This is a genomic window from Halomonas sp. DP8Y7-3, assembly GCF_019801675.1.
In the GTDB taxonomy this organism is placed as follows: Bacteria; Pseudomonadota; Gammaproteobacteria; order Pseudomonadales; family Halomonadaceae; genus Halomonas; species Halomonas litopenaei_A.
The window spans coordinates 172,196-287,538 of record NZ_JAHVIO010000003.1; the positions used below are offsets into that span (position 1 = coordinate 172,196).

Annotated in this window: 93 protein-coding genes and 1 tRNA gene (2 of these 94 running past the window's edge); 47 read left to right on the plus strand and 47 right to left on the minus strand. The window is 62.1% G+C overall.

Translation table 11 applies throughout. The annotated features are described in order from the left end of the window. From KUV86_RS03130 to KUV86_RS03145, 4 genes are all read right to left on the minus strand, one after another. Nucleotides 1–98, minus strand: the start of a protein-coding gene (locus tag KUV86_RS03130) for an ATP-binding protein (RefSeq protein ID WP_206939755.1). The gene continues 1,345 nt to the left of window position 1, outside the view; only the first 98 of its 1,443 coding nucleotides appear in the window; the start codon lies at nt 96–98; its stop codon lies off the left edge, out of view. Nucleotides 99–210: 112 nt separating this feature from the next. Then, a complete protein-coding gene (locus KUV86_RS03135; RefSeq protein WP_224908072.1) occupies nt 211–1,284 on the minus strand; it encodes a LacI family DNA-binding transcriptional regulator in 1,074 nt (357 codons plus the stop codon). A gap of 97 nt (nt 1,285–1,381) precedes the next feature. Further along, nucleotides 1,382–2,308: a lysine exporter LysO family protein gene (locus KUV86_RS03140; protein WP_206939753.1), complete on the minus strand. Its 927-nt coding sequence runs from the start codon at nt 2,306–2,308 to the stop codon at nt 1,382–1,384. A gap of 337 nt (nt 2,309–2,645) precedes the next feature. Continuing rightward, on the minus strand, nt 2,646–3,329 hold the full coding sequence (locus tag KUV86_RS03145; RefSeq protein ID WP_206939751.1) for a hypothetical protein: 684 nt from the start codon (nt 3,327–3,329) through the stop codon (nt 2,646–2,648). Nucleotides 3,330–3,539: 210 nt separating this feature from the next. Between KUV86_RS03145 and KUV86_RS03150 the strand changes: the two genes are divergently transcribed. The 5 genes from KUV86_RS03150 (at nt 3,540) to yghU (ending at nt 8,778) form a co-directional block, all read left to right on the plus strand. Then, the gene (locus tag KUV86_RS03150) at nt 3,540–4,097 is read left to right on the plus strand and encodes a DJ-1/PfpI family protein (protein ID WP_206939749.1); all 558 of its coding nucleotides are present in this window, start codon (nt 3,540–3,542) and stop codon (nt 4,095–4,097) included. 366 nt (nt 4,098–4,463) lie between these two features. Next, on the plus strand, nt 4,464–5,048 hold the full coding sequence (locus KUV86_RS03155; protein ID WP_206939747.1) for a TetR/AcrR family transcriptional regulator: 585 nt from the start codon (nt 4,464–4,466) through the stop codon (nt 5,046–5,048). 580 nt (nt 5,049–5,628) lie between these two features. Next, a complete protein-coding gene (locus KUV86_RS03160) occupies nt 5,629–6,738 on the plus strand; it encodes an alkene reductase (protein WP_222483529.1) in 1,110 nt (369 codons plus the stop codon). A 252-nt stretch (nt 6,739–6,990) separates the two neighbouring features. Beyond that, nucleotides 6,991–7,749, plus strand: coding sequence for an SDR family oxidoreductase (locus KUV86_RS03165; RefSeq protein WP_206939743.1), 759 nt, complete (start codon nt 6,991–6,993; stop codon nt 7,747–7,749). Between the two features lie 153 nt (nt 7,750–7,902). Further along, complete coding sequence (gene yghU, locus KUV86_RS03170) at nt 7,903–8,778, plus strand: glutathione-dependent disulfide-bond oxidoreductase (protein WP_206939741.1); 876 nt, start codon at nt 7,903–7,905, stop codon at nt 8,776–8,778. A 120-nt stretch (nt 8,779–8,898) separates the two neighbouring features. On the opposite strand, the gene KUV86_RS03175 is transcribed toward yghU, so the two are convergent. Both KUV86_RS03175 and KUV86_RS03180 read right to left on the minus strand, forming a co-directional pair. Continuing rightward, nucleotides 8,899–9,843, minus strand: a complete 945-nt coding sequence (locus KUV86_RS03175) for a 2-hydroxyacid dehydrogenase (protein ID WP_206939739.1) — start codon at nt 9,841–9,843, stop codon at nt 8,899–8,901. Between the two features lie 30 nt (nt 9,844–9,873). Beyond that, a complete protein-coding gene (locus KUV86_RS03180; protein ID WP_206939737.1) occupies nt 9,874–11,304 on the minus strand; it encodes a PLP-dependent aminotransferase family protein in 1,431 nt (476 codons plus the stop codon). Nucleotides 11,305–11,591: 287 nt separating this feature from the next. On the opposite strand from KUV86_RS03180, the gene doeA reads away from it, so the two are divergent. The 8 genes from doeA to KUV86_RS03220 all read left to right on the plus strand — a co-directional run bounded on the left by doeA (nt 11,592) and on the right by KUV86_RS03220 (nt 20,868). Then, entirely contained in the window at nt 11,592–12,791 is a 1,200-nt protein-coding gene (doeA, locus tag KUV86_RS03185) for an ectoine hydrolase DoeA (protein WP_206939734.1), read from the plus strand. A gap of 134 nt (nt 12,792–12,925) precedes the next feature. Beyond that, complete coding sequence (gene doeB, locus KUV86_RS03190; RefSeq protein ID WP_206939723.1) at nt 12,926–13,942, plus strand: N(2)-acetyl-L-2,4-diaminobutanoate deacetylase DoeB; 1,017 nt, start codon at nt 12,926–12,928, stop codon at nt 13,940–13,942. Next, on the plus strand, nt 13,939–14,424 hold the full coding sequence (locus KUV86_RS03195) for an Lrp/AsnC family transcriptional regulator (protein WP_222483530.1): 486 nt from the start codon (nt 13,939–13,941) through the stop codon (nt 14,422–14,424). The genes doeB and KUV86_RS03195 overlap by 4 nt, the downstream gene beginning before the upstream one ends. Before the next feature lie 243 nt (nt 14,425–14,667). Continuing rightward, the gene (locus tag KUV86_RS03200; protein ID WP_222483531.1) at nt 14,668–16,137 is read left to right on the plus strand and encodes an NAD-dependent succinate-semialdehyde dehydrogenase; all 1,470 of its coding nucleotides are present in this window, start codon (nt 14,668–14,670) and stop codon (nt 16,135–16,137) included. A gap of 143 nt (nt 16,138–16,280) precedes the next feature. Further along, the gene (locus KUV86_RS03205; protein ID WP_206939709.1) at nt 16,281–17,690 is read left to right on the plus strand and encodes an aminotransferase; all 1,410 of its coding nucleotides are present in this window, start codon (nt 16,281–16,283) and stop codon (nt 17,688–17,690) included. Between the two features lie 131 nt (nt 17,691–17,821). After that, complete coding sequence (gene eutB / locus KUV86_RS03210) at nt 17,822–18,841, plus strand: hydroxyectoine utilization dehydratase EutB (RefSeq protein ID WP_222483532.1); 1,020 nt, start codon at nt 17,822–17,824, stop codon at nt 18,839–18,841. Nucleotides 18,842–18,949: 108 nt separating this feature from the next. After that, complete coding sequence (locus tag KUV86_RS03215; RefSeq protein WP_222483533.1) at nt 18,950–19,891, plus strand: cyclodeaminase; 942 nt, start codon at nt 18,950–18,952, stop codon at nt 19,889–19,891. A 161-nt stretch (nt 19,892–20,052) separates the two neighbouring features. After that, entirely contained in the window at nt 20,053–20,868 is an 816-nt protein-coding gene (locus KUV86_RS03220) for a DUF1206 domain-containing protein (RefSeq protein ID WP_222483534.1), read from the plus strand. A 19-nt stretch (nt 20,869–20,887) separates the two neighbouring features. On the opposite strand, the gene KUV86_RS03225 is transcribed toward KUV86_RS03220, so the two are convergent. Then, the gene (locus KUV86_RS03225) at nt 20,888–21,796 is read right to left on the minus strand and encodes a DMT family transporter (RefSeq protein WP_206939703.1); all 909 of its coding nucleotides are present in this window, start codon (nt 21,794–21,796) and stop codon (nt 20,888–20,890) included. Nucleotides 21,797–22,538: 742 nt separating this feature from the next. Here KUV86_RS03225 and dctP point away from each other — a divergent pair. The 3 genes from dctP (at nt 22,539) to KUV86_RS03240 (ending at nt 26,786) form a co-directional block, all read left to right on the plus strand. Then, nucleotides 22,539–23,720: a TRAP transporter substrate-binding protein DctP gene (gene dctP / locus KUV86_RS03230; RefSeq protein WP_224908082.1), complete on the plus strand. Its 1,182-nt coding sequence runs from the start codon at nt 22,539–22,541 to the stop codon at nt 23,718–23,720. Between the two features lie 136 nt (nt 23,721–23,856). Further along, nucleotides 23,857–26,052: a TRAP transporter large permease subunit gene (locus tag KUV86_RS03235; protein ID WP_222483535.1), complete on the plus strand. Its 2,196-nt coding sequence runs from the start codon at nt 23,857–23,859 to the stop codon at nt 26,050–26,052. Between the two features lie 344 nt (nt 26,053–26,396). Then, nucleotides 26,397–26,786 (plus strand): DUF4168 domain-containing protein, encoded by a 390-nt coding sequence (locus KUV86_RS03240; RefSeq protein WP_206939697.1) that lies wholly within the window; start codon nt 26,397–26,399, stop codon nt 26,784–26,786. A gap of 76 nt (nt 26,787–26,862) precedes the next feature. On the opposite strand, the gene KUV86_RS03245 is transcribed toward KUV86_RS03240, so the two are convergent. Beyond that, entirely contained in the window at nt 26,863–28,104 is a 1,242-nt protein-coding gene (locus KUV86_RS03245) for an MFS transporter (RefSeq protein WP_206939695.1), read from the minus strand. Between the two features lie 21 nt (nt 28,105–28,125). Further along, nucleotides 28,126–29,289: a M20 family metallopeptidase gene (locus tag KUV86_RS03250; RefSeq protein WP_206939693.1), complete on the minus strand. Its 1,164-nt coding sequence runs from the start codon at nt 29,287–29,289 to the stop codon at nt 28,126–28,128. A gap of 832 nt (nt 29,290–30,121) precedes the next feature. Between KUV86_RS03250 and KUV86_RS03255 the strand changes: the two genes are divergently transcribed. From KUV86_RS03255 to KUV86_RS03270, 4 genes are all read left to right on the plus strand, one after another. Further along, complete coding sequence (locus KUV86_RS03255) at nt 30,122–30,595, plus strand: antitoxin Xre/MbcA/ParS toxin-binding domain-containing protein (RefSeq protein WP_242520694.1); 474 nt, start codon at nt 30,122–30,124, stop codon at nt 30,593–30,595. Further along, nucleotides 30,592–31,083: an RES family NAD+ phosphorylase gene (locus tag KUV86_RS03260; RefSeq protein WP_224908085.1), complete on the plus strand. Its 492-nt coding sequence runs from the start codon at nt 30,592–30,594 to the stop codon at nt 31,081–31,083. Before KUV86_RS03255 ends, KUV86_RS03260 begins: the two co-directional genes overlap by 4 nt. 96 nt (nt 31,084–31,179) lie before the next feature. Then, the gene (locus KUV86_RS03265) at nt 31,180–33,078 is read left to right on the plus strand and encodes a DUF294 nucleotidyltransferase-like domain-containing protein (protein WP_206939691.1); all 1,899 of its coding nucleotides are present in this window, start codon (nt 31,180–31,182) and stop codon (nt 33,076–33,078) included. A gap of 6 nt (nt 33,079–33,084) precedes the next feature. Then, entirely contained in the window at nt 33,085–33,807 is a 723-nt protein-coding gene (locus tag KUV86_RS03270) for a 3'-5' exonuclease (RefSeq protein ID WP_206939689.1), read from the plus strand. Here KUV86_RS03270 and KUV86_RS03275 read toward each other — a convergent pair. From KUV86_RS03275 to KUV86_RS03325, 11 genes are all read right to left on the minus strand, one after another. After that, a complete protein-coding gene (locus KUV86_RS03275; protein WP_222483536.1) occupies nt 33,768–35,459 on the minus strand; it encodes an ArnT family glycosyltransferase in 1,692 nt (563 codons plus the stop codon). The two genes, KUV86_RS03270 and KUV86_RS03275, sit on opposite strands and share 40 nt — an antisense overlap. A gap of 153 nt (nt 35,460–35,612) precedes the next feature. Further along, nucleotides 35,613–37,283, minus strand: a complete 1,671-nt coding sequence (locus KUV86_RS03280) for a BCCT family transporter (protein WP_206939685.1) — start codon at nt 37,281–37,283, stop codon at nt 35,613–35,615. 321 nt (nt 37,284–37,604) lie between these two features. Further along, on the minus strand, nt 37,605–38,459 hold the full coding sequence (locus KUV86_RS03285) for a glycine betaine ABC transporter substrate-binding protein (protein WP_206939683.1): 855 nt from the start codon (nt 38,457–38,459) through the stop codon (nt 37,605–37,607). A gap of 144 nt (nt 38,460–38,603) precedes the next feature. Continuing rightward, nucleotides 38,604–39,437 carry a proline/glycine betaine ABC transporter permease gene (locus KUV86_RS03290; protein WP_308126719.1) on the minus strand — a complete coding sequence of 278 codons (834 nt, stop codon included), beginning with the start codon at nt 39,435–39,437 and terminating at the stop codon, nt 38,604–38,606. Between the two features lie 5 nt (nt 39,438–39,442). Next, on the minus strand, nt 39,443–40,645 hold the full coding sequence (locus KUV86_RS03295) for a glycine betaine/L-proline ABC transporter ATP-binding protein (protein ID WP_222483537.1): 1,203 nt from the start codon (nt 40,643–40,645) through the stop codon (nt 39,443–39,445). A gap of 376 nt (nt 40,646–41,021) precedes the next feature. After that, a complete protein-coding gene (locus tag KUV86_RS03300; RefSeq protein WP_222483538.1) occupies nt 41,022–42,164 on the minus strand; it encodes a PQQ-dependent sugar dehydrogenase in 1,143 nt (380 codons plus the stop codon). A 57-nt stretch (nt 42,165–42,221) separates the two neighbouring features. After that, nucleotides 42,222–43,097: an AEC family transporter gene (locus tag KUV86_RS03305; RefSeq protein WP_206939676.1), complete on the minus strand. Its 876-nt coding sequence runs from the start codon at nt 43,095–43,097 to the stop codon at nt 42,222–42,224. 30 nt (nt 43,098–43,127) lie between these two features. Further along, a complete protein-coding gene (locus KUV86_RS03310) occupies nt 43,128–45,302 on the minus strand; it encodes an FUSC family protein (protein ID WP_222483539.1) in 2,175 nt (724 codons plus the stop codon). Then, the gene (locus KUV86_RS03315; protein ID WP_206939672.1) at nt 45,302–46,165 is read right to left on the minus strand and encodes an efflux RND transporter periplasmic adaptor subunit; all 864 of its coding nucleotides are present in this window, start codon (nt 46,163–46,165) and stop codon (nt 45,302–45,304) included. The genes KUV86_RS03310 and KUV86_RS03315 overlap by 1 nt, the downstream gene beginning before the upstream one ends. Beyond that, entirely contained in the window at nt 46,166–46,384 is a 219-nt protein-coding gene (locus KUV86_RS03320; protein ID WP_222161764.1) for a DUF1656 domain-containing protein, read from the minus strand. Nucleotides 46,385–46,618: 234 nt separating this feature from the next. After that, nucleotides 46,619–47,608, minus strand: a complete 990-nt coding sequence (locus KUV86_RS03325; protein WP_224908092.1) for a LysR family transcriptional regulator — start codon at nt 47,606–47,608, stop codon at nt 46,619–46,621. Between the two features lie 320 nt (nt 47,609–47,928). Here KUV86_RS03325 and KUV86_RS03330 point away from each other — a divergent pair, with 320 nt between their 5' ends. The 5 genes from KUV86_RS03330 to KUV86_RS03350 all read left to right on the plus strand — a co-directional run bounded on the left by KUV86_RS03330 (nt 47,929) and on the right by KUV86_RS03350 (nt 54,110). Continuing rightward, entirely contained in the window at nt 47,929–49,920 is a 1,992-nt protein-coding gene (locus tag KUV86_RS03330) for a ligand-gated channel protein (RefSeq protein ID WP_222483540.1), read from the plus strand. A 167-nt stretch (nt 49,921–50,087) separates the two neighbouring features. Beyond that, nucleotides 50,088–51,041, plus strand: coding sequence for an iron-siderophore ABC transporter substrate-binding protein (locus KUV86_RS03335; RefSeq protein ID WP_222483541.1), 954 nt, complete (start codon nt 50,088–50,090; stop codon nt 51,039–51,041). Nucleotides 51,042–51,070: 29 nt separating this feature from the next. Continuing rightward, nucleotides 51,071–52,039 carry a FecCD family ABC transporter permease gene (locus KUV86_RS03340; RefSeq protein ID WP_261395945.1) on the plus strand — a complete coding sequence of 323 codons (969 nt, stop codon included), beginning with the start codon at nt 51,071–51,073 and terminating at the stop codon, nt 52,037–52,039. Between the two features lie 143 nt (nt 52,040–52,182). Next, nucleotides 52,183–53,187, plus strand: a complete 1,005-nt coding sequence (locus tag KUV86_RS03345; protein WP_222483542.1) for a FecCD family ABC transporter permease — start codon at nt 52,183–52,185, stop codon at nt 53,185–53,187. A gap of 122 nt (nt 53,188–53,309) precedes the next feature. Beyond that, entirely contained in the window at nt 53,310–54,110 is an 801-nt protein-coding gene (locus tag KUV86_RS03350) for an ABC transporter ATP-binding protein (protein ID WP_206939657.1), read from the plus strand. 122 nt (nt 54,111–54,232) lie between these two features. Here KUV86_RS03350 and KUV86_RS03355 read toward each other — a convergent pair whose 3' ends face one another. After that, nucleotides 54,233–54,832 carry a PRC-barrel domain containing protein gene (locus KUV86_RS03355; RefSeq protein ID WP_206939655.1) on the minus strand — a complete coding sequence of 200 codons (600 nt, stop codon included), beginning with the start codon at nt 54,830–54,832 and terminating at the stop codon, nt 54,233–54,235. A gap of 532 nt (nt 54,833–55,364) precedes the next feature. On the opposite strand from KUV86_RS03355, the gene KUV86_RS03360 reads away from it, so the two are divergent. Beyond that, the gene (locus tag KUV86_RS03360; RefSeq protein ID WP_222483543.1) at nt 55,365–57,041 is read left to right on the plus strand and encodes a multidrug ABC transporter permease/ATP-binding protein; all 1,677 of its coding nucleotides are present in this window, start codon (nt 55,365–55,367) and stop codon (nt 57,039–57,041) included. A gap of 481 nt (nt 57,042–57,522) precedes the next feature. Beyond that, entirely contained in the window at nt 57,523–59,502 is a 1,980-nt protein-coding gene (locus KUV86_RS03365) for a TonB-dependent siderophore receptor (protein ID WP_224908097.1), read from the plus strand. 100 nt (nt 59,503–59,602) lie between these two features. Here KUV86_RS03365 and KUV86_RS03370 read toward each other — a convergent pair whose 3' ends face one another. The 4 genes from KUV86_RS03370 to KUV86_RS03385 are packed head-to-tail and all read right to left on the minus strand — an operon-like array spanning nt 59,603 to nt 63,986. Beyond that, complete coding sequence (locus KUV86_RS03370) at nt 59,603–60,187, minus strand: peptide-methionine (S)-S-oxide reductase (RefSeq protein ID WP_222483545.1); 585 nt, start codon at nt 60,185–60,187, stop codon at nt 59,603–59,605. A 52-nt stretch (nt 60,188–60,239) separates the two neighbouring features. Then, on the minus strand, nt 60,240–62,228 hold the full coding sequence (fhuB, locus tag KUV86_RS03375; protein WP_222483546.1) for a Fe(3+)-hydroxamate ABC transporter permease FhuB: 1,989 nt from the start codon (nt 62,226–62,228) through the stop codon (nt 60,240–60,242). After that, nucleotides 62,215–63,162, minus strand: a complete 948-nt coding sequence (locus KUV86_RS03380; protein WP_261397526.1) for an iron-siderophore ABC transporter substrate-binding protein — start codon at nt 63,160–63,162, stop codon at nt 62,215–62,217. The genes fhuB and KUV86_RS03380 overlap by 14 nt, the downstream gene beginning before the upstream one ends. Nucleotides 63,163–63,218: 56 nt before the next feature. Next, complete coding sequence (locus tag KUV86_RS03385; RefSeq protein WP_206939628.1) at nt 63,219–63,986, minus strand: ATP-binding cassette domain-containing protein; 768 nt, start codon at nt 63,984–63,986, stop codon at nt 63,219–63,221. A gap of 367 nt (nt 63,987–64,353) precedes the next feature. Between KUV86_RS03385 and KUV86_RS03390 the strand changes: the two genes are divergently transcribed. The 3 genes from KUV86_RS03390 to KUV86_RS03400 all read left to right on the plus strand — a co-directional run bounded on the left by KUV86_RS03390 (nt 64,354) and on the right by KUV86_RS03400 (nt 68,503). Next, nucleotides 64,354–64,965: a superoxide dismutase gene (locus KUV86_RS03390; RefSeq protein ID WP_206939619.1), complete on the plus strand. Its 612-nt coding sequence runs from the start codon at nt 64,354–64,356 to the stop codon at nt 64,963–64,965. Between the two features lie 260 nt (nt 64,966–65,225). After that, nucleotides 65,226–67,022 (plus strand): ABC transporter ATP-binding protein, encoded by a 1,797-nt coding sequence (locus KUV86_RS03395; protein ID WP_315900956.1) that lies wholly within the window; start codon nt 65,226–65,228, stop codon nt 67,020–67,022. A 263-nt stretch (nt 67,023–67,285) separates the two neighbouring features. Further along, complete coding sequence (locus KUV86_RS03400) at nt 67,286–68,503, plus strand: hypothetical protein (RefSeq protein ID WP_222483548.1); 1,218 nt, start codon at nt 67,286–67,288, stop codon at nt 68,501–68,503. A gap of 9 nt (nt 68,504–68,512) precedes the next feature. On the opposite strand, the gene KUV86_RS03405 is transcribed toward KUV86_RS03400, so the two are convergent. The 4 genes from KUV86_RS03405 to KUV86_RS03420 all read right to left on the minus strand — a co-directional run bounded on the left by KUV86_RS03405 (nt 68,513) and on the right by KUV86_RS03420 (nt 72,097). Continuing rightward, nucleotides 68,513–69,817: a TRAP transporter large permease gene (locus KUV86_RS03405; RefSeq protein WP_222483549.1), complete on the minus strand. Its 1,305-nt coding sequence runs from the start codon at nt 69,815–69,817 to the stop codon at nt 68,513–68,515. Between the two features lie 57 nt (nt 69,818–69,874). Continuing rightward, complete coding sequence (locus tag KUV86_RS03410) at nt 69,875–70,432, minus strand: TRAP transporter small permease (RefSeq protein WP_206939612.1); 558 nt, start codon at nt 70,430–70,432, stop codon at nt 69,875–69,877. 80 nt (nt 70,433–70,512) lie between these two features. Next, a complete protein-coding gene (locus tag KUV86_RS03415) occupies nt 70,513–71,499 on the minus strand; it encodes a TRAP transporter substrate-binding protein (protein ID WP_206939601.1) in 987 nt (328 codons plus the stop codon). A 160-nt stretch (nt 71,500–71,659) separates the two neighbouring features. Beyond that, a complete protein-coding gene (locus KUV86_RS03420) occupies nt 71,660–72,097 on the minus strand; it encodes a VOC family protein (RefSeq protein WP_222483550.1) in 438 nt (145 codons plus the stop codon). A gap of 216 nt (nt 72,098–72,313) precedes the next feature. Here KUV86_RS03420 and KUV86_RS03425 point away from each other — a divergent pair, with 216 nt between their 5' ends. Genes KUV86_RS03425 through KUV86_RS03435 form a run of 3 tightly spaced genes read left to right on the plus strand, consistent with a single transcriptional unit; the run spans nt 72,314 to nt 74,720 of the window. Beyond that, a complete protein-coding gene (locus KUV86_RS03425) occupies nt 72,314–73,078 on the plus strand; it encodes a 5-oxoprolinase subunit PxpA (RefSeq protein WP_222483551.1) in 765 nt (254 codons plus the stop codon). Next, nucleotides 73,075–73,797 carry a 5-oxoprolinase subunit PxpB gene (pxpB, locus tag KUV86_RS03430; RefSeq protein ID WP_222483552.1) on the plus strand — a complete coding sequence of 241 codons (723 nt, stop codon included), beginning with the start codon at nt 73,075–73,077 and terminating at the stop codon, nt 73,795–73,797. Before KUV86_RS03425 ends, pxpB begins: the two co-directional genes overlap by 4 nt. Continuing rightward, nucleotides 73,794–74,720, plus strand: coding sequence for a biotin-dependent carboxyltransferase family protein (locus KUV86_RS03435; protein WP_222483553.1), 927 nt, complete (start codon nt 73,794–73,796; stop codon nt 74,718–74,720). Before pxpB ends, KUV86_RS03435 begins: the two co-directional genes overlap by 4 nt. A 30-nt stretch (nt 74,721–74,750) precedes the next feature. On the opposite strand, the gene KUV86_RS03440 is transcribed toward KUV86_RS03435, so the two are convergent. The 10 genes from KUV86_RS03440 to KUV86_RS03485 all read right to left on the minus strand — a co-directional run bounded on the left by KUV86_RS03440 (nt 74,751) and on the right by KUV86_RS03485 (nt 87,424). Continuing rightward, on the minus strand, nt 74,751–76,238 hold the full coding sequence (locus KUV86_RS03440) for a sensor histidine kinase (protein WP_222483554.1): 1,488 nt from the start codon (nt 76,236–76,238) through the stop codon (nt 74,751–74,753). A 33-nt stretch (nt 76,239–76,271) separates the two neighbouring features. Further along, nucleotides 76,272–77,012: a response regulator transcription factor gene (locus KUV86_RS03445; protein ID WP_222483555.1), complete on the minus strand. Its 741-nt coding sequence runs from the start codon at nt 77,010–77,012 to the stop codon at nt 76,272–76,274. Nucleotides 77,013–77,015: 3 nt separating this feature from the next. Beyond that, nucleotides 77,016–77,795, minus strand: a complete 780-nt coding sequence (locus KUV86_RS03450) for an enoyl-CoA hydratase-related protein (RefSeq protein ID WP_222483556.1) — start codon at nt 77,793–77,795, stop codon at nt 77,016–77,018. Nucleotides 77,796–77,815: 20 nt separating this feature from the next. Then, entirely contained in the window at nt 77,816–79,261 is a 1,446-nt protein-coding gene (locus KUV86_RS03455) for a hypothetical protein (protein WP_222483557.1), read from the minus strand. A 31-nt stretch (nt 79,262–79,292) separates the two neighbouring features. Continuing rightward, nucleotides 79,293–80,933: an amino acid adenylation domain-containing protein gene (locus KUV86_RS03460; protein WP_222483558.1), complete on the minus strand. Its 1,641-nt coding sequence runs from the start codon at nt 80,931–80,933 to the stop codon at nt 79,293–79,295. A gap of 131 nt (nt 80,934–81,064) precedes the next feature. Next, on the minus strand, nt 81,065–83,236 hold the full coding sequence (locus tag KUV86_RS03465) for a TonB-dependent siderophore receptor (protein WP_409996338.1): 2,172 nt from the start codon (nt 83,234–83,236) through the stop codon (nt 81,065–81,067). A 191-nt stretch (nt 83,237–83,427) separates the two neighbouring features. Then, nucleotides 83,428–84,408, minus strand: a complete 981-nt coding sequence (locus tag KUV86_RS03470; RefSeq protein ID WP_206939576.1) for a helix-turn-helix transcriptional regulator — start codon at nt 84,406–84,408, stop codon at nt 83,428–83,430. A 2-nt stretch (nt 84,409–84,410) separates the two neighbouring features. After that, nucleotides 84,411–85,313, minus strand: a complete 903-nt coding sequence (gene fhuF, locus KUV86_RS03475; RefSeq protein WP_222483559.1) for a siderophore-iron reductase FhuF — start codon at nt 85,311–85,313, stop codon at nt 84,411–84,413. Nucleotides 85,314–85,518: 205 nt separating this feature from the next. Beyond that, complete coding sequence (locus KUV86_RS03480; protein ID WP_242520691.1) at nt 85,519–86,544, minus strand: sucrase ferredoxin; 1,026 nt, start codon at nt 86,542–86,544, stop codon at nt 85,519–85,521. Nucleotides 86,545–86,593: 49 nt separating this feature from the next. Continuing rightward, on the minus strand, nt 86,594–87,424 hold the full coding sequence (locus KUV86_RS03485) for an ABC transporter ATP-binding protein (protein WP_224908118.1): 831 nt from the start codon (nt 87,422–87,424) through the stop codon (nt 86,594–86,596). Between the two features lie 525 nt (nt 87,425–87,949). Between KUV86_RS03485 and KUV86_RS03490 the strand changes: the two genes are divergently transcribed. From KUV86_RS03490 to KUV86_RS03515, 6 genes are all read left to right on the plus strand, one after another. Further along, the gene (locus KUV86_RS03490; protein ID WP_206939570.1) at nt 87,950–90,085 is read left to right on the plus strand and encodes a TonB-dependent receptor; all 2,136 of its coding nucleotides are present in this window, start codon (nt 87,950–87,952) and stop codon (nt 90,083–90,085) included. 294 nt (nt 90,086–90,379) lie between these two features. Further along, nucleotides 90,380–92,242: an IucA/IucC family protein gene (locus tag KUV86_RS03495; protein ID WP_222483561.1), complete on the plus strand. Its 1,863-nt coding sequence runs from the start codon at nt 90,380–90,382 to the stop codon at nt 92,240–92,242. Further along, entirely contained in the window at nt 92,235–93,593 is a 1,359-nt protein-coding gene (locus tag KUV86_RS03500) for a type III PLP-dependent enzyme (RefSeq protein ID WP_222483562.1), read from the plus strand. Before KUV86_RS03495 ends, KUV86_RS03500 begins: the two co-directional genes overlap by 8 nt. A 14-nt stretch (nt 93,594–93,607) precedes the next feature. Continuing rightward, nucleotides 93,608–95,524, plus strand: a complete 1,917-nt coding sequence (locus KUV86_RS03505) for an IucA/IucC family protein (protein WP_222483563.1) — start codon at nt 93,608–93,610, stop codon at nt 95,522–95,524. After that, on the plus strand, nt 95,518–96,282 hold the full coding sequence (locus tag KUV86_RS03510; RefSeq protein ID WP_222483564.1) for an HpcH/HpaI aldolase family protein: 765 nt from the start codon (nt 95,518–95,520) through the stop codon (nt 96,280–96,282). Before KUV86_RS03505 ends, KUV86_RS03510 begins: the two co-directional genes overlap by 7 nt. Before the next feature lie 80 nt (nt 96,283–96,362). Further along, nucleotides 96,363–98,453, plus strand: coding sequence for an IucA/IucC family protein (locus KUV86_RS03515; protein ID WP_222483565.1), 2,091 nt, complete (start codon nt 96,363–96,365; stop codon nt 98,451–98,453). A 117-nt stretch (nt 98,454–98,570) separates the two neighbouring features. On the opposite strand, the gene KUV86_RS03520 is transcribed toward KUV86_RS03515, so the two are convergent. The 6 genes from KUV86_RS03520 to KUV86_RS03545 form a co-directional block, all read right to left on the minus strand. Then, nucleotides 98,571–99,194: an RraA family protein gene (locus tag KUV86_RS03520; RefSeq protein ID WP_222483566.1), complete on the minus strand. Its 624-nt coding sequence runs from the start codon at nt 99,192–99,194 to the stop codon at nt 98,571–98,573. Between the two features lie 117 nt (nt 99,195–99,311). Beyond that, entirely contained in the window at nt 99,312–100,241 is a 930-nt protein-coding gene (locus KUV86_RS03525) for a FecCD family ABC transporter permease (protein ID WP_261397544.1), read from the minus strand. A gap of 170 nt (nt 100,242–100,411) precedes the next feature. Then, complete coding sequence (locus KUV86_RS03530) at nt 100,412–101,416, minus strand: FecCD family ABC transporter permease (RefSeq protein ID WP_222161789.1); 1,005 nt, start codon at nt 101,414–101,416, stop codon at nt 100,412–100,414. Then, entirely contained in the window at nt 101,416–102,561 is a 1,146-nt protein-coding gene (locus KUV86_RS03535) for an ABC transporter substrate-binding protein (RefSeq protein ID WP_261397527.1), read from the minus strand. Before KUV86_RS03535 ends, KUV86_RS03530 begins: the two co-directional genes overlap by 1 nt. 111 nt (nt 102,562–102,672) lie before the next feature. After that, nucleotides 102,673–104,226 carry a DHA2 family efflux MFS transporter permease subunit gene (locus KUV86_RS03540; protein WP_222483568.1) on the minus strand — a complete coding sequence of 518 codons (1,554 nt, stop codon included), beginning with the start codon at nt 104,224–104,226 and terminating at the stop codon, nt 102,673–102,675. 207 nt (nt 104,227–104,433) lie between these two features. Beyond that, nucleotides 104,434–106,638: a TonB-dependent receptor gene (locus KUV86_RS03545; protein WP_222483569.1), complete on the minus strand. Its 2,205-nt coding sequence runs from the start codon at nt 106,636–106,638 to the stop codon at nt 104,434–104,436. A gap of 269 nt (nt 106,639–106,907) precedes the next feature. On the opposite strand from KUV86_RS03545, the gene KUV86_RS03550 reads away from it, so the two are divergent. Further along, nucleotides 106,908–107,948 carry a hypothetical protein gene (locus tag KUV86_RS03550; protein ID WP_222483570.1) on the plus strand — a complete coding sequence of 347 codons (1,041 nt, stop codon included), beginning with the start codon at nt 106,908–106,910 and terminating at the stop codon, nt 107,946–107,948. Between the two features lie 435 nt (nt 107,949–108,383). After that, nucleotides 108,384–108,460: transfer RNA gene (locus KUV86_RS03555), tRNA-Ile, on the plus strand. 536 nt (nt 108,461–108,996) lie between these two features. Here the strand turns inward: KUV86_RS03555 and KUV86_RS19895 are convergent. Next, on the minus strand, nt 108,997–109,146 hold the full coding sequence (locus KUV86_RS19895; protein ID WP_261397528.1) for a type II toxin-antitoxin system RelE/ParE family toxin: 150 nt from the start codon (nt 109,144–109,146) through the stop codon (nt 108,997–108,999). Next, the gene (locus tag KUV86_RS03565; RefSeq protein ID WP_222483571.1) at nt 109,146–109,433 is read right to left on the minus strand and encodes a CopG family ribbon-helix-helix protein; all 288 of its coding nucleotides are present in this window, start codon (nt 109,431–109,433) and stop codon (nt 109,146–109,148) included. Before KUV86_RS03565 ends, KUV86_RS19895 begins: the two co-directional genes overlap by 1 nt. 93 nt (nt 109,434–109,526) lie before the next feature. Here KUV86_RS03565 and KUV86_RS03570 point away from each other — a divergent pair, with 93 nt between their 5' ends. The 6 genes from KUV86_RS03570 to KUV86_RS03595 form a co-directional block, all read left to right on the plus strand. Next, nucleotides 109,527–109,766, plus strand: coding sequence for a FitA-like ribbon-helix-helix domain-containing protein (locus KUV86_RS03570; RefSeq protein WP_222483572.1), 240 nt, complete (start codon nt 109,527–109,529; stop codon nt 109,764–109,766). Further along, entirely contained in the window at nt 109,763–110,080 is a 318-nt protein-coding gene (locus KUV86_RS19900; RefSeq protein ID WP_224908162.1) for a PIN domain-containing protein, read from the plus strand. Before KUV86_RS03570 ends, KUV86_RS19900 begins: the two co-directional genes overlap by 4 nt. A gap of 180 nt (nt 110,081–110,260) precedes the next feature. Next, complete coding sequence (locus tag KUV86_RS03580; RefSeq protein ID WP_222483573.1) at nt 110,261–111,730, plus strand: DUF1254 domain-containing protein; 1,470 nt, start codon at nt 110,261–110,263, stop codon at nt 111,728–111,730. A gap of 28 nt (nt 111,731–111,758) precedes the next feature. Beyond that, nucleotides 111,759–112,829, plus strand: coding sequence for a DUF1214 domain-containing protein (locus tag KUV86_RS03585; protein WP_222483574.1), 1,071 nt, complete (start codon nt 111,759–111,761; stop codon nt 112,827–112,829). A gap of 93 nt (nt 112,830–112,922) precedes the next feature. Next, complete coding sequence (locus KUV86_RS03590) at nt 112,923–113,693, plus strand: hypothetical protein (RefSeq protein WP_222483575.1); 771 nt, start codon at nt 112,923–112,925, stop codon at nt 113,691–113,693. A 731-nt stretch (nt 113,694–114,424) separates the two neighbouring features. Next, a protein-coding gene (locus KUV86_RS03595) for a PAS domain-containing hybrid sensor histidine kinase/response regulator (protein ID WP_222483578.1) crosses the window boundary here: on the plus strand, nt 114,425–115,343 show its 5' end (the start). 1,307 nt of this gene lie beyond the right edge of the window; only the first 919 of its 2,226 coding nucleotides appear in the window; it begins with the start codon at nt 114,425–114,427; the stop codon falls past the right edge of the window.

A 115,343-nucleotide genomic window follows, 5' to 3' on the forward strand; every position in this document is an offset into this window, starting at 1 on the left:
ACCAGGCCAGCAATGGCCACGTTGACGACCAGAATAATGGCGAAAAGCTTCAGTCCCAGGCGTGAGAAGGCTGGGCGAAACAGACGTTTCGCGGACATGCGCGAGTTCCTTGACCGTGATGACAGTGGTTCCTGCACAGCATGCCATTGCTCGGCATGAAAAGGCGTCATTAACGGTGAAACCTTTGTGCAGCTTGCCGCCGGCGGTGGTTCAGGGGCAGGTATCGCCCAGCACCAACTGGGTGGAAAGGCGCTGGTGCTGAGCGGGCTCCAGGCCGAGTACCATGCGTGCTGCGACGCGTCCTTTCTCGATGCTGTTCTGACGTACTGTAGTCAGCCGAGGTGCGCGGTACTGTCCCTCTTCGATGCCGTCAAAGCCCGTCAGGCGCAGGTCCTGCGGCACCCGGATGCCGCGTTGCTCGGCCAGGGTTAGCGCGGTCAGGGCAATTCGGTCTGACATGCACAAGAGCAGATCGGGACGCTGTTCGGCGGGAAGGTCAAGAATCTCCGCGATCACGGGGGCACATACAGCGTGAACGTTTTCATCGATGTTCCACACCGGCACGTCGTCAGGGGCTATGCCTTGCTCGGACAGCGCGCGCTGGAAGCCATCCAGTCTGGCCCGGGTGATGGTGTGGTCGGCGCTTAAATAGTCCTGTTCCTGGCTGACCCGACCATTATGCGGCTCCACGGTCAGACGCAGACTCACAATGGCCGCACGTTGGGGCGCGTGGGTCAGAGCGTGGCGCGCAATGGCGTAGCACGCCTGTTCATTGTCGACGTGCACGGTAGGTCGAGCATCGATATGGAAATCGACGCCAACCAGAGGTCGTTGGGCGGGAAGTTCGTTGATCAGGCGGTCACCGGGCATCAAGCCGTAGACGATAAAGCCGTCGGCCATGCTGGCGGAACCCGGGTGGCACAGCGCGTCGGCCTGGCGCGGTGAGCCCGCCTGACGTCCCGACAACAGCAACAAGGTGTGGCCGTGGGCGTCGAGGACCTCGGTGACACCGCTGAGCAGCTCGCTGGAGACGGCGTCATTCAGGCTATAGGTAAGGGTTTCTGCCAGTACCACCGCGACGATGCGCGACTGCCCGGTGCGCAAACTGCGCGCCCGGGCATCCGGGCCGGGGTATCCCAGGCGGCGTGCCTCGGCCAGGATATGTTCGCGCAGCGCGCGCGACAGCTGATCGGGACGGTTGAAGGCATTGGACACCGTGGCCGTCGAGACCTTGAGGCGCTGGGCCAGATCCTTCAGCGTGATAGGGCGATCGGACGTGCTCACGGTGGGATGTCCTCCGATGCAGTCGCCAGCAGGGCTGCGATGGATGATGTCGTGCCGACAGTAAGCCTGGTCCGCTGCCAGGCGCTGACGCTTGAAGCTACAGTGACACCAGGAAGAGAATCAGCGGTGGTGACAGTAGCGACAGCAGAAAGCCACTGACCACCGCAATGGGCACGCAGCGAACGCCACCGTGCTGCTGAATGACGGGCAGGGTGAAGTCCATCGAGGTGGCGCCGCCGTAGCCGATGGCCAATGGCGCATAGCGGCGCATGACCAGAGGAATCAGTACGAAGGCCAGCAGCTCTCGCGTCAAGTCGTTGAAGAAGGCGACGCCCCCGAGCGCGGGGCCTAGGTGCTCACCGATCAGAATGCCCGACAGCGAGTACCAGCCAAATCCCGAGGCCATGGCCAGCCCCTCGTTCCACTCAAGGTCGAGCAGCGGGGCCGCCGCCAGCCCACCCAGCAGCGAGCTCGTTGCCAGCGTCAAGGCGATGTAGAGACCATGTCGGTTCAACAGGATCTGCTTGAGTGGCATGCCGGAATTGCGCAGCTGGCAGCCGATCAACGCCAGCAGCAGGTACAGCACCCACTCGGCGAGGTGCTCCGCCAGCTGGAAAGGGGTCGCCCCCCAGCGGCCGACCAGCAGCAGGCCGAGGACCAGGCCTGCAACGACCACCCCGACCAGCGCCAGTGAGCCAGCCATGGCGGCCAGTTTGCTGGTGGGCGCACCTTCAACGACCTGCCTTTTCCCCAGATCCAGTCGCAGTCGCCGCGACAGCCACCACAGGGCTGCCAGATTGAACAGCGAAATCACGCTGAACAGCGTCAGCGCTTGGCCGCCCATGCGCGACAGCTGGTTGCCGAGGTCTGGCAAACCCGCAAGGCTGATGCCCATCAGCAGCAGGATGAGATAGATGGAGGCGCTGACGCCTCGATTGATCCAGCCAAGCACCGCAGCGCTGCGAACGGGGATCAGGTAGCCCAGTACCAGGGGCAGCAGAACGATCAGCAGACCGCTAAACATGAAAGTGCATCCTTGCTTGATAGATAGAGTGCTTGTCGGCGCTTCCCAGAACGCAGGGAGAAAAGGAGATGGTCGGCCGGTATAAGGGGTGGCTGGATCGCTCCCATGGGCGATCCACTCGCAGCACGAAGCGCCCGGGTGATAGCCGCGGGCAACATGGGCAGGTAGAGCGCTGGGACAAGTCCCTCGCTACCTGCGGTGCCAACATAAAGCGCACTACTCTATGCAAATTTGGTCGGCCGGGAAAGCCGACCAAAGCGGCAGAGCGTCGTCGGTGCAAGAGAGGGGGAAGCGCCGCCGAGCGGAGGTTTGCGACCTCGGTTGGGATGGGGGTGGGTCACGGAAGGGTGAGTGAGGTGAGTGCCAGCTCGCTGACCTGCTCGCCCCGCTTGGTATAGGTCACGCCGAGCAACAGGCCAGCAAGCTCAGGATGAAAGGTCACCACCATGTGTCGGTCGTCTTTGTCAGGGTCTGCCAGTCGAACCCTAGGCGCGTCGATGGAGCGTCCCTGCACTTCCATCCTGCGTGACGCCATGGGGGTGGCAATCAGTCGTTCCTGTTCGCCCTTGTGGTCGAGATAGCGAAGCTCACAGGAGGGCGAGCAGCCATGCTGCTGTACCTGGCGAGACAGCTGAATCAACGCTGTCTGCCGATCAGGGGTCTGCCGCAGCTGCGGTGCATTGAGCTGGTAGCGCTTGCCGATACCTAGCAGCTTGTAGCCGCTGGCGTAACCAATGGCTTGAAGCTGTGCCCCCTGGCTCAGGAATCTCGCGCTTTCCTGACCTTCTGCAACGGCGACGCGAGCGCGCATATCACTGAGCCAATGTTCGCCCTCTGGCTGCAGACGGTGATGGACGGTGGCATCCGGCCAGCCGTCCACCGACAGGTGATAGCGAGCGTCGAAGGCCGATAGCGTCGCTGCCTGTGCCGTGACAGGCATGATCAGCAGCCACAGCAGACTGGCGCCGAGCGCCTGGCGGCAGTGGGTGACAAGTCGGCGATAGTGGAGAATAGAGGCCATGGTGTTATCCGTGCTGGCAAGTCGGGTCGCTTACTGTGGGAGGCCGATTCCGCGACAAGGTTCCGCGACGCTGGCGATGACGCGGATCAGTGGTTACGCTGCATGACAGCATGGTCAGCGTGAGGCGGGTCTGAAAAGTGCCTGCGCTCGTCGACTTTTCGGTCAATGCCTCGACCCTGCGCCGTTTCCAACGACCAAGGAGTCTGCCTTATGGCACGTTTGTTGCTGCTCGCGGGAGATTTTGTCGAAGATTATGAAATCATGGTGCCGTTCCAGGCCTTGCAGGCCATGGGGCACCGTGTCGATGCGGTCTGTCCTGACAAGAAGGAAGGCGATACGGTCAAGACGGCCATCCATGACTTCGAAGGTGACCAGACCTATACCGAAAAGCCGGGGCATCTGTTCGCGCTGAACGAGACCTTTGCTGACATCACCGTAGCAGACTACAACGGTTTGGTAATCCCAGGTGGCAGAGCGCCGGAGTATCTGCGCCTGGACGAGCGGGTACTGGAGGTCGTGCGCCACTTCGTCGACAGTGAAAAACCGGTTGCAGCCGTCTGCCATGGTGCCCAACTGTTGGCCGCCGCGGTGTCATTGTCGGGTCACCGCATCTCCGCGTACCCGGCCTGTGCGCCGGAAGTGCGCCTGGCCGGAGGAGAATTTGTCGACCTCGAGGTGACCGATGCGATCACCTGTGGCAAGTTCGTGACCGCGCCAGCCTGGCCGGCGCATCCGGAGTGGTTGCGCCAGTTCAACGCGCTGCTGTAGAACGCGCTGCTGCAGACAGCAGCGGGCGGTGGCGAGACCCATGCTGGGGAGGAGACTCACGCGCGGGTGTCGTCGCCAATCGATTGCCGCAGGGCAAACGCCGCAAGTAAGCGCCGCAAGTAAGCGCCGCAAGTAAGCGTCGCTGTGAAACCCTGAAGGGTAACGATGAGGTACATCGATAGAGCGTATCCCTATAGTTAGTGGTCGGTTCGGTGCCTCATTGTGCTGCTGGCGAGGCCATGAAGTGGGTGTTTGCTCGACGCCAAGGCCCCGTTATTCGGGCCTTGGTGGTCAGGCTGACGGTTATCGGCGGAGTCACCTGTGATGGGGTTGACGTGAGTAGACGACTGGTCTAGTGTGCGATGTATGACGACTAAAGCTCCCACCAGAGACCTGTTGATTCAGGTCGGCATGACCACCTTTGCCGAGCACGGCTATACGGCCACGGGCATCAACGCGGTGCTCAAGGCGGCAGGCGTGCCGAAGGGGTCCTTCTATCACTACTTCGCCAGCAAGGAGGCGTTCGGCCTTGCGGTTGTTGAGTCTTTCGCGGAAGAGTACGACAAGCGCTTCCAGGCCTTGCTGGTGCATTCTTCTGACGAGCCCTTTGCGCGGCTGCACCGTTATTTCGCTGAAGCGCGTCAAGGCATGGCGGAATGTGGACACTTGCGCGGCTGTCTGATTGGCACCCTGGGACAGGAGATGTCGTCCCAAAGTGACTGCTTGCGAGACGCCCTTGACGGCATTTTCAAGCGCTGGGAAAGCTACTTTGCCAGCTGCCTGAAAGAAGGGCAGCAAGCAGGGACGATTCGCAGCGATATCTCCGCAGAGGCGATGGCATCGTTCATCCTGGCGGGCTGGCAGGGTGCCATGCTCAGGGCCAAGATGATGAGGACCTGCTCGCCCATGTCGGAGTTTGAGGACACGTTGCTGGCGTGTATCAAGGCCTGAGCCGCAAGAGCAGGAGAGCGTGAACCGCTTCGGCAGCATCGCGGCGAGACTGCGGCAAGACTGAACACGCGCCTGCACGAATGAGCCGCTGCATTGGGCACAGCCCTGACGCCTCGCCGATAGCGCTTAGGCCTCGGGTTTCGCGCTGTTCGGGCGTCGCGACAAGTGCGTCCGGCGATGCATTCCGCTCGCTGGACGTGTGCAGCGCTCATGGTGCTTTTTTTTGAATGCAATCACTAATAGACTGGTCTAAAAATTTGTACAGCATGGTTGAAAATCTATTCAATAGTTGTACATTAAGTGTATTGATAGAGAGCGTCACTGGTGAGTCCCTTCCGGGATAGGCGTTAGGTTTCGACGTCAGGGCTAGTTTCCATTGCCAGCAACCAGGACGGGTCTCCAGTGCTGGCGGCCAGCGCTACTCACCTAGGCTGTCTAGCGGTGGCGTGATGGCATTGGCAGGACAGCCAACGGAATCTCTCGTCACGTGAAAACGTTGCACCAGCAACAACGGCGACCTTTTTCATTTTCTTGCCAGATCGTCACGCCAAGACGATGACCACTGATCAGGAGGCTTTGTATGAGCGCTGAACAGGATCCGCTTTTTACCCCCCAGGCACTGGGTGATATTGAACTGCCGCATCGTGTCTTGATGTCTCCGCTCACGCGCTCGCGTTCCGCGCAGCCAGGGGATATTCCTCAGCAGATGAATGTGGACTACTACCGTCAGCGCGCGGGCGCCGCTCTGATCCTGAGTGAGGCGACGCAGATTTCACCCCAGGGAAAGGGCTATGCGTTCACCCCTGGCATTCACAGCCAGGAGCAGATCGCAGGCTGGCGCAAGGTCACCGATGCGGTGCATGAGGACGGCGGCCGTATCCATGCCCAACTGTGGCATGTCGGACGGATTTCCCATCCCGAGCTACAGCCCGGCAAGGCTGACCCGGTCGCCCCGTCGGCGATCAAGCCGGAGGGGGCCAAGACGTTTATCAGCGCTGAATCAGGCATGGTCGACGTGCCGACCCCCCGTGCGCTGGACGTTGACGAGCTGCCCGGTATCGTCGAGCAGTATCGCCAGGCCGCCATCAATGCGCGTGAGGCGGGCTTCGACGGTGTTCAGGTCCACGCTGCCAACGGTTATTTGCTCGATCAGTTTCTCAAGTCGGACAGCAACGCACGCACCGACGCCTATGGTGGCAGTGTCGAGAACCGCCTGCGCCTGCCGCTGGAAGTCGTGCGCGCCGTGGTCGACGTATGGGGCAAGGGGCGTGTCGGCGTGCGCATCAGCCCGACGGGCAGCTTCAATGACGTGCACGACCAGAAGCCTGAAGAGACCTTTCCTGCCTTCGCTGCGGCACTGGATGACGTTGGCATTGCCTACCTGGAGGTGGTCGAGGATTCCTTCCAGGGCAATCATGAGAACGGCCGTCCCGAAGCCATCATCAGCGCCATCCGTGACAGCTTCAGCGGCGTGTACATTGCCAACGGTGCCTACACCGCCAGCGAAGCGCGCGAGCGTATTGCCGCCGGCAAGACGGACCTGGTGACCTTCGGCCGCCCGTTCATCGCGAACCCGGACTTGCCTGAACGCTTCCGCCGCCATGCGCCCCTCAATGAGCCGGACTACGACACCTTCTACGGTGGCGATGAAACGGGCTACACCGACTATCCGTTTCTCGACCAACAGTGATGAAGACGGCTCCCCCGGAGAGCCGAGTCCCGCACCCCGCGGGGGTGCGGTGGCGCTTAGACACGACACCGTTAATGACACTCTTAACGGCACGCTAGATGACATTCTCAACGACAGTCTCAATGACGCATTCGGTGACGCTCTGAGGCCTTCGCGGAGCGACCCCAGACGGGCGTGCTTCGTGCATGACATGGGGCGACGGGTGTTTTTACCGAGCGTCGATGTCTTCACGGATCGATAATGGAGATCAGCATGGATATCAAGAACGTAAGTACCGACGGCATCCAGGACAAGGTTGTCATTATCACCGGTGCCAGCAGCGGTCTGGGCGAGGCGACAGCCAAGCGTCTGGCCAAGGGTGGCGCCAGGCTCGTGCTGGGGGCTCGCCGCGACGACCGCCTCAAGCGCCTGTGCGAGGAGATCAAGGCCGAAGGTGGGCAAGCCGTCTACCGGGTGACCGACGTGACCGATCGTGAGCAGGTAGAGGCCCTGGCACAGCTGGCGCGTGACGAGTTCGGGCGGATCGATGTGCTGGTCAACAATGCTGGCCTGATGCCGCTGTCGCCGCTGGACAAGCTCAAGGTAGACGAGTGGGACCAGATGGTGGACGTCAACATCAAGGGCGTGCTCTACGGCATTGCCGCCGTTCTACCCACCATGCGTGAACAGCACGAGGGCCACGTCATCAACCTGTCCTCCGTGGCGGGCCATGTGGTATTCCCGGCCGCGGCGGTCTACTGCGCGACCAAGTTCGCGGTCAAGGCGTTGACCGAAGGGCTGCGTCAGGAGTCCGGTGGCGAGATCCGGGCCACCAACATCTCCCCTGGGGCCATTGACACTGAATTGACCCAATCGATCAGCGATGATGATACGGCCAAGGGGGTCAATGAGCTTTACACCCTGGCCATCGACGCTGACGCGGTGGCTCGTGCGATCGCCTTTGCGGTGGAGCAGCCGGCCGACGTGGACGTCAATGAGCTGGTGCTGCGCCCGACCCGTCAGGAGCTGTAAGCTAGGCGGGAACATCGGCACTGAGTCAGCTGTCGGGTCATGTTGCGGCGAGGAGGGTGGCGCCGTTGCCACCCGACTCGATTTGCCGACGAACATGACGACAGCGGATCCCGGTCTGAGCGGGATGATGCCCACATCACGTGAAGGAACATCATGAGCAACGACACACAGTACCAGCCGCCGAAAGTATGGAAGTGGGAAGGCGAAAGTGGCGGTCAATTTGCCAGCATCAACCGGCCGATCGCCGGACCGACCCACGACAAGGAGCTACCGGTCGGAAAACACCCGCTGCAGCTCTACTCCCTGGCGACGCCCAATGGCGTGAAGGTCAATATCATGCTGGAGGAGTTGTTGGCGCTGGGCCATGACCAGGCGGAATACGATGCCTGGTTGATCCGCATCGGCGATGGCGACCAGTTCTCCAGCGGTTTCGTGGAGATCAACCCGAACTCGAAGATCCCGGCATTGGTGGACCACAGCACTCAGCCAGCGACGCGGGTGTTTGAGTCGGGGTCAATCCTGGTGTATCTGGCGGAGAAATTTGGCGCCTTTCTGCCCACTGACCACAAGGCCCGGACCGAGGCCATGAACTGGCTGTTCTGGCAGATGGGATCCGCGCCATATCTGGGCGGAGGCTTCGGGCATTTCTATGCATACGCGCCTGAGAAGTACGAGTATCCGATCAATCGCTTCACCATGGAAACCAAGCGCCAGCTGGATGTGCTGGATCGCCACCTGGCCGACCATGAATTCCTGGCGGGTGACAGCTACAGCATCGCCGACATGGCGACGTTTGCCTGGTACGGCCAGCTGGTCCTGGGCCGGCTGTACGATGCCGCCGAGTTTCTGTCGGTGCACGAGTACACCCACGTGCTGCGCTGGGCCAAGGCCATCGATGCCCGCCCCGCCGTCAAGCGTGGGCGCATGGTCAATCGCACCTTCGGCGAGCCTGCCGAGCAGCTGCACGAACGGCACGATGCCAGTGACTTCGACACGCGCACCCAGGACAAGATCGGCGGTGACAGCTGAGCAGTGACGTGATGCAAGATCGTTGATCAATGACCGCAGAAGGGCACCTCCATGAGGTGCCCTTTTTTTGCTGGTTCGCAAGGGGGTATCAGCGATTCCAGGCCACGATGAGCGCTGCTATCAATAGCCTGCTTCGGGGTCCACGGTCTCGATCTCCTTGCCCTGGCTAAGCGCCTCGATGCTGGCGGCGACCTGGTCGAGGGCCTCGTTGAGCGGGGTAGGGCCAGCCATGTGAGGCGTCACCAGAACCCTCGGGTGGTGCCACAGCGGGCTGGAGGACGGCAAGGGTTCCACCGGGAAGGCGTCGAGCAGCGCCCCGCGCAGACGACCCTCCTGATGGTCATCGGCCGGGCCCAATGCCTGCAGCAGCGCTGCCTCGTCAATCAAGGTGCCGCGTCCGGGGTTGATCAGGCTGGCACCCTGGGGCAGTAGCGCCAGGCTGCGCTGGTTGATGATGTGGTGAGTCGCGGGAGTATCTGGCAGAAGCAGCACCAGGGTGCGTGAGCGTTGCAGCGCCTGCTCCAGCCCAGCGTCACCGTGCAGGCACTCGATATCTTCCAGCGACTTGGGCGATCGACTCCAGCCGAGCACCGGGTAGCCGTCGGCGGCGATGGTGGCGGCGACCTTGGCGCCGATGGCCCCCAATCCCAGTACGCCGACCGTCCACTCCTGCTTGTCGATGACGGCGTGTTCTCGCCACTGGGCCTGCTGTTGCTGGCGCTGATAGCGATCGAAGTCCCGTTGGAAATGCAGCAGGCCATAGCGGGTGTAGTCGGCGATCAGTTCGCCCATGCCCGCATCGCGCAGCTTGACGATCGGGACATCTCGGGGCAGGGCCGGATTGTTCAGCAAGGCATCGACCCCTGCCCCCAGGTTGATGATGCCCTTGAGGCCGGAGCACTCCCGCATCAGCGTCTCATCCGGTTTCCAGGCGGCCAGGTAGTCGGCCTCGGCGCGCTGCTGTCGATCCGTGTCTTGGCTCTTCCAGATGGTCGCGCCGGGTAGCCGTTCGCACAATGCGCGCTGCCACTGGTCTGCCTGGTCGGTATGTACGATAACTTTCATGGACAGTCCTCTGCGGGCGGTAGGTCGGGTCTAGTAGACAATCTGCATCATGGGGGGCGGGGCGTCATCCAGCAGCTGCGCCAGGCGCCTGAGGCCTTCCTCCAGGCGTTCGATATCCGGCTCGGCGCCAAGGCTAAGACGCACTCGTCGCGGGGCCGGAGTCTGCTCCACCATGAAGGGCGTGGCCGTGGTGATCGCCACGCCTTCCTGTTCGGCCAGTTGCTGCAGTTCCTCCGCGCGCCAGCTTCCCGGTAGCGATAGCCACACATGCAGGCTGGTGGGGCGAGAGGCGCGGCCATGCTCCGCCAGCAGGCGGGCGGCCAAGCGCTGGCGCTCGGCAAGCAGATCCCGTTGATGAGCCGCCATCTGATCCACGCTGCCGTCCTCCAGCCAAGCATTGGCCACTTCAAAGCACAGCGGCGTGGCCATCCAGGAGGTCGCGCGCAGGCGTGGCAGCGTATGGTGAAGCTGGCTGCGAGGTACGGTCAGATATCCCGCGCGCAGTCCCGGCATGGTGGCCTTGGTCAGGCTGGTGACATGAAACCCTTGGGTGGGGATGCGCGCGCTGACCGGGGCCAGGGGTTGGGGCTCAAGCAACGCGTGAACGTCATCTTCGATCAGCCAGACGCCATGCCGCTCGAGGATCGCGGCAATGTCGTCCCGACGGGCCTCGCCCTGAGTCGCTCCGGTAGGGTTGAGCTGGCTTGATGTCAGGCACACGGCGCGAGGCTTGAAGCGGCGACAGGCGGCATCCAGGGCCTCCGGCACCATGCCCTGACCATCGATGGCGACGCCTCTCAGCTGGAAGCCAAGTGTTCGCGACAGGGCGATCAGCCCATGGTCGGTCAGGGCTTCGGTCAGCACCAGATCACCGTGTTGCACCACGCTGGAAATGGCCAGCATTATGCCGTGAGCGCCACCGTTGGTGAGGATGCGGTCGTCCGGCTCGCCAGGCATCCCCAGCCGCTCGTTCAGCCACCAGCTGGCCAGCTCGCGTTGATGAGGGAGTCCAGCAATCGGGCGGCACGCGGCAAACACGTCAGGATGCGCCGTGTCGGCCAGTTCCCGCAGGCTGTCACGAAAGCGCTGATGATGGGCGGGAGGACACACCGGATGAGCAATCGACAGGTCAATCAATGCCTGTTCCGAGCGGGGCTCACCTGCGCGCAGATAGGCGGACTCGCGATTGTCGTCCAGCGCATTGATCCAGGTGCCACTGCCGACCCTGGCCTGGACCAGGCCCATTTTTTCGGCCTGTGCATAGGCGCGAGATACCGTTTGTACGCTGACGCCAATGTGCTCTGCCAATCTTCGGTGGGGCGGCAAGCGAGTGCCCGGCATAAGCTCACCAGAGCGTATGCCTCGGGACAGCGCCCGCGCAATGGCCAGGTACTTTGGCTGGCCGTCGTCGGGAAGCCCATCGATCAGGGCAGCAAGTTGGCCGAGTAGATCAATTGTCATGATGCAATAAAGCCTTTGACCGGGAGCTTATACGTAGTGCTAGTATCAGCAAGACGGCATTGATCAGTCATTGTCATGACGCTTCATGACGATTGTCATGACAATTCTTTCCTCCGCACGCTACAGGGGAAGCAATGCCGCATCAAGCAGACATTGAACGAAAGCGGCGAGGCCCCAGGCCCATCTTCGGCAGCGGTTGACGCCGGTTCGTTCAAGGCATCTGCAAGGGCGCGCCGGGCCTCTAGTTGCCCGGTTTTCGGTGATGACATTGTTTGGCGAGTGGTTTCATGATTCAGGTATCCCTGCCGTTCACTCGTGAGGAATACGCTCAGCGCCTGCAGAAGGTGCGTGCCGAGATGGCGATGCGAGGCATCGATGTGCTGATCGTCAGCGATCCGTCCAACATGGCCTGGCTGACGGGCTACGATGGCTGGTCCTTTTACGTACATCAGTGCGTCTTGCTGGGGCTCGAGGGCGAGCCCGTGTGGTACGGCCGGCGTCAGGACAGCAACGGTGCGCTGCGCACCTGCTGGATGGATCCGGACAACATCACCTATTACCCCGACTATTACGTCCAGAACCCCGACATGCACCCCATGGAGTATCTGGCGCAGTCGATCATGCCTGACCGGGCATGGTGTGAAGGGGTGGTCGGCATGGAGATGGACAATTACTACTTCTCCGCCAAGGCCTATCAGAGTCTGGTCAAGGAACTGCCCCACGCGCGTTTTCAGGATGCCAATGCACTGGTCAACTGGTGCCGAGCGATCAAGTCTCCGCGTGAGATCGAGTACATGCGGGTGGCGGCGCGTATCGTCGAGGGCATGCACTCGCGCATCCTCGAGATGATCGAGCCGGGGCTGGCCAAGTCCAAGCTGGTGTCGGAAATCTATCGTGTCGGCATTGAAGGCTGGACCGACAGCACCGGTCAGGTCTATGGCGGTGACTATCCGGCCATCGTCCCGCTGCTGCCGACGGGCAGTGACGCCGCGGCACCGCACCTGACCTGGGACGACACTCCCTTCCGCGAGGGGGAAGGCACCTTTTTCGAGATTGCCGGCTGCTACAAGCGCTACCACTGCCCGCTGTCGCGCACGGTGTTTCTGGGCAAGCCGCCCAAGGAGTTCGTGCGCGGTGAGTCGGCCTTGCTGGAAGGTATCGAAAACGGTCTTGCGGTGGCCAAGCCGGGCAATCGTACCGCCGATATCGCTCTGGCACTCGGCGCGGCGATGGACAAGTACGGCTTTGACCGGGGGGGCGCCCGCTGCGGATACCCCATCGGCATCAGCTATCCCCCGGACTGGGGCGAGCGTACCATGAGCCTGCGCCCGTCTGACGATACCATCCTCGAACCGGGCATGACCTTCCACTTCATGCCGGGCATGTGGATGGATGACTGGGGGCTCGAGATTACCGAAAGCATCCTGATCACCGAAAACGGGGCTGAGCCCCTGGCCAACTTCCCGCGTCAGCTATTCGTCAAGTAGGCGTTTCCCCTGGCCGCTGCGGCGCTGCTGTCCCGTTGCCATGACAGGACCACAGCGCCGGATGCGATCTCACGATAATCCGGTGCCCATGACGGCATCGACATGCTTTCCGCAGATTCTGTTCTGGAGTTCCCATGAGCAAGCGCAAGAGCCCGATTTCCGCGACCGTCGATTTCGACGCCCAGGGCGTTCAGCACGGTTTTCTCAAACTGCCGATTTCCAACGACGAGTCGGCCTGGGGAGCGGTGATGATTCCGGTGACGGTGGTGGCCAATGGCGAGGGTCCCACGGCGCTGTTGACCGGTGGCAACCATGGTGATGAGTACGAGGGCATCACGGCGCTGCAGAAACTCTCGGTATCGCTCAAGCCGGAAGAGGTGCAGGGGAGGGTGATCATCGTACCGATGATGAACACGCCAGCAGCCCAGGTAGGACGACGCACCTCACCGATGGATGGCGGGAACCTCAATCGCAGCTTTCCGGGAGACCCCGACGGCAGCGTCACGGAAAAGATCGCCGACTATTTCACTCGCGAAATGGTGCCGATGGCCGATATCGTGCTGGACCTGCATTCTGGCGGCCGCACCCTCGATATCATTCCGTTTGGTGCATCCCATGTGCTCGACAACCCCGAGCAGCAGCGTCAGGCGCTGGAAGGCGCCAAGGCCTTTGGCGCTCCCTACGCCATGATGATGTTCGAACTCGATGCAGCGGCCCTGTTCGATACGGTGGTGGAAAGTCAGGGCAAGGTCTTCATCGCGACCGAGCTGGGTGGCGGTGGCACCTCGACCCCCGAGAGCCTCGCCATCACCGAGCGCGGCATCGACAATATCTTGATTCACTTCGGCTTGAAGCAGGGTGAGGTAGCGATGCCCGAGACCCAGGTCTATCTCGATATGCCGGATGCCAGCTGCTACGTGCAGAGTGAACACACCGGGCTGCTCGAACTGACCCACGCCCTCGGCGACAGCGTTCAACGCGGTGATGTGATTGCAAGGGTGTATGACATGACGCGCAGCGGTGCCAAGCCCATCGAGTATCGGGCCGAACGCGATGGCATCCTGGCGGCCCGTCGCTTTCCGGCACAGGTCAACATGGGGGACACCATTGCGGTGATCGCGGAAGTGGTGGAATCCCTGGGCGAGTCATGAAACTTGACCGTTACGATCTCAAGATACTGTCCATCCTGTCCCAGGACGGGCGCATCACCAAGTCGCGGCTGGCCGAAGCCATCAACCTCTCGGTCAGCCCCTGCTGGGAGCGGGTGAGGCGTCTGGAGAAGGCCGGCGTCATCGAAGGCTATTGCGCCAGAATCAATGCCGCCGCATTGGTTCGGCGCACCCCCGTATGGGTGCAGATCGAGCTCAAGGCCCATAACGCCGAGAGCTTCCAGCGGTTCGAGGCCTTGGTTCATGCGACCGACGAGGTGACGGAATGTGTGGCCGTCGGTGGAGGGGTCGACTACTTGATCAAGGTCGAGACCGAGACCATCGACGCCTATCAGCGATTGATCGATGACTGGCTGACGTCGGACATCGGGATCGAGCGCTATTTCACCTACATCGTGACCAAGCAGGTCAAGGCGCCGCGCCAGGGGGTCGATATCGACGCCCTGAACAGCAGCGCTACTTGAGGCTCGAGCCGGGCCTCGTCAGGGGCCTGCCTGGGTCATCGGTTTGCACAAACCTGCATGGCAGAAAAAACCTCGATGTAGCGAGTCGGGACAAAAAAAATGCCATCTTCCAGCGGCGGCTTCAAAAAGTCCGTCCCTGGTATCTCCCTTACCATGACGTCATTGCGTGGCGCCTGCCATGGCATTGATACAGGTGTTCCGTCCCCCTGATGAGACGACGGAACCGACTAGGGAGGTAGCGTCATGAAGCTCAGCGATCCGCGTCTGTTTCGTCAGTATGCCTACATCGGTGGCAAGTGGACCCACGGTGATGAAGGCCGCGAAGAAGCGGTGATCAACCCCGCCAATGGTGAGGTGATCGGTCATATCCCGCTGCTCGAGCCGGCCCAGATCCGTCGTAGTGTGGACGTGGCCGACGAGGCCTTCGCCCAGTGGCGAGCCCTGCGCGCCGACGAGCGCTGTGAACGTCTGCTGGCGTGGTACGACTTGCTGCAGCAGCATCGCGAAGATCTGGCGACGATCATGACGCTCGAGCAGGGCAAGCCGCTGCCCGATGCGCGTGGAGAAGTGGAGTACGGGGCAAGCTTCGTGCGCTGGTTCGCCGAGGAGGGCAAGCGAACCTACGGCGAGACGATTCCCAGCCACATTCCCAACGCGGCGCTGGGGACGATCAAGGAGCCGGTCGGCATTGCGCTGCTGATCACGCCATGGAATTTTCCGCTGGCGATGATCACCCGCAAGGCAGCAGCAGCCATGGCGGCGGGGTGCCCGGTGATCGTCAAGCCGGCCAACGAGACGCCGTTCTCTGCGTTGGCCCTGGCGGAGCTGGCCGAGCGTGCCGGAATCCCGGCGGGCATCTTCAATGTGGTGCTGGGGGATGCCGCCCAGGTGTCATCGCTGCTGTGCGCCGAGGACCGGGTCAAGGCGGTGTCCTTCACCGGCTCCACCCGTGTGGGGCGGCTGTTGCTGGAGCAATCCGCGCCGACGGTCAAGCGGGTGTCGATGGAGCTCGGCGGTAACGCGCCCTTCATCGTGGGCCCGGACATGGACCCCAAGGAAGCGGCCCTGGCCGCCGTGGCGGCCAAGTTCCAGACCGCGGGGCAGGACTGCCTGGCGGCCAACCGGATCCTGGTTCACGAGTCGATCCACGACGCCTTCGTGGCGCACTTTAGCGAGCGTATGGCCGCCTTGACCGTGGGCGACGGGATGCTCAGCGAAGTGGACCTGGGGCCGTTGATTCACCGCCGGGCGGTGGAAAACGCCCGTGCCACCGTGGACGACGCCGTCTCCCGCGGTGCCACCCTGGTCGCCGGGGATCAGACGGATGCTCCGGGAGAGAACTTCTTCATGCCGGTGCTGCTCACAGGCGTGACCCAGGACATGAAAGTATGGCGTCAGGAGTGTTTTGCTCCGGTGGCGGGCGTGACGGCTTACTGCGATGACGATGAGGTGATCGCTCTGGCCAATGACACCGAGTACGGCCTGGCCGCCTATGTCTACACCCATGACATCAGGCGGATCTGGAAACTGCTGCGCGCCCTGGAGTTCGGCATGGTGTCGGTGAACTCGGTCAAGATGACCGGTCCTCCCGTGCCGTTTGGGGGCGTCAAGCAGTCGGGCCTGGGACGCGAAGGTGGCGCCACCGGTATCGATGAATATCTGGAAACCAAGTACTACTGCCTCGGCGCACTGGGCTCGGTCTCTGGCAGCTAGATGACAGCCTGCGGTGATGGACGACATGACCGCGGCAGGACGGTCGGCCCTTAGCAGGTACGGGCCGACATTGATGACGAAACCGCTGATCCGTTCTCTCGGCGAGAGCGTGAAGCGCTACGGGCAAGAAACAAGGAAACCACATGAGCACCCATCAGGACCTGATCGATCGCGACCGCAAGGTCACCTTTCACGCCTCGACGCACCTGCGTGACTTCGCCCATGGCGACGCGCCTGGCCGCGTCATCACCGGCGGCAAGGGCATTCACATCGTCGACAAGGACGGCCGCGAATTCATCGACGGTTTTGCCGGGCTCTACTGCGTCAACATCGGCTATGGCCGCACCGAAGTCGCCGAGGCCATTTACCAGCAGGCGCTGGAGATGTCCTACTATCACACCTACGTTGGTCACTCCAATGAGCCTCAGATCGCCCTGTCCGAGCAGATTCTGAAACTGGCGGGTCCCGGCATGTCCAAGGTCTACTATGGCCTGGGCGGCAGCGATGCCAACGAGACCCAGCTGAAGCTGGTGCGCTACTACAACAACGTTCTAGGCCGCCCACAGAAGAAGAAGGTCATCTCGCGCCAGCGTGGCTATCACGGCTCTGGCCTGGCTACCGGCTCGCTGACCGGTCTGAAGGCGTTCCATGATCAGTTCGACCTGCCCATGGCCGGCGTGCTGCACACCGAGGCGCCCCATTACTACCAGCGCAGTGCCGAGCAGGCCGGCATGAGCGAGCGCGAGTTCTCCGCCTATTGTGCCGAGAAGCTCGAAGAGATGATTCTGGCGGAAGGTCCCGACACCGTGGCGGCCTTCATTGGTGAGCCGGTGCTCGGCACTGGCGGCATCGTGCCACCGCCCGAAGGATACTGGGACGCCATCCAGGCGGTGCTGGCGAAGTACGACATCCTGCTGATCGCCGATGAAGTGGTCTGTGGCTTTGGTCGTATCGGCGCCGACTTTGGCAGCCACGCCTATGGCATCAAGCCCGACCTGATCACCATCGCCAAGGGCCTGACCAGTGCCTATCAGCCCTTGTCCGGGGTGATCGTGGGGGATCGCGTGTGGCAAGTGCTTGAGCAAGGTACCAGCGAGCTGGGCCCGATCGGTCACGGTTGGACCTATTCCGGCCACGCTCTGGGGTGTGCTGCGGCTCTGGCCAACCTGGCGATCATCGAGCGTGAGAACCTGACCGGCAACGCGCGTGATACCGGCGCCTACCTGCAGAGCCGCATGCAGGCGGTGTTCGGCGATCATCCCATCGTCGGTGAGGCCCGTGGGGTGGGCATGCTGGCGGCACTGGAGTTTGCCGTGGATCCTGAATCCCGCCAGGCCTTCGACGCGAGCCACAAGGTGGGCCCACGGATCGCCGCCGCGGCGCTCGAGGAGAACCTGATTGCTCGTGCCATGCCGCAGGGTGACATCCTCGGGTTTGCGCCGCCGCTGACCACTACCCGCGCCGAGGTCGATGAAATTGTCGCCCGTGCCGAGCGTGCCGTGAACAAGGTCACCGATCAGCTGGTCAAGGAAGGCGTACTGCAGACTGCCTGACGTCAGCGCTGATCTGCGGTGTGTGACATGGGGTCGTCTCCTTGAGGGAGGCGGCCCCTGTCGGTTTTTACGCGGCGGCGGGGGCGCTGGAGGACGGTCGCCTTCGTCGCGCACCATAAAAGGAGACAGCCATGCAAGCCTCCACGTGCTCTGCCCATGGCGTGAGCCTGGACGAGATCTTCAAGGCCCGACACCGGATTGCCGGCCAGGTGACACGTACACCGCTGGTGTTGTCGCGACCGCTGTCCGAACGCTTTGACGCTGAGGTGTATCTCAAGCTCGAAACCTTGCAGCCCACCGGCGCGTTCAAGCTTCGCGGTGCCACCAACATGATCGCCGCGCTGCTGGAGCGAGATGGACGCGATGCCCTGGCACGTGGTGTGACTACCGCCTCCACCGGCAACCATGGGCGTGCGGTCGCCTATGCGGCGTCGCGTCTCGGGGTACCCGCCGTGATCTGCCTGTCGCGATTGGTGCCGGCTAACAAGGTCGCCGCTATCGAGGCCCTGGGCGCCCAGGTTCGGCAGGTGGGAGCCAGCCAGGATGAGGCCTTCATGGAGGTGGCGCGCTTGGTGGAGCAAGAGGGCATGACGCTAATCCCTCCCTTTGATGACCCCCTTATCGCGGCGGGCCAGGGCACCATCGGGATCGAGCTGCTGGAAGACCTGCCCGAGCTTGACCGAGTGATCGTGGGGCTGTCCGGTGGAGGACTGCTGGGAGGCATTGGGGCCGCGATCAAGGGCGTGCGTCCTGCTGCCCGCGTCAGTGGTGTCAGCCTGGCCGAGGGGGCCGCCATGCATGCCAGCCTCACGGCGGGCTATCCGGTCGAGGTGGACGAGGTCGAGAGCCTGGGAGACTCCCTGGGTGGCGGTATCGGCTTGGACAATCGCTGCACCTTCGAGCTGGTCAAACAGGTGATGGACGACCATTGCCAAGTGTCGGAGCGTGCCATCGCCCAGGCCATGGTGGACCTGCTCGAGCACGACAAGATCCTGGTCGAAGGGGCCGCCGCTGTCGGTTTGGCGGCCATGGCGCAGGGCCACCTGGACGTTCGCGGAGAGCGCGTTGTGCTGGTACTTTCCGGCAATGGCGTCTCGCTGGAGACCCTTGACCAGGCGCGCCGGTGTGCGGCCGATGGCCCTCGCGGCTGAGGCCCGCACTTGAGGCCGCACATGAGACCAAGGCTTGATCCAGCGTCCGCCTCAGGACTTTCTTCACAGGGCACCGACAGGTGTCCTATCCATGACAAGGAGCCATGCATGCAGCTCTTCAACCGCGAACAGATTCGTCAGGCTGTCGCTATCGACCATCACGCCCTGGCAGCCGTCGAAGAGGGCTTCGCTGCACTGGGGCGAGGCGAGGTGGTGCAGCCGCCGATCTTGTCCATGGCCATTGAGGAGGCCAATGGCGAGGTGGACGTCAAGACCGCCCATATTCGTGGTCACGACCGCTTTGCGATCAAGGTCAGCCCGGGGTTCTTCGACAATCCCAAGATAGGCCTGCCGAGCCTGAACGGCCTGATGATGGTGTTCTCGGCCCGCACCGGTCTGGTCGATGCGGTGCTGTTCGATGAGGGCTATCTGACGATGGTGCGCACTGCCTTGGCGGGCGCCATCGCCGCCAAGTACCTGTCCCGTGACTCCAGTCGCCGCGTCACCGTGCTGGGAGCCGGGGAACAGGCCATCCGGCAGGTCGAGGCACTGCGGCTGGTACGTGACATCGAAATCGTCGATGTGTGGTCTCGGCGTGGGTCGGCTGCCGAGGAGTACGCCGAGACCATGCGTGCGGCTGGGCTTACCGTGAATGTCCACGATAGCGTGCGTGAGGCCTGCGCGATGGCCGACATCATCGTCACCACCACGCCCTCCCAGGCACCGATTCTGGAGGCCGCCGACCTGCCCGAAGGGGTGCATGTGACCGCCATGGGGTCGGATAGTCCGGATAAGCGGGAGTTGGCCGAAAGCGTACTGACGCGTGCTGATGCCTTTGTCTGTGACACCCGCGCCCAGAGCGAGTCCAACGGCGAGCTGAAGGCGTTTCATGGACGTGAGGTGCCGTTCAAGGTGCATGAACTGGGCCAGGTCATTGCGCGTGGGGATCGTCTGCGCCTGTCCGATGCCACCATTACCGTGTGTGACCTCACCGGGACGGGCGTGCAGGATACGGCCATTGCCGCCCATGCCCTGAACCGGCTGGGCTAGCGGCTCATCGCCAGAACGTCAGGGCGGTGATGGCTAAGTTTGGCAACAACAGGCCGAATCAGGACGACTCCAGACGCTGGGGGAGGCTGCGCTGCCAATCGTTTTTGCTGAAACGAGATTTTTTGCGGAGGATAGAGGGGTCTTGAGTGTCTGGAGCTGTCATGCCCTCTCTACCTGCGCCTCTACGCCATCGGCGTAGATGGATCGTCATCCTGGCGCGACTTGGCTATACCGCCAAGGGCGTTGTCTATCTGCTGATCGGAATCCTGGCCGCGCTGGGGGCGGTGGGACTGGGCGGTGACAATGTCGGCACCAAGGAAGCCCTGGCTCATCTGGCGCGGCAACCGTTTGGCTCGCTGATGCTGGCGGCACTGGTGGCGGGGCTCTATGCCTACGCCGCCTGGCGTGGCTTGCAGGGACTGTTCGATGTGGAGAATCGTGGCCGTAGTCTGAAGGCCCTGGGCACACGGGCGGCGCTGGTGATCAGCGGACTCATCTACGCCAGTCTAGGCTGGTACGGGCTTGAGCTGCTGGATGATCCTCACGAGACTACGGGAGGGGCCGAGGAGCGAACAGCGCTGCTGATGTCCCATCCTGGCGGTCTTTGGCTGGTGGCCGCACTGGGCCTGATCTTTATCGGTGTTGGCGTGCGCCAGTCTTGGCGTGCGTTGACCGCCAGCTACCTGGAGCGCTGGCGACGACAGGACATGAGCAAGCGCCAGAAAGACCTCGCGTCAGGGCTCAGCCGCTGGGGCCTGGCCGCTCGCGGTGTCGTCTTCGCACTGATCGGAGGCTTTCTGCTGGCTGCTGCCTGGCAGGCCGATCCAGGCCAGGCGGAGGGGCTGGGTGGGGCCTTGGATGCTCTGGCCGCCCAGCCCTTTGGCCCATGGTGGTTGGCCGCGGTGGCAGGAGGACTGCTCAATTACGGCACCTACTGTGTGATCAATGCTCGCTTCCGACAGGTGAAGGTGGACTGATGCGCCCGGTGCCGGCGCATCACCTGCCGCGCTTGGCACGGATCGTCAGCGCCACCCCGGCGATGGCGATGACCATGCCGGCCAGGGATAGCGCCGGCAGGCCTTCATCGAAGAGCCACCAGGCCTCGACCGCGGTCACCGGCGGAACCAGATAGAACAGGCTGGCGACCCGGGAAGCTTCTCCGCGCTTGATCAGCAGCATCAACAGCAGAATGGCCGCGATCGACAGCACCAGCACCAGCCAGCCAAGGGTCAGGACAAAGGTCAGTGTCCACTCGACCTCGCGGCTTTCCAGCAGCAGGCAACCCCCACCGAGCAGCGCCAGCGCGCCCAAGTATTGCACCACGCTGCCCCCGAGCAGAGGCATGCCGGTGCAAAAGCGCTTCTGGTACAGCGTTCCCAGCGCGATACCCAGCAGCGCGACCAGCGTACAGGCCAGCGCAGGCCAGCCGAACCCGTCGAAGGACAGGGCCGACAGGTCCATCTTGCCGCCCAGCACCAGGCTGACGCCTGCCAGCCCCATCACGAGCCCCAGCCATTGCACCGGTGTGAGCCTCTCGCCAAGCAATGGGCCCGCCAGTGCCGCCGTCAGCAGCGGCTGCAGGCCCACCAGTAAAGAGGCCAGCCCCGCCGGCATACCCAGACTGATGGCATAGAACACGCCGCCTAGATAGGCCCCATGGACGAGGCACCCCGACACGGCGACGTGCCCCCACAGACGCAGCCCCCGTGGCCATGCCGATCGAGTGAGCAACACAATCGGTACCAGCAGCGCCAGGGTAGCGATGAAGCGGATGGTCAGAAAGGTGAAGGGCTCGGCGTAGGGCAGGCCGAATTTGGCACCGATGAAGCCGGTACTCCACAGCAGTACGAAGACCAACGGCATGGCTGCTGTCAGTCCGCCAGGCAGCGTCTTCGTGCTGCTCATGGGTGCGTCTCGGAGCACACGTCAGGCGCTGTGATGGTGGTGGCGACTGTGGCGAATTCAGTGGCGCATGCAGTGGCGCATGCAGTGATGGATACAGTTGTCAGTAAGGGCAGCAATACCGGCGACTGCCGAGAAGACAGGATCCGTTCCATGGAGAGGCTCCTTTGCGATAAGCCAGGGCCCGGAGGTGCGAGCCGTGAAAGCAGAGCCCATGATGCCTGAAAAGGCGGCCGGGCTGGAGCTGCCGATGTCCCGTCGCTGTCGTGCTTTGGTCGTAGGTCGAGACGTCGTCAGATGATTGGTCAGACCATGATTTGGGTTGTTTTTACAAGTTTTTTTGCCTCTATGGGCACTGGTCAGACCAATCGGAGAGGGCACTTGCGTTGAAACACTGCGTTGGCCGTATTAGTGCTTTTCGCTAGCTTTTTTTCGACGACAGCCGTCCCGCGACAGGTGTGTGCTCTAGTGAATCAGGGCTCCGTTCCATCAGGGCTTTAGGAGCAAAACGGTGAGCCGGCATATGGCTGCGCAGCAGCTCGAGCCGCACATCACCCAAGCTCTGATGCCGCATCGCTGGGGAAATACCTGCAGTCAGGTGGCGGATGTCTGCGCATGGACGCGTGCAGGGCCTGGGTCCCTTCCGGGAACGCCTGCGGTAGTCAATGCTGACGCCATGGATCGACAACAACAACGCACCTGGCACCGCCGACCCTCGGCGTGCCGATCCACCTGGAGTTTTGCCATGTCTCCGATCGACAAGTCCCGGCAAGATCAGCCTGGCATGTCTACGACACCTCTCGATACCCATGCGGCCGCTGCCAGCCCTGTGACGCCGGATCGCCGCCGCTTCCTCAAGGCCGCGGCGGTCGGCTCTGCCGCTGCGGTGGCGGCTCCCTGGGTCGGCAATGTGCAGGCTCAACAGGGCATTCGCATCCGCATGCAATCGTCCTGGCAGCCAGGGACGACCGGCTATCGCATCTTCGAACAATGGGCCAACGGTGTGGCCGAGGCCACCAGTGGTGAAGTGACGATTGAGCCTTTTCCTGCCGGCGCCGTCGCCGGCGCCTTCGAGGTAGCCGATGCGGTTCGCAATGGGGTGCTCGATGGACAGAACTGGTTCACCGTCTACTGGCCAGGAAAGATGCCGGCTGGGGTGTTTCTGACGGCCTACCCCATGGGCCTGTCCGTGCCTCACCAGTGGGACATGATGTTCGGCGCTTACGGCGGCTTCGGTATTGCCAAGGATCTTTACCGCAAACAGGGTCAGGAACTGCTGGGCTACGTGCACCACGACCTCAACCTGATTCACTCCAAGGTGCCGTTGAGAAGCTTTGACGACTTCGCTGGGGTCAAGATCCGCATGCCGGGCGGCATTGTCGCCGAAACCTTCGCCAAGATCGGCGCCCGTACCACGCTGCTGCCTGGCTCAGAGGTCTATCCTGCCCTCGAGAAGGGGACGATTGATGCGGCGGATTACACCGGTGCGGCGGTCAACTTCGAACTGGGCTTCTGGCAGGTGACCGACTACATCATCATGGGCCCGCCTTCGACGCCCTGTCTGCACCAGGCGGTCGACCTCATGGACATCGCGGTCAACCGCCGCGTCTACGAGCGCATGTCCGATCAGACCAAGGACCTGATGCACGACCTGGTCGCCGCCTACTCCCGCGAGCACTACGCCGCCATCCAGAAGGCCAACGCCGAGGCCTGGCCGAAGTATCGCGAGAAGGGTGTCGAGATCATCCACCTGTCAGAAGAGGATGCCGACCGTTTCCGCGATGCCGCGATCCCGCTGTGGTTCGAATGGGCCAACAAGGATCCGGATGCGGCGAAGCTGTTCCGCGCCCACCTCAACACCATGCTCGACCCGGCGGTGGCCCTGATCACCGAAGAAGACATCAAGGATTTCGAGCTCAACGCTTGAGGACAACCGCGACGCTGGGGCGCCAGCGTCGCGAGTACTCCTGAATGACTGACGTGCCGCCCGGGACTGCCCGATCGGCTTCGATGAATGGTCCGTGGTCGCCTGCAGCAAGCCGGCGGCCTGCGGAGGAGCGTCAATGAATCTTCAGATCGATTTCGTTCTGCCTCACTGGCTGTACTGGTCGGTGTTGGCGGGGTTGCCGCTGGTCGTGATGCTGTTGGTGGACAGAAGTTTTCGCCGCGGCGGTCAGGTCAGCGGCAGTGATACGGCCGAGACGCCTGTGTCGTCGGAGCAGGCTGACTATGTGCCGCCGGGAAATGCGCTGACGGCGGGTATCGACCGCATCTCGGGGTTCGCCGGTCGCTATGTGGCTTACTGGTCGCTGATCGCCCCCTTTGTGTTCACCTACGAAGTGCTGATGCGCTACGCCTTCAACTCGCCGACCAACTGGGCGCATGAGTCGATGACCCTGATGTTCGGCATGCAATACCTGCTGGCGGGCGCCTTCGCCCTGCGTGAAGGGGGGCATGTACGAGTCGATATCCTCTACCAGCGGGCGGCGCCGCTCAACAAGGCAGCGCTGGACCTGGTCACCTCGATTTTCTTCTTTATCTTCACCCTGGCGCTACTGACCACCGGGTGGCGCTTCTTCTCACAGTCGGTCAGTGATGTCTGGTGGTTTGGAGACAGTTACGCCAATGAGGTGTCCTTTACCGAATGGGCCGTACAGTATTATCCGGTCAAGTTCATGCTGTTCCTGGGGGCATTGCTGTTGCTGCTGCAGGGCATCGCGCAGCTGATTCGCGATATGCAGTCCTACGCCCATCACCGCCAGAGCCACGCCGGTAGCCGGACCTTTGCTGCCGTACTGGTGGGGCTGGCTCTGCTGCTGGGTGCCTACACGCTGTATGAAGTGGTCAACATCGCTCTGACCGACTACGAAAGCCTGGCGATGAGCCTGGAGAATGCCCTGGCCACCGTCGGCATTGGCGAGCTGACGTTACTGATGTTCGGCACCTTGATGGTGGTCCTGGTGGCCGGGTTGCCGCTGGCCTTCGTCACCGGTGGGCTCGGTGTCGTCTTCCTGTATCTGGTGGGCGATCAGCACATGCTGAACCTGATGCCATCGCGGATCTTCCCGATGATGACCAATTACCAGCTGTCGGCCATCCCGCTGTTTATCTTCATGGCGTCGGTACTGGAGAAAGCGGGCATCATCGAAGAGCTGTTCGATGTGGTCTACAAGTGGATGGGGGGCCTCAAGGCCGGGCTGGCCATCGCCACCATCATTGCCTCCACCTTGCTGGCCGCCATGGTCGGTGTGATAGGGGCCGCCGTTGTGACGATGGGGCTGATCGCCTTGCCGGCGATGCTCAAGCGCAACTATCAGCCCGAGATAGCGCTGGGCTCGATCATGGCCGGCGGCACCCTGGGCATTCTGATCCCTCCCTCGATCCTGGCGATCATCTACGGCGTCATCGCCCAGCAGTCCGTAGGCGAGCTCTATCTCGGCTCGCTGATTCCTGGTCTCCTGCTGGCGGGCATGTACGCCTTCTATTGCTGGATGCGGGGTACCTTGAACATCAAGGTGGCACCGCCGATGCCGGTGGAAGATCGCGTGTCCAGCGCCGAGAAGCTGAGGCTGTTGCGCAATATGCTGGCGCCCATCGCGCTGGTGATGTTGGTACTCGGGATCATCTTCACCGGCGTCGCCACGCCGGTGGAAGCGGCCGGTATCGGAACCTTCGGTGCCTTGCTGGTGGCGGCACTGCATAAGCGCCTGACCTGGCCCAATCTGCACGCCGCCTGCATGACGACTTTGGTGGCCACGGCGATGGTGATGTGGATCATCTTCGGCGCCAGCATCTTTGTTGGCTTCTACATCCTGCAGGGGGGCCAGACCTTCGTGCAGGACCTGATCGCCGGCGCTGGGCTCGGTCCTTACGCGGTACTGGCGTTGATGATGGTGTTGCTGGTGGCGCTGGGCATGTTCCTGGATTGGGTCGGTATCCTGCTGTTGGCGGTGCCAATCTTCGTGCCGCTGATCAAGGGGCTCGACTTTACCGGGGTGCTGGGGCTGCCTGGCGTAGATCCCGCCGATGTGTCGCTGTGGTTCGGGGTCATCTATCTGGTCAACATGCAGATGTCATTTCTGAGTCCTCCCTTTGGCTATGCGCTGTTCTACATCAAGGGCGTGTGTCCTCCCCATATCACCATGGGGCAGATTTTCCGCTCATCCTTCCCGTTCCTGGCTCTGCAGGCCTTGGGGCTGTTGCTGGTCATCCTGTTCCCGGCGCTGGTGACCTGGCTACCCAACCTGGCTTACGGATAGCGCCGGCTAGGCCAACGCTTCTCCCCTGTCGCCGGAGCATCCGGTGGCAGGGGAGACAGTGCTTGGCTTGCTAGCCGCAGGCGCGAGTGTCGGCACATCCGCGCCGGCACGGCTGAGTCGCTGCCCCCACCACGTAGTGACAGAAACCGCGAGAAGTGTCCGCTATTCTGCACTTCACCTGACGCAGCGTTGGCGTACCATGGGGTCAGCTCTTCACGCTGATGTCGCTCGCTGGAGACAGCTGGCTTGCATTCCGTAACACGATCGTGGGGAACCGATGCGAACGTGTGTCGTCACAATGGGCGAGCGATTGACGAATTCTCAATGACCTCCTGGAGGACTTCATGCAACGATTCACTGCCCTGATTACTGCCGCACTGCTCTCCGCCGGTCTGATGAGCGCCACGGCCCACGCTCAAGACGCCAGCGCACAGGCATCGTCCAGCGCCGACGTGGAAGCAGCAGTACAGGCACAGAACTTCTCTGACGCCGAACTGCAGAAGTTTGCCGATGCGTCCAAGGAGATCGCCACGATTTCTCAGGATTACACCCAGCGCCTGCAAGAGGCCGAGGACCAGCAGGCCCAGCAGGATGTGCGCACCGAGGCCAACCAGAAGATGGTCGAGGCCGTACAGCAAAGCGGGCTCGAGGTGGAGAAGTTCAATGCCATCGGCCAGGCCATTCAGCAGAATCCTGACATGATGAAGCGCGTTCAGGAGATGGCGCAGTCCTGATAGGTGACTGTCCATAAAGACGCCCCCTCCGGCTTTCCGCCGGAGGGGGCGTCTTCGTTTTGGGGGCAGCCTTACGTCAGTGGCTGACCTGGAGGGCCAGCTTTCTTGCTCTGGCGCTGATGGTGAATGACGCAATCATTCCCAGCACGCTGACCAAGGCCAGGGTGAGGAAGATATTGTGGTAGCCAAGCGCCTTGTCCAGATCTAGCCAGTGGCCGAAAAGCGTCGCTGAGAACAGGTCGGGAGAGAACCCAATCACCGAAGCAATGCCTGCAGCGGTAGCCATCAGAGATGCCGGGATCTTGGTTTCACTGGCGATGGAGAACACGATGCCGTAGAGCGACAAGCTGAAGATGCCTGGCAGCAGGGAATAGAGGCTGACCATGGTCGAACTGGCATTTTCTGGCATGTAGATCACGCCGGTGTAGAGCAGGGCAAGGATCGCGAAAAGTACCACGAACCAGCGGCTGGTCGACTTGAACACCTTGTCGGCGATAAGACCACTGACGGGAGCGAGTATATAGAATACGTAGGTTCTGAAGATGGTAAGAATGCCAGACTGCTCAGGAGAGACCCCATAGATGTCGGTCAGATAAGGCGTAAAGTAGACGTTGCTGGAGAAAATCATGAAGGCGGCAAAGATAATGACCGAGAAGATCCAGAGCACTGGGCTCTTGAGCAGGACCACGATCTGCGAGCTATCAAAGTTATTGGTAACAAGGTTGCGGGACGCCTCGCGATCCTCCTTGATGAGGAACCAGACGACGGCTGCTGCAATCGTGGTACTGATGCCGTAAATCATGACAACGTAGAAGAATTGCTGCGACATGTCGTCCGAGAAGCCTAGTACCCACACAGCAATGCCATTGATGGCCGCGCCGAAGAGTCCGTTGCCCATGTAGTAAAGTCCATACATGAACCCTTGTTCTTTTTCTCCCCCGATCAGGCGAATCGTTTTCATGAGGGCACCCCAGAAAACAAACACGGTAGAGAACGATAGCAGGAACCAGATGGCCAGACTGATGCCATAGCCCATGTTGAAGGCGTAGATGAAGGTCAGTATTGACGTCGAGAGTAGCGATAAAATAATACAGCGCTTGGTGGAGCTCTTATCTGCCAGAATACCCCCAGGGATCATCAGCAGGGTGGTGCCCACCGTATAGATAGTGGTCAGTAGGCCAATTTGCTGATTGCTGATATCCATCGCCGCAATCTGGTAATCGTAGAATACATACCTGATGTAGGGAATGAGATAGATGGTCGCCCCGGCCGATGATAGCGCCAGTATCTGTAGATACTTAAATAGCCTTGAGTTCATGGGTATTCTCTGCAGATGGATTTACTTGAGGAGAGAAGAAGCATAATCGACAAGAAACGCCACGCCGTTGATCAGGCCGGCTTCTTGCATATCGAATTTCGAATGGTGTAGCGGATACTGTCCCTCACCTTTTCCGATGCCGATGAAGCCAAAGCACCCCGGAACTTTCTGGAGATATTCCGAGAAGTCTTCACCCGCCATGGAGGGCGCGACTGAGACAAGTGCGGACGCTCCAAGTGTATTGATGACGGACTGCTGTGCCAGCGATGAAAAGTGTTCGTCATTCTCGACGAATGGTGCTCCATAGAGGTATTCAATCTCGTAGGTTGCGCCGAACGATGAGGTAACACCCTGCACGATGGTTTCAATACGCTGCTTTATGGTGTCTCTCGTGTCATTGGAGAAGTAGCGACATGTGCCCTTGAGGTGGACGGTATCGGGAATAGCGTTGTGAGCGACTCCGCCATTGACCGCGCACACGCTGACCACGGTGGGAAGGAAGGGATCAACCTGTCTGCTGCAGATACTCTGAAGGCTGGTAATGACATGCGCTGAAATCAATACAGGGTCGATGGTCTGGTGAGGCATGGATCCATGGCCGCTGCTTCCTACGATTGTGATATCGAAGAAGTCGGCTTCTGCCATGCGCGGACCGCTATCGACAGAGATGGTGCCGACGGGAATATCTGGCCACACATGTAGTCCAGCAATGGCAGTCATATCTTCAAAAAAATCGCTTCTTTCGGCCACGATCTTCTGAGCGGCGCCCTCAAGCTCTTCATCAGGCTGGAAGATAAGTTTGGCTGTTCCTTTGAACGTGTCTCTGTTCTCCGACAGGAACTTGGCAGCAGTCAGTAGCATGGCGATATGGCCGTCGTGGCCGCATGCATGCATCACCCCTTGGTTTTTTGAGGAAAATGAGACGCCAGAGGCTTCCGTGACTGGCAGTGCATCAATGTCTGCACGAAGGCCAAGAACGACATCCCCAGGTTGACCTTCAATGGTTGCCAGTATTCCAGTACCACACACCTCCTTTTCATAGGAGATGTTTAATTTGTCGAGCTCATGACAAATACGCTCTGCCGTTTTAAATTCCTGCTGGCTCAGTTCTGGGTTTTCGTGGAAATGCTGACGTAGATCAATGGTGTATCTGGCGTTCTCTTTCGCAAACTCTAAAGGTGTCATGCTGATGCCTTCTGGATAGGAATTTAACTTCCGCTTATACGCGATGCGTTTTTTCGCGGAGCTGCTAGAGGTGTTGTCGATTAATATTTTTTAATAGCGCGTTCTTGTTTGCAATAAAAATGCATGGCGGTTTCGGATGAAAAATTGACATTCCTCTATGGAAAAGGCATTTGCTTCTGTTTCTACACGAACTGCTTGTATATGAGATGATTCACCATAATGACCTTTTTACGTATTTCGGCTTTTCACTTGTTTTTTTAAGGACTGCCTGAGGAAAGCGCTCGCTGTACCAGACGAGGTAACGCTTTAGACTTACGAATTGTCCTGGGTAGATAAAAGCGGTGTTGGGAGCTGCAGTAAGAGCTGTGCTGGGAACTATGTCAGGTTCTTGATGTCGAGCCGCTTGCATGTGCTGCAAGTGAGAACTCTGCTCGTGTCACGCCCTGCGTTATTCATGTCAGTGCGGTGAAGAAAACACGCTGTGATCGAAACACTTGATAGGCATCCGTCATGCTTCACGCTGCCTGCGCTATATCCGCCATACTCGCCATACTCTGGCCAGTGTGCAGCGCACGCTGGTATTGCGGTGGGCTCGGGGTAGAGACGTTCCATGACAGGGGTCTGGCCATTCCGTGAAGTCCTGACATGATGAAGCGCGTTCAGGAGATGGCACCGACCTGGTCGGTTGCCCATGGGGATCACGCCAGGCGAACTGGCGAACGCGCCCTGCTGACTATCCGGATCAGCGGACCTTCTTTCCGTCAAGCTCAGGTCTCTCGACACTTTTGCCAGATGGCACTATTATTTTGACAGATGGCTGTCAATGAGGCTGATGATGAAGGTTGCCGAATGTGCCCTCGATGCCAAGACGAGTTTGTTGCAACGCACGCTGGAGCGCCTGCTGGGCAAGCCTGCACCCGAGGCAACGACGGCCCTGTACATTCACGAGATGATCGAGAAGGGCTTGCCGTCTCGCGATGTATTGCGATTTGTCGAATCAGTTGACCTGCTTAGTGATAGGGCAATGGCCGTCAAGCTGATCGGTATGTCCGAACGCACGCTTTATCGTCGGATCAAGTCGCCGGAGCCGCTTAACACTGAGCAGAGTAGTCGTGCCTGGCGTTTCGCCGAGGTGCTTACCAGGGCGGAAGATGTGTTGGGCGATGCTGCTGAAGCAGAGCGTTGGATGGGAACACCGGCCTTGGGGCTTGAGGGGCGCAAGCCGATAGATCTTCTCACCACCCAGGTGGGGTACGAGCTGGTGGACGACCTTCTTACCCGCCTGGATCAGGGAGTGTACACGTGACATCCGCTGGCAAGGATCTGCTGCTGTGGCGGCTTGAACGAGAGCGGCATATGGCGAGCTGGAGCAGTGGTGTCGGTGCAAAGCTGGCTGGCGGACGCTGGAATACCAAGGGGCGAGCGGCGGTATATGGGGCCTGCGACCCATCAACGGCGATTCTCGAAGTCGCGGTGCATAAGGGTTTCAAGGCGCTGGATACCATCCCCCATATGTTGTTGTGCGTGCGTATCACCGATCCTGACAGCGTGTTTGAGGTAGTGCCCGAGGACTTGCCCAACCCCAACTGGTTGGTTCCTGGATCGCCTAGCCTTGGTCAGCAATGCTATGGCGATGAGCTGCTGTCTCGCTATCCCTTCATCACAGTGCCTTCGACGGTCTCCCGCCATAGTCGCAATATCGTGATGAATCCGCTGACGGGCCAGGAGGGCGTCGAGATCGTCGTGATCGAGCCCTTCGCCCTGGACCCACGGCTGCATCCTCCCGCCGAGTGAGCAAACGCTTTACAGCCATTGCCATGGCCCGCATCCTTTCTGCATGAGGGCGCCGAGCATGTAGCGCGCCTGTACCGGCACCGCGCGGAGGACACCATGGAAGCGGAACTGTTGGAAATCAGCCAGCACATGGGGCGCTTCCCGCCCTTTGATGGCCTCACGGATGAGCTGCTGGATGAGGTGGCGAGCCAGGTACAGGTCAGCTATTTCAAGGCGGGCTCGACGATTCTCGAGCTCGATGCGGTGCACGAGGAGTTCTGCTACATCCGCAGTGGCGCGGTGGAGGTCTCGCGCCGCAACGGTGAGCTTTACAACCTGCTTGGCGAGGGCGATATCTTTGGCCATTTCAGCCTGTTGCGCCACAGCAGAGTTCGCTTTCCCGCCAAGGCGCTGGAAGACAGTCTGATCTACTTCATTCCCGAGGCCATGTTCCATCGGCTGTGCGAGGCCGATGAAGCCTTCTCTGACTTTGTCGAGGTGGATCGCCCCCGGCTCGAGACGGCGGTCGAAAGCCAGCGCAAGAACAACGACATGATGGTGACGCGGATCCGCAAGCTGCTGACCCGCTATCCCGTGATGGTGGAGGCCCGTGCAACGGTGCAACACGCGGCCCGCCAGATCAGCGATTTCCAGGCGTCCGCCGTGCTGGTGCTGGACAAGCCCGGGGACAATCCCCGCTATACCTTCAAGGACAGCGAGGGCACCTACTGGCAAGTGACCGGGATCCTCACCGACAGCGATTTTCGTACCAAGGTGGTCGCCGAGGGGCTGTCACCGGATACCCCGGTAGGGGAGGTGGCGGGTCGTCGGCTGATCGCGATACAGTCCGATGAGTCGGTGCAGGAAGCGATGCTGTGCATGTTGCGTAACAACATCCATCATCTGCCGGTCATGCATCGGCGCTCACCGGTGGGCATCGTGCATCTGTCCGATATCATTCGCTACGAGACCCAGAGCAGCCTATATCTGGTGAGCAATATCTTTCACCAGCCATCGGTGGAGAGTCTGGCCAAGCTGGCCCCCGACGTGCAGGCAGCGTTCGTGCGGATGGTGCATGATGGCGCCGACTCGCAGATGGTGGGCAAGGCGCTGTCGACCATCGGTCGCAGCTTTACCCGGCGCCTTTTGGAAATGGCGGAAGAGGAGTTGGGGCCGCCACCGGTTCCTTACTGCTTCATGGCGCTGGGTTCCATGGCGCGCAACGAGCAGAGCATTGTCACCGACCAGGATAACGCCCTGGTTCTCTCCGACGACTTCGACCCGGCGCTACATGACGAGTACTTCGCCACCATGGCCAAACGCGTCAGTGATGGCCTTGCCGCCTGCGGGTACACCTACTGCAAGGGCGACGTGATGGCCACCAATCCCAAGTGGCGTCAGCCCTTGGCGGTATGGAAGCGCTATTTCACGCAGTGGATCGAGCAGCCCTCGCCGGAGGGGCTGTTGCACAGCTCCATCTTCTTCGACCTGGATACCGTGCATGGCGACAACCCGCTGGTGGAAGCCTTGCAGGACCTGGTGGCTACCAAGGCATCACAGCACAAGCGCTTCCTGGCCGCCATGGCGCGCAATGCCCTCAACCGTACGCCGCCACTTGGCTTCTTTCGGACGTTTGTGATGGAGAAGGACGGCAAGCACAACAACTCGATCAACTTGAAGCGCCGGGGCACCGCTCCCATGGTCGATCTGATTCGTATCCATGCCCTGGCCTGTGGGTCCCGTGCCCAGAACAGCTTCGATCGACTCGATGACATCGACCGCACTCAGCTGCTGGCGCCAGGCGTCAGTGACCGGCTGCGCTACGCGCTGGAGTTTCTGTCGATGTCGCGGATTCGCCATCAGGTCATCGATCTCGAGCATGAGCAGCAGCCGGATAACAACATCGAGCCCGAAAACGTGTCCAGCGAAGAGCGCCATCACCTGAAGGATGCCTTCCAGGCGCTCAGCAATGCCCAGAAGTTTCTCAAGTTTCGCTACCCGATGACGCACAGGTAGGCGGCCATGCCACTCCTTCGACCCAAGACACGCTCGGCCCCTGACTGGCATGACTACCTGGTGGCCCGGCGCCAGCAGAGTCGTCAGCGTGCCCTGGTGGACTTCTTTGCTGGTGCGGACCTGTCCCCGATCCTGCCCGTGCAGGAGGCCCCGCTGATGGCCCTGGATCTGGAAACCACTGGGCTGGACCCCAAGCGAGACGAGATCGTGTCGATTGGCCTGGTACCGTTCTCACTGTCACGGATTCGTCTGTCGGAGCGACGCTACTGGGTGGTCAGGCCGCACCGCACGCTCAAGGCCGAATCGGTCACCTTCCATCACATCACCCACGCCGATATCCAGGGAGCACCGCGCATCGAAGAGGTGCTCGAGGAGGTCTTCGAGGCGATGGCCGGGCACCTGCTGGTGGTGCACTATCGCCACATCGAAAGGGCCTTTCTGCAGGCTGCCGTGCAGGCTAAGTGGCAGGAGACTCTGAGTTTTCCGGTCATCGACACCATGTCCCTGGAGGCGAGAATCCATCGGCAATCACTGATGGCGCGCTTTCGACGCTGGATGGGGCGGCCGCCGGCCTCCATCCGCCTGCATGACAGCCGGGTGCGCTATGGCCTGCCTCACTACCACGGACATCATGCCTTGACCGATGCCATCGCCACGGCCGAGCTGCTGCAGGCCCAGGTCGCCGGCAACTACGCTCCGGAAACGCCCATCGGAATGCTCTGGAGCTGAGCCTTGCTCCTCCTGCCAGATAGCAGCGGAGGGTTAGCCTCAGTCTCGCTGGCTGAGCGTTCGTCCGGTGCCAGCTTCAGCAGGCGATAGGTTTTTCCTCGATAGGGTTGATAGAGGACGGCGGTGGCATTCTCGGGTAGCGGCAGTTGGTCATCACTGGTGACGACGAGACCGTCTGGATGGGCTGCCCACCAGCGATCCACCTCGTCATCGGCCAGTTCGATCAATGGCCGTTCCAGCCGGCCAAGATACTGGAACTGGTCCGCGTAGCGCCCGGCATAGGCAAGGGGGGCATCGCTGGTCTCGAGCTGATGGAGCCGCAGGGCCAGCGGCGAAAGATCATATCGCTGCGTCAGCAGTGGACTGGTGCTGACCAGCAGGCAGGTCAGGGTGACCGGCCACACCAGCAGGGCCAGGCGCGAAGAGCGTTGAGGAGCAGCGATCATGGCCAGCAGCAGGGGAACCAGCGCCAGCGCGCGATAGCCATTGTGAACAGGCGCAACGCCTCCCAGTGTCTGCAAAAGCTCCGGCATGACCAGCAGCAGCGGGACTGCCAGCCATGGCATCTGTCGTAGCCATCTGCCGTGGCTTGCCAGCAGTGGCTGACCCTTGTTAGGCAAGCCCAGGCTGATCCACAGCGCAGCGAAGGGCAGTGTCGGGATCAGGTAGTGCGCCTGCTTGCCGCTGATCAGGCTCAGTACAAGGACCGCTGGCAGCACGCCGAGCAGAGCCAGGCGGGCCAGTCGGGACGTCAGTCGGGGACGCCACCACAACGATGTCATCGACCAGGGAAACAGCGCCAGCGGGATTAGCGGCAGGTACCAGTACCAGGGGCGGGCGTGGGCAAAGGAATGACTGACCCTGCCGGCAAACTGGCCCCACAGGATGTCATGGGCATAGTCGGCTCCACCGGCCTGTGCCGCGGGCAAGGCCCAGGCCAGGCCCATGGCCAGGCCGATTGTCCCAGCGCCACAGAGTGCCATCGCGCTGGCGCCAAGTGAGCGCGGCGACCACCAGCCCATTCCCAGCGCCAGCGGCAGCCAATACAGCAGTATCACCGGCCCCTTGGCCAGCAATCCGAGTCCCAGCCCCACGCCGCTCATCACTACCCAACCTGTCCCCCCGTATCGCGCTAGGCCGACCAGGCCGAGCACTGCCAGCAGCAGGCAGGTAGTCAGCAGAATGTCGAACATCGATAGCGGCAAGAAGACCGACCAGAGCGTCATGCCCAGCAGTAGCCCGGGAGCCCAGCGCGCCTGTGCGACGCTTTGCGGGAATCCGACGCGAACAATGGCCGCCAGCAGGGGATAGCTCAGCAGACCTACCAAGGGCACCGCAAGGCGCCCGACCGGGTCGTCGGTGCCGAAGATCGCCCAGGCCAGATGAATGACCCAGAACAGCAGGGGCGGCTTGTGGGCATAGGGCTCGCCATTGAGCTGGGGTACCAGCCAAAGGTGGCGCTGCCACATTTCCCAGGCAACACCCAGATAGCGGGTCTCGTCGATGGGCATCAACGGGGTAGACGCCACGCGCACGATGATCAGCAACGCTGCCGCCAGCATCACCGTGGTCAATGGTGTCAAATGGGGCAGGGGTAGCTTGGACAGGGAGTGCTTAGACAGGGATCGCTTAAGCAACGTCAGCTTGGACATGACAGGGCTCCATCAACGGATGCCCGTCACCCTAGACGACAAACCTTAGCAGAGGCTTATCCGGCAGGAGGGTGCTGCTTTTCAGGCGGCCATAACGACCATCGGCGGCCACAAGGCCGCCGACGGTAGATGATGCGAAGCTGTCAGGCCGAATCAGACGGCCTTGGGCTCGCTCATCAGGCCCTTGATGATGGCGTAACTGGCCACCAGCAGCACCAGCGTGAACGGCAGACCGGTCGACACGGCTGCCGCCTGCAGTGCTGTCAGGCCACCACCCAGCAGCAGGGCAATGGCAATGGCGCCTTCGATCAGTGCCCAGAACACGCGCTGCGGCTTGGGGGCATCGACCTTGCCACCTGCGGTGATCGAGTCAATGACCAGAGAGCCGGAGTCGGACGAGGTCACGAAGAACACGATGACCAGCACGATGCCGATGAACGACGTGATCGACGCCAGCGGCAGCTCGCCCAACATGGCGAACAGCTTCAGCTCCAGTGCGGCATCCTGCACACCCTGGAAGCCATCGGTGATGTACTGCTCGATGGCGGTGCCGCCGAACGACGTCATCCACAGCACCGAGACCAGGGTCGGTACCAGCAGCACGGCCGTCAGGAACTCGCGCACGGTGCGGCCACGGCTGACACGGGCGATGAACATGCCGACGAACGGTGACCAGGAGATCCACCAGGCCCAGTAGAAGGCAGTCCAGCCCTGCACGAAGTTGGCGTCTTCACGGCCGAAGGGGTTGGACAGTGCTGGCAGTTCAGCCAGGTAGTGGCCCAGGTTGGAGAAGAAGCCGGTGGCAATCGCCAGGGTCGGGCCAACGATGATCACGAAGGCCAGCAGCAGGAACGCCAGCACCATGTTGACCTGGGACAGACGCTGTACGCCCTTGTCGACGCCCAGCATGATGGAGCAGAGCGCCACGCCAGTGATCGCGACAATCAGCAGCACCATGGTGGTGTCGGTGTTCGGTGTGCCAAACAGCTCGTTGAGGCCGGCGGCTGCCTGGGAGGCACCGAGACCCAGCGAGGTCGCCAGACCGAACAAGGTGGCGAACACCGCCAGGATGTCGATCAGGTGTCCAGGCCAGCCCCACACGCGTTCACCCAGAATCGGGTAGAACACGGAGCGCATGGTCAGCGGCAGGCCCTTGTTGAACGAAAAGATGGCCAGCGACAGGCCGACAATGGCGTAGGCTGCCCAGGGGTGGAGCCCCCAGTGGAAGATGGTAGCGGCCATGCCCAGATTGACGGCGGCCTGTTCATCGCCAGCGGCGCCGCCAAGAGGCGCCCAGTCAGTGCGAATACCGTTGTCACCGACGGTCGTGCCACCCAGCGCCGTCGAGAAGTGCGACATCGGCTCGGACACGCCGTAGAACATCAGGCCGATGCCCATGCCGGCGGCGAACAGCATGGCGAACCAGCCCATGTAACTGTAGTCAGGTGTCGCGTGAGCACCACCGATACGGACCTTGCCCAGAGGGGTGAAGATCAGCCCCAGCGACAGCAGCACGAAGACGTTGCCGCCTAGCAGGAAGACCCACGACAGGTTGCTGGTCAGCCAACCGCGGATGCCGTTGAAGAACGGCTCGGCGCTGGTCTGGAAGGCCAGGGTCAGGATAACGAACACCAGAATCAGCAGCGACGAGACGGAGAAGACCTTGCCGTGCAGGTCGACGTCCACGCCGAAGGATTTGGTGACGATATTGTCCTGACCGATGACGTAATCGGTATCGATCAGATTGGCGGGCCCGTCCGGGGCCGGTACCCCCTCGCTGCCGGTATCGGCGCTCGAGGGCTTGTGGTTAGGGTCTGTTTCCACGTGCGATCTCCCTTGCGTTTGAAGATGAGGTGCAAAGTGTTGCTGCCGTCAAGCCATGCTGCTGTCACTCGTTGCTCGTTTGTTGTGCCAGTCTGTTGGCCGTGCCTGCCTGAAGTGTGGCCTGTCTGAAGGCGCTTGCCAGCGGCATCTTCAACGGCAGGGGCCGAGGACGCGCTGCCAATGCTGCCACAAGCATGTCACATTCCGCGGCTGTAGAGCGTTCCCGCGACGACAGCGTGGAGGACATCAACGACAGCAGGGGCGCCCTGGGGCACCCCTGAAAACGGCCGCGTCGGAGTGACGCAACACGGTAAAGTGGGCTCAGGCTTCGCCCAGCCACTCCTTGACGACGTCCGGATGGTTCTCGACCCACTGCTTGGCATTTTCATAGGGGTCGGCGTCGTCTTCCTGATTCATCAGCATGACTTCGCCCATCATTTCCGGGGTCCACTCGAAGTTTTCGAGAATCGAGTAGGCCTCCGGCATGTCGTCCTCGAGCCCCTGGCGAACGATGGTGTGAATCTGCTCGGCACCACCGTAGACGCCCTGCGGGTCGTCGAGATACTTGAGATCCCAGCGGGCGAACATCCAGTGCGGTGTCCAGGAGGTCACCACGATGGGCTCGCCGCGGTCGATGGCACTGCCCAGCGCCGCCGTCATCGTGGCGCCGCTGCCGGTGCGCAGGTCCAGATCGAGATCATAGGCATCGACCACTTCCTCGGTCAGACGCATCAGGCCCGCGCCGGGATCGATACCAATGATCTCGCCATTGAATTCGTCAGCGTGGTCGTTCAGCTCGTCAATGGAACTGATATCCGCGTCCGCCGGGACCACCAGGCCGAGCTTGGTGCCGTCGAGGTTGACCCCTGCATCGACCAGTTGGTCCTTGAGGCGAGCGTAGTAGTCCTCATGGGTGGTCGGCAGCCAGCCGGCCAGCAGTGCATCAGCGTCGCCGCTGGCGACGGACTGCCACATGGCGGCGGCGGACAAAGCGGACGTTTCGACCTCGTAGCCGGCCTGTTCCAGTACGGCACGAACCACGTTGGTAGAGGCGACAGTGGAGGACCACTCCACGTAGGCCAGGTGCACGGAGCCCTTGTCCTGAGCGTTCACGCCAGTGGCGACGGCGCTGACGGCCAGCGCCAGGCCGAGGGTACGGGTTGCCTTCAGTGACATGCGGTGACTCTCCTTGCGATGAGTGAAACAGGTTCCATCAGCCGTGTTTCCAAGCTGTTAAAGCCTGAAGCAGGCGGTGGCATCTTGCAAATGGATGGGGCGCGCGGGCGTCAACGGCCGTGCCCCATCCGTCGCTGCCAGCCCTTACTGCTTGCGTTCCTTGCGCAGTGACTGGGTCAGACGGTCGAGCAACATCGCCAGAATGACCACGGCGATGCCAGCCTCGAAGCCGTCACCCGGGCGCAGGCGCTGGATCGCGCGCCAGACTTCGCTACCCAGACCGTCGGCGCCGATCATGGCCGCAATGACGACCATGGACAGGGCCAGCATGATGGTCTGGTTGATGCCGGCCATCACGGTCGGCAGGGACAGCGGCAGCTGAACCTTGAACAGCTTCTGGCCTCGGGTGGCGCCATAGGCGTCCGCGGCTTCGATCAGCTCCACCGGCACCTGGCGGATACCCAGAGTGGTGAAACGGATCGCCGGGGGCATCGAGAAGATGACCGTGGCAAAGATCGCGGACACCGAGCCGATGCCGAAGAAGGGGATAGCCGGAATCAGGTAGACGAAGGCCGGCATCGTCTGCATGAAGTCCAGAATCGGCATGATCGCTCGGTACAGCCTGTCTGATAGCGCTGCGGCGATGCCCACGGGCAGTGCGATGATCACGGCGACCAGGGTGGCGATCACCACCAGCGTCAGGGTCTCGATCATCGGATCCCAGAGGCCCAGGTCCCAGATGAGTCCCAGGCCAATCACCGCACCGATGGCAAGTCGCGGGCTGGCCAGTTTCCAGCACAGGCCTGCGATGATCACCAGCAGAGCCCAGTCGGGAAGCCACATCAGTGCATCGTTGAGACCATCAATACCGGTCTGGGTGAATCGCGAGATGCCACGGGTGACACCAGAATACTCTGTGGTCAGCCAGTTCAGCCCAGTCTCGATCCAGTCTCCGAGGGGAATGCGAGGAATCTCGATCGCCATTATTGATCTCCTGCCTGTGCCAGTTCATCCAGTACCGCGCCCTTGACGACGACGCCCAGCAGGCGTCGTTCGTCGTCGATCACGGCGATCGGGAAGCTCTTCTCGTTGAACAGGGCGAAGAGATTGTGCAACGGCTCGTCGGGGCCCACCGTGCGGAAGTCCTGCGTGAGTACATTATCGAGACGATCCTGACCGGCTTGAATGGCCGTATTGGCAGCGTCTGCCTCGACCAGCCCCATCAGCTTGCGGTCTCGGCTGGTGACGTAGATCGAGTCCATGGCGTTTTCTTTCATCTTGCGCAGCGCCGTACGCGGACCGTCATCTTCTCGCGCGGTGGCACGTACCGGACGCATGGCGCTGGATGCCGTCAATACCCGCGACATGTCGACGCCTTCAATAAAGCGTTCCACGTAGTCGTCGGCGGGCTTGGTCAGGATTTCCTCGGGCGTGCCGATCTGCACCACTTCACCGTCCTTGAGCAGCACGATGCGATCACCGATGTTCAGCGCCTCATCCAGGTCATGGGTGATGAACACGGTGGTCTTCTTCATGCGGTGCTGAAGCTCCAGCAACTCTTGCTGCATGTCCTTGCGAATCAACGGATCCAGCGCCGAGAAGGCCTCGTCCATCAGCAGCACGCTGGCGTCGTTGGCCAGCGCCCTGGCCAGGCCCACCCGCTGCTGCATACCCCCGGACAGCTGATTGGGATAGGCATCCTCCCAGCCCTTGAGGCCAACCTGGGAGAGGGCGTCGCGGGCCGTCTTGGCTCGGGAATCCGCGTCGATGCCGCGAATCTCGAGGCCGAATTCGGCGTTTTGCTGCACCGTGCGATGGGGAAACAGAGCAAAGTTCTGAAACACCATCGAAAAGTGCCTGCGACGGCATTCCAGCAGCGCCTTGTCGGACAGCTGGGGGATATCTTCGCCATCGATGACGATCTCGCCTTCGGTCGGCTCGATCAGCCGGTTCAGACAGCGAATCAAGGTGGACTTGCCGGAGCCGGACAGGCCCATGATGACCAGCAGCTCACCTTCATGGACGTCGAAGTCGATGTTCGACAGGCCCAGCGTCTGGCCGGTTTTCTCGAGGATGTCGGGACGCTTGAGTCCCTCGTCGCGAAGCTTGAGCGCCTTCTTTGGCTGGTCGCCGAAGACCTTGCTCAGCCCGCGAACCTTGATCTTGACGGATCGGTTATCGCTCATGGGTACGGGATGCCTTTTCAGGTGACGTGTTGGCTCCCAGGCGCTCGAACGATGAAGGTCGACGTCATGCGGTCGTTGGCGTCGGCGTTCATCGTCCAATGCTGGAAGCTAGGCCTCGGGGCTGCGGCTTTCCCTGCCGCAGCCACGCTGGGTGAAAGCATGCCATCTTTCACCGTTGAGGCGCAGAAAAGTGCAATACCCTAAAGGTCTTTGAAAGATCATTCAAATTAAGCATGGGGGCGAGGAGTGCTTGAAAGCAATCTCGCGCAGGGCAAGGGGTTGTGCATGAGAGCTATCGCCACCCATGCCGTTTAGGCATGGGAGCGAGGAAGTTTTGTGGCTTTTCGCGACGGGCTGTGGGCCCGTGGCAGGGGCCTCAGCGAGCCCGTGAGAGTCGGATCAGGCGCCCCGGGTTGGCGTCGGTCAACAGGTAGACGGCCCCTTCGGGACCCACCCTGACGTCGCGTATTCGTCCCACTTCGCCGTCGAGAATGACCTCTCTTTCGATCAACTGATCGGCGTCGAAACGCAGTCTCACCAGGCGTTCGCTGCGAAGGCCTCCGGCCAGCAGGTCACCTTGCCAGTCCGCAAACTCATTGCCGCTCACCACGGCCAGGCCCGAAGGCGCGAAGCGCCCTTCGAACACGTGCAGCGGGTCGCGCTTGCCCGGTGCGCTGTCCACGCCCAGTGGCAGGTTGGTGGCGTAGTCGCGGCCACGGGTGACGTCCGGCCAGCCATAGTTCTCGCCAGGCTGGATGAGGTTGAGCTCATCACCGCCACGAGGACCATGTTCGGTGGCCCACAGGCGACCATCGGCGGTCAGGGCCAGCCCCTGGGGGTTGCGATGACCGAGGGAGTAGAGTTCCGCTGCCGCGCCTTCGATAGCGGGGTTGTCAGTGGCTGGCGCGCCCTCCGCCGTCATGCGCAACAGGCTGCCGGCATGGTCTCGCGCATCTTGTGCCCGCTCGCCATCGCCACGGTCGCCGATGCTCAGCCATAGCAGACCCTGGTGATCGAACAGCAGCCTGCCCCCGTAGTGACGTCCAGGTCGAGAAAATCGGTTCTGCACGAATACCGGCTCGACGCGGCCGAGCCTTTCACCGTCCCACCACACGCGAGACACAGCGGTGGCATCGCCCTCGGCGTCTTGATCCTGGGAGTCGTCAGTCTGGGCGGGACGCGCCCAGGCAAAGTAGAGCCAGTCGTGGACGCCGTCGCCATAGTCCGGGTGCAGGGCCAGGTCGAAGAGTCCGCCTTGTCCCTGGGTCGACACCTCGGGCAGCCCCGTCAACGTGTCGATCTGGCCGTCGTCGATCAGGGCGAGCGAGCCGTGCTGCTCGCCGACCAGCAGGCGTCCATCCGGCAGGAACGTCAGCGACCAGGGGGTATCCAGCGCGTCCGTGATCACTTCCAGTGCCACCGGATGGTAGAGCCCGGGCACTTCGGTCGGCGGCGGTTCCGACCAGGCGGATGGGGCCGTGGCGGTCAATGACAGAGTCAGGATAAGGCGGCGGATCATGCAGTCTCCCGTTGATCAAGATGCCTGGCTCCGACAGCATCGCTGTCTCGACAGACGCTACAACAGCAATGCCAGCAGTGCCGGCAGATAGATCAAGGATAGCAGGGTGGAGCAGAACACCAGGCTGGCCACGTAGGCGGGTTCGCGTTGGGACTTCTGGGCAAACAGGTAGTTGAACACTGCTACCGGCATGCTCATCTGCACGACCAGAATGGCAAGGGCGGTGGGGGGCAGCGATAGCCAGGTACCCACACCCCAGGCCACCCCGGCCGCCATCGGAATCCGCAGCAGGCTGAACCAGACCCCTGAACGCAGGCTTCTGACCTGAATACTGGCCAGGGATACCCCCAGGGTGATCAGCATCAATGGCACGGTGAAGCCAGAGATAAGGTCAACGCTGTTCTGCAGCCACAGCGGCAGCTGGGTGTCCGTGAACAGCAAGGCCATCGAGATCAGGATGGCGTAGACGGTTGGGGTCTTGATCAATGACTTGAAGGGATTGCCACGGCTGGCCAGCATCGTGCCCAGGGTGAATTGGAACAGCGAGACCGTGACCATCACGGTGATGCCGAAGGCAAAGCCTGCCTGGCCAAAGGCGTAGAGCACGACCGGCAACCCCATGTTGCCGGTATTTGGGTACATGGTGGGCGCCAGCAGCACGCGCCAGTCCCGACGCAGGATGACGGCCAGCAGGAAGGTCAGGGCGGCCATGGCGCACAGCACCAGCGCGGCCGCCAGCATCGTTCGGCCAAAGCTCGACGCATCGATGTCGGCGCCGGCCAGAGAGGCGATGACCAGCGACGGGGTGCCGATGTTGAACACCAGCTTGGTCACGAAGGCCACCGGGTAGTCGAAGCCGCGTCGAATCCAGAAGAACCCGAGGCCTGCTCCGGTGATGACCGGGGCCATTACCGCAAAGAGTTCGGCAAACATGGAAGCGCAATCTCCTGGAGGTTGGGGAGGTCAGCGCTCACGCGCCAGGCGCGAGCGCTCGGCCTGGCGTTCAAGCGACATGGTCAGTCTTTCGATCAAGCCCGCGGTCAGGCGTTGTTCCACGGGATCATTGCCGTGCTGTTCCAGTGCCTCGAGCAGCTGCTCGCCGGTAGCACGCATATGTTCGGGTGGCTCGCCCCGGGCACTGGCGCCGTAGTCGTCTGCCAAGGCTGCGGCAAAGCGGTCGAGCGCCTGTCGTATCGGGGTTGCCTGTTCGCCGAGGCGGCGCCTCAGGTGCAGGCTGGCGTAGCCCAGGTCCAGGCCGACCAGCCCCAGCGATAGCAGATAGCGCCGCTGTTCCGGGAGCGCATCGTCATGCCGGGCGAGACTCAGCAGGCGGTCGGCCATGGTACCACCAAAGCGCGTTTCTGCCTGGTGAGGCGGTCTTTGCCATAGGCGATGCAGGTCGCTGACCGTTGCTTTCACCAGGCGGCGCTTGCGCACCGCCAGGGGGAGGCCCGGCAACAGGCGAAACGCCGTGACCACGGTGGAGAGGCCGATCACCAGTGCAATGGCGCGGTTGAGAAAACCATCGAACGTGAGATCCATGCCATTGCCGGGCATGGTCAACAGGATGTTGCCGATGGTGAAGGCCAGGCAGTATCCCATCAGCCGCGGATTGGCGGCACCGAGCAGCCCGACGAACAGTGGAGGCATGAAGACCAGCGCCAGGGTCACGATGTCGTTGGCCTGGGCCAGCAGCACGTGTCCGAACAGGAAGGCACTCGGTATGGCCGCCAGCATGCCCTTGAGGAAGGTCGCGGCGACCATGGCAGGGTTGTCGCGAGTGGCGAAGAACGCCGAGAACAGGGTGCCGACCAGCATCGCGACCTGGCCATTGTCCCAGGCGGTGTAGCGCCAGAAGGTCGCCAGCAGGGCGAACACCAGTCCTGCCCTCAGGCCATTCAGGGCTGCTGCCAGGTGGTCCCTGTGCCACGCCAGGGCGGGTGCCTTCAGTCGGCGTTTGCCAGGGGTATGAATGGCCTCACGCGCATCGAGGATGACCAGCGCATGGCCCAGGGCTTCGCGCATGCCCATGTTGAGACGTAGCTGTAGCAGGTCCTCGGCGCCGTCACGGTCCCCGGTCGTGGCCGGATCGAGATGCTCACCAGCAGGTCCGGAAGGGGGGCTGGAAGTGACGCCAGACGTGCTGTCAGACGTGTTGAGAGACGTGCCATCAACAGCGCCGCGACAAGGACCGCCTTTGTCGATGCCGCGCTCGACGCACTTGAGGGCGCGGTGGCGAAGTTGCAGCAGGCGCTCACGGGCCTGGCTCACACCTTGACCCTCGGCACTAAGACGCAGACCTTCCGCCATGTCCCGGGCCAGCTGGCGGGTCTCGGCGGGAAGGCGATCGCCGTGGTAGCGCAGCAGCTGCTGCAGGGCATGCAGGATGGCCAGCAGGCGTGAGGTGCGACGTGTCAGCACATGGCTGGCGCGAATACGTCCACTGCCCTCCGGGCCTTCATAACGTGCCGCCTGACTGTCGGTCTCAAGCTGGGTCAGTGGGGTCAGGGTGGCGGTCAGGGTGGACTGCAAGGCGCCGATGTCGTCGCTGTTGTTGAGGCGCAGGGCACCATGGAGAAAGGCATGATTGACCACCTGGTCAGCCAGATCGGCCAGGTGGTCGCGTACCTGGATCGGCCACAACAGGGCACTGACCAGGGTGGCGCAAATGGCGCCCAGGGCCAGTTCCGACAGGCGTGCAACGGCAATCGCGAACAGCCCCCCGGGGGCACTGGCGGTGATGATCACGATCAACATGGCGGTGACTGCCGCCATGATGCAGCCGTAGGACGCGTTGTTGCGGGTCAACGAGGCAGCGTAGGCACATACGGAAATCCACAGCGTCAGGCACACCAGGGCTGGCGTGGGGGCCTGAACAAAGGCAGCCATGATGGCGATGCCGGCGACGCAGCCGATGAGGGTGCCGCTGAGCTGACTGATACCTTTTTCAAGGACCATGCCGCTCATGGGTCGAATCTGCAGAAAGGCGGCGGAGATCAGTGCCCAGTAGGGGCGGTCGAGGTCGCACCAGAGCGCGATATACAGAGCCAGCAACATGGCCAGCGTCGCCTTGATGGCAAACTTGACCGCGCTGGCCGGCGGCGTCAGATAGGCGTGCCACCACACAGAGAACGGCATCAGCGCGACTCTTGCTGGACGCGTACCGTAGCGGTCATGCCTGCGCTCAGTTCAAGCCCTTCGGGTAGCTCATCCAGGGCAATACGCACGGGAATGCGTTGTGCCAGGCGTACCCAGCTGAAGGTCGGCTCGACCTGGGGCAGCAGCTGGTTGTTGGGCGCCGTGTTGTCGTCGGCAATCCCGCGGCCGATGCTCTCGACGTGGCCAGCCAGCTCGATATCTCCGCTCATCAGAATCACCGTGGCGGGATCCCCGACCGCAAACGCTGGGCGTTTGGTCTCTTCGAAGTAGGCGGTCACATAGTAGGACCCTTCGACCACCAGGGCCATGACGGCGGTTCCACGGGTGACGTAGTTGCCTTGGGCAAGCTGCAGGTTCAGCACATGCCCTGCCGCCGGGGCGGTGACGTCGGTGCGCTCCAGATCGAGACGCGCGCTTGCCAGGTCGCTGCGGGCCTGGTCCAGGGTGGCGGCGGCCACATCCCGGTTGCGATTGGCGCTCTCCTGGTTTTCGGCACTGATGGCCTGGCGGCTCAGTTGCGCACGACGAGACGCTTCATGTTCACGCAGCGCCAGTTCCGCCTCGCGCTGGGCGACGATGGCAGAGGCCTTGTCGAAGGCCGCTTGATAGCGCGCCTGGTCGATACGAAAGAGCGTCTGTCCAGCGTCCACGCGAACGTTGTCGTCCACGGCCAGCTCAGTGACTCGGCCGGAGACATCGGGTGCAATGGTGATGATCTCGGCGCCGATACGGGCGTCCCGTGTCCAGGGCGTATAAAGGTAGTAATGCCAGAGCCATAGTCCGCAGGCGATGGCGACGGCGACCACGATCAAGGTGATCAGCGCACGTAGCGACTTGCGCATTCAGGTGGCTCCAGGGGTAAGGGCACCGAGCCAGGCGAAGGCAGCGGTGCAGATGACGAACAATGAGGTATCCAGCCACGCCTCGTGCCAGTAGCGGGAGCTACCCAGCCAGCGATGCAGCAGCCAGCGCAGTGTCGCGGCCATGAGCAGGCCGAGGATCGCGTAGACCAGCAGGGGACTGAAGTAGATGCCGCCCAGGGCGACTTCCTTGAGCGCCATGGAATGTCTCCTGGGCAAACCAAGTGCCGGATGCGTTACGTGAATCGAGTAAGCCAGAGCGAGTAAGCCAGAGAAAGGTTAGCAAACAACGGACGTTGACGGCAGCCCTGCCGTCCCATGTCGCGTCTTTGCGCCTGACGTTGGTAGTGAGGTACAGGCTGTTGATGTGGAGGAGGAGCTGACCTGCGGGAGGTGGCCTATGGGGAGCAAGCTCGCGACGGCAGAGGCCTTGGATCAGCCAGCGGCTTGGCGGCGCGCAAGTGGCTCCTGGCGCTGGCCGATCCAGTCGGTAGGCACCGCATCACGCAGGTGATCCAGCAGGGCAGTGACCTTGCGCGGCTGATGACCGAAGCCATATAGCAGTGTCACCGGCAGGGGCGTCAGCGACCAGTGATCAAGGCAGCGCACCAGTTCCCCAGGGTGGTGACGCTCCCGGGCTTCAACCATCCACACCGGCAACACGCCAATGCCCCGGCCGCGCGCAATGGCATCTACATGCAGCATGGACTGATCGACCCGAAAACGAGAGGCCGGCGGCTGAAAATGCACCTGACCGCCCTGGCGGTGAGTCAGGGTGATGCCGTTCTGGCTTTCCCCCATCAGGTCAATCCAGGCGTGGTGGGCCAGGGCATCCGGGGATTCAGGCTCGCCGTGGTGGGCGAGGTAGTCGGGATGGGCATAGATGCCACGCTCCAGAGCGCCAAGGCGCTCCTGGCGCAGGTTGCCGTCCTCTACCTGGCCAAGCCAGACGCATACACCCTGGAAGTCGGGGTCCCTGGCAGCCACTTCCCCCGTGCTCAGGGTCAGACGCACGGCGGGATGTTTCTCGAGAAAGGTCTCCATCACACCACCCAGCCAGCTACGGGTAAGGGTGCGGTGTGCCTCGACATGGAGCTCGCCACTGACGTCTTCGCGCAGGCTGTCGAGGGTGCGCTGTCCCTGATCGGCCAGCTTCAGTATCTCGCGACTGATGACGTAGTAGCGCTGTCCTGCTTCTGTGGGCAACAGCTGATTGGCCTGTCGCTTGAGCAATGGCTGGCCTAGACGTGCCTCCAGCTGACTGATCCGCCGGCTCAGGGTCGACTTGGCCAGGCCCAGCTGAATCGCACTCTGGGTCAGGCTTCCGGTCTCCATGACACGGTTGAAGGCTAGCAGTTCGTCGAGGTCAGGCATCACATCACGCAGGCGTGCTGAAGAAGAGGAAGAGGCCTTGCAGTATGCCATGCGCTGACGCGGATGAAAATCATTCTCTAGGGCTGCGGCGCAGCGTCGCCGAGGCAAGAACGGGACCCTCGCGTGTCTCTCTCGACGTTCGAGCCACAGATCCCGATCGCGAATGGCCTGTTGCGGACGACCTGTGGCGGATCGCCTGTTGCGAAGGGTGCAACGCGGTGTTTTGCAGCAATTATGAAACTTTGATGGAAGAATCTAAATGATAAATATTCACATTCATAAAGGCTTCGTCTTTAGACCCACGACCCAGCGGGCCGAAGCCAGAGCAAGAGCCACCAGGTGGATTGCCACCTCACTCGGAGCAAAAAACGATGTTGTCTCACCCCCTGCCGCGTCATCCTCTGTCGATCAGCATTCGCCGCCTTGCCGTCGGGCTGGCGGGAGCCTCTGTGTGCACGGCCTTGCCAGTGATGGCCGCTGATGATGTTGCCCTGGATGACGTGGTGGTGACAGCCGCCGGCTTCGATCAAAGCGTGGCCGATGCGCCGGCCTCGATCAGCGTGGTGACCCGGGAAGACCTGGAAAAACGCTATTACCAGGACGTGACCGATGCGCTGCGCGACGTTCCGGGGGTCATCGTGACCGGCGGTGGCGGTGGCGACAATGGCTATGACATCAGCATGCGCGGCATGCCCGCCAAGTACACCCTGTTGCTGATCGACGGCCGTCGTGTCAGCACCCGCGAGACCCGTCCCAATGGCAGCGCCGGCTTCGAGCAGGATTGGCTGCCGCCGCTGCAGGCGATCGAGCGTATCGAGGTGGTGCGTGGCCCGATGGCGACCCTTTACGGTTCCGACGCCATCGGCGGTGTCATCAACGTGATCACCCGCAAGGTGGCCGATGAATGGCACGGCAACCTGCAGCTGGACACCATCCTGCAGCAGGACAGCGATTCTGGCGACAGCCGGCAAGCCAACTTCTATGCCTCTGGGCCGCTGTCCGAGGGACTGCTCGGGCTGACGGTGTACGGACGTGCCACCCAGCGGGATGAAGACAACATCATCAATGGCTACGAAGACAAGCAGGTCCAGAGCTTGACCGCGAGGCTGTCGCTGACGCCCTCCGACAATCATGATCTGGCGCTCGAGGCCAGCCGTACCGAGCAGGATCGCGAAGCCTTGCTGGGCAACAGCGTCGACCCGGACGGCTGCCGTGGTGGCTGTGAAGACAGCTTTGACGAGTTCACCCAGGAATACGTGGCACTGACCCATACCGGTCGCTTCTCCTTCGGTACCACAGAGACCTACGTCCAGCGCGAAGAAGCCCGCAACAAGACTCGCGAGATGGAGATCACCAACACCAACGCCAAGTCAAGCCTGGTCATGCCACTGGGCGCGCATATTGTCACCGTCGGCGCCAGCTTCGAAGAGGAAGAGCTGGACGACCAGACCTCGAACCAGATTTCCGATCTGACCAATGTGCGCAACAGTCAGTGGGCCCTGTTTGCCGAAGACGAATGGATGCTCCTCGACGACTGGTCGCTGACCGGCGGGGTGCGTATGGATCACGACGAGAACTACGGCTCTGAAGTCAGCCCTCGCTTGTACAGCGTCTGGCACATGACCTCCGACTGGACGCTGAAGGGCGGTGTTTCCACCGGCTACCGGGCACCGGATCTGCGCGAGATCACCCCTGGCTGGGGCCAGGTCAGCCGCGGCGGCAACATCTACGGCAACCCGGATCTCGAGCCGGAAACGTCGGTCAACAAGGAACTGGGGCTTCTGTACAACAATGCCAGCGGTCTGTCTGCCAGCGCCACCGTGTTCCACAACGACTTTGACGACAAGATCACCCGGATCGCCTGTCCGGTAGATATCTGCACGGATGGCCCCAACCAGTTCGGCAGCAACCCGACCTACAGAGTCAATGTCGATGAAGCCGAAACGCAGGGCGTCGAGCTGTCGCTGTCGACCCCCATCGGCCAGTCGTTGGAGCTGTCCGCCAGCTACACCTACACCGACTCCGAACAGAAGAGCGGCGAGTACGAAGGCGAGCCCCTGACCCAGCTGCCCGAGCATGAGTTCTCCGCCAACCTCGACTGGGAGGTGAGCGACCGTCTGTCCCAGTGGACACGCGTGACCTATCGCGGCGACGAAAGTCAGCCCACCACCGGACCGTCGCAGAGTGCCATCGTGGCGCCGGACTACACCTTCGTGGACACCGGCATCGGCTATCAGCTGACCGACGCCGCTCGCGTCAACGTCGGCATCTACAACCTCTTTGATGAAGACATCGACTACGACGAGTACGGCTACGTCGAAGATGGGCGCCGCGTCTGGCTCGGCTTGAACGTCGACTTCTAAGGGAAGAGCGTCAGCGTCCCGCTCCGTCGAACGCAGCGTTCCGATATGGGCGAGGAGGTTGGGCAAGCAACTGCAACTGAGATTGATTACTATATCGTTCCACATCGCCCCTCCTCGGCATGTCACCGAGGAGAGGCGTGCGACAAGGAATAGAGAAGATGCGAGCAATGTCCCGTAAAACATCCGCCGGGGTGGTGGCAGCGATCGGCCTGGCCGCTGTTGCCCTGTTGGCGCCTGTCAGTGCCAGTGCCCAGCAAGACAGCCGTGTGCTCGAGACCGCCCACGGGGAGGTCACGGTTAACGGGCAGCCGACGCGTGTCGTCACGCTATACGAGGGGGCGTTGGACGCTTCTCTGGCTGCCGGGGTAACGCCGCTGGGCGCCGTGGCGACGCGTGCCGCCGAGGATGTGGCGGACTATCTGCGCGATGACGTTCCCGATATTCAGATCGTCGGTACCTCCGGCGAGGTCAATGTCGAGGCGGTGGTCGGGCTCGAGCCTGACCTGATTCTGGCCTCCTCGCGTCTGTCCGACGAGAGTTACGCGCTGCTGTCCCAGCTGGCGCCGACGATCGTGCCCACTACCCAGGGCTTCGATGCCAATGCCTGGAAGGATGAGGCCCGCCTGTTTGGCGCCGCACTGGGGCATCAGGACCAGGTGGACGCTGCCATTGAGGCAGTGGAAACCCGCGCCGCCTCATTGGCTGATCAGGTCGCCGAACGCAGCGCGGGTGACAGCGCTTTCCTGATTCGCTGGATGCCCCAGGGGCCGCTGGTGATGTCGACTCGGCTGTTTTCCACCGGCTTGCTCGAGGCCGCTGGCCTGGACGTTCAGGACGATGGCCTGGTGCCTGACAACCGTCCGCATAGCGACCCGCTGAGCCTTGAGTCTCTGTCGCGCGTCGACGGTGACTGGCTGTTCCTTGCCACGCTCGACGAGAAGGGACAGGAAGCACTGGCCCAGGCTCGCCAAAGCGATGCGTTTGCCCGGCTGTCGGTGGTCGAGAACGATCGCGTCGTGGCGGTGAACGGTCAGCTGTGGACCAGTGCCAATGGTCCCATCGCCGCCCAGGCTGTGCTCGATGACATCGAGAGGGCACTGGAGGTCACTGCCGCACCGTGACGTCACTTCGACATGTTCCAGGAGGGCCATTGGTGGCCCTCTTTGTGTTGCTTGGGCTCGCCGTCATGGCGAGCCTTGCCGTGGGTGCGGGTGAGCTCGGTGTGGTCGACTCTCTGCAAGTGCTGATGGGGCAGGGGGGGGAAGAGGCGTCCTTCGTTGTCTGGCAGCTGCGACTGCCGCGCACCCTGGTGGGCCTGGTAGTGGGCATTGCCCTCGGCGTGTCTGGCACCCTGCTGCAGTCCATGACCCGCAATCCGCTGGCTGAACCTGGCTTGCTCGGCGTCAGCGCGGGGGCCGCCTTTGCCGTGGCGCTGATGTTGCTGGCGGGAGGCAGCCTGCTTCAGCTGCGCATCGGTGTGGCGCAACTGGGGGCGCTGGCCGGTTGCCTGTGCGTGCTGGGCGTCAGTCGGATCCGTGGCTTGGGCAGTGATCCGATTCGTCTGGTGCTGGCGGGGGCGGCATTCTCGGGCCTGCTGGGGGCCCTGACGTCACTTATTCTGCTGACCGATCGCCGCGCCGCTGACGAGATTCGCTTCTGGGTGGTCGGCAGCCTGTCAGGACGTCAGCTGGAGGACTTGCTGGCGGTGCTGCCGAGCATGGCGATCGCGGGACTGGCACTGATCGTGGTAGTGCGACCCATGGCCAGTCTGGCCCTGGGCGAGCGCGCCAGCGCTGGGCTTGGGCATCACCCCGGCAGGCTGCGTCTGATGGCGGTGCTGATCGTCGCGGTACTGGTGGGCGGAGCCACCGCCGTGGCCGGCCCCATAGCGTTCGTGGGGCTGGTGGTTCCCTTTGTCGCCCGCGCCATCGCCGGGCCTGAGCTGCGTCGCACGCTATGGCTGTGCCTGCCGCTGGGACCACTGCTGGTGCTGACCGCCGATGTCGTCTCCAGACGGCTGGTGGCACCCTCTGAAATGCCGCTGGGAGTACTGACCGCCCTGTGCGGGGCACCGGTACTGATCAGCGTTGTGCGCGCCCGTCGCCTGCCGAGTCTGTAATGATGTCGATGCCTTCTTGTTCCTCACATAGCCCTTCGAATAGCCCTTCGCATAGCCCCTCACATAGCCCTTCGCATACTCCCTCAAATAGCCCCGCCACGCTCCCGGAGAGCGCCGAACATCGCGGCCCGCTGCCTCAGGGCATGTGGCTATGGCGCTATCGCGGGATCAGCCTGCTGCTCGACCGGCGCCACTGGTCAGGGGTGCTGTTACTGTTGGCTGCGCTAGGACTGGCGAGCCTTGCCTACCTGTGTCTCGGCGAGCAGCACCTGCCTCCACAGACCCTGTGGGACGTCATGCTCAACCAGGCGGGGCCCCTTGATACCTTCGTGGTCGAGCAGCTTCGCCTTCCTCGCCTGCTGGCGGCGCTGTCCACTGGCCTGGCCTTTGGGCTTGCCGGCTGCCTGATGCAGACCTTGGCGCGCAATCGGCTGGCGACGCCGGGCATCATTGGCATCGATAACGGCGCCACCGCCTTTGCGGTGGCCTCGGTGCTGGGCATGGGGCTCAGCCTGGCGCCTTCCGCCATGGCGCTGGCCGGGGCGGCGACTGCCGCTGTGCTGACCTTTGGCCTGGCCGCGGGTGGGGGCGCCCGTGGCTATCGCTTTATCGTGGCTGGGATAGGGGTCGGTGCCATCTTTGGGGCAGTGACCCAATTGATGCTGTCGCGGGCGGCCATCGATGTGGCCAATGCAGCCTACCCCTGGACCGTAGGTACGCTGAACGCGCGTCCTGCCGGCGCCGTGCAGGTGTTGGGTGTTGGGCTGCTCGTGCTGGTGCCGCTGGCGCTGTGGCTGTCGCGGTCACTGGCATTGATGCGCTTTTCCGATGCCGTGGCCACCGGCCTGGGGGCACCGCTCAAGCGACGCCGGGCCCAGGTGCTGGTGGTCTCGGTGGCGCTGACTGCCTTGGCCGTATCAGTGGCAGGGCCGGTGGGCATGGTGGGGCTGCTGGGCCCTGAAGTCGCGCGCCACCTCTGCGGCAACCGTCAGGTACCGCTGCTCGGGGCGGGGCTCGCCGGGGCCATGGTCATGGTGGTGGCCGATCTGGTGGGACGGCTGTTGCTGTCTCCGCTTGAGCTGCCCGTGGGTATCGTCACCGCGGTGGTCGGTGGCCCCTGGCTGATCTGGATTCTGGTGCGCCGCTGATGAGGCTTCGGTTGAGTGGTTGCCCATGGTTGGGCGCACGTCTAGAGCCTATTTAGAAAATTTAGATAGTTGAGAGAGTCTTGATGTCACTCCCATCATCGTCACCGCAACAGCCTCGGCCGATGGCCCCAGAACCCGCCCCCTACGTGGTGGAAGACCTGGTGCTCAGCCATGGCCGCCTGCGCGTCATCGACGGCTTGAACCTGACCATTCCTCAAGGCCAGCTCACGGCCATCGTGGGGCCCAATGGCTGCGGCAAGTCGACGCTGCTGGCGGGACTTTCACGGCTGCACACGCCGACCCAGGGCAAGGTCTGGCTGCAAGGCCAGGAGCTCAAGCGCCTGAGTGCAAGAGACCTGGCGCGCCGCATTGCCTTGCTGCCCCAGGAGGCCTCCGCCCCCGAGGGGCTTAGCGTCAATGATCTGATCCGCTTCGGTCGCCAGCCTCACCAGTCCTGGTATCGCCAGTGGAGTGAGGAAGATCAGGCCGTGGTCGCCCAGGCCATCGCCAGCGCGGGACTACAGACGCTTGCCGAGCGTGGTCTGGAGACGCTCTCCGGAGGACAGCGCCAACGAGCGTGGATTGCCATGACCATCGCCCAGCAGACGCCCATTATTCTGCTGGACGAGCCGACGTCGGCGCTGGATCTTGGCCACCAGCTGGAGGTCTTCGAGCTATTGCATCGGCTGGTGCTCAAGGGTCGCACCATTATCATGGTGGTGCACGACCTGACCAGCGCATGCCGTTATGCCGACCATCTGGTGGCGATGCGGGACGGTAAGCTGGTCGCGGAGGGAAAGCCGCAGGAGGTGGTGACACCGGCCCTGGTCAGGCAGCTCTACGACGTTGACTGTTCATTGGTGGAAGATCCGCTGACGGGCAAGCCGCTGCTGGCGGGCTTGAGGCGGTCCGAGCAGGGCTGACGCGATTCTGAGCCCAGGGACGTTAGACCTATAGTGTGGGCCTAAAACGCAACACACCCGGTCGATGACCGGGTGTGCGATGGCGTCAAAGGACGCTAGCCTGTGACGTTCAAGCTACCCCATTAATTGGCGGCATCTTGTGCAGCGTCTTCGGCATTGTCGCCAGCGTTTTCGATGGCATTACCGGCGCTGGTCAGGGCGTTGGCAGTGGCGGACTTGGTGGTCTGCCAGGCACTCTGAGCGCCTTCCTTGGTGTCCATCCAAGCCTGTTGCACGTTGGTCTTGGTCTGATTCCACCAGGTGTTGGTGTACTCAGGCTGTGCGGAGATTTCATCCTGGGTGATGTTCAGGTGAACGGAGTATTCGATGTTGTCCAGGCTGTCGCCGTTGGTGGTCTGAACTGTAAAGTCGCCGGTCTCGACCACGTACTGGTTTTCACCCAGGTCGAGCAGGTCACCTGCTTCCACCACGATGGCGCGGATTTTCATGTCATTGTCGAGCAGGATGTCCTCGACTTCGCCCACTTCGTCCTGGCTTGAGCCTTTGGCAAAGACATCGGCATCGAGCAGCTCTTCAGCGGAGTAGAGGCCTTGCGGCTCGCTGTGTGCGGCCTGATTCGCGCCCTCGTTGTGATGATCGGCAAGGGCGGTAGTGCCCACGGCCATGGAGCCGGCGAAGACAGTGCTTGCGATAGCGGTAGTCAGCAGATTCTTGCGGATCATTCCTTTTCTCCTTCTGGCGAGTGGTTCTTGCGATCCTCTCGGTTGCGGCGTGTTCCAGTGCAGCAACCTGTCTTGCTTGCAGCGACGCAAGGATGCTCATCGCGACGCTGTGATATCTATTGTGGAGGTTGTGTACAAGATTTCAAGGGCGCGTTGTGAAAGAAATATGTAAGCCCGTGTTGCTGCTTCATGACAGGTTCAGGGAAGCGTATAGCCCGAAGCCATGCGGAAATGGCACGGCGGTTAAGCCGCGCGTAACGCTGCGAATCGGCGGCACAGGCATTTTTGCAGTGTTTCCCTTGCGTCGCCGGTTCGCTCTGGGACAATGCACGCCCTTGTGGTGCAAGCCAGCCGTGACAAGCCAGCCATGACAAGCCATTCGTCACAAGCCAGCCGCGACACGCCGACAGCCATGGACCTGGTCGCACGTTGCCAAAGATGCTGCGCCCTGTGGTGGGCTGTGAGCGTGGAGAAGTCCTGCGGCGCAGAGCAGCATTCAGCGAGCTAAATTCCCCCTGAGAGGCGTGAGTCATTGGAACTATTAAGTGTCGTCTACCGCTACTATCGTTGGCCCTTTGTCGGGGTGATGCTTCTGAGCCTTGTCAGCGCGGCCCTGGGGATTGGAGCGATCGCCTTCATCAACCGCCGCCTGATCGAAGTGTCGGGAGACGTCGGCAGTATTCTGCCCCAGTTCCTGGGTATTGTGGTGGCGCTGCTGGCCGTGACGCTGGCTTCGCAACTGGCGCTGACCACGCTGGGACATCACTTCGTCTATGGGCTTCGCTCGCGTCTGGTCAAGCAGATTCTGGACACCGATATCGAGCGCCTGGAACGTCTAGGCAGTGCCGAATTGTTGGCCAGCTTGTCCAGCGATGTGCGCAATATCACGATCGCTTTCGTGCGTCTTCCCGAGCTGGTTCAAGGCATTGTATTGACGCTAGGCTCAGCGCTTTACCTCGGCTGGTTGTCGCCAGGGCTGTTGATCGTGACCAGCCTTTGGGTCGGGGCGACCATGGCAGCCGGAGCCTGGTTGGTCAGACGCGTGTATCGCCACCTGTCCCAGGTGCGCGAGACCGAGGACGCGCTGTACCGCGATTATCAGGCGGTCATTGATGGTCGCAAGGAGCTGGCGCTCAATCGTGACCGAGCCCAGGCACTCTTTGAAGACACCTACGACCGCGATGCCCGGCGCTATCGCCATCACATCATCCGCGCCGATACCTATCACCTCAGTGCCGTTAATGTGTCCAATATCATGATGTTGGGCGCCATCGGTGTGGTGTTCTATCTGGCCAACGGGCTGGGCTGGGCGTCTACCGAAGTCGCGGCCACCTTTTCGCTGACCCTGTTGTTCCTGCGCACTCCCCTGATCTCAGCGGTGGGCGCCTTGCCCACGCTGCTGAGCGCTCAGGTTGCCTTCGACAAGATTCGTGGGCTGGATCTGGCTGAGCCCCGTCAGGAATTTGGCCGTCGAGCGGCGGTGAGCGGAGCATGGCAAGAGCTACGGCTGGAGGGCGTCAGCTTCCGCTATTCATCGTCGCATACCTCTGCAGGGGACTCTGGTGGATTCGTGGTCGGCCCCCTCGATCTATCGCTTAAGCGAGGTGAGCTGGTGTTTTTGATCGGTGGCAACGGCAGCGGCAAATCCACGCTGGCAAAGCTGTTGACCGGACTGTATCGCCCTCACGAGGGCAGCATGACGCTCGATGGCAAGGTGTTGAATGACAGCGATCGAGAAGGGTTTCGCCAGCGCTTTTCCGCGGTGTATACCGACTTTCATCAGTTTGACACCCTGGTCGGACCCGACGGGGCCTCGCCTGACCCGGTACTGATGGAACGCTGGCTCGATGTGCTCAAGATGCGGGACAAACTGCACTTCGATGGGCAAAGGGTGACCAATCCAGAGCTGTCTCAGGGACAGCGCAAACGCCTTGCACTGCTGATGGCGGTGGCGGAGGAGCGCGACATTCTGCTACTCGACGAGTGGGCGGCGGATCAGGATCCGCAGTTCCGGCGTGTGTTCTATCAAGAGTTGCTACCCAAGCTGCGGAGCATGGGCAAGACGGTTTTCGCCATCAGCCATGACGATCACTATTTTCAGCACGCTGATCGACTGCTGGAAATGCGCGCCGGACAGTTGATCGAACTCACCGGGGAAAATCGCGAGGCCGCCAGTCGTGATGCCGTGGGGCGGCTTGAACAACATTAGCGTACTCACCGGTCCGACAGTGAAGGCTGGTCAGCTAAGGCGCTCAGTGGGCCAAGCTCATCTAGTCCAATCCAAGCCCAGCCAAGCTAGGAACTAAGCAAGCTCGCCCTGACTGGCGCGTACCGTGATGGTACGGGGGGCTGGGAGAGCTGCCCGGAGAGTGGCTGGGCGAGCGGCTTGGAGGAGGAGATCTTGGCGGGTTGGGTCGTAGCGATATGCCGATCGTTGACCGTAACCCGCATTTGGTGGAGAAGCGTTGACTGCTCGTGGAGGATAAATTGCGAGATTAAATGAAAACAATTAGCATGTAGATGTTGTTGTTTTCTTGAGCAGGATTCCCATTGGCGTTCCTGCTTGGTCGTTCGCTCTGACGCTGCCTCCGAGGTTCTCCATGCTCCCCCAGCACCACTCACTATCCCGTCACCCGCTTGCACGGGCGGTTCACTATGCCACCGTGCCCCTGATCGTCGGGTGGGTTCCGATGGCCTCGCTGGCGATGGCACAGGAACCTGAGAACCTCGTACAGCAGAACGATATGGTGGTAACAGCCACGGCTCTAAAAGTCGATACACCTCTGCTCGAGACCCCGCGTTCACTCTCCAGCGTTGATAGAGAAGAGCTCGAAGAGCGTAATGTCCAGCAGATTGACGAAGCCTTCCGGTATCGCGCCGGGGTGCTTTCTGGTCACTATGGTTCGGACAACAACACCGACTGGTTCAAGGTACGTGGTTTCGATCAAGCTACGTATCAGGATGGTCTCAGGATTTACCGTGAGGGCTTTTATCAGTGGCTGCCTGAGCCCTACGGGCTGGAGCGGATTGAAGTTTTCAAGGGACCTGCATCGATCCTCTACGGTGAAGCGCCTCCTGGCGGCCTGATCAACGCGGTCAGCAAGCGTCCTACTGCAGAACCGCAGGGGGAGATTCAGGTCCAAGTTGGCAACCGCGACCATCGGCAGATTGCTTTCGATAGCTCTGGCCCAGTAACTGAGTCCGGCGATGTGCGCTATCGGTTTGTTGGTCTATACAAGGAGCGGGATGGGGACCTGGACGATACCTACAACGACCGGTACTACATCGCGCCGAGTCTGGCATGGGATCTGTCGGAGGATACCCAGCTTACAGTGTTAACCAGCTTTCAGAAGGATGACGGAATTCCGACGAATCCCTTCAAGACTCCGTATGGAACGGTCTATGACACGCCGTTCGGGAAGATTGACCGGGACACCAACTATGGCGAGCCGGGCTACGACAAGGATGAGCATACCCAGATGTCGTTGGGATATGAATTTCGTCATGCCTTTAATGACACTTGGCGTTTCGAGCAAGACCTCCGCTATAGCGAGCTCGATCTCGACTTGCGCAGCACGTACATGTTCTACCCAGACTCACCCACTACAGGGGTGCGCGGTCACCTGCAACGGGACGGCGAGATCGACAGCTTTACTGTCGACAACAGGGTCGTGGGGAACTGGTTTACCGAACGCACGGAAAACACATTGCTGATGGGGGTCGACTATCAGGACCTCAGTCTTGAAGGAGAGGAAATTGACGTCCTCCCCTTTGGCGATTCCATCGACCTGTTCTCGCCCGAGTATGGCAACTTTACGCCTCCAACCAGCGATCAGGCCATCGACCGCGACATTGACAAGGACCAGTTGGGCATCTACGTGCAGGACCAGCTGCGTATCGATGATCGCTGGGTGCTGCTGGGGGCGGTGCGTTACGACGATGCTGAGACGGATAACTCTGTTCGCGGTGAAGCAACGCAGCGCTCCGATGACAGTGAGGTTACCTGGTCTGGCGGAGTCATGTATCTTAGCGACATCGGCCTCAATCCATACCTAAGCTACGCTGAGTCTTTCCAGCCGCTGGCTCGAACCGATGACGGTGGTTCCTTGTACGAACCCCTGGAAGGCGAGCAGTGGGAGTTCGGAGTGAAGTATGCGCCTCCAGGCTGGGATGGCTATGTGTCGGCCGCTTATTTCGATCTTGAGGAAAGCAATAGCCTGGTATCAGGGCCGACAGGTACGCCGATCCAAAAGGGCGAGCGAGAGTCCAAGGGTCTCGAGCTCGAAGGTGTTGGTTACTTGACGGATAACCTGCAGCTTACGGCGGCGTACACCTATACCGATGCACGCGATGAGAATGATGATCGCGCCTCTCTCATACCTCGCCATCAGGCGTCAGCTTGGCTAGATTACAGCTTTTTCGGCGGACGTCTGGATGGGCTCGCGTTGGGTGGCGGCATCCGCCATGTGGGGGAATCGGTCGACGGTGACGTCAATGTTACCGATTACACGGTGTTCGACGCTATGGGACGTTACGATTTTGATGAACACTGGCGCGCCCAGATCAACGTGTCGAACCTGACAGATGAAAAGTATGTCGCGTCCTGCGAGTATTGGTGCTACTACGGCGAGTCCCGCAGTGTCATCAGTAGCCTCACCTACCGTTTCTGACCACGGCTCGTAGTCTAAGTGAGAACGCCCGACCAGGCTCTGCCGGTCGGGCGTTTGTGTGTCTGCCGGGAGGACGTCATGGCGAAGCTGCCTTGGCGTCTCAAGAACAACGCTGTGAAGGTAGCGGCGCCTTGTTGACCCCTGCCTGGGCCAGTCGCTCGCCGTCTGCGACCTCGCTAAAGCGGTCCAGCAAGAGCTTCAGCTTGGGGGTGATCCAGCGCTCGCAGAAGGGCCGCGAGGGATCGCTGTAGAAGTAGTCGTGATAGGCCAGCTTGGAATCGCGAAAGGCGGCCAGAGGCAGCACCTGGGTCACCAGGGGGGAATCGAAGTCATCCTGCAGCTGGGTCAGCACCTGGCGGGCCAGCTGGGCGTGAACCTGGTTCTGGACATAGACCGCTGAGCGGTAGCGCTGGCGCAGGGCATGGCCAGAGGTGGCGTGGTGGGTGTGCAGGTGAATCTCGATCAGCACGTCCATGGGTAGCCGCGAGGGGTCGTAGTCCACCACCACCGCTTCATGAAAGTCACTGTCAGGGGGCTCGGCGGCGACCCAGCCCTGGTGAACGGCGTCGACGCCCTTGAGCGACTGATAGACCGCCTCCAGGCACCAGTAACAGCTGCCCCCCAGCGCCAGGCGTGCCTTGCTGGGCGCGAGCAGGGGCAAGCTGTTGCAGGGCTGGTCGGGCATGTCGGGCACCCCAGGAGGAAGTGTCGGCTTGGTCGACCATCATGCCCGAGCCTTACAGTCTCTTCAGCCCCCACATGAAATAGCTGCCGCCAAGAATCGAGGCCACCAGACCGGCAGGTATCTCCTGGGGGAACAGCAGCTGCCGCCCGACCCAGTCGGCCAGCACCATCAGCAGGGCGCCGATCAGCGCCGCACCGGCCAGATGCAGGCGAGCGCGAGAGAACCCCATCAGCCGCGCCATATGAGGAGCCAGCAGGCCGACGAAGGACAGTGGCCCGACGATCAGCGTGGCCGCGGCAGTCAGCACCGCCACCGTTGCCAACAATCCCAGGCGAGCATTCTCCACATGGATGCCAAGGGCCTTGGAGGTGGCGCTTCCCAGCGGCAGGATATCCAGCCAGCGGGCCAGTAGCTGGGCAGCCAGGGCGACGGCCGCACCGGCCATCAGCACCACCAGCGCCGAGGTCGGGTCGACATAGTAGGTCGAGCCAGACAGCCAGGCCATGACCTGTTGCCCGCGGGGGTCGCCTCCCACCATGATGATGGAGCGCACCGCGTCGAACAGCGCCGTAATGGCCACGCCGCTGAGCAGCAGGCGCTCGGGCTGGAAGCCGCTGGCGCGGTTGAGTGTAACCAGCAGCGCCAGTGTCACCAGCGCCCCCAGGGTGCCGGTTCCCAGCAGCAGCAAGTGGCTGGGTCCGGGCACCACAAAGATGGTGATAATCAGCGCGATGGCGGTGCCACCACTGATGCCCAGCAGTTCGGGGCTTGCCATCGGGTTGGCGGTGACGCGCTGGATCAGGGTACCAGCGATGGCCAGCAGGGCGCCGCTGCCAGCGGCCGCCATGATCCGTGGCCAGCGCCAGTCGAGTACCTGGACCTCTGTGCTCAGTGACCAGCCCGTGCTGGTTTGCCCGGCGAGTATGCCGACCAGCATGGCGATCACCAGTGCCGCTGCGAGTCCTGCCAGCAGCGGGACAGGCGTCGAGGTTCGCAGCACCAGGGGAGCCGATGCCGGTGGTGGCCGACGGGGCGTCAGCTTGAGCCGGGGGATCAGCCACAACAGCAGAGGAGCACCCAGCATCGCCGTGGTAGCCCCTGTGGGAAGCAGTGTCGGCAGTGCGTCGATGCCGCCTTGCAGCACCAGGTCGGTGACGGTCAGCAGCAGCGCGCCAAACAGCATCGACCAGCCCACCCGCGCCGGCAGCCGTCGGGCACCGGCCATACGTGCGATGTTGGGGGCCGCCAGACCGATAAAACCGATGATGCCGACAGTGGCCACCACGCAGCCTGTCAGGAAGACCGCCAGGCCGAGGCCGCCCAGGCGCAGCCACTTGAGTGACACGCCGAGGCTCTTGGCGCTGGCATCATCGAGCTCGAGCAGTGCCAGCGGGCGAATCAGCCAGATGGCCAGGGCGCCAGCGACCAGCACGCGAGGCAGCAGGTAGAACACCCCGTCCCAGCCATTCTGGGCCAATGATCCTGCACCCCATACCAGCACCCCCTTGAGCGCCTCCTGGTTAAACAGCAGCAGCACGATGGCCAGGGCGCCGAAGTACAGATTCACTACCAGACCACCGAGCACCACCACGCCAGGCGACAGGCCGCGCCGCCAGCCCAGCGCAAATACCAGGCCCATGGCCAGGGCACCGCCGGACAGGGCGACCCACTCCCGTCCAAGGGCGAGCAGGCCCGGCGCGACCAGGGTGGCGATCATCAGGGCCAGGTTGGCCCCACTGGCGACGCCCAGGGTGGTGGGTGCTGCCAGGGGATTGCGTAGCACCTGCTGCATCAACACTCCAGCCAAGCCCAGGGCTGCGCCGGCGGTCAGGGCAATGGCCAGTCGTGGCCACCAGCTGTAGTGCAGTACCAGTGACGAGGGGGTGGTCACGTCAAGCGAGGACAGTGCGGCCAGGGCAGAGCTTGCGCCACCCAGGCCTTCAAGGGACTGCCACGCTGCCAGCAGGCAAAGGGCGACTAGCACCGCGGCGGTTGCACTCAGTCGGTGTGATCGCCAGCTGCGGGTGTCAACGGCCTGCATGAAGGGTCTCGCTATCACGGGAGGAGGGGAGGAGCATCGTCGTTTCGCGCTGGGCGGAGCGCGTCGTTGTCGTGGGGGGAGCGGGACTGTCTGCACCCAGAGCCTCACCCAGCTTGCTGGCGAAGCGGTTGGCAGAAGGCAAGGCACCAAAGCTCCACACCGGTGGCAAGGTCACGACGTCGTTTCGTTTGACGCTGCCCAGATGGCGCCATAGCCCGCTGTCGGCCAGCGCCTCGCGCACTCCCGCAACATAAGGTTCGACCACCACGATCCGCGCCTGGGGGTAGTTGGCCAGCTGTTCGATGCCGATCAAGCTGAAGCCCCAGACATTGGTGGTGCCGGTCCAGGCATTGGTCAGGCCCATCCGCTCGATCACGGCCTGATACAGGCTGTGGTCACCAAACAGGCGCACGTGACGCTCATCCATGAACTGGATCAGCAGCAGCGGGCGCGTGTCTTCGGGCAGGCGATCGGCAATCTGCGCGATATGCGCCTCGCTGCTGGCAATAAGGCGCTCGGCCTCCGCCTGGCGGCCGACCAGTTCGCCCAGTTCGCGGGTCAGGGTCAGTGCTTCGTTCCAGAAGTCACCGTCCCCGCTGTACATCGAGAATTGCTTCACCTCGGCAATGGCCGACAGTCGCGGTGCCAGATTCGCAAACATGGGAGAGATGACGATCGCGTCCGGGTTCAGGTCGGCCAGCAATTCCAGGTTGGGCTGGGTGCGCAGGCCAATATCGACACTCTGCGCGGGTGCCTCGAGCCCCACCCAGCTTTCATAGTCATCGGTCTGGGCCAGTGCCATGGGCGGTGCCTCCAGGGCGACCAGCGTTTCTGCCAGGGTCCAGTCGAGGCTCGCGATGCGTGGTGAGGCCAGGCAACTGGCGGACAGTGACAACACGCCCAGCGCCAGTGCTGTCAGCCAGCATGAACGCAAGGGTCGCGGCAATCGTCGAAAAAGCGGGCGGGCTGGCAGTGGAAGCCGACGGAGCATCATTGCACCAGGGCCACGGCGTGCTCGCCACTGGGGTGGGGCATGACCTGCATCGGGATGCCGTAGATATCCTCAAGGACGTCTCCGGTCATCAGTGTCTCCGGGCTTCCCTCGGCGATGACCTGGCCGCTGTGCAGGGCCACCAGGCGGTCACAGAAGCGTGAGGCCATATTGATGTCGTGAAGCACGATTACCACGCCCAGGTCGAGCTCACGGCTGAGCTTCTTCACCAGGGTCATCACCTCCACCTGGTGAGCGATATCCAGGGCTGCCAATGGCTCATCGAGCAGCAGCAGACGGCTGCCCTGGGCCAGCAGCATGGCGAGCCACACGCGAGTACGCTCGCCCCCGGACAGGGTGTCCACCAGGCGCTCGGCAAAGGCCTCGGTGTGGGTCAGTGCCATGGCCCTGCTGACGTGTTCCTGGTCGTCTCGGCGCGAACGCCCAAGCAGTCCCTTCCAGGGGTAGCGGCCAAAGGCGATAAGCTCGCGGCAGGTCAGGTTTTCGGCCCCAGGCAGGTGCTGGGGGAGGTAGGCCACCTCCCTGGCGAAGGCACGGCGCCCCCAGCTTTCAAGGGGCTGGCCGTTGAACAGGATGCGTCCTGCGCTGACCGGTTGCTGCTGCGCCATCAGCTTGAGCAGGGTGGACTTGCCCGAGCCATTGTGGCCGATCAAGCCATGCACGCGGCCCGCGTCGAAGGTTAGGCTGGTGGGGGCCAGCAGCGTCTTGCCCGGAATCGTGAAAGAGGCGGACTGAAGGTCGAACATGAACAAGGGCTCCGCTGGGTCGTCCGGGCGATCGGAAATACACTCTTAATGGATAGGAATGGTTATCAATTTGTTTGCTGTTGTCAATCCGATGTGTCATCAGGGAACATCGGTCAGTCGCCGTTGGCTAACCCTTGTAGAAGAGGCGTAAAAGATGCCACCCTGTGGCCTACGGCATCGGGCCTTGCCGAGGTGAGCCAAGGTCGCTGAAGCGACGCCGCTGGACGAGAACTTTTCCAGCGCTGCAGGCGCTAGCGAGACCGTCGCGACTTGCCTATAGTATGAGGCCCACGATGACGCAAGCTGGTGAGTGGGATAGGATTATCCCCCTGAATCAGCCCAACTTTACAAGGAAGGAGGTATCACCATGGCACATACTCTGCCGGAACTGCCCTACGCCTACGACGCACTGGAACCCTCCATCGATGCGCAGACCATGGAGATCCACCATTCTCGTCACCACAACACCTACGTCACCAACCTGAATGGTGCGCTGGAAGGTACTGGTCTTGAAGACCTGCCGGTGGACGAGCTGGTTGCCAACCTTGAGCGTCTGCCCGAAGACAAGCGCCAGCCGGTCATCAACAACGGCGGTGGTCATGCCAACCACTCCCTGTTCTGGACGGTGATGTCCCCGAACGGCGGTGGCAACCCGAAAGGCAAGGTGGCTGACGCCATCGAAAAGGAACTTGGCGGCTTTGATGCCTTCAAGGATGCCTTTACCAAGGCCGCTCTGGGCCGTTTCGGTTCTGGTTGGGCGTGGCTGTCCGTGACTCCGGACGGTGCCCTGGTGGTGGAAAACACCCTCAACCAGGACAGCCCGCTGATGCACGGCAACACCCCGGTACTGGGTCTGGACGTGTGGGAGCACGCCTACTACCTGAAGTATCAGAACAAGCGTCCTGACTACATCGCCGCCTTCTTCAACGTGGTGGATTGGGACGAAGTCGAGCGTCGTTACCAGGCAGCCACTGCCTGATCGACACCGGCATGACGTCATCACGACGTCGTCCGACCTGTTAGCAGGTCACGCGCCGCGGCCCCAGGGCCGCGGCGTTTTGCTGTGCAGTTGCTGTGTAGTTGCCGCGTATTGCTGGTGTCGGCGGCCGGGTCTCGCCCTGCGCCAGCGTGTTCATGTTGCACGTCATCAACGGCTTCGCATTCTCAGCACCCGTGTCTTCGCCCCGTGCCGAGGACGCGAAGCGCTGGCGCCGATGTAAGCCGCAAGGAGCCACCACTGTGTCCACTTCCTCCAGCCTGCAGGCCTTGGGTCGCCTGTTGCGCTATGCCCGAGGCTATCGTCGGCGAATCGTCGCCGCGACCCTGTGCTCGATTATCAACAAGTTGTTTGATATCGCGCCCGAGATTCTGATCGGTGTCGCCATCGACGTCGTGGTCAATCAGGAGCAGAGCTTCGTCGCCCGGTTGGGCTTCGTCTCGGCGTCGTCCCAGATCATTGTGCTGGGGGTGCTGACCTTCTTTATCTGGGCGGGAGAATCGCTGTTCGAGTATCTGTTTCAGATCCTCTGGCGCAATCTCGCCCAGCGCCTGCAGGCGGACCTGCGACAGGACGCCTACGAACACGTGCAGCGCCTGGACATGGGCTTCTTCGAATCGCGTTCATCCGGCGAGCTGGTGGCCACCATGAACGATGATGTCAACCAGCTCGAACGCTTTCTGGATGGCGGAGCCAACTCGCTGATCCAGGTTGGGGTTACCGTCGTGGCGGTGGGAGCCGTGTTCTTCGTGCTGTCCCCGTTGATTGCGCTGCTGGCGTTTACCCCGGTGCCATTGATCCTGTGGGGGGCCTTCGTGTTTCAGCGCAAGGCGGGCCCCTTGTATGCCGACGTGCGCGAAAAGGTGAGCGTGCTCTCCAGTCGGCTGTCGAACAATATTCAGGGCATGGCCACCATCAAGAGCTTTACCGCCGAGGCCCGCGAGGCCGAGCGGCTCAAGGCCGACAGTGAAGCCTATGTGGATGCCAACAGTCGTGCCATTCGCATCAGCTCGGCCTTTATTCCGGTGATTCGCATGGCGATCCTGACCGGCTTCCTGGCGACCTTCATCGTCGGCGGCATGCAGGCGCTTTCCGGCGAACTGAATGTGGGAGCCTACGGTGTACTGGTGTTCCTGACCCAGCGCCTGTTGTGGCCGCTGACAGGGTTGGCCCAGGTCATCGACCTGTTCGAGCGGGCCATGGCCAGCACGCGTCGTATCCTTGATCTGATCGCCACACCCATTCGTGTGCGCGACGACGGTCAGACCACGTTGCCGACCCCGGTCAGGGGGGAGGTGCGGTTCGACAAAGTAAGCTTTCACTACGCCGAGAGCCACGCGGGTATCGATGATGTGGATCTGATGGTGCCCGCCGGACGCACCCTGGCGCTGGTTGGCCCCACGGGTTCCGGCAAGTCCACCCTGATCAAGCTGCTGCTGCGCTTTCATGATCCAGACAAGGGGCAGGTCGTCCTGGATGGCATCCCGGTAGCGGAGCTTCGCCAGAATGCGCTGCGCGATGCTATCGGACTCGTCAGTCAGGACGTCTACCTGTTCGAGGGCAGCGTGCGAGACAACATCGCCTACGCACGACCCGAGGCAAGTCTCGATGAAGTCGTCCGTGCTGCCCGCACTGCCGAGGCCTGGGAGTTTATCGAACGCCTGCCCGACGGCCTCGATACCCGAGTCGGCGAACGCGGCGTACGGCTGTCCGGTGGCCAGCGCCAGCGCCTGTCCCTGGCCAGGGCGCTGCTCAAGGACCCGCCGGTGCTGGTGCTGGATGAAGCCACCAGTGCGGTGGACAACGAGACCGAGGCCGCCATCCAGCGCTCGCTGGCGCGGATTGGCAGCGAGCGCACCGTGATCATGATCGCCCACCGCCTGTCCACCATCGTTCACGCCGACGACATCGTGGTAATGGAGCTTGGACGAGTGGTCGAGCGCGGCACCCACCAGCAGCTGATCGAACGCGGCGGACGCTACGCCGCCCAGTGGCAGGTACAGACCGGTGAGGCCGCCCAGTCGGCTCAGGTCATCTAGGCTGTCCGCTGGCGCCATCAGCTCCGCGCCAGCCTCAGTGTCAGCGGCAGTAGCCGTGCCTGTTGCAGAAGCCGTGCCTGTTGCAGAGAAGAGGCCCATCGCGCTTGGCGGCAAAAGTCGCCAAGCGGGCCGGGGGCGTCTAGGGTGAGTAAGTCACTACACACTTTGCTGCGCCGGGACGGCAGGGTGTAGTGACGGAGCCTGATGACCAGGCCAGCTCCCGGTACAGCAGCGAGCACATCGCGCTCGCGGGAGGAACTGCCATGGGCATATCGGCCAAGCAGCGTCCCAAGGCCGCTCAATCAGAGCCGCCCGAGACACAATGCCCTGAGACGGAATGCCCTGAGACGGAATGCCCTGAGACAGGCAGTCAGGATACGGCCAGCCATGACACGGGCGCGCTCGATACGGGTCGCCACGACAGCAAGCGCTGCGATGCGAATCGCCTCAATACTGACAGTCTCGACGTATCGGAACACCGGGTGTCAGGGGGTGTGGCGCGAGAACGCTCGAGTGCATCGGCCTTGGCGGGTGAGCAAGGACCTACTCAGCCAAGCCGAGAGCCATCGAGGTCCGACGACAGTCGCGGCGTCGATCCTTGCGGTGACCGGGTGGATCAGTTGCTGGATGACATGGCGGCGTTGCTGGACTTTGCGCTGGAAGCGGAAGGCGTGCCGCTGGAGGTGGATCTTTCCGCGTATTATCGGGCGCGCCAGCAGCAGAGGCAGAACGTGCCGTTAAGTGGCGCCGACATCGACGGTCTGGTCGCCTGTTACCGGGAGCTGTCGCGCCGCTACCCGGGCATCTCCCCACGCACCTTGGCGGCGACACGTCCCAGCCGGGAAAGCGGCAGACTTCGCGATAGCCGCACCGGGCGCTACCTGATGCGGTTGTGGCAGTGCACCGCGGCGGTGGTGTTGCTGGCCATCATCTCCAATGTGATGATGTCAGCGATCGGCGCGGAGGCAGGCATGACGGTTGGCGCTGGTGCGCAGGCCACTATCCTCGGATTTCTCTACGAAGGTCTGCGTCACACCGAGGCGTTTCTGTATGGAGCGCTCGGGGCCTTTGCCTTTGTGCTGCGGGTCACCGCCAGCCGACTCTACAGCCGTACCTTCGACCCGGCGCGTATTGGCGAGCACGTCAATCGCATCGTACTCGGCACCCTGTCGGGAGGGGCGATCGTGCTGTTCGTTTCTCAGATTCCCAGCGACAAGGGCGCAGAGGTCGCGCTCAGCGGCGCCGCTCTGGGATTTCTCGCCGGCTACAGTATCGACTTTCTGTTCGGCACGCTGGACCGAATGATTCGCGCCTTGCTGTCCGATGGCAGCACCGACAGTGCCAATCGTGCGGCACGGGCAAGGCGTGACGCCGATGTGGTGGAAACCCTGGATGAGTTGATGAGCCAGCAGACCGACGCCGAGACCCGGCGCCGGCTTGAAGGCATCATCGAGACGCTGAGACAGCGCCAGCGAGTCTGAAAACGGCGGCTATCCGCTCATCGCCTGGGGCAGGTAGGTAGCGATGCCGGGGAACAGGCTCATGATCACGATGGCCACGATCATCAGCAGGAAGAAGGGCACCGTGGCACGGGTGATCGACATGATGTCGCGGCCGGTGAGTCCCTGGATCACAAACAGGTTGAACCCAACCGGCGGGGTGATCTGTGACATCTCGACGACGATGACCAGGTAGATGCCGAACCAGATCAGGTCGAAGCCGGCCACCTCGATCACCGGCATGATGATCGAGGTCACCAGCAGGATTAGCGAGATGCCGTCGAGGAAGCAACCCAGCACCAGCAGGAACAGGGTCAGGACCACCAGTAACCAGGCCGGTGACAGGCCCATGGCGCCGATCTTCTCGGCCAGGTCCATCGGCAGCTGGGTAAAGCTCATGGCGGATGCCAGGAAGGAGGCCCCGGCAATGATGAAGGCGATCATGCAGGAGGTCCGCACCGCGGCAAACAGCGCCTCCTTGAAGATGGCGGCGTTGAAGTGGCCGTTGGCCCTGGCGATCAGCATGGACAGTACGACGCCGGACGCAGCGGCCTCGGTGGGCGAGGCGAGCCCGCCGTAGATGCTGCCAAGAATACCGCCGATCAGTGCCAGCAACGGCAGCAGCTGCAGGCTGCCGGTGAGCTTCTGGCGCAGCGGTATTGCGCTATCACGACGTCCCACCGCGCCCCGCCGATTGCCTACCAGCAGCGACCAGCCGATGACATAGGCCATGAACAGCCCCAGCAACAGCAGACCGGGTCCAACGCCTGCGATGAACAGTCGCGAGATCGACTGCTCGGTGACGACGCCATAGACGATCATCATGATCGATGGCGGAATCAACAGGCCCAGGGTCGAGGCGCTGGCCAGGGTGCCGATGGCCAGATCGTCGTCATATCCTCGGCTCTTGAGCTCAGGCAGCGTCATCTTGCCGACGGTGGCGCAGGTCGCCGCAGAAGAACCGCACACTGCCGCGAACAGCCCACTGCCGATGATGTTGGAGTGCAGCAGGCGTCCAGGAAGTCGGCCGAGCCAGGGCGACAGCGCCTGGAACATGTTATTGGCAAGCCCTGAACGGAACAGGATTTCGCCCATCCACACGAACATCGGCAGGGCGGTCAGGTCCCAACCGTAGCTCGCGCCCCAGAAGTCGGACGCCAGGATAGGTCCGGGCGCCAGGGGAAAGAACAGCGTCAGCACGATAAAACCGGTGCCAAGCAGGGCGTAGGCGATCCATACGCCGCTGCCCAGCAGCAGTGCCAGGGCCAGCAGGGTAACCAGACTGATGATCAGCATAGCGACGGGCTCTCCACGCAGGGGTAGCAAGGGGGCCGTGCGACAGGGCAGGGGATGTCAGTCATGGCCAGCCTCATCATCCGGGGCCTGGAAGCGTTGTGGTGCCTGCAGCGCCTGGCGTGCGGTATCGATCAAGGCCTCGGCCAGAGCGAGGCTCATCATGACCATGCCAATCAGCAGCACCAGCTGCGGAATCCACAGGGGGATGGCCAGCAGCCCCGACGAGACGTCGTCGTATTCCAGGCTCTCCTGCATCAGCTGCCACAGCGACACGCACAACAGCGCATTGAGCGCCGAGGCGATCAGCAGACAGGCAAGTTCGGTAAAGGCCCGCACCGCCGCAGGAAGACGCTGAATCACCAGCGACATGCGGATATGGGCATGATGGGTGAAGGTGTAGGCCATGCCGAGGAAGGTCGCGCCCACCAGCAGGAAGGAGGCCAGCTCCGATACCCCGGTGATTTCTAGGCCCAGGCGCGAGCTGCCGGCCATGACCAGCACGGCGTCCAATAGACGAAACAGTACCTGCAGGGTAATCAGCGTGCAGATGGCGACCATCGAGGCGGCCGCTCCCCATCCGCCCAGGCGGTAGATGGGCATCAGGCGAAATGTCATGAGTATGCTCCCACCGGAGGGCGGACAGGATCAATCAGCGCGGATGGCCTCCAGCGATCGGCAATCCGCGCTGCCTTGGCTCACTCGATGTTGCTGCGGTACTCCTCGATCAGCGCCTTGGCGCGATCATCCGCGCGGCTCTCCCAGTCCTGGAACAGCGTATCGCCAGCCTCGGAAAGGGCCTCGGCCACCGCATCAACGGGCTCGGATATGGTGATGCCATTCTCCTCAAGGGCCTGGGCGCTGCCTTCCATGTCGGCCTTGCTGGCTTCCCAGCCACGCTGTTCGGCCTGGGCGGCGGCCTCCAGCAGAGCGTCCTGAGAGGCCTGGTCGAGACGGTCGAAGGCCTTCTGATTGACGAAGATGATGTTCTTCGGGATCCACAGGTTGGCATCGGTGAAGTGGGACACGTAGTCCCACGCGGCCATGGACTCACCGGTCGACACTGAGGTGATCATGGCGTCGACGCGTCCCGTGGAGAAGGCCGTCGGAATATCCGACTCCTCGGTTTCGGTGGGCAGGCCGCCGAGATTCTCGGTCAGGCGCTGGGTATTGATGTTGGGAGCACGCACCCTGAGCCCTTCAAACTGGGCTGGATCGTCGAGCGCGATGTCGGTGTAGATGCCCTGGGAGGGCCAGGGCACCGCGTACAGCGGTTTCATGCCCTGTTCAGCGAACAATTCTTCAATGACGGGCTTGCTTGCCTGCCACAGCGCCCATGCCTCGTCGTAGCTGCCGGCGAGGCCCGGCAGGGTGTCGAGTTCAAAGACGGGGGATTCGTTGGACAGAATCGACAGGAAGATCTCGCCCGCCTGGACGGTGCCACGCCTGACCGATGGCTTGATCTCGCCATGGCTGATCAGCGAGCCACCCGAGTGCACGGTAATATCCAGCTCACCGTCGGTGGCCTCGCGGACATCGTCAGCGAACTGTTTGGTGTTGACGGTGTGAAAGCTGGCGTCGCCGTAGGGCGTGGCCAGGTTCCAATCGGCGGCCTGGGCGGCGGATGCCAGGCCCGTCAGTGAGGCAACGGCAACCGCCAGACGAAGAGAGCGGAGACAGGGCATGATGGCGAACCTTGTTGTTGTTGAGTGTGTTGTTGAGCTTGTCGTCGAGTGAGTCGTTGAGTCTGTTGTCGAACCTAGCGATGAGGCGATGCTTGCGTCAGCGTCAGTGAAGGCGGCGTTGAAGATCAACCGACACCACTGACGCAGGCCGGACCGGTGGTCAGGCCTTCTTGAACAGCTGGCTGTCGCGATCCTTGAACGCCTTGAATTCTAGCGCGTTGCCGGAAGGGTCCTTGAAGAACATGGTCGCCTGCTCGCCCGGCTCGCCCTTGAAGCGAATATAGGGTTCGATCTCGAACTGCACGCCGTGGGACTTGAGCTTGTCGGCCAGGGCTTCCCAGGCTGGCATCTCGAGGACCACGCCGAAGTGCGGTACCGGCACTCCGTGACCGTCGACCGGATTCTTGTGGGCAGCGCTGGCGGCATCCTTGAGCGCTGGATTCAGGTGACAGACGAACTGATGGCCGTAGAGGTCGAAGTCGACCCAGGACTCGGAGCTGCGGCCTTCGGGGCAGCCGAGAAAGTTGCCATAGAATTCGCGGGCTTCGTCGATATCGCGGACCTGGATGGCCAGATGGAAAGGATCACTGACAGCCATGGGGAGTCTCCGGTTGGATGGGGCGTTATTGACAGGGTAGTGTCAGTGATTCTTGGCCGGGTGAGCTGCTGTCGTCAATCTTGACGCTGAATTTGTTGCTGCGCAGCGATGACGCGAGTCTCGGGGCGAGGCCGGTACGCTGCCCGGTGGCTTGATCGAGAATTCAGACAGCGACATCATTCAATGACACTTCATCGACAACAATAAGGTGGCCCTATGCCGATCCCCCTCCTCAACTGCGATGTCGGCGAGAGTTTCGGCGCCTGGAAGATAGGCCGTGATGCCGACGTGATGGCGTATATCGACTGCGCCAACATTGCCTGTGGTTTCCATGCGGGCGATCCCGACGTGATGCGTCGCACCGTCGGCCTGGCGGTGGCCAACAACGTGGCCATCGGTGCGCACCCCGGCTACCCGGACCTGGTCGGGTTTGGACGGCGTAGCCTGGCGGTGTCGCCGACCGAAGCGGAGAACCTGTTGCTGTATCAGATCGGCGCGCTGGATGGTGTGTGTCGAGCGGAAGGCTCTCGAGTCCGCTATATCAAGCCCCATGGTGCCCTGTACAACGATATGGCGGTGAACAGCCCGGCGGGCCAGGACCTGCTGCGCGCGACCATGCGCGCCGTGCGTGCCTACGATGCCAGCCTGCCGCTGCTGGTGATGTCCACCGCCGATACCGATGACGTCCGGGCGTTGGCGGCGGAGGAGGGCGTTTCCCTGTGGTTCGAAGTGTTCGCCGATCGAGCCTACGACCAGCAGGGGCGGCTGGTGTCTCGGCGTGAACCGGGAGCGGTGCATCACGATGAGTCGACCATCGTCGCCCAGGCGGTCACGCTGGCCAAGGGGGAGCCTCTGGCGGCCCGAGACGGGACCCCGCTGCAACTGCCTGCGGATACGCTGTGCGTGCACGGTGACAACGAAAGCTCCGTGGCCGCCGTCCGAGCCATTCGTGAGGCCTTCGACCGACTGGAGGAGGCATGACGCCACGCCCACGACTGGAGACAGTCGCCTTCGATAGCCTGATCGTCAGGCTGTTTGATGCCATCGACGAAGCGCATATGCCCTGGGTGCTGGCGGCCACCAACGCGATTCGCCAGCGCCTTGGCGACGCTGCCCTGGAGGTGGTGCCGTCCTACACCACGGTACTGGTCCAGATCGATATCCAGCGACAGTCGTTGGCGGAGGCCCGGACACGCCTCACAGCGGCACTTGATGGGCTGTCGCCCGAGGCGGCGGAACAAGGCACCCTGCACGAGATTCCTGTCTGGTACGACCCCTCCGTCGGCCCAGAGCTTGAGCTGATCGCCAAGCGCGCAGGCATCAGCACCGACCAGGTCATCGAGCGCCACTGCGCCCACGACTACAGCGTGTTCGCGCTGGGCTTTGCGCCTGGCTACGGCTTCATGGGGCTGGTGGAGGAGGCCCTGGCGACGCCGCGTCTGGAGACCCCGCGCCAGAAGGTGGCCGCGGGCAGCGTCGGTATCGCCGATCGCCAGACAGCGGTTTACCCGGCGCCTTCTCCCGGTGGCTGGAACCTGATCGGGCGAACTGCGGTGAAGCTGTTTGATCGCGAGCGCGAGGGCTACACCCTGTTCAAGCCCGGTGATCGCGTGCGCTTTGTGGCCATCGACCGCGCTACCTTCGAGGCGCAGGGCGGCGACACCACCCCCCAACCCCCGGCCGAGGAGAGCGGCGCATGAGCCTCAAGGTGGAACGTGCGGGACCCATGGCACTGGTGGTCGATGGTGGACGTGGTGGGGTGCGTCATCTTGGCGTGACCCAGGGCGGCGCCATGGACTGGGTGGCGCTGGGATGGGCCAACTGGCTGCTCGGCAATGCTCCGGACGCCGCTGGTCTCGAAGTCATGGTGGGGGGGCTTGAGCTGGTCGCCGAGGCCGATATCTGCGTGGCGCTGGCGGGGGCGGATCTCGCTGCGCGACGTGACGGCGAGGCCATTGCTCCCGGTCAGGCACTGACGTTGAAGCAAGGACAGCGACTGGTCTTCGAGCGTCCCAGCAAGGGCCTACGCGCCTATCTGGCGCTCCCTGGGGGCGTGGCCGGAGAAGCGGTGATGGGGAGTCTTTCGAGTACCGTGCGGGAAGGCCTGGGCGGTCTGGATGGCCTGGGACGTCCCCTGGTGGCGGGTGACCGCGTGGAGGCGAAGGCGCCACACCAGCGTGTGAACGCACGAGAGCTGGCCCCAAGCGCGGCAACGCTGGCTGCCTCGTCGGAGCCGCTCGAGCTGGCGCTGGTAACGGGCGCTCAGCTCGCAAGCTTCGACGGACACAGCCTTTACCGTGCCTTCAACCAGCACTGGACCATCGATCAGCGTGCCGACCGCATGGGCATTCGCCTGACCGGGGCGCGCCTTGAAGGCCGCATGAAGGGCATGGTGTCGGAGGGTATTCCGCTGGGTGCGGTGCAGGTGCCCCCCGACGGCCAGCCGATCATCCTGATGAACGATCGTCAGACCATCGGCGGCTACCCGCGTCTGGGTGCGCTGACGCCGCTTGCCTGTGCACGCCTGGCCCAGTGCCTGCCCGGGACACGGGTCCGCTTCAAGGCGGTGTCGCCGGAGTGCGCCCGCCGCGAGCACCTCAACCAGTTGGCCTGCTGGGAGTGACGGCGGGATCTCTCTGTATCCCGAAGGGGGTCAGGGAACCGCCGGCAGGTGGAAGAAGAAGTCGCTGCCCTGGTCGACCTGGCTGCGTACCCCGATACGACTCTGGTGCAGCTCCAGGATGCCGCGCACGATGCTCAGCCCCAGGCCGCTGGTGGTGCGGTCCTTGTGGGGGGTGTCGTCGGACTGGTAGTAGCGGTTGAAGATGTAGGGCAGGTCCTTGTCATCGATGCCGCAGCCGGTATCGCTGACACAGACGTAGACGTGGTGGTGGTCCTCTTCCAGGGTGATGCTGATCTTGCCGCCTGAAGGGCAGTGACACAGGGCGTTGCGAATCAGATTCTGCAGCACCCGCTGAATCATCTGCACATCGGCGAACACCTGGATATTGCGATGGGTAGCCGGGGTGTACAGGGTGACGCCCTTGTCCCGCGCGCACAGCGAAAACTCCTGAACGATGTCGTAGACCAGTTCGAGGATCGAGAATACCTCCCGCCGGGGCTCGATATGACCGGTTTCGAGCCGAGACAGTTCGAACAGGTCGTCGATCAGCCGAGACAGGCGCAGGCAGCTATTTTCGATGGTGCTGAGATGACTGGCCAGCTGTCCGTCATCGAGGGTCCGGCGCTTGGCCTGTACCGTCTCGGTATAGGCTTGGATCGTGGCCACTGGGGTGCGCAGATCGTGAGAGACGTTGGAAATCAGTTCTTTGCGTAGCCTGTCCATGTTCTTGAGGCTATCGAACTGGGCCGAGATACGACTCGCCATGGCGTCGTATTCAAGATACAGCCGATAGATCTCGTCGTCGGGTAGAAAGGCATTTGGATCAGCAGGCTCGGCCACGAAGTCATTGCGCGTAAAGCCCTGCATGGTCGCCAGCAGTCGACCGATACGTTGGGTGATGAAGCGCACGCTGAGCAGGCTGATCAACAGTGAGGTCAAGAGGATGCTGACGAGAAGCAGCAGCGCGATCTTGGCGATGTAGCTGGAGAGAAGGTCGCTGGCGATGGTGTCATAGGTCTTGCCGCCGAGGATCGCATAGAGGTAGCCGGGAGCCCCGTTGGGTAGAGTGATGCGGGTGGCCGAAAAGGTCTTGTCGCCATCGATGCTGCGCGGATCGGTGCCGTAGAGGGGCGGTTGCCTTCCCAAGGTAGCCTGGCGAGCATCCCGGGCGATGAAGTGTTCCACCGGCGCCAGCGCCACCTGCTGGCGCCTGATTGGGTTGTCGTTGGCGACATGGGACAGAATCCTTCCGCTGGCGTCCAGCAGATAGATCTCCACGCTGGGATTGACGGTCATGGCGAGGGCGGCCAGGGCGTCGAGGGTGGCCTGTAGATCCTCGACCTGGCTGAACTGGTATTGGCGGGCGATATAGTCGGCGATGGGCGCATTGAGTTTCTGGGTCACCTCCTCGTGATACTGTCGCATCAGAGCGTAGCCAGACACGGCGATGGCAAGGCCCATCAGGGTTGTCACCACCGTGATCAGTACCGCGATCTTGGAATACAGGGTCTTGAGCATGCGCCTGTCTCTGCGACGAAGGACAGCCTGCCATCAGTGCTCGGCGAAGCCGTCCGGATCCAGTTTGTAGCCGACACCCCAGACCGTGATGATGCGCCTAGGCGCGTTGGTATCGGCTTCTATCTTGCTGCGCAGGCGATTGATATGGGAGTTGACGGTGTGCTCGTAGCCGGCATGACCGTAGCCCCAGACCTTGTCGAGCAATTCGGCTCGGCTGAATACGCGATTAGGGGCGCTTGCAAAGAACAGGAGTAGATCGAATTCCTTGCTCGTCAGCTCGATATTGCGGTCCTTGATGGCGGCGCGTCGGTAGTCGGGATGTATCCTGAGCTGCCCGACCTCGATGGGTAGCTGGACCGGAGGTGGCGTGCCCGCGTGGCTTGCCTCCAGGGACTTGAGCATGTCGAGCCGGCGCAGCTGGGACTTGATCCGCGCCACCAGTTCGATGATCGAAAAGGGCTTCACGACATAGTCATCAGCACCGTGCTCGAAGCCGGTGAGTCGATTGAGCTCGGAGGAGCGCGCGGTGAGCATCATGATCACCGTCATCGGCGACTTGCGACGCAGCGCTTCGCAGATACCCAGGCCGTTGTGAACCCCGGGGAGCTGGATGTCGAGCAGTGCCAGGTCCCAGGTACACTCAAGGGCCAGACGCATGCCGGTCCCCGCGTCGTGGGCTAACGCCACGTCGGCGCCCAGATCGTCCAGGTGGGACTTGAGCAGCCGCGCGATGTCCACTTCGTCCTCGACGATCAGTATTCGGTTGTTCAGCATGGATCAGCGGTTCACCACCTTGGCAGGACGCTTGTCGATGAAGGCCTGGAGCCCTTCCTGGCAGTCATCGGTATTCCACAGGCCATGATACACCCGACGCTCGAACAGCAACCCCTCTGCCAGTGACGTTTGCTCGGCGCGGCCGATTGCTTCCACCGCCGCCCGGGTCGCTACGCCCCCGTAGCTGGCGATGAGTTCGGCCTGGGCACGCACCTGATCATCGAAGTCAGCTGTGAAGACCCGGGACACCAGTCCCATGTCGCAGGCCTGGTGCGCGCCGATGGTGCGACCGGTGAGAATCAGCTCCATGGCCTTGGCGCGGCCTACCCGGCGGGTCAGGCGCTGGGTCCCGCCCATCCCGGGAATCAGCCCCAGCTTGACTTCCGGTTGACCGAACACGGCTTCTTCGCGGGCATAGATGATGTCGCACATCATCGCCAGCTCGCAGCCGCCACCCAGGGCACAGCCCTTGACCGCGGCGATCTTGGGGACCTTCAGGTCGGCAAAGGCCTGCCATTCAGCGAACATGTCGTCGCATCTCAAGGCCTCGGCATTCCTGCTGGCCAACATCGAGATGTCAGCACCGGCACAGAAATGATCGCTGGTCGAGCCCAGCACGATGCAGCCGATGGCCTGGTGGCGTTCCAGGGGTTCGATGATCTCCATCAGCCGGTCGAACACGGCACGGTTGAGGGCGTTCAGCTTGGACGGGCGATTCAGCGCCAGGTACAGCACTCGATTGCGCACTTCGCTGATCACGCTGGTGCTATCGATATTGTTCATCTTGTGTTCTCCAGGCGGGTTCAGGAGTCCCAGATGGCGCCGAAGGCGGGAATGCCTCGGCTTTCCATGGCGTACACCACCCTGTCGGTGAGTGTCTTGTTGGCGATGACGATGACCGCTTCGGCACCACTCTCGCGCCAGGCCCTGGCGGTCAGCGTTACCAGGTCGGGGCGTCCCTGGGTGTCGGTATCCCAGATCACGCAGTCAGGCTGTGCGGTAAGGATCTCGTCGACCAGTGCATCGCCATAGGTAACGCGGGGGGAACGGGTCGACCACAGCGTGTTGGAGGGCACCTTGCCACTGAGGATATGGGGGAGCACCGGGCCGATACCGCTGCCGGTCGCAACCCATAGCACCCTGCGAAAGAGTTGATCGACATTGCCGACGCCGGCGGTGGGAATACCCTTCACCCACAGTCGGTCGGGAAGGTCATCGATCAAGGCACCGGTCCAGTCCCCGGCCCGGGAAATCGCCAGGCGATAGCCGCTGGTGGTCGGGTGGGGAATATTGGCGAAGGCGTGCCACTCAAGTAGCGGCCGTCGACTCAGCGTGGTCGAGGAGCCGACCAGCGGTGTCACGCCGTAGTCGAAGTGGGCGATGGCCACGTGGCGGGAAGGCCGCTCGAAGCGGACCGGTACGCGCCTGAGGTGGCACCAGGGCAGTGCAACGCTAAGGGTCACCAGGGCCAGGCACACGAGCTGCCAGCTGTGGGAGATCAGCTGCCAGGCGATCGCCAGCGGCGTCTCGGCGGGCGTCAGCGTGAGGTGGTTCTCGGCGGGGGCCAGACCTCGCTCGAGCATCAGTGACACGCTGAGCACCCAGAACAGGGCGAGCAGGGCCCAGCCGGCCAGGCGATGACAACGCTCGAACACGTCATGGATTCGCTGGCGCCACCAGGGCATGGCGGTGGCCAGCATCAGCGCCAGCAGGGCGCAGATGGCCATGACCAGAAAGGTGGAGAGCGGGGACAGCGGGGACATGCCGTGGCCTGCGATGGCCATGGCGGTGGCGCCGGCGAACAGGGCAAACCAGACCGAGCCGGCCAGCGCGGCGCCGACGTGGATGCCGCCGAAGTGATAGACCTTGCCTGCTGCCCAGCGCAGCCACAGGGGCGCCCCGAGCGGCAAGGAGGTGGCCACCTTGAACAGCAGATTGATGACGTGCTGCTGGCGGATCAGGATGGCGACGGTGAAGTTCACCAGAGCGGCGTCGGAGAGCAGCATGAGCGGCGGCCACTGGCCAAGCCAAAGGGCCTGGAGCTCGGGCCACATCCACCAGGCGTTGATCGCCAGCACCAGCACGATCAGACGATGATAGGGCTTTATCCAGGCGTGGCGGGCCACTCGGTGCCAAGGGTGCTGGCGTGGCAAGGCGTCGTCGCACGCCGGCGTGCTGGTGTGCCGGTGCTGTGGCGAAAGGGTAGGGGATGCGTCGGCCAACTTGGCGACCTGGGTCGGTTGATTCATGGTCTGCGTGGCTCCTTGGCGGGTCAGGTGCTCATACACCGTCGCGCTGGTCGAGCAGCGCACGCTTGTCGATCTTGCCGCGAGAGGTGCGAGGTAGTTGGTCGACGGCGATGATGTCCTCGGGGTGGCAGTAGTAGGGCAGGTGCTCCGCCAGTAGCCGGCGTATCGCGGTCACGTTCACCGTGGCTGGGGAGACGAAGGCCACCAGCTGGTCCTGGTGTTTGAGGGTCACCGCCTGGCGGCAGCCAGGGTGGCGCTCGATGACTCGCGAGACACAGTCCAGCTCGACGCGGAAGCCCTTGATCTTGACCTGATCATCGGTGCGCCCCAGATGCTCGAGTTGGCCCTGGGACGTCCAGCGGCCCAGGTCGCGGGTACGAAACATCATCGCCGGGCCATGCGGGCCCGGCGCCACGAAGGGGTCGGGACGGTAGCGTTCGGCGTTGAGCCCACGGTTGTCGAGGTAGCCTTCGGTGACGCATAGCCCGCCTGCCCACATCTCGCCGACCTCACCGATGGGCAGTGGCCGCAACTGTTCATCCAGTACGTAGACGGCGTTGTTGGGGGTCGGGGCGCCAATGGTCAGGGCCGGTAGCTCGGGGTGGTGTTCGTGAAGGGTGTTGACGATGGTGGTCTCGGTGGGGCCACAGGCATTGATAAAGCGGCAGTGGCTGGCCCATTCATCGGCGAGCGGACGCGGGCACGGCTCGCCGGCCACCGCCACCACCCTGGCCCGGGGACAGTCAGTGGCGCGCACGCTCGCCAGGATGCTGGGGGTCGCAATGATAACGTCGGCCTGGCGCATGGCATCCACAATGGCGTCCTCGCGAATCAGCAGCGTCGCACCGTGGGATAAGGCACCAAAGACCTCCCAGGCGGCCATGTCGAAGGCGATACACAGGATCTGCGCTACCACCATGCCTGGCGCAATGCCCAGATGGCCCGGAGACAGATGCAGGATGTTGCAGACGTTGCGATGGCTGACGCAAACGCCGTTGGGTGTCCCGGTCGTCCCTGAGGTGAACAGCACAAAGCAGCGATCGTCAGGCTGGATCGCTGGTCTTGCTGGGGGCTGGTCGCAGGGCGCTTGGCTTGAGCCCGAGACGAAAGGATCGACATCCACGAGCACGAGCGGGGTGCTTGCCTCGAGCAGAGAGGCGATCTTGTCGTGGTGGTAGTGTTGCGTCAGTACGACCTGAATGCCGGCCTTGGCGACAACATGTTCGAGCTGGTGGCTTGGGGCGATGCCGACATCCTGGGGGACGTAGGCTGCTCCACACTTGAGCACCGCCAGCATGCCGGTGACCATCTCGATGGAGCGACGCACGAACAGTCCGACCGAGTCGCCAGGTCGCACGCCCAGACGCTGGAGGTAGGTGGCCAGGCCGTCGGCGGCCGCGTTCAGCTGGGCATAGGTAATGTGGCGCCGGCCATGGCGAATGGCCGGCGTGTCAGGGTACCGCGCGACCTGGGCCTCGAAGGCGTGATGCAGGCAACGATAGGGCAACGCCTGACGGGGGCCGAAGGAAAACTGTCGAAACAGGGTGCGGTCGAGTGCGCCTAGACCGAGCAGGGCGTCGTGATAGTCGGCGTCCACTTCCTGTGTCGGTAGCCGTTGCCTGGCGGCGGGCGCCAAGCGGCTCTGGGCACTGCTGTTACCGGTGGTCTGCATGGATCGATCCTCATGGACGATAGCGGTTGCAGACTCACCTTAGGAGGCGGATATCCCATCCAGTTCACGAAATCTTCACAAGTTGGTGACGTTTCAAGAAAACGCCACCCCTTGCCATATGGGTGAGCGACTCAGAACTGATAGCTCACGGTAGCACTGACGCTGCGTTCGGCGCCGAAGTAGCAGAACTCGAGGGAGTTGCAGGACGCGACGTAGTCTTCGTCCAGCAGGTTGTTGACGTTGAGTCGAGCGCTCACGCCCTCAAGTCCGACGCGGCTGAAGTCGTAGCCAAGGGTGGCATCGACCAGGGTGTAGTCCGGAACCGACTTGGTGTTGGCGCGATCTGCCTGGATATCGGCGTGGTAACGCACCCCCAGGCCGGTGTTCAGGCCGGCCAAAGGACCGCGGGCGACATCGTAGTAGCCCCACACCGAAGCGATATGCTTGGGTGAGTAGATGGCGTCGTTGCCCTCTTCACCGGGGACATCGCTCTCCTCGTAGGTAATGTCGGTGTAAGCGTAGCTCGCCTGCATGCTCAACTCGTCGGTGAATTGGGTGCGGGCTTCAAGCTCAATGCCTTGGGACTCGATCTCACCAATGGCGCGGTAAGGATCCGTGGGCTGCTCCTTGGTCGCCACATTGTCTTGAGTGATGTGGAACAGGGCGATGGAGTATTGGTCCTGGGTGCCCAGCGGCTGATATTTCAGGCCGGTTTCCACCTGCTCGCCTTCCATGGGCTCAAGCAGATCCCCTGATGCATCGACGAAGCTGGTCGGAGTGAACGCCGTGGAGTAGCTGACGTAGGGTGAGACGCCGTTATCGAAGGCGTAGAGAAGGCCGGCCCGTCCACTGAACTGAGTTTCATCCAGTTCGGAGCTGTCACCGCTATCGCGATTGGTATTCTCGATGTCGACCCAGTCGTAACGGCCACCCAGGGTCAGATGCCAGCGATCCCAGCTGATCTGGTCCTGCAGGTAGACGCCGGTCTGCTCGAGCTCGTGGGTCTCGCGGGTGGTCACCGCGATGTCGCCGACGGGGCCTGCACCGTAGCTGGGGTTGAAGGCATTGATCTGCGGGAAGGCGCCACTGGACCAGGTCACCTCGTTTTCCCGTGTCTGATAGTCGACCCCCGTCAGCACGCGGTGGTTGAGCCCGCCGGTGGTGAAGCTGGCCTCGAGCTGGTTGTCTACCGTCCAGGCTTCCAGGTCCTCATCGGCGCCTGAATAGTAGCGATAGAGCTCAGTGTCGTTGGCCCAGCCATAGGCATAGACCTGGTCCATGGTGACATCCGACTCCAGGTACCTGAGCTTCTGGCGAGCGATAAGCCCGTTGCCGAAGCGATGCTCCAGCTCATAGCCGAAGAGGTTCTGGTCACGCTCGAAGTTGTCGTAGTCGTCTTCGCCTTCGAAGAAGGTGTTGTCGATGTGCTGGCCGGCGTGGCTGGTCACGGTGCCCTCGTAGGGCAAGCCCGCGTGATAGCCGCCTTCGGGTTCACGAGACAGGTAGGCGTTGAGGTTCAGGGTGGTCGCGTCGGTGATGTCCCAGGTCAGTGACGGTGCGATGGCATAGCTTTCTTCCTCCACCGGGTCGAACTGGGTATCGGTGGCGCGGGCGACGCCGGTCAGGCGGAAGGCGGCGCGCTGTCCTTCGTCGACGCTACCGGTGATATCGAAGGCCGCACGGCGCTGGTCGTTGTTGCCAAAGCCGACCTGGACCTCTCCGGTGGGGGTATCGGTGAAGGTCGGCCGCTTGCTGGTCAAGGCCACCAGCCCACCGGGGGAGGCTCGACCGTAGAGCACCGAGGCCGGGCCCTTGACCACCTCGACACTTTCCAGCATCCACGGGTCAATCTTCAGTGAGCTGTAGCTGTTGCTGTCGCCCATCAGTTTCAGGCCGTCGAGGAAGGTATTGCTCACGCTGCCGTCAGAGAAGCCGCGCAGAACGATGTAGTCGTAGCGGTTGGATGCACCGATCTGATTGGTATAGACCCCTGGGGTGTAATCCAGAGCCCGCTGCACGGACTGGGCACCGCGTCGCTCGATGTCCTCGGCGCTGACGCTGGAGGTGGCCTGGGGGGTCTCCAGAAACGGCGTGTCGGTCTTGGTGGCGGCTTCACCGGTGACCGTCATGGTGCTGAGTTCTGCGCTGTCGGACGCGCTGTTGTCGGCGGCTTGTGCCAGAGCGTTAGCAGAGAGCATCAGCGACGACAGGCCAAGCATCGCCAGCGATGCATGAGAGATGGCGGTCGCGAGCGGCGTCGACGCCCATTGGCGGCGCAGGCGCGGGGAGGTCAGTGTGTTCATGGAAGGGCTTACCGTATGAGTCGAGCCAGGAGATGGCATTGGAAGCGTGTTTTTCGGTAATGCGAATTATTCCATTTTAATGGCGCCATCTTCCTATGCGTATCGCCAAGATCCTTATGCGCGGTGACAGGCTGTTGAACGATTGCCGTGCCAAGCTGGTGGGAGTGCTACGGCTATGCGTGAGCCACCGCCTAGCCGATATCCCGGGGGGATACCCCGAAGCGACGGCGGAAGGCGGTGGAAAAGTTGGAGGCATGGCCGTAGCCGCTGTCGAAGGCGGCCTGCTGTACGCTGGCGCCGCGAGACAGCAGCTCATAGGCCAGCATCAGGCGGCGTTCGCGCAGGTAGTCGAAGACCGAGACACCGAACAGGCGCTGGAACTTTGCGCGTAGACCGGATTGGCTCATGGAGGCGAGCTCGGCGAGTTGCTCGAGGCTGTAAGGGTGAGCAGGGGCATCGTGCAGGGTTTGACGTACCCGCTCCAGGCGCTGGCGTTCTGCCAGCTGCAGACCGCTTTGATGCGCTCCGGGATGACGCAGGCCATGGGCCAGCAGCTGCAGTCCGATCGCCTCCAGCAGCAGCTGGCGCTGTCCTGGCGAGGGTTGCGGCGTGACCGCCTGCTCAAGCATCGGTGCCAGATAGCCGGGCAGGGGCCAGACATGCAGGTGAGGGCGCGGCGAGTCGAGTAGTTCGGTGATCTCAGGACGTTGGCTAAGCGCGTGGATGGCCGCTTCATCGAGGGACAGGTTCAGCGTGCGCAGGCGCTGGCCGGCGTCCTGGTGCACACGCAGGGCCACCTGGTCGGCGAGCCTGGCGCTGAGTGCGCTGCCGGCGGAGAGGCGCTGGCGACGCCCGCCCTGATCTACCTGAATGGCGCCCTCCAGGACGACGCAGACGAACAGGGGGGAGGCCATGGTGGAGCAGGAGTCATACGGCGTCAGCACCTCGACGTCGGAAAACGTCAGATGCCAGCCAGGGCGTACCTGCTCCTCGATCACACGCCCCCTGAGCACGGCCAGGTCGCGGGCCACCTGGGGCGAGCGCATGCCGGCGAAGCGATAGTCGATGCCGTGGCGTTGCGCAAAGCCCAGAAAGTCACCGGCGCGAATGAGGCGTGGCTGGATGCCTTCGGCAGGCGCGCCGACGAGAGGGCGGGATCGGGCTGGGGGCATGGTCAGCCGGCGGCAACGCGAGACGCGGTGTTGCGCAAGGAGGGCCGACGCGCTTGGCGCTCGCCATCGTCCTTGGCCGCAGGGAAGGACTGCACCACGCTGGAGGTGTCGCCAGACTGGCGCTGGTTCTGGTTCTGGTTCTGGCTCTGGTTCTGGTTCTGGCGCTTGGCCGCGGCTCGGGCTGCCAGGGCATTGTCATCCAGCGGGCAGGTGCCGCAGTAGGCCAGATCATCCAGGCGGTAGCGTAGACAGCATACGCGGCGAATGCGCTGCGTCTCGCCGTGATCGTCCTGGAGGTAGCGAACCGGCATGAACAGAGGGTTGCGCCGGCCATCGGGATACACCCGGTGATCGAGCAGCCGCAGCGCTTGCTCGGCGGCGTCGGGTGAGCCCATGGGGTGTGTGTGAGCCCCACGGGCAAAGTAGTCGAAGTAGCCGCCGAAGTTGCTCCAGAACACCTTGGGCGAGGCGCCGGAAACGCAACCCAGCATGTCGATCAGAGGGGCAATATGGCCTTGCAGCAAGCGCTCGAAGCGCTCGAAAGCATCCAGTGATGGCAGCGGGGTGCCCTCATGGCGTAAGGCAATACCGTGGGTGCAGCCTGATTTGTTGAGATAGATCCCCATTTCGTCCAGTGCCACCGGCAGGTCCCGCTCCAGCAGCAGGTTGGACGCCAGCGTGTGGGCGGCAAGCTGGCTGAAGTGCCATTTCGACCACAGTGAGGCAACGGCCTTGAGATCCTCTCCCTTGAACTGCGTGGTGTAGCGCTCGATCAGCTCGTCCAGCACGCCAGGCTCGAGCAGTGTCTCTGCTGGCATGGCGTCGTCGGGCAAGGTCGCTGCCACAGTAGGCACCGTGAGGTGTTCCAGGGGACCGCAATACAGACGGGAAAGCGCTGATGTCATGGGGCGTCCTGCAGGCCGGAGGCTTGAGGTCGAAAGACCAACGGCGACTACAGTAGATTAAATGCGAATTGTTATCAAGGGCAGTGATTCTCGTTAGGCTTTGTCCGAAACGTCGACGAGCGAAGGTTAGACAAGGCAAAAATCGGTGAGAAAGCGCAGTTTACGTGGTGTAAATGAGCATTTTGAGGCGATTTTTAACGCCGTATCACCGAGCGCAGGCACTTTTCGTAAAAGCCCTAGCTGGCATCACCTTGATGGCTCGCCACACCTGGCTTGCGCTCGGCCCTTCTGCCAGATCCGAGCACATGTCCACGCGATCAAGGGTCATCGAGCGACATAGCACTTGCGCATGGCCCTCATGGACGACGCCTTCATGGTCAGTCGATTTCCAGTGCCAGTGAATGCTGGCGCTATCGGCATCGGCGGTGGTTCCAGCGTCGGCGCCAGCCACGTCCTCGACCAGTGTCAGCTGCACGCCACCGGCGGCGCTGGTGGCGTCGTGCTCATCGAGCCAGCCGAGCAGGGCGACCTCGGCACACTGCTGTACCGGTGTCAGCGCGGACGCGCCACGGTAGCCGGGTAGATAGCGCCTGCCCTGGGCTTCGGCCTGCAGCATGGGTAGCGCGTGCTCGGGATCGATACGGCCGTACTTGCGCACCGGAGACAGCACGATGATGCTGGCGGCGAAGCGGCAGCCACCCAGGTGGCTGCTTTCCCACACGTCAAACGGCAAGCGCTGCTGCTCGACCGCGTGCGCCAGGGCCTTGTAACTGCGAAAGCCATAGCGTGCGCAGCACTTGTCCTTCTTGCCATGGGTACAGCACAGCACCACATCGTCGCGTTGGGGGAGCGATGGCCAGGCGGACAGGTCGGAACCCGAGGCCAGCGCCTCGGCGAACGCCAGCAGGGCATCGAGATCCAGACGCAGGCGCTGGCGCTCTGGCATCAGCATGACCTCGTGGAGGCCGTCTGGCTGGTCGCGCCGGTGAATCAGGTTGACCCGGCGACCGCTTGCGGCCAACCCATCCAGGCTGTCTTTCAGGCGCTGTGGCATGTCGCTGGCGTGGCGCAGGTTGCGCTGCCATTTGGCCCGGGGCCAGCTGATCAGCAGGTTGCGCTCGGCGTGGGCGCCGCTACCGGGCAAGGGATCGTCCAGCTGGCGGCTGAGGTCGGTGCAGAAGGTCTTGTTGATCACGGCGGTATTGATGGTGGTGTGGCTGGCGCTGTTCATATCGGCACGGGAATTGCTGTCACGATACTGGTTTTCACGAGGCGGGATTTCACGGTGCGTGGGGCACCGGCCGCGTGCAGGCGGCGGCTTGGTCGCGGTCTTCCAGCAGTGGGCTGCCGGCCCTGTCCGAGCGTCGCTTGAGCGGCACGCACAGCGGCCTGCCGCTGGCCGGGTCGTGAATCACCTGGGCGTCCAGGTCGAAGACCTGCTTGAGGTTGGCACGGGTAAACACGTCAGCCGGCGTGCCGCTGGTGATGATGCGGCCGTCCCGCAACATTACCAGTTCGTCGGCGTAGGCGGCCGCCAGGTTCAAGTCGTGGAGCACCAGCAGCAGGGTGCGACCCTGGTCGTGGGCAAGGCCGGTCAACAGCTCGAGCAGATCGACCTGAACCTTGAGGTCGAGAAACGTCGTGGGCTCATCGAGCAAGATCAAATCGGTCTGCTGGGCCAGGACCATGGCGATCCAGCAGCGCTGGCGCTGACCTCCGGAGAGGGCGTCCACGTGACGATCGGCGAACTCGGTCACGTGGGTGTAGGCCATGGCTTCGGCGATGACCTCGGCGTCACGACGAGCGTCGCGCTGCCATAGTCGCTGGTGCGGGAAGCGCCCCATGGCCACCAGTTGGCGCACGCTGAGGCCTTCCGGGGCGGTCGGTCCCTGGGGCAGCAACCCCAGCCGTTTGGCCACCTCACGGGTCGACTGATGGTGGATCGCCTGGCCATCCAGCAGCACTTGTCCCGACTGCGGGCTAAGCGTTCTCGCCAATGTCTTGAGCAGCGTCGACTTGCCACTGCCGTTGGGCCCAAGCAGTACCGTCAACTTGCCCGGTGCGATGGTGATGTCGACGCCATCCAGCACCACCCGGTCTTCGTATCCCACTGTCAGGGCTGTCCCCTGAAGTCGATGTAACGCTGCCTGGCGAGGGGCCGGGCGCGAAGGCTTTGGCGGAAAAGAGGGGGACGACGACATGGGGCGCGTCTCTGCTGAGGGCGAAATGGCTGTCGACGGTATGACAAAACATTCTCATTTTCAATCTGGCGAAACAGCTTGCAGCACTGTTCGTGCGCTTTTGACTAGTCGTTTAAGCACAAAATCTTGTGAGGTTATGACGAACGGTTCGTTCGAACATCATGGACAGCGCAAATTTGATTAATTAGGATAATCGTTCTCATTTAGAGATGCGGTAGTAACAACGACGCAGCACGATATCAGATGAGAGGCGTGCAGCAGGACCTCCGCTTGCGGAGACCCATTGGGAACAGGGAAGGCTTGACCGTCATGTCGGCCGATGTCGTCTCTCGCGCTGGAGTCACCGCCTCCGCCACGGGCGAAGGGGGCGACAGGCCTGAATCAGTCGCTGCGCAGATCATTCGAACGATAGCTCCACAAGGAATAACGCACGACATGAATCGTCATGCTCTATGGCCCACCGTCTCACTACTGAGCCTCGCCATTGCTCAGCACGCCGCGGCGCAGACCAGCGCTTCCTCGTCTTCCTCCGATGCAGCCCGTGCAGATCAAGGGCCGACCATGGTGGTGACCGCCTCGCGGACCAATACCACCAAGGAAGACTCGCCCCAGACGGTGCGCATCATCACCGAGGAAGAGATCGCTCAGCAGCTCGATGTGACCACGGACTCGTCGCAGATCCTGAGCAACCTGCTGCCGTCCTACTCCCCCAACCGCCAGAAAATGACCGGCAGTGGCGAGACCCTGAGGGGCCGCACGCCGCTGTTTCTGATCGACGGTATTCCCCAGTCGAACCCGCTGCGTCCCACCGGCCGTGAATCGCACACCATCGACTTTTCCCAGGTCGAGCAGATCGAGGTCATTCAAGGGGCCAACGCGACCAACGGTGTGGGGGCTGCTGGCGGGGTGATCAACATCATCACCAAGCGACCGGAGCCGGGTAGCTTCAACCAGCACTTCAGCGCGCAGCTGACCACGCCTACCAGTGAACTGGACGGCGACACTCTGAGCTACAAGACCGACTACGGCTTCAGCGGCAATGAGGGTGCCGTGGACTACGTGTTTGGCCTCAGCTATGAGGACCAGGGGCTCTATCTGGATGGCAAGGGCGATCCTGTCGGGGTCGATAACACCCAGGGCGATCTGATGGATTCGCGCAGCTATGACCTGCTGGGCAAGCTGGCCTACTGGATCGACGACAACCAGCGCGTGCAGTTCACCCTGAACCACTACGACATCGAAGGCCATAACGACTACGTCAGCGTGACCGGCGACCGCGATGCGGGCATCCCGACCACCTCCGAGCGTGGCACGCCCGAGGGCGATGCGCCCTACAACGAGGTGTGGACGACGGGCCTGAGCTATGACAACTACGACCTGGCTGGCATGCAGCTGAGCGCCCAGGCGTACTATCAGGATTACGAGGCACTGTTCGGTGCCACCGATTCCGGCACCTTCCAGGACCCGTCGCTGGCGCCGGTGGGCACCTACTACGACCAGAGCTCTGCCAAGACCGAGAAGTTCGGTACCAAGGTCTCGCTGACCAAGGACGATCTGTGGGATGACCGACTGAAGCTGACCGGTGGCTTCGATACCCTGTTCGACGAGACCGAGCAGTACCTGTACGGCAGCGGCCGCACCTACGTGCCGCCCACCGACTACACCGACCTGTCACCGTTCTTCCAGGCTGAGTTCGCCCCTGTCGATTCCCTGCTGCTGTCCGCCGGCGTGCGCTACGAGTACGCTGAGCTGGATATCGATGACTACCAGACGGTATGGGCCAACAACGGTGTGGACGTGGAAGGCGGCAACCCCGACTTCGATGAAACGCTCTACAACGTGGGCGCCGTATGGAAGCCGGTACAGGGTGTAAGCCTGTTCACCAACTACTCAGAAGGCTTCTCCATTCCCGATGTGGGACGAGCGCTGCGAGGGATCGATACGCCGGGACAATCGGTCGACAGCATCGACAACCTGCGCCCCATCGTCACTGAAAACATCGAGACCGGTGTGCGCTACGAGAACGATCGGCTGGCGGCTGAGTTGAGCTACTACGAGTCGACGTCCGACTTCGGCAGTCGTCTGACCGAGCAGGACGGTGTCTTCATCATGAACCGTCAGGAAACCCAGATCACCGGCATCGAGGCCTCGGTGGACTATGCCTTTACCGAGCGCCACTCCGGTCGCCTGGCCTACTCCCATATGACGGGGCTGTACGACAGCGACAACGATGGTGATCTCGACGCCGAGCTGTCCGGCCTGGATGTGTCGCCGGACCGTCTGGTCGGCAGCTGGTCCGCCAACTGGACCGACAAGCTGTCCACCTTCCTGCAGGCCAACTACGCCTTCGACGAGTCCTACGATGAAGAAGAGCGTGAGTTCGATGGCTACCTGCTGGTCGATGCCGCGGTGGGCTATCGCCTGCCGACCGGCAAGATCAACGTCGGCGTTTCCAACCTGCTCGACGAGGACTACATCACCTACTACTCCCAGAGTGCGCTGGTCAACGACGACCGCTACTTTGCTGGCCGTGGTCGCACCCTGACCCTGGGCTATAGCGTGGAGTTCTAGGCGCGAACGTTCAGGAGCGCTTGATCAAGGCCCGCCGTCAAGACGGCGGCGGGCCACTTGAGCGGCCCTGGCCAATCGCTCGCTGACGCAGCACAGCACACCTTCACCACGGTCATCACGACCATCTTCCGATCAATCGTCATAACAACCGCTACAGCAACACCATCACAACAACGCAACAACAACACCCCTTCGCCTAGTGACTAGCCAGGAAAGCGCGACTTTCTCAGGCCTGCGGTCGTGCGCCGTAGCCAGAGAGGGCAACAAAGGATGGAATCCTTGCGGAGGTTGCATATGCAATTCCCCTTACAGACTCGCACCCCTGGCGAGATTGCTCGGCATGCCTCGCAGCATGCCCTGCTCAACGGCATCATCAAGGAAGTGGGTATTCCCCAGGACTTGCTGAGCCACCACTGGCCTGCCCATCGGCAGGGCCTGCCCCACACCGATAAAGGATGGCCGCTGCAGATTGCGTGGTCACCGACGCTGAGCTTGTTTGTGCTGGTCGACCGGCATTCGGCGTTGGGCGTTCATGCCTATGTATCGGAGCTGTACCTGCGGCGTCCTACGGACCCGCGCTGGCGCCCGGCGCAGACGGCTGAGCTGGTAGCGGCATTGCTGGAGGACGGGCCCTGGCGTGACGCCTTCCCCAATCCGGAATTCCGCGACCAGGTTCTGCTGAGTCAGCGCGTGATGGAAGATATCCTGTCACGCGCCGACCAATCTGATCGTCGCAGCGAGCGTCCTGAGCGGCACCCCCTTGGCGACTATGCGTCCAGCGAACAGGGGCTATGGTTCGGACATCCCAACCACCCGACCCCCAAGGCGCGGCAATGGCCTGAGGATCTTCCCGATGCCGGCGTTGCCTGTTCGCCGGAGTCGGGTATCGCAACACGTTTGCACCAGTTCTCGTTCCCGGCAGAGGGCCTGCGCATCAACAGCAATGGCCCGTCGCCGCAGGAGCTGCTGCAGCAGGCCGCGGATCAGGCAGCCGACAGCGCCGACGACCGCGTGGTACTGGCCATGCACCCGATCCAGGCCGAGCTGTTCCGCCGCTCGCCCCAGGTCGCCCCCTATCTGGCCGACGGGCGGATTCGCGATCTTGGCGCCAGCGGCTTCGAGGCGGTGCCCACGGCGTCCATGCGCACCTGGTACCTGGAGGATCACCCCTGGTTCATCAAGGGTTCGTTGAACGTGCGCATCACCAACTGCGTGCGCAAGAACGCCTGGTACGAACTGGCCAGCACGCTGGTCATCGACCGCATCATGGCGCAACTGGTCGAGGCGGGGGATCCCGCGCTTAAGCGACTTGAGGTCGCCCGCGAGCCCGCCACGCTGCATTGGACGCCGAGCGACGATGACGCCGATGGCCAGGATCCCGAGGTGCGCCGCTGGTTCTGTGAACAGACCGGCATCATCCTGCGCGACAACTTCTGCCGTCGCTTTGGTGCCGAGCGCTGCCTGTTGTCCGCCACGGTGTTTGCGCGGGATACCCAACTGACGCCGATGGTGCTCGACCTGGTCGGGCGCAGCTATGGCGTCGGCCCCGCGGACAGCAGCGACGAACAGCGACTCGACTGGTTCCGTGCCTACTTGAAGACCCTGGTGGAGCCGGTGCTCGCGCTGTACTTCCGGCACGGCATCGTGGTCGAGCCCCATCTGCAGAATTGTGTGCTGGTGCATCAGCAAGGACGCCCGCAGCGGATGCTGCTGCGCGACTTCGAAGGCACCAAGTTGACCGCTGACCTGGGCGTGGACTGGCTGGCCGGCGAGACGCTGGATCCCCGCGTCCGCCAGTCGATGGTCTACAGCCGCGAGAAAGGCTGGAATCGCATCGCCTACTGCCTGCTGCTGAATCATCTGGCGGAGGCCATCCTGGCATTGAGCTGGCAGCGTCCTGCCCTTGCCGATGACCTGTGGGACGCCACCGCCGACGAGCTGGCGCGAGTAAGGGACCGCTTGAGCGAGATGTCACAGGCATCTCCCGGGAGGGCTACCCCTGAGCTTGATGCGCTGCTTGCCGGTGACGCGCTGCCATGCAAGACCAACCTCAAGCTCAGGCTGATGGCCCAGGCGGATCGGCATGCAGAATACGTACGCCTGCCGAGCCCCTGGCGTGCGGTGTCGAGCCCGCGCCGGGAGGTGGCCCATGGTTGATGTCACCCTGAACCGCCCGTTGGCTGACGCTGTGCCGAGGGGCGATGCCGCTGACACGCGAGCGGTGGCGGAGCGTTCTGCTGCTGCAGCCGCTGGTTCCGATCACGCCATCCCCGAGGCGGTACGCCAGGCCATATTGGCCCATCAGGCAGACGCCCAGGACCCGGTCGCGGCCTTCTTCTACGACCTGGAGGCACTGACAGAGCGGGCGCGCTGGATGATGTCGGCGTTGCCCAAGGGCGTCGAGCTGTTCTATGCCATCAAGGCCAACAGCGAGGCCCCGATGCTCAAGACCCTGGCGCCGCTGGTGGATGGTTTCGAGCTGTCCTCCGGCGGTGAGATAGCGCGGATGCGCCAGGCGACCCTGGCGTTGCCCTGGGTGCTGTCTGGCCCCGGCAAGCTGGATAGCGAGATGCAGCGCGCCATGGACGAGGGTATCGAGGCCTTCCATGTGGAGAGTCTCGGTGAAATTGCGCGTCTTGAGCGCCTGGCGGCAGCGCGGGGTGAGCCGCAGTGCGTGCTGCTGCGTATCAATCCGAGTCTGCCCGAGTCGCTGTCCAGTCGCTTGCGTATGGCGGGCACCGCCACACCGTTCGGCATCGACGAGGCGGAACTCGGCGCGGCGGTCGCGGCGGTGGAGGCAGCGTCCCACCTCAGGCTGGTAGGCTTTCACGTGCACGCCATGTCCCACCAGCGCAGCGTGCACAAGCACAAGACACTGCTCGATAGCTATCTGGATCGCTGGCCGCGTTGGCGAGCACTGGCCGAACATCCGGCGTCGGTCACCCAGCTCAATGTGGGGGGCGGCATCGGCGTTGACTACCAGGCGCCATCTGCCCCGGGCGAGCAGTTCGACTGGCCGGCGCTGTGCGCTCATCTGGGACAGCGCCTTGAGCACATGGACGATGCGCCACGCCTGCGCTTCGAGATCGGACGCTTCGTCTCAGCCTTCTGCGGCTATTACGTCATGGAAGTGATCGACACCAAGTCGAGCCACGGCGAGAACTTCGTGATCTGCCGTGGCGGCACCCACCAATTTCGCCTTCCCGCCGCCCAGGGCCATGACCACCCGGTGGTTGCGCTGTGCCGATCACCGGCCGAGGGCCGCTCTGGCGCGCAGGCGGACGCCAAGCCCGCTGCCACAAAACGCTGGAGCGTGGTCGGCCAGCTGTGCACGCCCAAGGATGTACTGACACGCGCCGCCTGGCTCAACGACCCGGCGCCAGGGGATCTGCTGGTGCTGCCCCTGGCCGGGGCCTATGGCTACAACATCTCCCACGCCGACTTTCTGTGTCATCCAAGGCCCGAGCAGTGCTTTATCAGCGCGCCCGGCCGCGTGGCTATCTATTGACGTCGAGGAATCCCATGACATTACTTACCTCCGCGGCAGCCGCCACGCGGCCCTTTGCCGTGGCTGCCGACTGGCAGCATCGCCAACGCATCGAACGCCGCGTCATTGGCCAGCTGCTGCAGACATTGCTGTACGAAGACGTGCTTGAACCCATCAGCGAAACCCGCCTGGAGGCTTCGTCGGCGTCCCCCGATGCCGCCGACAGATCGCTGTTCCGGTTGAAGGTGGGACCGGGTCGCTACCGGGTCGAAGGGTTTCGCTGCCACAGCTTTGCGCTGGTGCGCCTGGATCATTCGAGCCTGGTGAAGGAAGCCGCAGATGGCGATGTATCGCCGACCCTGTTCGAGGTGCTGGATGACCTCGACCATGCCCTTGGTGGCGATGGAAAACTCGGTGCGGGCTTTATTCGTGAGCTGACCGAAACCCTGATCAAGGACCTGCAGTCGTCCACCGTCGCAAGCCCGGGTAACGGTGTTGATCCGCGCCAGCTGGATGCCGATGCCCTGGAGCAGGCCTTCACCGATGCCCACAGCTATCACCCCAGCTACAAGTCACGCCTGGGGTTCAGCCTCGATGACAACCGCCGCTATGGCCCGGAGTTCGGCCAGGACCTGCGCGTGCTGTGGCTTGGCGTACCCCGGCGGCTGGCCCATCAAGGGGCTTCCTGCGGCTACCGGGTAGCGGCCATGGTCGAGGCCGAGGCGGGCGCCGAGGTCGAGTCGGCGCTGTCTGGGTGGCTGCAGCAGCAGGATTTGACGCGCGATCAGGTGGTACTGATGCCGGTCCATCCCTGGCAGTGGGACAACGTGCTGGTCGCGGCGCTGTACCCGGAACTTGCCCGCGGCGAGATCGCTCTGCTGGGGGAAGGTCAGCTGAGCTACCGGCCCCAGCAGTCGATCCGCACCTTGTCTCCGGTGGGGAACGCCGAGCGCGATGCGCCGCGCCCCTACCTCAAGCTGGCGCTGGGTATCACCAATACGTCCAGCACCCGCATCCTGGCCCGTCACACCATCACCAATGGGCCCATCATCACCGCCTGGCTCAAGACCCTGGTGGACAGCCATCCGACGGCCAAGGCATCGGGCATGGTCATCCTCGGTGAGGTGGCGGGCGTTGCCCTGGACGAGCGCGCCTTCCCCGGGCTGCGCCATGACCAGGTGTATGGCCAGGTAGGCGCGCTGTGGCGAGAGCACATCGACGAGTTCCTGGCGCCCGGAGAGCAGGCGGTGCCCTTCAATGGGCTCAGTCAGTTCACTCGCCAGCCCGACGGCGAACCCGATGCACCGTTCATCGCCGACTGGATTGAGCGCCACGGCCGCGACGCCTGGACGCGTCAGCTGGTGATGGTGGCGACCTTGCCGATCATTCACCTGCTGTTTGCCGAGGGCGTCGGGCTTGAGTCCCACGGCCAGAACATCGTGGTGATTCACCGCGATGGCTGGCCGGTGAGAATCGCGCTCAAGGACTTCCACGATGGCGTGCGCTACAGCGAGGCCGCCCTGGCCCGCCCGGAGCTGGCCCCCAGGCTGGAGCCACTGCCCGCGGCTCATGCCGCTCGCAACCGCAACTCCTTCATCGTCACCGATGACCTGGATGCGGTGCGGGATTACTCCTGTGACGCCTTCTTTTTCATTGCCCTGGCCGAGATGGCGATCTTCTTGAAGCGTCACTTTGGCCTGGAGGAGAAGACCTTCTGGGCGATGGTCGCCGACGTCATCGTGGCCTACCAAGAAGCCCACCCGGAGCATGCCGAGCGCTACCGCAGCTTCGACGTCTTCGTCCCCGAATGGGAAGTGGAAGCGCTTACCCGCCGGCGGCTGTTTGGCGATGACATTCCCCAGGTCAAGCGCGTGCCCAACCCCCTGGCCCAGCACGCACCGGGCGGTGCAACGCCGCGCCAGCACCAGGGCGGGGAGCCGGTGCCATGCTGAGAACCAATCAACTCAAGCTCGCCCTGGCGCAAGGGCGCGAGGTGTATGGCGTGCTGGCGTCGCTGCCTACGGCGGCGTCGATCGAGCTGATCGCCGAGGCTGGCTTTGACTTCGTGGTGATCGACTGCGAACACGTGCTGATCAACCCGGAAACCATCGAGCACATGATTCGCACCGCAGAAAGCTACGCGCTGACGCCGCTGGTGCGGGTCGCCGATGACGATCCCAAGACTCTGCTGCGGCTGCTGGATGGCGGCGCCCAGGGCATCGTGTTGCCCAGTGTCGAAGATCCCGAGCGCCTGGGAATGGCGGCCCAGGCGTGCCGCTATGCCCCCCAGGGCACCCGCAGCCTGAACGCCGGAAGGCCAGGTTCCTTCGGCAAGCACTCCCTGGCCGAATACGTGCACAAGGCCAACGACGAGATTCTGGTGGTGGCGATGATCGAGAGTCGCACCGGCGTGGAGCGCATCGACGCGCTGTGTGCGGTCCCTGGGGTAGACCTGATCCTCGAGGGCGCCGCCGACCTGTCGCAATCTCTGGGTGTCACCTGGCAGACCGCTCATTCCGAGGTGACCGATGCCCTGGCCAGGGTACAGCGTAGCGCCGCCGAGCACGGCATCCCATACGCCGCCTTCCTGCGTCACGCCGGTGCCAAGGCCGAGTGGCGCGAACGCGGCGTGCATACCTTCATGCTGGGCGATGAACGCGGTATTGCCTTTCGCGCCCTCAGCCAGGCATTGCAGGAGGCCGCGTCATGACCCGGCCATCCCCAGACGCTGAAGGCCTGGCGTCATCACCCACTCCGTATTGTCCTACTATCCAACAGGAGGCCCCAAGCATGGCGTCCATTGACGGTTCCTCATCCTTTCGCGGCACTGATGTGTCTGTCACTGATTCGGCTGGCGCAGATGCATTTGTCGAAAAACCTGGCGCCGGCGAGCAGATTCTGGCGTTTCTCGTAGACGGCCTGCTGGTCGAGGAGCTGCTGGACAGCGCCAAGCTGCGTGAAGACGACGATGCTGCTCGGCGTCAGGCCACCGCCTGGTTTGGCGCGGCAGCGGTGCAGGGCCAGCCCCGTCTGTGGGACTGGCAGACACCCCAGGGCGAGCGCCTGGTCATGCTGCTGGAGCCAGGCATTGTCCAGGCCTGGCAGAAGGTGCCGGCGACCCCTGTGCTGGTCGTGCCGGACACTGATGCCAGCGCCATCGAGCTGGATGCGCCAGCGCTGATGCGCCTTCTATGCCAGGCGAAGGGGGAGCCGGAGCCAAAGCCAGCCGAGGCCAACGGTGACCAGCCCCACAGCGGCTTGACCAAGGGCCAGCAGGTGTTTCTGCGTGCGCTGGAGGACAGCCTGTGGCAAGCCGAGGCGTCGATGCATCACGGCGTGCGCACCGATGACCTTGAGGCGCTGGATACCCACGCCCACTTTGTGCGGATGGAGCAATGGGCATCGCTGCTGGATCGCCCCTACCATCCGACGGCCAAGGCCAAGCAGGGCATGAGTGCCGACGAGTACCAGGCCTACATGGCGGAGTTTGCTCGTCCGGTGGGGCTCGTCTGGGTCGCGGTGGCGCGCCATCGGCTATGCACCGGCGCCGGCCTCGAGGCGGCAGACGGCGGTGACGTGGACAGCGTGCCCGCCGACTGGGTGCTGGCCCACGATGAGCGCCAGGCGCTGCAGGATGAGCTGAGAAACAAGGGTCTCGACCAGACCCACGTGGCCTTGCCGGTGCATCCATGGCAGCACGAGCATGCGCTGCCGACGTGGTTAGCCACGGATCTTGAGGAGGGGCATTGCGTGACCCTAGAGACGGTTACCGGGGGCTGGTGGCCGACGTCATCACTGCGCTCGCTGCTGTCCACCCGCTGCTCCGAGCACAGCCTGAAGCTGCCTATGGCCATTCATTCCCTGGGCGCATCGCGCTATCTGCCCGCCGTGAAGATGATCAATGGTGATCTCAGCGCCAGACTGCTGGCCCAGGCCAGGCAGCGTGACCCGGTGCTGGCGAGTGCCCTGCACCTGTGTGACGAGGGCAAGTGGTGGGCCTACATGCCCGAAGATGCCAGCCTGTTTGACGAAGCCCCGCGTCATCTCAGCGCCATGGTGCGCAGCTATCCGCGGGAGCTGCTGGCCCAGCGTGATGTGCAGCTGGTGCCCATGGCGACCCTGGGGACGCCACTGCCGAGCGAGAACTCGGCAAGCGCCCACCACCTGTTCAGCGACTGGATGGACCAGCGAGGCATGGAACATGGGGCCGAAAGCGCCAGAGCCCTGTTTGGCGAGCTGTGTTCGCGCTTCTTCGAGATCAACCTGCGCATGCTGAGGCTCGGGATGCTGGCGGAGGTCCATGGTCAGAATGCCGTGCTGGTAGTGCGTGATGGCCAGGTCGAAGGGCTGCTGCTCAGGGACCATGACTCGCTGCGCATCCACGTCGGTCAGCTCGAGCGTCACGGCATGCAGGACCCGTGCTACCGGATCAAGAAGGGACACGCCAATACCCTCTACCACGACAGTCAGGAGGCCTTGGTGTTCTGGCTTCAGACCCTGGCCATCCAGGTGAACCTGCGCGCCATCATCGACACCGTGGCGGGGCATTTCGGCCTGTCGAGTCGGGCCCTGTGGCAGGATCTCAGCGCGGTGCTGGACGGCGTGCTCGACGCTGTTCCCTTCGAAGACGGTGAGCGTCGTCGATTGAAGGCGGTGCTGTTCGAGCGCGAAAGCTGGCCCTACAAGCGCCTGATCGCACCGATCATCGAGCGCGCCGGCGGCCCCGGCAGCATGCCCTTCGGTGTCAGCGAGACCGTCAACCCGCTACGGGCCTGCCAGGGGGAGCCGACGCATCAGAAAGCCGAGGCCAACGCCAGTGTCGAACAGGGTGTCAGTACCGCAAGCCTAGCCGACCGCCAGAGGACGCTGCAGCAAGCCTGATCTAGCGTAAGAAAGTACGCGGCGGCATCGGTGAATACCGATGCCGCCGTTTTTTGTGCGCAAGACAGGGACTATGACAGGGGCTATGACAGGGACAGGGGCTGTGACAGGGGATATTCAGCGCAGCCAGTCGGGGTGCTCGCGCAACATCGCCTCGCGGCGGCTGGCTTCTTCGGCTTGCTTGGCCAGGGCGCGCTCCGCCAGTGCGTCGGCGCGATGGGGCGGCAGCACGAACAGGCCGTCGTCATCGCCGAGAATCAGGTCGCCAGGTTCGATGGTGACGCCGTCAATGGCGACGGTGGTGTTGATCTCACCCTCCAACGACAGCGAGCGGGTGGTCAGCGGGCTGGTCCCCCTGGCATAGACCGGCAGCGATAGGCGAGAGAGGGCGTCCCAGTCGGTAATGGCGCCATTGGTGACGATCCCGGCAAGTCCCTTCTTGAGCGCCGCGTAGGCGCGAAACTCCCCCCAGCAGGCGCGCTGCTGGTCGCTGCCCACGTCGATCACCAGCACGTCGCCGGGCTCTGCCTGGATTAATGCTTCGCGGATGATGCTGCCATCGATATGCGGGATCTTGACCGTCAGCGCCGTGCCCAACAGGCGAATGGGACGTCGAATCGGCTGCAGTGACGCGATAGCGCCGAGGTCACTGAAGTGGCCCAGGGTGGAGGTGGCGAGCCCGGCGAAACGATCGATCTGTGCCTGGCTGAAGGTGTCCCTGCGCGGGGCTATATGGAACATCGGACCTCCTGTCGGACCTGTTGCTGAGAGGGTGCTCTGAGGGTGCTGAGAAGGTGCTGAGAAGGTGCTGAAAGCACAGCGAGTACTGACCGGATCACGGCGAGGCTCCAGGCACCATTACTGACGGGTGCGATAGAGCAGGTAGACGAAGAAGGGCGCACCCACCGCCGAGACGAAGACCCCAGCGGGCAGGTCCTTGGGCAGAAAGGCCACCCGGCCGATCAAGTCGGCGTAGAGCACGATCAGCGCGCCACACAGCGCGGCCGTTGGTACCAGGCGAGCCAGGCTGCGTCCTACCAGACGAGCCGCCAGGTGTGGGGCGACCAGTCCGACAAAGCTGAGTCCGCCGACGAAGGCGACCGCGGCACCGGCCAGTGCCACGCTCAGCGCCAGCAGGATCAGGCGGCTCTGTTGCACGTTGACCCCAAGCCCCAGGGCGACGCTGTCACCCAGCGCCAGGGCATCCATATGTCGAGCCAACGCGAGACTGGCCGGTAGGGCGATCAACAGCCACGGCAGCAGCGACAGCACGTCCTGCCATTGGGCGGCGTACAGGCTGCCGGTCAGCCAGACGTAGGCGTGCAGCGCCGAGGCATCGTCGCTGATCACGATCAACAGCGTAGTGGCAGCGCCCATGGCCGCTGAAAGGCCAATACCTACCAGCACGATGCGAGAAGGTTCAAGCCCCGCTCGCCAGGCCAGGGACACCACCAGCAGGGTGGCCAACACGGCCCCTGCGAGTGCCGCCAGCGGCAGAAGGTTGATGCTCAACTGACTGGCAAAGCCGGCCAGAAACACTACTGCGGCCAGCGCCGCGCCGCTGGTGATACCGATCACATCCGGCGAGGCCAAGGGGTTTCTGACGATGCCTTGGAGGATCGCGCCGGCGCAGGCCAGCGCGGCGCCCGCCAGCACCGCCAGCAGGATGCGTGGCAGCCGAAGCTCCCAGATGATAAAGCCGACGTCGCTGTCTGCCGGTGCTACCAGGGCGCCGAGCACCTGGGGCGGCGATGTGGGGAAACTGCCCAGGGACAACGACAGCCCCATGCTGGCGAGCAGCGCCAGCCCGAGCAGGGTGACCACCCACAGGAAGCGATATCGCGCTGTGCGCTCCCGTGGCGAAGAGCAGCCCGGTGAGGTCAGGGACCTGCTGCTGTTGACGCTGGCGTTCGCGCGGTGATTGGCGGCGGGTGTCGACAAGGTGTTGCGTCCCTGGGTCATGTCGCCACCTGCCGTCTGCGCGCCAGATAGATAAAGAAGGGCGTGCCGAGCAGTGCCGTCATCACCCCGACCGGCACCTCCTGGGGCGGCATCAGAAACCGCGAGGCGATATCGGCGGCCAGCAGTAGGGTCGCACCCAGCACGCCACAGGCGGGCAACAGCCAGCGATGGTCGATGCCAATCAGACCGCGAGCCATGTGCGGCACGATCAGTCCGACGAAGCCGATCATGCCGGCCAGGGCAACGGAGCTTCCCGCCAGCAGGATCACGCAGAGGCCGAGCAGCAGTTTTAGCGTACCTACGCGCATGCCGAGGCCGGTGACCATCTCGTCGCCCAGCAACAGCGCATTGGCATGACGTGATAGCGTCGCGGTGATGGCCAGCGCCAAAATAAACAGGGGCAACAGGGGCACCACCAGATCGAGCTCGCGACCCGAAACGGATCCCGCCAACCAGTACAGCACGCTCTCGAAGCTCTGCTGGTCGAGGATCAGCAGGCCCTGGCTGAAGGATAGAAACATGGCGCTGACGGCGACCCCGGCCAGCACCACCCGCAGCGGAGACAGTTCACCGCGGCGTCCTCGGCTGAGCGCCAGCACCAGCAAGGCGGCTACCAGCGCCCCCAGCAGCGCCGCCCAGACATACTGCCCTGGGGCATGCAGCGGCAGCAGCGATACCGCCACGACGACGAAGAACATGGCGCCGGCATTGATGCCAAGGATGCCAGGTGAGGCCAACGGGTTGCGGGTCATGGTCTGCATCAGCACTCCGGCGATGGCCAGACTTGAACCGGTCAGGGTCGCAATGACGGCCCGTGGCAGACGCTCGGAGACGATGATGATGTGGTCGATTCGGCCTCCGTCGTAGGCGCTCAGCGCCTGCCAGACATCGCTCAGGGTGATGTCGGTGGTGCCCAGCGTCACGCTCGCGGCGAAGGCCGCAAGCCACAACAGGATGCCGAGCACGAGTCCTGCCGAACGGGTGGTGGTGCGGTCAAGCATCAAGAATCCTGCTGGTCGTCAGTAGCGCGAGTGGAGCTGTGGGTTTTGGCAGCGGTTCTGGCGTCGGACGTGAAGGCCAGTTGGCAGTCTGCGGTGCCGACGGGCGCCTGCTGGGACGTGCGAACCGCCAGCGGCGTCGAGTCAGCGGCCAGCGGCAGTGAGCGTGATGCGGAAGCGGCAGACTCAGACGATGCAAGCTGGGGAAAATAGTGACGGTAAAGATCATCGAGCATGGCGTTGGCCGCCAGAATACCGCCACCCATGATCCAGTTGACCGTATTGACCTCATACACCCGTCCCGCCTGTGCTGCCTTCAGGCGCTGCCACAGGGGATGCGCGGTCCAGTGACGGTAGGTGGCCAGGATGGCCGGGTCGTCTTCCAGCAGCACGAAGATGACATCGGCATCCAGCGTCGGGATGTTCTCTTCGCTGGTCAGCTTGATGCCCCAGCCCTGGTCGCTGGCCGCATCGGGTTGCTCGAAGCCGATCTCGCCGAGAATGCTGCCGGCAAAGCCGGTGGAATACAGGCGCAGGTGATCACTCTTGAAGCGGACCACGGCCGCCTTCTGCGGCCAATCATCGCCCAGGCGCTGCGCCAGCCGCTGACGCAGGTCGGTGATGCGTGCATTCCAGCAGGTCATCAGCTCGCGGGCCTGGGCCTCGCGGCCGGTGGCTTGTGCTACCTCGTCAAGGGAAGACCTGAAGTCATAGACGTTGGCCGCGAAGCGGGTTGGGGCGATACGTTCCAGCAGCGGGCGAACCCGCTCGTGGCGAAAACGCGTGCCAATAATGACGTCAGGGTCGAGCCAGGCGATCTTCTCGAGATTGGGCTGGGTTTCCAGGCCCACATGCTCCACTCCATTCAGCGCCGGTCGCAGATAGCGGTAGGTGGGCTTCTCCATCCAGGCGTCGACCACTCCAATCGGCGTGAGGCCTAGTGCCACGGCACTGTCGGTGGCGCCCTGGTAAAGCGTGACCAGACGCGGAGAGGTGGCTGGAGGTGGCGCCGTGTCCCCGCGCGCCGTTTCAGCAAACAGCAGCATGCCGGCCAGCAGTGAGATGGTGGCAAACAGCAGAGCGCCCGACAGCAACGCCAGCAGCTTTAGCAGCTCGCGCAGCGCCGAAGGCGCTGAGCGGGGGCGCAAGGGCCTCGGGGACGATGGCGCTGCGCGGGGGCGCAAGGGCCTTGGGGGCGATGGCGCTGGCGGGTGCGATGATGGGCGTAACGTGGGAGAGGGCATCATGGGGTGGATCCGTCACGTAAGCATGTGGGCAGTGTGATGGCGTGTTGCCCGGCCCAGCCGCCAGGCCAGCGGCAGGCACAGCAGGGCGATCAGGGCGAGCGCGGTGAAGGCTTCACTCAGGGCCTGGGCACTGGCGCCAACACTGGCGTCACTTCCGGCGAGCTGGTCGACTCGGGCATCGTAGTAAAGCGACAGCGCCACCAGCCCCAACGATGCGACCAGGCGTCGGGCCATATTGTTCATGGCGGAGGCCTGGGTCATCTCGGCGTCAGGCAGCGCGCGTACGCCGACAGTCGTGGCAGGCAGGTAGCCGCAGGCAAGGCCGATTCCGCGAAGTCCCATCCAGGCCCCGACCAGCCACACCGGCGCAGCCGGTGACATCAGGGCGAGTCCCATCAGGCTGATCGCGGTCACGCCGAGCCCCACCAGCAGACACCATTGGGGCGGGTAGCGGTCGATCATGCGGCCGGCCTGGGGCGAGCACAGTGAGGCGGTAAGGGCGGTGGCCAGAAACACCAGTCCGGTGACGAAAGGACTGGCACCTAGCACCTGCTGCATCCACAGTGGCGTCAGCAGGACGCAGCCAAACAGAATGATCGATTGCAGGCAGGCCAGCACCACGCTCAAGCGGTAGGCCGAGTGGCGAAATAACGACAGTGCCAGCAAAGGTGCCGTGGTACGTTGCTCCACCAGGACAAAGGCCACCAGGCAGGCGATTCCCGCGGTCAGCGGCACCGCCACCGCCACACCAATGGACAGCAGGTCTTCAAGGGTCTCGACCCGTCCCAGAGCAGCAAGCACCGCGCCCATGCCCAAGGTGATCAGCACGAAGCCCGGCAAGTCGAAGCGGCGCTGACGATTGGGCGCTTCACGCCGCAGGCAGCGCCAGCCCAAAGCCAGGCCGAGCAGTGCAAAGGGAAGGTTCATCAGAAACAGCGCACGCCAGTGGGTCAGCTCCAGCAAGAGACCGCCCACCGTGGGACCGATGGCAGGCGCAATCATGACGGCAAAGCCCCATATACCGCTGATTCGGCCCCGCTGCTCAGGCGGGTAGGCGGCAAAGATCAACGCCAGGGACAGCGGGATCATCAGGCCGGCAGCGGTGCCCTGAAGGGCGCGCGCCATGATGATGCCCGACAGGCTGTCGGCCATGGCACCGAGCAGGGACCCCGCCAGAAATCCCGACAGCCCCAGCAAGTAGATCGTGCGGCGGCCGAAGCGGTCGGCCAGGTAGCCGGTGAGGGGCATGCTCATGGCCATGCTGATCATGAACAGTGTGATGACCCAGTTCACCTGGCTGGCGCTGGCCTCGAAGGTCACCATCAGCTCTGCCACCGCGAGGTTGAGCGCACTGTTGTTGAGGCTCACGGTAAAGGTGCCCAGCAGCACGCTGGCCAGTACCCAGGCACCTCCTGGCGTGACCTCGGCGGTATCGTCGCCAGTGGCCCGCGGCGGTGACGCGTCATCACCCAGGGCATCCTGGTTCTCGTCAGCTGTGCCAGCGCGAGAGGACAGCGCGGTGGGCGAGCGAGAAGAAGACGGTGCCGAGGGGCGAAGCGTGGACATGAAGCGTCTCACCGTAGTGATAAAGCGTGAGCATCGAGGGGCGATGATCATGCCATGTCGCAAAGGCAAATGCAATTCATTATCAAATAAGGCGTTGCCGTCAGCAACCGGGGGTGTTGCACGCTGTTGGGCAAACAAAGGCGCCAGACCCAAAGGCCTGGCGCAGGTAATCTGGATGGGTGTCAGGACACAGCCCGATGGTAGGTCTTAGAAATCCATCGTCCAACCCAGGGTAAAGGTGCGTCCCCGACCCTGGTAGTCATACAGGTACTCTGGACCATAGTAGGGAGAGTAGAACATCGCGGCGCGCTGACCCCAGACCGTGGAGTATTCTTCGTCGAGAAGGTTGTCGATGCCAAGGGTCAGGCGGCCGATGTCGATGTCCTGAGCCAGGGCCAGGTCCACCGTGGTATAGCCATCGATTTGACGGTCGTTGTCATCTTCCAGGTTGTGGGCATGGTTGGCCTGCAGGCGCGCGCTGCGACCCGCGGCCATATCGTTCCATCCAACGAAGGCCGTCGCCGATGACAGCGAGGCGTAGCGGGCGTCACGCTTGTTCCACTGTCCGTCGTCGTCTTCCTGTTCCGAGCGGACCAGGTGCAGGGTGCCGCCGACTTCGAAGCCCCCGTCCAGGTAGCGAGTGACAGCAGCTTCAAGACCGTAGTCACGCTTGTTTTCCTCAACCACGCTGACGGACAGGTCTTCGGCGTTTTCCACCGCCTTGTCAGACCACGCATAGTAAAGCGCTGCCTGGGTGCTCCAGTCGGCGTTGTTGAAGCGCCATCCCAGCTCTACCTGATCCGTCTTGATGGCATCCAGCGGGTTGTCGTCGACGCTGACGTCGGCGCTCTTGCCGTAATACTTGGCAGGATCGGGCAGCTCGAAGCCTTGACTGAACTGAATCCAGTTCTGGTGACCATTGCCATAGTCGTACAGCGCGCTGGCATTGAGCAGCGTCGCGTCGTAGTCATTCTCGCCGCCGGGGATGCCATTGAAGTCGTCGACCTCGACATCCATGTGCTGCTGACGAATCCCCGCAGACAGGGTCAGCCCCTCGGTTACCCGCCAATCCCCCTGGGCGAAGCCTGCATAGCCATCCACCTCATAGCTGGGGTAGCGGGGGACCACGTCACTGCGCTGCTGAGTCAGCCCGCCACTGGCGTTGGACGCAGCGATATCAAAGAGCATCTGGTTGGCGTCGAAGGACTCCCGGTCCATGTCGACCCCATAGGTCAGTGACACGCTGTCGCTCAGGTCGGCGTCAAATAACGCCTTGATGCCGCCGAGGTCGGTGTTCTGCTTGGAGGTACGAAACTCGATGCCCTCAGATGTCGCGTAGGGGAAGGCGTTGAAGCTGGCTTCCTCCTCCCGATAGAAGGCCTGCAGGTAGAAGTCCTGGCCCAGCAGGTCAGCGTGATGATACTGCAGGTTGACCATGCGACGGTCGGTCGCCGGGTCCCGGTCCGATGAGTAGCCGTCACGGATCTCGGCACCGTCCAGGTTGCCCAGGGTCAGGTTGGGGAAATACAGGCCACGATCCCCTTCATAGGCGGAGCGGTAGAGCTGAGCCCCTAGCGTCAGCGTCTGTTGTGGCGCCAGCCTGACATCAACGCTGCCCATGATGTCGATGGAGCGATTGTCCTGCAGGTCGGTCTGGGCGATATCCGGGAAGATCTCGTCACCGCGACCGTCGTAGAAACGGCCGTTGTCCTGATACGCCACCGCCAGACGACCTTGAATCTGCTCGTTGCCGCCGCTGATGTCCTGGGCGAGACGAAAATCGGCATCGTCGCTGTCATTGAAGCCGCTGGTCACGCTGGTGGCGGTGGAAAAGTGGCGCCCGGGACCTTCCCCCTTCTTGGTGACGATGTTGATGATGCCGCCGGTGGCACCACCGCCATACAGGCTGCTGGCGCCGGACAGCACCTCTACGCGCTCTATGTTGAAGGGATCAATCGCATCGAACTGGCGCGAGAGACCACGAGAGCTGTTCAGCGAGACCCCGTCGATCAGCACCTGAACGCTACGGCCACGCATGTTCTGGCCGTAGTTGGTGCGCCCCTGAGGGGCCAGGTCCAGACCGGGCACCAGACGACCAAGGGCCGTTTTCAGATCCGCGCCAGTGGCGATCTGGGTATTCAGCTGTTGCTGGTCAACGACCCAGACGGCACCGGGAATCTCACTGATCGATTTGGGCGTCCGCGAGCCGACCACCACCATGGTGTCGGCGGTAACCTCCGCTTGCGTAGTGGTCGCGGCAACGGAAGTGTCGTTTTGTGCCAGGGCCGTAGCAGGTGTTGCCAGGGTCAGCAGCAGCGCTGCGTAGCCGGAGCGGCAGGGCGTTCGCGGTGATGCTGAGTCGCAGGCCAGGGGGAAGCGAATGGCGTGGGAAAGAGGATGTCTGGAGTGCATGAAAGGATCGCTGAATAAGAAACACCGCCGCCATTAGGCGTGTCGGCGAAACAACGCGTGAAAGCCTCTTCGGGCTTCATCGCAACCGGCCAGCAGGCATCGAAGGGGCAGCTGTCGCTGCTGGCGCAAGCAATATAACGAATTGTGGAAATAATGCGAAGCGTTCGTATTAAAGTCTGTGGTTTGTGCAAGTCAAACTCCCCCCCTCGCCGACCAGAGGCACAAGGCGTAGGCTGGATGCCTCTACTACACGACGATCAGGAGGCTTGATGGCACGAGTAAAAATCCTCAAGCAGGGCACGATCCACTGCTTTCCTCCCGGGCTGCGTGACGACCAGGGCGAGCTGGTCAACGCCGAGATTTCTGCGGTGGCCTACGATGGCGAGCGACTGCTGATGGCCAGCGACAAGCCGATCCCCGGTCACGAGCGTTCCGCCGCCTTCAGCCTGCCGTTGACCGCCGATGGTCCCGACGACAACCGCATCGACTACCTGACCCAACAGACCATCAAGGAAGCGGTGAAATATGAAGACTTCGCCCTGACCACCGATGGGCGCCATATGATCGCCACCACCGGCTTTGATCGCATCGACGACGAGACCCACGATCTCAACGCCTATAACCACCTGCTGATCTGGCCCCTTCACGAGCCTGACCGGGTTCAGGTGGTGGACCCCGACCCCCGCGACGGCGTGGAAGGGTCGCTCGAGTTTCGGCGCAAGATGGACGCAGCCGTAGGCGAGCCCTACTACAAGATCGAGGGGCTGGCCGCGATCCCCGGCGAGCGTGGCGATGGCCTGCTGTTGTTCGGCATCCGCGAGCAGGGCAAGGCCCACGATGACTTCGACTATGTGCGTCGGGTCATCGGTGCCCACTACATCATCAACGACAATGACAACCTGGAATTTGTCGATGCCCTGCATGACGTCTTCAGCTTCGACCCCGGCGAGTACGACGGCGTGGACCACGTCTGTGGCCTGTCTAGTCTTGAGTACGATCCCTACCACGGCCAGCTCTACCTGCTGACCAGCTTCGAGACCGAAGAGGGCGACGAAGAGGTCATCGGCGGCTATCTGTGGGTGATGTCGCTGCATGACTTCCGCCAGGGCAGGACACCCACCCTGGTGCGCGACGAGAACGACAGGGTGCTCGAGTTCGAACATAAGGCCGAAGGCCTCGCCGTGCTTGACCGCGAACGTCTGTTCGTCGCCTACGACAACGACCGCAACTACGACCTGCACAGTGTCAGCGAACGCGACGAACGCCGCTGCTGCGAAGCCCCCTACACCCTCCTTGGTCTGGTGCAGTAGACCCGAAGTGGTTCAGGCTCGACACAACGCCACATTGAAGCGAAGCAGAGCGGCACGCGGAGGCGACGACGGGAGAGCCTTGGAGAGCGTCACTCAGCGATAGAGGGCGAAGAGCAATACCGCGTGAGTAGAGATGTGGGAAAAAGGCGCGGGAAGAAAGGACGTGGGAAGAGAGGACGCGGGAAGAAAGGGCGTGGGAAGAAAGGGCGCGGGGAATCGGTGAAAGGAGGAGGGCGCCGCGGGTACGCCAGCGGTACAGCCAGTCGCCAAACCGGTTCTTGAGGCGCCCAAGCGATGATGCGACAAGGGCTGTGATGTGAGGAAGGGCGCAGCCGAAACGCCTCGGAGACCGCCATACTGACCAGTGGCAAGCGTCCACCTGAAACCCGCTGGCCTACGGCCGCCGCATTCGCTATCATACGTCCGCGCTGATAAGGGCCTATAGCTCAGTTGGTTAGAGCAGGGGACTCATAATCCCTTGGTCGTAGGTTCAAGTCCTACTGGGCCCACCATTCAAATCAGCGTCCTAGCCGAATCGGCTAAGTCCTTCCGAGAATTAGGTGTCCGTAACGGCGTTCGTTGTTTCATCCCTGGCGCCCGCCTTAAGCCGGCACGCTATCTTCATCTAGGTAGATCCTCTGGCAGTTGGAAAGCCGTCATCCGCAGGACTGGATGGCCTGCCACCGCCCGCACTTTGCATTCGTTTTCGCACCAAGCGTGACGCCCAGGACTGGGCACGCCGCACCGAAGACGAAATGGTGCGTGATATCTTTGCGTCGCATATCCAGCGCAGCGCCTCGGAGCGCATGACGCTTGAAGCGGCACTCAAGCGCTATCTAGCCGATGTTCCCCCCCCAAGAAGCCCCTAAGCTCTTGTAAAAAGCTCAGAAGTGAATCGCCCGGTCTACTCGACTTATTTTAGAGAAGGCGGCCACTGGCGAGCTGTGTATACCACACTCAGTACACGCACCTGCATCCTCACAATGTCGTAGACCAATAGGTAGCTGGGGTGAACAACCAGCTCTCGGGATCCCGGAACACGGCCAGGTCATCCACTGTCAGGCTGGTCCACCAGCTGTGCCGCCTTCCCTGAAAACAGTTCATCCAACGTCAAGGCTGCCAGCGGGTTCTGAGGTTCTATGTAGTCGTAAATGTCGTCACGATCCTGCATGGCCTCTGGCGTCCAGACCAGCTCCATCAGTTAGACTTCGCCAGACGAGCACGGGTAGCTGCACGGCGGGCAGCAAACCTGGCTTCCACATCGGCGGCAGGTATCAAATTACCAGCGTCTGCCGAGGCCCGTGATTGCTCCACCTTGGCAATCAGCCAGGCATCATAATCCTGCGCTTCCTGCTGCTGCGCTAAATAGTTGCGCATAAAGTCGCGTAGAAGCTGTGCCCCGGTGCGATCGTGAGCCTTGGCCGCATTGGCAAACTCTGCCTTCAGGTTTTCGTCGACCCGAAAGGTGAAGGTAGCATCGCTCACGACACCATTCTCATGTGTTACGCGGTAACTATAGGGTAGCACAAGTAGTATGCTATCCATCCACGCGCATCCGCCATGAGCAGAGAGTCTGGCATGACTTCGATCACGATCCGCAACTTGGATGAGCAGTTGAAGGCTCAGCTTCGCATGCAGGCGGCAAAGCATGGCCATTCCATGGAAGAGGAGGTCCGCATCATTCTACGTAATGCCTTGAACCAGCCTCAGGCAAAGGGGCTGGGGACTCGCATACGTGAGCGATTCGCAGACGCGGGAGGCATCGAACTGGAAGTGCCGTCTAGGTCTGAGCCACGTGATCCGGGCTTCGGCGCATGATTGTTCTCGATACCAACGTGCTATCCGAGCTGATGCGGCCTGTGCCAAACGCCCGGGTTGTCGACTGGCTGGACAGGCAGGATGCTATTTCCGTGACAATTTCCGCTATTACAGTCGCTGAAATTCTCTATGGCATCGAGCGCCTGCCCGACGGTAGGCGAAAACGTGATGATGGGGCACGCTCGGCGGTATATCGTAGCGCAAGATCTTTATGTTTCCGCGTCGTAGCCTTCACCATAATTAAGATGACCGCTCTGCTCTGGATAGAAAGAATCACTGTAATGTTATGTGTCTTTCGCCGCTTAAACTGCTGATATTGATGTATTAAAGTTCGAATCGTCTGGTTCTTATTGTTACATTACACTCCATGAACTGGCTGGTCTAGGACAAGATCAAAACTCTTGACTACGCTGTTTTAGCAATCGCTATTCATAAGCTTTTCGTGCCTATAGGTGCGGAGTGCCACTAGTCTTGCTAAAGCAGAGAAGGGAAAAATGTCTTGGACGTTGAAGCTACTGCTCGGTTCTACTCTCATGACGATGGCTATTTCACCCGCCACCGCTCAAGAAATGGGGCAAGTACCAGCGCCCCAAACTTCTGCAGATGTTCCAATGCCAGTGAAAGGAGCGCCGCTTAGCCCTGAGTATGCCGCAGCAATAGGGCGAACCGCTTATCTATGGGCCTGGCCTCTTGTCAACATGCACAACCGGCAGGCGTTGTTCGCAACGGCTCCTCATCCTGGACTTTTAGGAGGCGTGTTACCGGTCGCCCCTTTGAACCAGGTGAGCATGCTGTCCGACTACCTTCGGCCGGAACAACGCTTTGTCACCTCGCCAAATCAGGATGTGGTGTATGGAGCGGGCTTCCTTGCTCTCGATGAGGATGCCGTGGTCGTGCAAGTACCAGACTTTGGAGACCGGTTCTGGGTCTATCAGGTTGTGGACCAGCGATCTGACTCGTTTGCTGAGTTGGGTCTCCAGTATGGCACTGAGGCGGGGCACTATCTGCTGGTGGGGCCAGAGTGGGATGGAGAGACACCTGAGGGGATCAACGCGGTCTTTCGGTCACAAACCAACCTAGGCGCTGTCTTCCCTCGTATCTTCATGGATGATACTGAGGAAGACCGTCGAGCCATCCAGCCCCTGATTGATCAAGTGATGGCCTATCCGTTGTCTCAATATACCGGTGAGCAGCAGACGACGGACTGGTCTGAGTCTCCCACGATCCCGAACCCGAATGAGGGCGGTGACGGAGAGACACAATGGGTAGACCCAACATCGTTTTTCGAGGTCTTGCCAGAAGTGCTGGCCGAGACCCCACCCCTACCTGGTGAAGAGGCTATCTACGCAACAGTGAATCAATTGCTTGATGCTGCGACAAGAGATCAAGACGTAATGCTTGCGTTGACTCAGGCCGCTGAAGAGACCGAGGCGAGCCTCATCGACCATCTTTTTGAATTTCGAAATAATGGTGTTGACGCTGGTAATGGATGGCGAACCCAGTTGAATGCGGCCCGCTTTGGTTACGACTACTTCCAGCGTACTGCCACCGCCAAAGGTAACATGTTCTCTAATGTACCGAGTGAGACGATGTACTTCGGGGCGGATTTCGACAGCTCCGGCGAGCGACTTGATGGCACCCATGAATATACCGTTACGTTTCAGGGCGACGAATTGCCTCCCGTTGACGGTTTTTGGTCGTTGACGCTCTATAATGAGCAACATTTTTTCTATCCAAATGAACTGAATCGTTATTCACTGGGGACAAAAAACCAATCGCTAGTGATGGGAGATGACGGCAGTCTGACGATTTATGTGCAGTCCGAGAACCCAGGACCACAGCGTGAGGCAAATTGGCTGCCTTCTCCAGATAAGGAATTTTCATTGTATATACGCGCTTATTGGCCCAAGGACGCTATTGTAAATGGGGACTGGGTTCCGCCTTCAATAGAAAAAAACGATTAGGGAAGATATGAAAGGGAGTTTTCTGAACATGAAAAATTGCTGCTTGATACTGTTGTCATCCTCGGTGCTCGCGCTAAGTTCTCCTGCCGTGGCTGATATCGCCGAGGGATTTGACGTTACGACACCGTCGAACTTTGGTGTTCCTGACTATGTTTATAAAATTTCAGAGAGTGACTTTAACTTTAAGCGAAGCCTAGCAAAAGCACCGATAAACGAATGGGCCTATCAAAGTGATCTTAGTCGAGTAGATACCCAGCAAGTGATTCGTGAAAACCAAGACGGTATCTACGCCAGCGCTGTAGTGGATATCAGTGAAGGCGCGACGTTTAGCGTCCCGGACGGGAGTCACTACCAAATTATTCAAGTGATCGATATGCAGAATTATGTCGCAGGAGTGGCGTACGCAGGAGATAGCATTACGATCACGCCGGATGATGTCACTTATGGCGAGCACGTGTATCTGAATATGCGCGTTCCCATTCTGAGTGATGAAGAAGGGGGGATAGAAGAAACCTTGCGCTTACAGAAACTGGCTACTATCGAAGCCAACTCCGCGCAAGCATATGAGTCGCCTGACGTTGTTCTTCCTCTGGAAAAGACGGAGGAAATACGAGCAGCGTTGATCCAAGATGTAAAAGATGGTGCGCTAACTCATACTAAGTCCGTTAATGGCACGCCGTACACCTCACGCCCACAAGACCACTTGTATGGAACCGCCTATGGATGGGGCGGGTTAGGTTTACCTGACGCAGCATACTGGCCCTTCACGAACAAGAGCGAGATTATCGATGGTGACATACAGCCATCGAAAGCCACTTTCACTCCACCAGACATCCAGGAAGAACGTGGTGGCTTCTGGTCTGTGACGATTTACGATGAGGAGGGCTGGCTGGCGAAAGACATCTCTGCGATATCCAACACCCAGGCTGAGCCGAATGAAGATGGAACCTACACGATTAACTTCAATAGTCCTGGCGCGAAGAACAACCTGGAGACATCGACTCCCTTTTCGGCCTTGTTTCGCTTCTACCTTCCAGACTCAAGAGCGTCTGCTGTTGAATATATCGGCGAACATGCAGGTGAGCTAGTCATAGAGTAAGGGATGGCTATCAGTTGACAGCACTTTTTTAAAGCGTTGAGGTGTCTGTAGGGATGCCTCTCGTTTTCCACCGATGTTGACGAGAGGATATGTATGTATAAGGTTGCGAGTGTTATCACGATGGTCTGTCTGTTGGCTTCGTCCGAAGCATACTCCCAAACCGGCGAACAAGATCTCTCGCAAGCGGCTAGTGATCCCACCGCATCGCTTTCTGCCTATCTTTTACAGAATTTTTATACATCTCGTTACCATGGGGCAGGAGGTGTTGATGGAAATAAGGTTCAGTTTCGAATAGCCAAGCCATACACATTGGGCGATACGTCTAATATCTTTAGGCTAACGTTGCCTTATGTCACTGATAATCCTGCAAATGAGACGGGTCTTCTAGACGCTACCGTTTTTAATTTAACGACGTTCAATCGGCAATGGGGGCGCTTTGGTGTAGGAGCTGTCGCTCTTCTGCCTACCGGAAGTGATGAACTCACGACAGACCGTTGGGCACTGGGTCCTGCAGCCGGTTTTGTCGCCCAATCCCACTGGGGCATATGGGGTCTGTTTAATCAGAATTTGGTAGATATAGATGGTGATGCCTCTCGTGACTCGATAAATTTATCCGTCGTCCAGCCCATAGTGAATGTCTCACTTGTCGATAACTGGTCGGTGGGTACTTCCGATATGTCGGTTACCTACGACTGGGATAGCGGTAAGTTTGTTAGCCTTCCGCTTGGCGTTCAAGTGAACAAGCTAATACATGTGGGGGGAGCCCCCGTTCAGCTTGGGCTTAGCTACGAATACAATTTTTATGATGAAGGTATCAGCCCAGAATCGGTTATAGGGTTGACAGGTAAATTACTGGTTCCATGATGTCGTCATCTCGCCTGTCTGGCTGGGCTTGGTCAGTGAGACCCCCACAACTCACGCTTGCTCGCTGGATAGTCGTCCAGAGGGCATAGTCCTATGGATGCGGTATCCTGATTTTTGATTTTTTTTAGAGTGCCTGAAACGAAACAACGTGTACCACCTCCACCGCTGTGTCTCTATTGTTAGCTTTGCTCAATGATTGTCCAAACATAATTGGCGGAACTAAACGCTACGTCCGCTGGGGATGCTGGCTATACACGGAGTCATCGTGGCATCTTGATGGATAGGCGAATAATGAATGCCTTTGTCCTCGTTCAAGTCCTTCTGGCCTCGCCACTCAGATCAGCAACTTGTGATTTTTCCTTAATGTGCGCCAGCGTTCAATCGGATCGCTTGGGTTCCCCCCATGCAGTGGATGCGTCGACGCTATGAATGGATCCATCAACCAGGTCAAGCTCTCGGTAGGTAGAGCCAGTCGCTGTCTTCTCGCTCCGCGCTGTCGTCGCTGGGAAGGGGGCTCGCAGAGGGAGCGCCGTGGCGTTCCTGGCCAGCGCTGCTCTGAAGGTGCCGAAGTGCGGTAGCACCACTTTTCTTTGACGTAGGCTAAACGAGAGCACATGACTAATGTCCGTGCAGCCATGTGCGCAAAATGCCGTTAACATGATTGTTAGTGCACAGGATGTGAGATTGGTAGCTCGTGGCAGTATCGCCGTACTGCGGTAGGGGAGAAGGTCATGCACTTCGGGGAAGCCGGTAGAGCCGACGATATGCTGTGTCGAGTGACACACCAGCCTTTGCTGCTGCTTGATGGTAAAGGGCGGGTCTGTCGTGGCAGTGAGGGCGCGTGGAGGCTATTCGGAGTCTGCGAGTCGGACGTCATCGGACGGCAGTTCAGTGAAATCCTGCCGCGTAGCGAGCCCGTTTCCCAGCATGACGGCGATGCACTGCTGGAAGAGGCCAGGCTCAGCCTCAAGGCCGTGAGCGATTACCGCTCTCGACGCCACAGTGATGGCCGGTTGCTTTGGCTGGACATGCACATCGAATTCCTGTCCGCAGAAGATGGTGTCTCCACTGGTTTCGTGGTCACCATGACGGATGTCAGTGAGCATCACCTCGCCGAGGAGCAGCTTCACGACAGCTTGCGTATGCTCCACGATGCCGAGCAGGCAGCAGGATTGGGTCATTGGCGACTGGACCTCTTGTCCGAGGCGATTACTTGGTCTCCGGGGGTCTACCATATTCACGGTTTTGATCCAGATCAGCAGGTCGAGCTGGAGGAGGCGCTCGATTCCTATATTGCCGAGGACAGGCCTCATATCGAGCAGCTGATCGCAGATGCCATCGCGAGACGCCAAGGGTTTGCCTTTCGCGCTACCCTGCGCCGACCAGATAACACCCTGCGTATGGTCGACGTGAAGGGCAGCGTCGAAGCTGACGACGAGGGGCGCGCCCTTGCTCTATTCGGGGTTATCCATGATCGTACCGCCGAAAATCTGGCCACTCGTCGGCTGATCGATGCGCGTGATGAAGCGGCCAGGGCGGCGGAGGCCAATATGATGCTGCTGGCCACCATGAGTCATGAGATCCGTACCCCTCTGAGTGGCATCATCGGCATGATTGACGCCCAGCTGTCGGGTGATGGCAATGAGGACC

Coding starts and splice junctions, on each gene's coding strand:
- KUV86_RS03140 (WP_206939753.1), bottom strand. CDS start 2,308: ATGTTTAGCGGTCTGCTGATCGTTCTGCTGCCCCTGGTACTGGGCTAC.
- KUV86_RS03145 (WP_206939751.1), bottom strand. CDS start 3,329: ATGGCCTCTATTCTCCACTATCGCCGACTTGTCACCCACTGCCGCCAG.
- KUV86_RS03150 (WP_206939749.1), top strand. CDS start 3,540: ATGGCACGTTTGTTGCTGCTCGCGGGAGATTTTGTCGAAGATTATGAA.
- KUV86_RS03155 (WP_206939747.1), top strand. CDS start 4,464: ATGACGACTAAAGCTCCCACCAGAGACCTGTTGATTCAGGTCGGCATG.
- KUV86_RS03160 (WP_222483529.1), top strand. CDS start 5,629: ATGAGCGCTGAACAGGATCCGCTTTTTACCCCCCAGGCACTGGGTGAT.
- KUV86_RS03165 (WP_206939743.1), top strand. CDS start 6,991: ATGGATATCAAGAACGTAAGTACCGACGGCATCCAGGACAAGGTTGTC.
- yghU (WP_206939741.1), top strand. CDS start 7,903: ATGAGCAACGACACACAGTACCAGCCGCCGAAAGTATGGAAGTGGGAA.
- KUV86_RS03175 (WP_206939739.1), bottom strand. CDS start 9,843: ATGAAAGTTATCGTACATACCGACCAGGCAGACCAGTGGCAGCGCGCA.
- KUV86_RS03180 (WP_206939737.1), bottom strand. CDS start 11,304: ATGACAATTGATCTACTCGGCCAACTTGCTGCCCTGATCGATGGGCTT.
- doeA (WP_206939734.1), top strand. CDS start 11,592: ATGATTCAGGTATCCCTGCCGTTCACTCGTGAGGAATACGCTCAGCGC.
- doeB (WP_206939723.1), top strand. CDS start 12,926: ATGAGCAAGCGCAAGAGCCCGATTTCCGCGACCGTCGATTTCGACGCC.
- KUV86_RS03195 (WP_222483530.1), top strand. CDS start 13,939: ATGAAACTTGACCGTTACGATCTCAAGATACTGTCCATCCTGTCCCAG.
- KUV86_RS03200 (WP_222483531.1), top strand. CDS start 14,668: ATGAAGCTCAGCGATCCGCGTCTGTTTCGTCAGTATGCCTACATCGGT.
- KUV86_RS03205 (WP_206939709.1), top strand. CDS start 16,281: ATGAGCACCCATCAGGACCTGATCGATCGCGACCGCAAGGTCACCTTT.
- eutB (WP_222483532.1), top strand. CDS start 17,822: ATGCAAGCCTCCACGTGCTCTGCCCATGGCGTGAGCCTGGACGAGATC.
- KUV86_RS03215 (WP_222483533.1), top strand. CDS start 18,950: ATGCAGCTCTTCAACCGCGAACAGATTCGTCAGGCTGTCGCTATCGAC.
- KUV86_RS03220 (WP_222483534.1), top strand. CDS start 20,053: ATGCCCTCTCTACCTGCGCCTCTACGCCATCGGCGTAGATGGATCGTC.
- KUV86_RS03225 (WP_206939703.1), bottom strand. CDS start 21,796: ATGAGCAGCACGAAGACGCTGCCTGGCGGACTGACAGCAGCCATGCCG.
- dctP (WP_224908082.1), top strand. CDS start 22,539: ATGTCTCCGATCGACAAGTCCCGGCAAGATCAGCCTGGCATGTCTACG.
- KUV86_RS03235 (WP_222483535.1), top strand. CDS start 23,857: ATGAATCTTCAGATCGATTTCGTTCTGCCTCACTGGCTGTACTGGTCG.
- KUV86_RS03240 (WP_206939697.1), top strand. CDS start 26,397: ATGCAACGATTCACTGCCCTGATTACTGCCGCACTGCTCTCCGCCGGT.
- KUV86_RS03245 (WP_206939695.1), bottom strand. CDS start 28,104: ATGAACTCAAGGCTATTTAAGTATCTACAGATACTGGCGCTATCATCG.
- KUV86_RS03250 (WP_206939693.1), bottom strand. CDS start 29,289: ATGACACCTTTAGAGTTTGCGAAAGAGAACGCCAGATACACCATTGAT.
- KUV86_RS03255 (WP_242520694.1), top strand. CDS start 30,122: ATGATGAAGGTTGCCGAATGTGCCCTCGATGCCAAGACGAGTTTGTTG.
- KUV86_RS03265 (WP_206939691.1), top strand. CDS start 31,180: ATGGAAGCGGAACTGTTGGAAATCAGCCAGCACATGGGGCGCTTCCCG.
- KUV86_RS03270 (WP_206939689.1), top strand. CDS start 33,085: ATGCCACTCCTTCGACCCAAGACACGCTCGGCCCCTGACTGGCATGAC.
- KUV86_RS03275 (WP_222483536.1), bottom strand. CDS start 35,459: ATGTCCAAGCTGACGTTGCTTAAGCGATCCCTGTCTAAGCACTCCCTG.
- KUV86_RS03285 (WP_206939683.1), bottom strand. CDS start 38,459: ATGTCACTGAAGGCAACCCGTACCCTCGGCCTGGCGCTGGCCGTCAGC.
- KUV86_RS03295 (WP_222483537.1), bottom strand. CDS start 40,645: ATGAGCGATAACCGATCCGTCAAGATCAAGGTTCGCGGGCTGAGCAAG.
- KUV86_RS03300 (WP_222483538.1), bottom strand. CDS start 42,164: ATGATCCGCCGCCTTATCCTGACTCTGTCATTGACCGCCACGGCCCCA.
- KUV86_RS03305 (WP_206939676.1), bottom strand. CDS start 43,097: ATGTTTGCCGAACTCTTTGCGGTAATGGCCCCGGTCATCACCGGAGCA.
- KUV86_RS03310 (WP_222483539.1), bottom strand. CDS start 45,302: ATGCCGTTCTCTGTGTGGTGGCACGCCTATCTGACGCCGCCGGCCAGC.
- KUV86_RS03315 (WP_206939672.1), bottom strand. CDS start 46,165: ATGCGCAAGTCGCTACGTGCGCTGATCACCTTGATCGTGGTCGCCGTC.
- KUV86_RS03320 (WP_222161764.1), bottom strand. CDS start 46,384: ATGGCGCTCAAGGAAGTCGCCCTGGGCGGCATCTACTTCAGTCCCCTG.
- KUV86_RS03325 (WP_224908092.1), bottom strand. CDS start 47,608: ATGGCATACTGCAAGGCCTCTTCCTCTTCTTCAGCACGCCTGCGTGAT.
- KUV86_RS03330 (WP_222483540.1), top strand. CDS start 47,929: ATGTTGTCTCACCCCCTGCCGCGTCATCCTCTGTCGATCAGCATTCGC.
- KUV86_RS03335 (WP_222483541.1), top strand. CDS start 50,088: ATGTCCCGTAAAACATCCGCCGGGGTGGTGGCAGCGATCGGCCTGGCC.
- KUV86_RS03345 (WP_222483542.1), top strand. CDS start 52,183: ATGTGGCTATGGCGCTATCGCGGGATCAGCCTGCTGCTCGACCGGCGC.
- KUV86_RS03350 (WP_206939657.1), top strand. CDS start 53,310: ATGGCCCCAGAACCCGCCCCCTACGTGGTGGAAGACCTGGTGCTCAGC.
- KUV86_RS03355 (WP_206939655.1), bottom strand. CDS start 54,832: ATGATCCGCAAGAATCTGCTGACTACCGCTATCGCAAGCACTGTCTTC.
- KUV86_RS03365 (WP_224908097.1), top strand. CDS start 57,523: ATGGCCTCGCTGGCGATGGCACAGGAACCTGAGAACCTCGTACAGCAG.
- KUV86_RS03370 (WP_222483545.1), bottom strand. CDS start 60,187: ATGCCCGACCAGCCCTGCAACAGCTTGCCCCTGCTCGCGCCCAGCAAG.
- fhuB (WP_222483546.1), bottom strand. CDS start 62,228: ATGCAGGCCGTTGACACCCGCAGCTGGCGATCACACCGACTGAGTGCA.
- KUV86_RS03385 (WP_206939628.1), bottom strand. CDS start 63,986: ATGTTCGACCTTCAGTCCGCCTCTTTCACGATTCCGGGCAAGACGCTG.
- KUV86_RS03390 (WP_206939619.1), top strand. CDS start 64,354: ATGGCACATACTCTGCCGGAACTGCCCTACGCCTACGACGCACTGGAA.
- KUV86_RS03400 (WP_222483548.1), top strand. CDS start 67,286: ATGGGCATATCGGCCAAGCAGCGTCCCAAGGCCGCTCAATCAGAGCCG.
- KUV86_RS03405 (WP_222483549.1), bottom strand. CDS start 69,817: ATGCTGATCATCAGTCTGGTTACCCTGCTGGCCCTGGCACTGCTGCTG.
- KUV86_RS03410 (WP_206939612.1), bottom strand. CDS start 70,432: ATGACATTTCGCCTGATGCCCATCTACCGCCTGGGCGGATGGGGAGCG.
- KUV86_RS03415 (WP_206939601.1), bottom strand. CDS start 71,499: ATGCCCTGTCTCCGCTCTCTTCGTCTGGCGGTTGCCGTTGCCTCACTG.
- KUV86_RS03420 (WP_222483550.1), bottom strand. CDS start 72,097: ATGGCTGTCAGTGATCCTTTCCATCTGGCCATCCAGGTCCGCGATATC.
- KUV86_RS03425 (WP_222483551.1), top strand. CDS start 72,314: ATGCCGATCCCCCTCCTCAACTGCGATGTCGGCGAGAGTTTCGGCGCC.
- pxpB (WP_222483552.1), top strand. CDS start 73,075: ATGACGCCACGCCCACGACTGGAGACAGTCGCCTTCGATAGCCTGATC.
- KUV86_RS03435 (WP_222483553.1), top strand. CDS start 73,794: ATGAGCCTCAAGGTGGAACGTGCGGGACCCATGGCACTGGTGGTCGAT.
- KUV86_RS03440 (WP_222483554.1), bottom strand. CDS start 76,238: ATGCTCAAGACCCTGTATTCCAAGATCGCGGTACTGATCACGGTGGTG.
- KUV86_RS03445 (WP_222483555.1), bottom strand. CDS start 77,012: ATGCTGAACAACCGAATACTGATCGTCGAGGACGAAGTGGACATCGCG.
- KUV86_RS03450 (WP_222483556.1), bottom strand. CDS start 77,795: ATGAACAATATCGATAGCACCAGCGTGATCAGCGAAGTGCGCAATCGA.
- KUV86_RS03455 (WP_222483557.1), bottom strand. CDS start 79,261: ATGAATCAACCGACCCAGGTCGCCAAGTTGGCCGACGCATCCCCTACC.
- KUV86_RS03460 (WP_222483558.1), bottom strand. CDS start 80,933: ATGCAGACCACCGGTAACAGCAGTGCCCAGAGCCGCTTGGCGCCCGCC.
- KUV86_RS03465 (WP_409996338.1), bottom strand. CDS start 83,236: ATGAACACACTGACCTCCCCGCGCCTGCGCCGCCAATGGGCGTCGACG.
- KUV86_RS03470 (WP_206939576.1), bottom strand. CDS start 84,408: ATGCCCCCAGCCCGATCCCGCCCTCTCGTCGGCGCGCCTGCCGAAGGC.
- fhuF (WP_222483559.1), bottom strand. CDS start 85,313: ATGACATCAGCGCTTTCCCGTCTGTATTGCGGTCCCCTGGAACACCTC.
- KUV86_RS03480 (WP_242520691.1), bottom strand. CDS start 86,544: ATGAACAGCGCCAGCCACACCACCATCAATACCGCCGTGATCAACAAG.
- KUV86_RS03490 (WP_206939570.1), top strand. CDS start 87,950: ATGAATCGTCATGCTCTATGGCCCACCGTCTCACTACTGAGCCTCGCC.
- KUV86_RS03495 (WP_222483561.1), top strand. CDS start 90,380: ATGCAATTCCCCTTACAGACTCGCACCCCTGGCGAGATTGCTCGGCAT.
- KUV86_RS03500 (WP_222483562.1), top strand. CDS start 92,235: ATGGTTGATGTCACCCTGAACCGCCCGTTGGCTGACGCTGTGCCGAGG.
- KUV86_RS03505 (WP_222483563.1), top strand. CDS start 93,608: ATGACATTACTTACCTCCGCGGCAGCCGCCACGCGGCCCTTTGCCGTG.
- KUV86_RS03510 (WP_222483564.1), top strand. CDS start 95,518: ATGCTGAGAACCAATCAACTCAAGCTCGCCCTGGCGCAAGGGCGCGAG.
- KUV86_RS03515 (WP_222483565.1), top strand. CDS start 96,363: ATGGCGTCCATTGACGGTTCCTCATCCTTTCGCGGCACTGATGTGTCT.
- KUV86_RS03520 (WP_222483566.1), bottom strand. CDS start 99,194: ATGTTCCATATAGCCCCGCGCAGGGACACCTTCAGCCAGGCACAGATC.
- KUV86_RS03525 (WP_261397544.1), bottom strand. CDS start 100,241: ATGGGGCTGTCGTTGTCCCTGGGCAGTTTCCCCACATCGCCGCCCCAG.
- KUV86_RS03530 (WP_222161789.1), bottom strand. CDS start 101,416: ATGCTTGACCGCACCACCACCCGTTCGGCAGGACTCGTGCTCGGCATC.
- KUV86_RS03540 (WP_222483568.1), bottom strand. CDS start 104,226: ATGTCCACGCTTCGCCCCTCGGCACCGTCTTCTTCTCGCTCGCCCACC.
- KUV86_RS03545 (WP_222483569.1), bottom strand. CDS start 106,638: ATGCACTCCAGACATCCTCTTTCCCACGCCATTCGCTTCCCCCTGGCC.
- KUV86_RS03550 (WP_222483570.1), top strand. CDS start 106,908: ATGGCACGAGTAAAAATCCTCAAGCAGGGCACGATCCACTGCTTTCCT.
- KUV86_RS19895 (WP_261397528.1), bottom strand. CDS start 109,146: ATGGAGCTGGTCTGGACGCCAGAGGCCATGCAGGATCGTGACGACATT.
- KUV86_RS03570 (WP_222483572.1), top strand. CDS start 109,527: ATGACTTCGATCACGATCCGCAACTTGGATGAGCAGTTGAAGGCTCAG.
- KUV86_RS19900 (WP_224908162.1), top strand. CDS start 109,763: ATGATTGTTCTCGATACCAACGTGCTATCCGAGCTGATGCGGCCTGTG.
- KUV86_RS03580 (WP_222483573.1), top strand. CDS start 110,261: ATGTCTTGGACGTTGAAGCTACTGCTCGGTTCTACTCTCATGACGATG.
- KUV86_RS03585 (WP_222483574.1), top strand. CDS start 111,759: ATGAAAAATTGCTGCTTGATACTGTTGTCATCCTCGGTGCTCGCGCTA.
- KUV86_RS03590 (WP_222483575.1), top strand. CDS start 112,923: ATGTATAAGGTTGCGAGTGTTATCACGATGGTCTGTCTGTTGGCTTCG.